Raw genomic sequence first — 115,343 nt, forward strand, 5'->3', positions numbered from 1 at the left:
TACAAGGATGTAGCTTATTAGAGAACGCAGGAGCACGTTCTCCTGAATAACCATTCTCTGCAATCAACGCCGTGCCTCTAAAGCGTTTAATTCTTGCTGAATGACCGAATATTTATGCGAATTGGTATAAGTCAGGTTTTTTATTCCTTTAAAAATTATGTTCATGCCAGCAGTATTAGCATGCAGCGAATGATCATCACCAAACGTTATTCATTTTGTTCTATCAGAAAAAGTGATTTACTAAAGGTAAGATGAATAATGAGCCAAAAGCTTTTTAACCTCGAACATTTCTAATGTTGGGTTTTCTAGAAAAATATAAATAAAAGCCAGTAACCATAAAAAAGATAGGCGTTAAGCTAATAACTAACCAAAGTAACTTTATCGGCCAACCAATGAATTCACCGACATGGAAAGGGTACCTAAAGTTCCATACTTGTGTAACCCAATTGGCTCTACTTGCATCAAAGTATTCAATAGTTTCACCGGTACTTGGAACCGCCCAAACCCATGAATTTCCATGTGCTTCTGCCGGTTGTGTGTAACGTAAACGGATAGGTTCAGTTCGTTTTGAGGGAATATAAATACGGTAAAGTGACGCATGAGGAAATACCTTTTCCCCGCTTTTCAATGCTTGATTTATTTGCAAACGTGTTGTGTTGCTCTCACTGATGGTTGGTTTCTGTAATGTTTGTATTTCACCGACGAATAGCCCATTGAGTAAAGTTTGTATAGGGCCACTCCAGTGAAATGCCATGCCGGAAATAGCGATGAATACTAACGGTAGCAAAGCGATCACGCCTGTGACGTTATGCAATTGGGCATACTTTGTTTTAGCTTTTGCGTGCCACCGAACTTTCAATCGCTTTAAGGGTTTTTTGGGTTTAAACCATAAGTAAAAACCAAGGATTAATTGAACAACTAAACAGAGACTTGCAATTGACATAAACACTTTCAAAGGTTTATTTGCATTATCAATAGCTAACCAGCGATGAAAAGCCATTAAAAAACCGTAAAATGTTGAATAATAATCGTATTGATGGATCACTGATTGCGTTTGAGGGTCAACATTCATGTAAATACCACTTGCTAACCGAAATTGCCAAGGTGCGGAGGGGTCTTTAGGTAAAGTAATTAAGCTGACGTTAACCGTGTGTTGTTGTTCAATGGTAGCAATGAGTTGCTCAACGTTAATAGTTGTTGGGGGAGGGCTGATTGTCCACTGCGCAGGGAAAAGTGTACGTTGAATATCTTTTGCATAGAGTAATAGAGCACCAGAAATTGATAGCGTTAGCAGAAATATTGCGCTAATGAGTGCAAGTGTTAAATGTATTCGGCGTAGCAGTAATTTCATGGTTATTTGTTTTTACCTAAGAAATGTTTCCCCTGCTGAGTAAACATTGATGCTCAGCAGGGGAATGTTCACTTAAAACTGGTAGCTAACACCCATGGTTACAGTTGTACCTAGCCCCTTTAAGTTATAGCCATTGTAACTATATACTTGTGATCGCACAGGGTAGTAATCTTTATTTAATAAATTCTCTACACCCGCAAATAGCTGCCAATCACCGAGTTGATGATTGGCTGAAAGGTTTACTGTGAAGTAGCTATCAATAGGCCCTTGATCGCCAACCCATTCACCATTTTGTTGTTCAAACTTATCTCTATCAGCAACATAGAGTAAGGTAGCCAGCAGTTGTGTATCTTGATTTGGTTGCCAGTTAACTTGCAGGGTGGCTTTAGGAGAGCTTATTTGCTTACCCCCTAAGTGCTCCTTAGTAGCCGTATTTGTGCCTTCAACTTTACTGGCTGTCGCATTTAACTTCAACGTATCGCTGATATGATAACTTATCGTCGTTTCAAGGCCCCATATCTCTTGTGGTGCTCTTACTGGCATGTATACCCCAGTGACAGGGTCAAATTGGTTAGTTGTTCCTAATTCTGAAGTACTGCGATAAGCTGAAAATTCGATGCGAACATCGTCAAAGTTACTGGTAAAACCAAGCTCGTAATTGTCAATTACTGATGCTTCAGTACGAATATCTGCAATATCTGAAACAGTAGCTGTTCTTAGTAAACGACCAATATCAGAAATATCAGCACCTTGAGAATAACTTACAAAAGGTGAGAAGGCTTCGTGATAATTATATTTTATGGCGAAGTTATACGTTGTTGCGTCGTAATTTAACGTATCACCTTTTACTTGCATTGCTACTGAACATTGGCTGGGTGTTCGACACAACTTGAGCGTTTGGTAGTCATCAACCTGTAAATCAATGCTTTCGCTACGAATACCAGCCTTTACGATAATGTCGTTATTGAAGTGCCATTTAGATTGTAAGAAAAAGGCTTGGTTCTCCATATCCATTTCAGGTACCCACATACGGCCATCTAATAGAGGTTGTGATGTGATATCTTGCAACATATCCATGCCGTAAATAAAGGTAGCGGCGAGGTTTTCAAAATCAATTAGGGTATTAAACGTTACGCGCAAACCTTCTTTTTCAGACTTAATCATCGACTGTCCGCCGTCATAACCTTCATCTTGGTTAGCTAAATTTGATGAAAAGAAAAACACATTTTCGATGTCTTGCTTATAAGCATCAAACGTTAGTGCGGTATCAGCAAAAATATTGTCATCGGTATATTTCAACATAATGTTGTGATTACCGCGAGGTCCCTGTGGAGCACCGATTAAACGTTCACCGTTCGGTGATTTTATTGCATAAGTTTTTTCGCCAGTATTGATACTTCCAACCACATCGACTAAGTCCGTTTCTTGTTGTGATTCATAGTAGTTATAGGTCAGTTGAGCACTTTTCTCATCATCAAAATAGTAGTTAAACTTGGTAAAAAGATTTTCAGTAACGGCATCACTTAAACCGTATTTTAACCCTAAAATATCACCTTCAGCATCACGTTGAACGCCATTTTCTTCATAGCTTGCACTAAGTACATAGGCAAACTTATCTTGTTGGCCGTGGATATTTCCTGCTATACGGTGTCCAGCACTATCTTTAAGTTTAACGGCACTGAATCGGCTAGAAAGACTTATCTTACCAGCGAATGTTTTATCGGTTGCTGCTTTTTTAGTAATGTAATTGATGATACCGCCAGCGGCACCGTTACCAAAAATTGAAGTTGCACCTTTAATGACTTCAATTCGCTGGATAACTGAAGCATCAAGGGTTCTGATCCCTAAAGCGCCGTTTCTCAGTGGTGTAGATTGAGGCACGCCATCAATCATTACTAAAGGGTTTCTACCACGTAATGTTTGTGCAGAATTACTTGAAGTGCCTGTGCTAGGTGACATACCAGGAACAAGTGCTGCAAGAATGTCTTGTAACTCAGGCGTAATCTTCATTTGCTGTGCTATTTCTTGCTGTGAAATGATGGTTACAGTAGCAGGTACTTCATCAAGGCTTTCTTCAATGCGACTTCCCGTCACAATTACTCGTTCTATCGCGTTTTCATCAGTCTGTATGGATGCGTCATCGAATGCTATAGCTGAAGGAGAAATAAGAGCTGCGATCATTGTTAGTTGAAAAGGTAAGGTTTTCATGAAATTTGAGTGATTGTTAAAAATTTCGTGGATGATATTGCAAATCGTTATTATTTACAACCGCAAATAAGATTTTTAACGTTGTCTGCTTTCAAAGAAAGCGCAATGTATTGGCCGGAAAATACAGGGCTTTCTAGCTTGCTTATTCCATTTGCTGTAAAATTTATTGTCGCTTTTATTCTAAGGATTGATATGACTATTTTGTCTATGATTGTTGCGCATGCAGCTGACCGTGTTATTGGCAAAGATAATGATATGCCGTGGCACTTACCTGCTGATCTCGCTTATTTTAAAAAAACCACGCTTGGTAAGCCTGTGATTATGGGCAGAAAAACGTTTGAGTCGATAGGTCGACCATTACCGGGACGTTTAAATATTGTTATTTCTCGTGATCCCTCTTATGAAGCTGATGGGATCACTTCGGTGACTTCTATTGAGCAAGCACTAGATACGGCAAAGGGTGTTGAAGAAATAATGGTCATTGGCGGTGGCGCCATTTATCAACATTGTTTACCGAAAGCCGATCGTTTGTATGTTACTCATATAGATGGTCACATTGCTGGTGATACTCGTTTTCCTGAGTATGATAACGGTTGGCAAAAAGTGAGTAGCGAAACACGTGCACCAGATGATAAAAATGCCTATGCACTAGATTTTTGTGTGTATGAACGGAATTAAAGTACTATTCGTTGCTTAGTTTTTGTTCTTTGGCGTATATTTTAGAATTAAATGTTAAGTTCACCCAATGTTATTACGTCTTAAATAATACTCTATGAACACGGGCAAATAGGATTCACTCAGGATAAAAAAAGGCACCTTAGTAGGTGCCGTTTTATCAAATACATACCGATTACAACTTAAATTCTCTAACCGATTGCTGTAGTTCCTCGGCTAATTGGGCAACCTCACTACTTGATTGCGCGGTTTGCTGAGAGCCGGCTGTAGTTTGCTCAGCAATAGCAACGATAGATTCCAAGTTTTCACTGATTTCATGGGCAACCGTACTTTGCTCTTCAGCGGCACTGGCAATTTGTGAACTACGATCAAAAGCTTCATGTACGGCATGGGTAATAACTTCTAGCGCTTTTTCCGCTTCACCGCTTTGTACAACACATTCAGAGGCTTGTTTCTTACCTGTCTCCATCACAGATACCGCTTTCTCAGCACCGGTTTGTAGTACTTCAATCATGTTTTGAATTTCTTGGGTAGACTCTTGCGTTCTACTTGCTAATGTTCTTACTTCATCGGCAACAACAGCGAAACCACGACCTTGTTCACCAGCTCGTGCGGCTTCTATAGCTGCGTTTAACGCCAGCAAGTTGGTTTGCTCTGCTATTCCTCTAATTACATCAAGAATACCGCCAATTGAAGCGCTGTCTTGCTGTAGTTTGTTAATGACTTGCGAGGCGTCTTCTACTTCACTTGCTAACTGCTCGATGGTCATACGGTTGCGATTAGAAATACCTTTGATTCTTTCTGCTTCATCATCGGCTTGTTTGATTTCACCCAACGCATCATTGGCACTTGAAAGTACGCTTTGTGAGGTACTACTCATTTCTGTGGTTGCAGAAGCAGCTTGTTCAACCTGTGTGCGTTGTTCTTCAATCGCTGTTGTGCCTTGTGCTGTTACTGCTGATGTTTGTTCGGCTGCGGTTGCAAGTTGCGTAGAGCGACTCACGATACCCGTAATTAGGTTACGTAGGCTGTCAATGACGGTATTACAGTTGCGTGATAATGTTGCAAACTCATCTTTACCTGAATCATCAAGCTTCCGAGAAAGGTCGCCAGAGGCAACAATATTTAGCATATCATTAACGCGTGAAAGTGGGCGTGTGATACTGGTTAGCACGAAAAATGCGATACCAGCAGCTAAGGCTATTGATATTAACATTATCATCCAGGTAACAGTTGTACCGGTAGAAACAGATTTTTCAACTAATACACCAGCTTCATTGGTGGTTTTGTTTGCTAGCTCAACTTGGGTGGCAAGTACACTTTTTGCTAAAGCAATGTTTTGATCTGCTGCTTCTAATTGAGCCGTTGCTTGTTCGCGGGCATCTAATTGTGCATTTTTGATGGTAAAAATACTTGAACTACCCAGCAAAAGATCGTCGAGGTGCTTTTCGATACTAAGTAACTCATCAGAAATCCCACCAGCATTATTTAAGGTAAGTTCGTTGCTAATTTCACGTATAACGCGTTTAGCATTTTCATAGCCAGTTAAAATTTGGCTTTCTACTAGCTCGGTTGCTTGGGTATTTTTTAGATCTCGATATTCAAACGATGAAGCAACAATTCCGTTTAGTTGAAATTCTAGTTGCTCCCCTAAAGAAACTGCTCGTTGTAATTTAGTGTCGGCTAAGTCATGATCGGCTAAATCGAGCATGAGCGTTGCAGCATCGTCAGCTTTTTCTTCAAGTACATCAATGGTATCTAATGCAATATTATATTGTTCTATTGCTGTTTTACGATTACTAAATACGGCATTGATATTTGATTCTACATTCGCGTGTATATCACTAATTTTCGTTAAATTAGCAAGTAATGCTTTTTCTTTACTAACGATGTTTTTTAATTTCTTATGTTCAGCGATAAACAATTGGTTGATAGTATTAAAACGTTCTAGGTTATCAGCTAAACCAGCTAATTCTGTTTGATAATAACCGCGTAACGTTAGGCCTCCTATTTGACTAAGCTCATTTGCAAGGGTTGTACTTGAGCTCAGCGTTGGGATAGCAAGCTCACTCTGTTTGAGTGTTGCTTGATGAATATTATTTAAATTACTTAAAGAGATAATACTTGTAAGAACGAGTAAAACAGCAATGATGGAAAATCCACCAATAATTTTTACTTTCACAGTCAAATTCATTGAGACCACCAATAGTTAATTTGGGTGTTGATACAAAAAGTAGGTATTTTATTTGTTATTTATGCCTATATCGGCACCTTGCCTACTTTCCTTAACAGCTAGTATAACAAGCTTGAAATGAATTACACCTTTACTTGTTGCTTTACGTTAGTTTTTTATGGCTTGCTGTCTAAAGTATTGTTTATCATGCCAACGAAGTAAGGTCAATTCCCCACCCCAAACACAGCCAGTATCAAGAGCATAAATATTTTCTACAGGAACATCACCTTCTAATGCTGCCCAATGACCGAAAACCCAATGTGCTTTTTTTAACTGGTTTGTTGTTTGACAAAACCATGGGCTTAAATGCTTTGGGGTATTTTCAGGAGAGCTTTTACAAGAAAAATCTAAACTGCCGTCTTTATAGCAATATCGCATACGGGTTAAGGCGTTTATGGTATAGCGAAATTTATCTTCTTTAGTTTTTACATCTTGCCAATTATTGGGGGTTTCTCCGTACATAACAGAGAGCCAATAATTTCTTTTCTTACCTGATAGTTTTTTGGCTGCAAAGTTAGCACACTCAATGGCGTTTTTAATTTCCCATTGAGGAGAAAGACCAGCGTGTGACATATAAACTTGTTCATTGGGCAATTGTCGCAATAAAGGTTGCCGGGCTAACCATTCAATCATATTTTCGATTTCAGGTGCTGATAACAAAGCGTGAAGCTTGTCTTTATCTTTTGCTTTTTTTAACCCTGCATAAGTGGCAAGTAAATGTAGATCATGGTTACCTAATACTGCCTTTACTGAGCTTTCTAATGACATTAAATATTTTAGTGTGTGGTATGAGTCGGGCCCTCTTGCCACCATGTCACCTGCGATCCATAATTCATCTTTATCAGGAGAGAACGCAACTTGTTTAAGCAATAAACGCAATTCTTGATAACAACCTTGTATATCACCGATGAAGTACGTAGCCATAAACGTTAGTGTAAAATATTGGGTGTTGCCAAACGAAAGATAGGTATATTGACTTTCAATGGGGCATTGTTGTTATCAATCATTTGATAGTGCCCCTGCATGGTACCAACAGGCGTTTTTAAAGCACAGCCGCTGGTATAAGTAAACTTTGCACCACTGTTAATAATTGGTTGTTCACCTATCACGCCTTCACCAACAACCGTTGATTTTTCGTCGTTCGCATCAGTGATCAGCCAATAGCGAGATAATAACTTTATTGGAACCTCTGATTGGTTCTCAATGGTAATGGTGTAACTGAATACATAGCGTTGATCACGCTCACTTGATTGTTCTGTGAGATAATGGGTATCAACGGTAACGATTACTTGCTCTGATTTATTGGTCATTGCTTGGGTGGTCAACTAAATAATTGGCTAAGGCGATATATTGATCTAATGATATATTTTCTGGACGTAAACTTGCGTCAATCCCTAACGATTCAATCGCGTCAACGTCAATAAGTTTTTTAAAGCTGTTACGAATTGTTTTTCGACGTTGGTTAAAAGCAGTAAGGCACACTTGGTTTAATGCTGACAATTTTTTTACAGGGTTGGCTATTTCTTTGTGAGGCACTAAACGTACAATTGCTGAATCAACCTTTGGTGGTGGTTGAAAAGCTTCTGGGCCAATTTCCATCACAGGAATAACTTGACACTGATATTGAGTCATGATGGAAAGTCGGCCGTATGTTTTGCTATTAGGGCTCGCGGCCATTCTTTCTACAACCTCTTTTTGTAGCATAAAATGCATGTCTTTTACTGCATCGCGAAAGCTAAGCAAATGAAAGATAAGTGGTGTAGAGATATTGTATGGAAGATTGCCAAAGATTTTTAACGGCTTATCTGCTTTACAAATCGAGGTAAAATCAAATTTTAGTGCATCTTGCTCGTAAATGGTTAGGTGCTTGGCTAGAAATGGGTGATGTCTTAATCGATGCGCTAAATCCCGATCAAGTTCTACGACGGAAATATCACCAGCTCGTTCTATCACAGGTTCTGTAAGAGCGCCTAAACCGGGGCCAATTTCTACCAGGTTTTCACCGGGCTCAGGATTAATAGCATCAACAATTTGGCTGATAATTGCTTGATCATGAAGAAAGTTTTGCCCGAAACGTTTTCTGGCTTGATGACCTAAATGGCTATTTTTACTCATTGATGTAAAACATACCTATTTTCTTGAATTATGATTATTAGCAAGTTCAATGGCTGTCGAAATTGCTTGGCGAAAACTACCTGGGTCTGCCTGATTTGTACCTGCTAATTCAACGGCTGTACCATGATCTACAGACGTTCTTATAAAAGGTAAGCCTAGTGTAATGTTGACTGAATTGCCAAAGCCTTTATATTTTAATACCGGCAAGCCTTGATCGTGAAACATGGTTAAAATGGCGTCGGCGTCTTGTAAATATTTTTCGTGAAAAATTGTATCAGCAGGTAGTGGGCCTATTAGGTTCATGCCTTGCTCGCGAAGTTCATCTAGAGCGGGGTTCATTATATCAATTTCTTCTCGACCTAAATGACCATCTTCACCTGCATGGGGGTTAATGCCACAAACATAAATTCTCGGAGATTCTATCCCAAATTTTTCAATTAAATCGTGATGCAGAATTTGGGTAACTTTCTGCAGACGTTCATGGGTAATAGCTTTTGAGACATAAGCAAGCGGAATATGTGTTGTTACCAGTGCAACACGTAGTCCTTCTGTTGCTAACATCATAACGACATCAGAACAATTTGCTTGATGCGCAAAGTATTCAGTATGGCCGCTAAAAGCAATACCAGCTTTGTTGATCAGCCCTTTATGAACAGGCCCCGTGACTACAGCGTCAAAATCGCCACTGATGTTTTTTTCACAAGCAATGCGTAATGTTTCTACGACATAGTGGCCATTGGCAGGGTTTAGTTGTCCGGTAATGCAAGGCGCTTCCAGTTCAACAGGTAAAATTGTCATCGTTCCGGCTTGATGTGTTATTGCTGGTTGGTCTTCGTTGTATGATAAGAACTCAATATCAATATTGAGTTCTTTTGCGCGTGCTTCCATAAGTGTTTGAGAAGCAACAACGACGATCTGCACTGGCCAATCTTGTTGGGCAATTTGGATCATCAAATCTGGACCTATGCCAGCAGGTTCTCCTGGCGTTACCGCGATACGATTTACCATGGTTTAAATTACTCCAGTATCTCGATATAAGCTTCGTCGCGCATTTCTTTTAACCAACGAGCACTTTCCATTGAATATTTACGTTTGTATAGCACTTGATAAACGCGGTTTTCATTCATTTGTTGAGTTGCATCTAGCGTTCTTCTCCCGGTTAACTCCGCAATATGCCAACCAAATGAAGTGCGAAAGGGTTGAGAGACTTCATTCACGCTTAGCTTAGCTAAGGTGTTAGAAAATGCGGGGTCAAATGATTTTGGATCTGTCCAGCCTAACTCTCCACCTTTCACTGACGTTGGGCCATCTGAATATTCTTTTGCCAGTTCTGCAAAGTCTGCTTCGCCTGAAACAATTTGTTCACGAAGATTTTCTAATGTTTCCTTGGCCTTAGCTTCACTTAAAATAATAGTGGGTTCAATCAAAATGTGTCTTGAGTTGACCTCTTCAACCTCCATGACTTGGCGACCACGAATATCTTGAACTTTTACGATACTAAAGCCTAGTCCTGTTCTAATTGGGCCTAATATGGTGCCTTTATCTTTACCGTCAACAAGCTCTGAAAACAGGGTTGGTAATTCATTGATACTACGCCAGCCTAAATCGCCACCTTCTAAGGCATTTGAACCGCCTGAAGACGCGATAGCAATGCGGGTAAAATCTGAACCGTCATTTAGTAGTTTTAGCACTTTTTCTGCACGGGTTTTTGCAGCATTTATGTCATCTTGCGAAGGCTCAGGTGGAAATTCAATTAAAATGTGGCCTAAGCGATACTCAACGTCATTGTTGGTTTGCTCTTTCATCACAGCAAGTAAGTTGGTGACTTCTTGTGGTGAAATATAAATGCGGCGACGTACAGAGTTTCGTGTTACTTCACCACTAATAAGTTCTTGGCGAGCATTTTCACGGTATTTTTCATAATCTAAACCTTCACTGATAATTGATTGACGAAATTGCTCTAGGGTCAAATTATTATCTTGCGCAATTGACAGTATGGTTTCATCGAGTTGAGCATCACTTATTTGTATACCCATACGCTCACCTAATTGTGCCACGAGGTTGTCATCAATTAGCTTTTCAGTGACTTGCACACGTAATGCTTTATCACTTGGCAATGTTTGATTTTTCTTTGCCGCTTGTTGTTTAATCTTACTTAGAAAATCTTGAATTTCTGATTCTAACACCACACCGTCATTAACAATCACGGCGACGCTATCTAATTTTACTTCTTGAGCTGATGCATAGCTGCCAATAAAGGCACAAGCCAATACAAAAGATTTTAATATGGTTTTCATTAATTATATTTCTTCGTTTAATTGTTGAGAAAATAAGGGCGTTTGTAACCAAAGATACTGTTGTTAAACATTTCAGTTGTGTCTATTGGTTGTCTGTTACCGCCTAATCCTTTTATGATGAACTGTATCATGAATCCACTATCAAATTCATCGCGGTTTTGCTGAAATTGATTTTGCTCATCAATATTTGAGTTAATATGTCGGTGAAAAGCAAAGCGAACCGCCCAGCAACAGCTTTCATATTGTAACCCTGCATAGCTTTCTAAGCTTCGTTTATCTTTTAAATCTTGTGTCACACGACCCACAAACTGCCAGTTTTTATTTACTGCGACACTTGTCAGTAACGAAACTTGTTCAAGCTTGCTACCTGAGACATTTTTGCTATAGCGATGGTTCAATTGAATTGTATTATTATTGTTAAAAACATAATCTAATGAGCTTTGGCTTCGATTGGTTGAGTTTTCTTTTGTGTTGTATTGAATGTCGCTACTAAATTGCCAATTTCTATTCAAACTTAAGTACAATTCACTGGCTAGTGCTGATTCACCTGATGAGGCGATTTGCTGATTGTTGTGGCTAACATGGGTATCATTTAAATAAACAATGCGACCGACACTTAATCTAAATTTTTCTGTATTGTCATTATCGAGCAAACGACTGGTGATACCCCACGAATATTGATTTGCTTGCGCAATCCTATCTAAACCACTAAAACGTCTATCACGAAAAAGGCCATCATAGTCATCTTGTAATGTTGTTGTATCGTAAACGCCAATTGCAGATTGATCTTCATCTGGAATATATAAATATTGTAGTTGTGGCTCTAGGGTTTGGGTGAAAGCTTGATCGAAATAGGTAATGTTACGGTCAAAGTTCATTCCGCCATGTAAGCGAATTTTAGGCAAGGTTCTACTCACTGATTTTTCTAAACGATTAAATGCCTCTGTTCGGGTTTGATGGTAGTTGGTTTGTAACACTCTCAGTTCAGAGTTAAGAAACCATGCAGGTGTTGAAATCGGTAACGTGAGGCCTGCTTCAAAATGATATCTGTCTGCTTCAGGCAATGTCAGATTATTTGACGTAAATCGGGTAATTTCAGAATAAATATCAAACTCGGCATGATAAAAGTTAAGAGGAGTAAAATGGCTAAACTCAATATGGGGTAAGGTTTGATAACTCGTTTGGTGTTCACCTAATACTTCAAAATCTTGAAGTTGCAGCTTGGTAAACCAGTTATCGCTGAAATATGCGATTTCTCCTATTTGATACAAGTAGGCATCGTTTGAATTGTATTGCTCGCTTTTAATATCCACAAGGTAGTTATCGTCACTAATTGTAGTGTAATCAACGTAAGCGCGAATATTTTCAGAAATAGTCCCTACATGTTGAATACGTGCTAAAAAGCGTTTATCGTCATTATTTAATTCATCATCTTTATTTAGATATTCAATATTTAATTGACCATTTTGCTGGCCTGATAAATATCGGAATTCAGTTAATAGTTGTAGGCCACGTTTAGACATGTATCTCGGCGTGATAGTGGCGTCCATATTAGGGGCAATATTCCAATAAAAAGGTGATTCAAATTGAAAGCCGGTACGTTGTGAGGAAGAAAACTTCGGATAGAGAAAACCCGATTTACGTTCATTCGAAACAGGGAATGAAAAGTACGGCACATAAAAAACAGGAACGCCGAATAGTTTAAAGCGTGCGTTGTAGGCTTCACCGTGGTTTTCATCGAGTGAAATACTGATTTCGCTGGCTTGAATTTGCCAATCAGGCACCTCGCCATAACAAGTAGTAAAATTAGAATCAACTAACGTTAAAGTACCATCGCCGGTGACTCTAATATTACCAGCACTACCGTGACCTGGGTTACCTGCCAGTTGGTAAGAACTTTGCGTTAACTCGGTATAGTTTTGTGATTTGCTAGCATCTAACGATGAGGCAAAAATATCAACCGTTGGGTTTTGAAAGTGTATATTACCGGTGGCCGACAACGCGGAAGTTGTTCTATCAACAAATAATTCATCAGCTGAAATGGCTTGTCCTTGTCCTGAAAGGGTTACCCCACCGATAAATTTGGCAAATTTTTCTCGCTTAATATGCGTAGACTTTGACCATATGTTATAAGTATCGCTGTTTAATGTTTCAGAACCATCAACAATGGTAGGGTAAGTTGGAAGCGGGCAGCTAGCATTGATATTTTGTATGGAATCAGCAGTTTGCGCTAACACGTTTAAAGGAAAAAAATATGTCGTTGATATGACCAACAATGTCCGGAGAAAATGCATTAATGTTCCGATAAGTAAAATGGCTTGTTAGGTATCACAAAAATTCATATTATTTTACCCCTAAAGTTGTTAATAATATAGCAATTTTATCTAATGAAACATTATTATAGCGGTATAACGAAATATAAGTACATATAGCGATAATGTGAACCCAATAAATAAACGGTAATTCGTCTTTCCTGATTATTTTTTCATTATATTAATTGTATTAGTCAGCAGTAGGAGAAATTTTTGCACGACGTAAGACATGATCAGCTAACGGATTGGTTAGCTGAAAAACACAAAAGCAATCAAGTGACACTGCAGCCTTTAACTGGAGATGCGGGGTTTAGACGATACTTTCGGTTTCAATTAAATGAACAATCTTTTATTGCGGTGGATTCACCGACCCAGTATTGCAACAATAAAGCGTTTGTTCAGATGTCAAAACGTTTAGTGCAAGCAGATATTCTACAACCTGAAATTTTTTATCATGACAATGAAAAAGGCTTCTTTTGCTTAATGGACTTAGGGGATATTTTACTCGCTGATGTGTTATCGCCAGATACTGTGATTGAGTATTACCAGCGTGCGATTGATCTTTTGCCTGTTATTGCAATGCTTCCGCAAGAAAACTTACCGCACTATGATGCTGATTTTGTGAGAATGGAACTCGATATCTTTACACAATGGTTGTTAAAAGAGCATTTAGATATCACCTTATCACCTGAAGAACGCCAGTCACTAGCAACCTGTTTTGACTGTTTAATTGATAATGTATTGGCACAACCTCAAGTTGTGATGCATCGAGATTTTCACAGTCGAAATTTAATGTGTTATCAACAACAACTAGCGGTAATTGATTTTCAAGATGCAGTTATCGGCCCTGTTACCTATGATGTCGTGTCATTACTTAGAGATTGCTACGTTAAATGGTCAGATGATGTTGTAGAACAAGCATTGAAATATTTTATTGCTCACTATGGTAAACAATTAACAGGAGAGAATATATCTACTGCGCAATGGCGTCGATGGTTCGATTTAATGGGAATTCAACGTCATGTAAAGGCGGCAGGAATATTTGCACGATTAAAGCATCGCGATGGCAAGCCTAGTTATGTGAAGGATATCCCGTTGACCTTGCATTATATTGTTGACGTGTGTCAGCATTACCCTGAGCTTGCATCACTAAAACAATTAGTCATTGATAAAGTATTACCGCTTGTTGAGCACAAGGAAGCTAAATGAAGGTTATGATTTTAGCGGCCGGCCGCGGCGAAAGAATGCGACCTTTAACCGATAATTTGCCTAAGCCAATGTTATCAGTAGCAGGAAAGCCATTAATCGTCCATCATATTGAAAAATTACGCAAAGCAGGTTTTCGTGAATTTGTTATAAACACTGCTTGGTTAGGCGATAAGATAGTGGCATGTTTAAAGGATGGTCGTCAATTTGGTGTATCCATTGTCTATAGCCATGAAGGAGAACAAGCACTCGAAACTGCTGGCGGTATATGCCAAGCACTGCCAATTCTTGACGATAATAACGCACCTTTTTTAGTGGTGAATGGTGATATTTACGTTGATTATCATTTTAACGATATCCCGAAGTTATCAGAACAAACACAGGCACACTTATGGCTAGTGGAAAATCCTGAACATAATCCTTTAGGGGATTTTAATTTGGAAGATGGGCAGGTGAAAAATAATGGAGATACTGCTTCTCGATATACATATAGTGGCATCGGTATTTATCGTGCAGGCTTATTTTCAACCTGTCAAAAAGGTCAGCCAACGAAGCTAGCACCATTGTTGCGTGATGCCATTAATCAACAGACGGTAACGGGTAGTGTGTTACCCAGTAACTGGACAGATGTGGGAACTCCTGAACGGCTTGCTTTACTTAACAAAGAATTAGAAGGTTTTTATTAATGCGTATATGGGGCAAAGTACTTGGTTTTTTATTTGGTTTTATGCTGAGTAAACATTTAATCGGTGCATTATTAGGTATGTGGCTGGGACATCGCTTTGATAAAGGCGTGGGTTTCGATTTCGATCGATTTGCAGCGCAAGATGAAGAAAGTAAACAACAAACTTTTTTTTACACCACGTTCACCGTCATGGGGTATATCGCTAAAGCCAAGGGTCGAGTAACAGAGCATGAGATCGCATTTGCTAGTGCCTATATGAATAAGCTTGGTTTAACTGCTGAAATGAAGAAGCAGGCACAAGATGCGTTTCGTGAAGGTAAATTGGCTGGCTTTCCTATAGAAAAACAATTAACAACGTTCAAAAAACGTTGTGGTCACCGACAAGACTTGCTGTTAATGTTTGTGGAAATTCAGATTCAAGTTGCGTTTGCTGACGGCAGTTTAGAGCAAAGCGAGCGTGAAGCTTTGCATGTAATAGCAAAAAAATTAGGTTTTTCGGCACGTGATTTAGATAAGTTGCTTGAAATGATCATGGCAGGAGCACAGTTTCATCAAGGTGCAGAACAAGGGCAGTCACATCAAGAACAACTTGAACATGCCTATAAATTGCTAGGAGTTTCCCCTTCGGCATCGGCTCAAGAAGTAAAAAAAGCGTATCGTAAACTCATGGCTCAGCATCACCCAGATAAACTTGTTGCAAAAGGCCTACCACCTGAAATGATGGAGTCTGCAAAAGAGCAGGCACAAGACATTCAGGCGGCGTATGAGTTGATCAACAAAAAGAAAAGTTAGCCATGTGTTTACGACTTATCTGAGCGAATTACCACCCGAGTGATGTTAGCCAACCTTTAATTTGTGTTGCTAACGCATTGGCATCGTAATAGCCGGTAGTGAAGTTAAATAAGGTGGTCTGTCGATATTGAGACTTTGCAAGTTGTTTAACGTACTTGGTACGTAGAGCCACATTACGAGGAACCTGAAAATGATCAGCTTTCAAAGAAACATCAAGTATAGGTAAGGTTAAGTCAGTCAGATGTTCTGCCGCAATTTGTGTTTCTTGTGTCGTTGGCATGTAAGCACTTAACATGATATAGGCATTTGGTTTAGCAAATTCAGGCTGCTGTAAAATTGACAAAATTTGTGCAGCATTTTGCCCTTGTGCAATTAATATGATGATCCCAGGAAAGCTTTTTGCCTTTTCAATACTTGCGGCGATTAATGGGGCTAGTTGTTGTTGATATTGAGCCAACTGTTCGGCATTTTCTGTTGCTTTAGCTGCATCGTCGAGCGCGTTTGAAGGATAGTTTTCAGGCTTATCAAGCGGTTGTAAACTAAATGTTGTCCATCCTTGTTTTGGCAATATTTTTCGTAATTCGTTGATGGCTTGAGGGCTCGTCGCCGGTTGTTGCCATTCTGGTATTAAAATAGCAATTCCTTTTGGTAATTCGCTATCATGGGTAGTCACTAAGGCAACGTGTTCATTATCATCGACCATAATATTTTCATATTCACCTTCTGGTAAATAATGCTTTAAATCTAACGCATAAATTTCAGGCAATGTTTTAGGGAGTGATATTTCGGCTTTTTCAGGTGATTGTTGTTCATTAGTTACTGTTTCGGCATCAGCCTTGTTCGTCGTTTTTTCTGAAGCCTTTTCTGGTGTCGATTCGCTAGTGTTTTGTTGCGTTTCTTGTTCTTGGTTTTCTTGGCTGAACGAACGGCTAGAAATAGCTGAGCTAGCAACAATAAAGCTGATGATAACAGGCAAAAGTACTGCTTTTGTTAGTATGCCCATTACGATTCCTAATAATTATATCAATTGGTACTATATCGACACTTTAACGAAAAACTGTTGTTAAAAACAAGCTTACCGTTTCAGTTGATTAGCTAACTTCTTATCCCGAGCACCAATAAACTGTTGCAAAAATAAACGCGAAAGGTCAACAGACCCCAGTATCAAAACGGGCAATCGGCTCCGATGGTTAGCATTCTTTGCTGAACTGGGTGGTTAAATGTTAGTTCACGTGCATGTAATAATAAGCGGTTACTCATACTTAGTGCTTGTGAGTGGGCATACAATCTATCTCCAAGTATAGGGTGACCAAGGTACAACATATGTACGCGTAACTGATGAGAGCGTCCAGTTATCGGCGTTAACTTAACTAAACTGGTTTGCTCGTCTGCACTTAGTACTTGGTAATGGGTCAGTGCCTTTTTACCAATCTCGTAGTCTATCTTTTGTTTTGGTCGATTCGGCCAGTCACAAATTAATGGTTGATCAATGGTTCCTGTTTCTTGCTCTGGATGACCAAAAAGACGCGCAAGGTAGTATTTTTGCGTTAACCTTTTTTCAAATTGTCGGCTAATTTCTACATGCGCGTGTTTATTTAATGCCATCAGCATGACACCTGAAGTTGCCATATCTAATCTGTGTACAATGGTAGCAGTTGGTAGTACACGTTGAACACGTGTTTGCAGACAGTCTTTATGCTCAGGTAGTCTTCCTGGTACAGAAAGAAGGCCACTTGGTTTATTCACCACGACGATATCATTGTCTCGATACAGTATATCAAGGTAAGGAGATAACGGCGGTGAATAAACAAAGTCAGGGTTTGCGCTCATCGTTAGTGAGTCACCACGATTAAACGTACTGCTTCGAATTTTAATTGTGCTTTTTCAATATAAGTCGTTAACTCTTGCTGTTGCAGACTAATAAAATCTAACTCTTCTTGACGAACACTTGGATTGATAGCTTTTAACGCTGACAGTCTTTGCCATTCTTGTGTTAGCTTATCTGTCATTAGTGATTTGGCTGAAGTGATAAGCGAGTCAACATGCGATTTAGCATGTGTCTCAGCTTTTTCAATCAGCGGAGATACTTGCTCTTTCAATGCTTTTATTAATTGTAAGGCAACCTGCTTTTTAACCGGAATGAGCTGTTGATCTAATACCGCTTCGCTGACTTTATCAGCAAGATTATTACCCTTTTTATCAACCAATACACGAATTGGGGTGGTAGGTAAATAACGCTTCAATTGCAGTTGGCTTGGCGCTGTTGCTTCAAGAGTGAACATACATTCTAGGAAGAATGTACCTGCAGGTAGTGCTGGGTTTTTAAGTAATCCAATACTTGAATTACCGACATCATCAGAAAGGACTAAATCAATCGCACCTGTTACCATGGGGTGGTCCCAAGTGAGCAAATGATAATCTTCACAAGCTAACGCGGTATCGCGATGAAAAGTGACTGTTGTGCCATCATCAGGGAGACAAGGAAAGTTACCGCTTAACATATGTTCTGTAGGCTGTAAGGCAATAGCATTGTCTGCTTTGTCATCTTGTCCTATGCCAAACACGTCAAATACTTGAAACATAAATTGCGGTAAACGGGTATGGTTATCTTGCTGAATAATTTCATCAACTAACGTTTCAGCTCGGCCTTGTCCCGAAGAATTTAATTCTAACAATTTATCTCTGCCAGTTTCTAACTCTACCTTTATTTGTAAGTGTAATGTATGACTGTCATCAACAAAGTGTTTGATTGATGCATCGTCAGCAACTGGCGAAAATTGTAAGTCTATTAATTGTTCTGTTTGAGCTTCATATACGGAACGACCGGTAACACATGTATGCTCAAATGCGTTTAATCCTTGGTGATACCATTGGAATAAAGCGCTTTGCATTGAATGTTCAAAATAAGGCACATGTAAATTAACGGTTTGTGTTTGGCCGATTCGATCTAATCGTCCTATGCGTTGTTCGAGTAAATCAGGATTGGTTGGTAAATCAAATAACACTAAGTGATGGGCAAACTGAAAGTTCCTGCCTTCACTGCCAATTTCTGAACATAATAATACTTGGGCACTGTCTTCATCTTGGGCAAAATATGCCGCTGCGCGATCTCGTTCGAAAATGCTTAACCCTTCATGAAATACAGCTGCTCTGATGCCTGCTTTTACTCGGAGGGCATTTTCTAATTCAATGGCGGTTTCAGCGTGTGCGCATATCACCAGTAATTTTTCTTTGTTTAGATCTTTTAATAAAGTCGTTAAGTAATCAACGCGAGGGTCTATGTCGTACCATTGTTCAACAGACGCTAAACTGTATAAGCGTTCTGGTGTATTAATAAATTGTGCTTGTTTTTTAGCAACTAAATTTTCTCGGCTGTCTGATAATAAAAAATCTTCAATGCTTTCTTGATATGCTTGTGGCATGGTCAAAGGCGTAGCATGAAGCTTTCTTTCTGGAAAGCCTTTGATGGTATTTCGGCTATTTCTAAACAGAATGCGACCTGTACCATGCCGATCAAGCAGCTGATTTAATAATGTTTTACGTGCTTTCGATTGCTGCGCTTCATCCCCATTGAGATCAGCAAGTAGTGCACTGATATCACTTTCAGCCAGCAATGAAGTCAAAACTTGTTGTTGCTCATCATTTAATGCGGTTTCAGCAACAAGCGCGTTGGCAGCATCAGCTACTTCGGTGTAATGCGTTTCTTCTTCTGTGAAGGTTTGATAATCATAAAATCGATCAGGGTCTAATAATCGTAAACGAGCAAAGTGACTTTCATGACCAAGTTGATCTGGCGTTGCTGTTAAAAGTAAAACACCAGGAATTGTTTGAGCAAGTTGCTCTACACAAAGATATTCGATGCTTGCGTTATCAACTTGCCAATTTAAATGATGAGCCTCGTCAACGACCATTAGGTCCCATTTTTCTTCAATGAGTGCTTCATACCACTGTGGTTGTTTAGTGATAAAATCTAGATTTACTAACACTAATTGTTCAGAAGAAAAAGGATTAACTGTTTCACCTTCATCACCTGAGTTAGCAATTTCTTGGCAACGTGTTTCGTCGAAAATGCTAAAGTGGAGATTAAAACGACGTAACATTTCAACTAGCCACTGATGAGTTAGCGATTCTGGCACAATAATCAATACACGTTGTGCCCTACCAGTAACCAACTGTTGATGAATGATTAACCCGGCTTCGATGGTTTTACCTAAGCCAACTTCATCGGCTAATAATACCCGTGGTGCAAATCGGCTGCCGACTTCATCTGCGATATATAGCTGATGTGGGATTAAACTAACGCGGCCGCCAGTTAAACCGGTAAGTAATGATTGTTGTTGCTGGAACTGATGTTTGAGGCTGTCTTTTCTTAAGCGAAACCAGTCTAACCTGTCGACTTGACCATTAAGTAAACGGTCATGGGGCTTATTAAATTTAATAAAGTGATCAATCATCACTTCTTTTAAGCTTTCTGATGCTTCGTTATCAGTACGGATACCGTGGTAGGTTAATATCCCATTGGTTTCTTCTACATCATTAACAGATAACTGCCAACCTTCGTGGCTAGGGATGATGTCGCCCTGCTGGAAAATAACGCGAGTTAGTGGTGCGTTATCGATCGCATATTTTCTGATATCTCCGGTCGCGGTAAACATAATTGAGACAAAGCGACCTTCGACACTGGTGACTGTTCCTAATCCTTGGTCTGATTCTCCATCACTAATCCAACGTTGACCCGGCTGAAACGACATAGAAATAAACTCCAAAAAAATGCGATGCAAAAAAGGGGCGCTATGGTAACGTTAATCATAGCGCTGATCATCTAATTTTTCTGAAAAATGGTGATTTTTATTAGGTTTGCTCAAAGAGTGTTTATTTAACGCCTAATTCTTTTAACCGTTCTAATAAATAGCTTTCTTGCGTGTGGCGTTCTGATAGAACCACTTCGTCGCGCGGATGCAGGAACAGCGGTAAAGAAATGCGAGATTTCTTAGCTTCTTCACCAGATGGATTAATAACACGGTGACTTGTTGAAGGGAAATATCCCTTTGAAGCCTCCTGCAGCATATCACCAATATTGATAATTAATTGTCCGAAATCTGCCGGTACGTCAAACCATTTTCCATCTTTAAGTTGCACTTGTAAGCCTGGTTCATTTGCTGCGGGTAAAATAGTGATTAAATTAATATCTTCATGGGCAGCGGCTCTAACTGCTCCGGGTTCTTCATCACCTGACAATGGTGGATAATGTAAAACACGCAACAAGGTATTTGGCGTATTATTAATCATAGATGAAAGCGGTTCAGAATAAAGTTTAGCGACATCTTCAGGGCTATATTGCTCAATCCAGTCAAGTAATTCAGCAGCGAGTGAACTTGCAAGTTTATAGTAGGTGAGTATTTCTTCTTTTAATGACTCAGGAATTCTTCCCCATGGATAGACATGATAATACTCTTTGATGTCTTTTTTCTGATGGCCTTTGGCAGTCTCTGATATTGCAGGCGCAAAATAGCCATCTTGGGTTGCAGGATCGAAAGCGTATTGCTCTGGGTCACCATGTTGAAAAAAGTCATACCAATGTTGGTAGATTGATTCAACCAGTTCTTGTTTTATCGGATGGTGCGTTAATACACCAAATCCAGTATCTCTTAAACTTTGGACGAAACGCTTTGGCGCGTCTTTTTCACGGTAATCGACCACTTGAACTTGCATAGTGAAAACTCATTTTGTTGCTGTACTTTTTTTAGTATATCAAAACCTGTCTAAATGGTCAGGTAAAGTTTTTAAATAATCATAGCGTAAAGCTATCTAGAATAAAAAACATCGCTATAATGAAAAGATAATGTATTGAATCTAGGAAGAAAAAACTAATGAAATTGACTGTAGTAATCGCGTTAATTATAAACGGCATGTTAACAGCTTGTTCAAGCAATTCTGAAACGTGTGAAGACATTACATTAGCGACTGAACAAATCCAAGAGTGTAAAACGTTACAGGGTAAAATTGATGCAGCGAAAGATAAACCTATTATTCGCACGGAATTAGAACGTCGTTATCAGCAAGACTGTGTTGAAATGCGCTACTATCGCGACAGCCAGCAAGATGCTATTTGTGGTAACAAAGAAGAAATGCAAGCGTTAGAGGAGAAAGGGGTAAATAATTAAAATGTTATGATTATCAACGATAAATATTGATCAAAAGACTAGCTATACCAATTAGAGGTTTTGCTAAAGTTATGATAATTTAATGATATATGAGTAATAAATCATCAAGTGACGCTAATTCACTACCAAATAATGATCATGCATTAGCAAAAGAGGCATTGTCATTACTGGAAAAGTACCGAACGCTGGAAGGGCGATATACTGCGTTATTTACCCTTAATCAGCTTTCGCATGAATGTGCTGATCTTCATACCTTTTACCCACAAGTACATAAAGCAATCGCGTCAATTATGAACGCGCCAAATTTTTACATTGTGATGTATGATCAAACATTTAATACCTTAAACTTTGTTTATGATATTGATGAAAAAGACAGTTTTCCTTCTGGTCCTGTTGATTATAACGACTGGTTAGGCTCAATGACTAGTTATGTGATTGAAACAGGTAAGCCTTTATTGGTGACGCCAGAAAAAATGGATGAAATGCAAAATCAAGGTTTGCTGACAGCGGTGGGCACTATCGGAACTGATTGGCTAGGAGTGCCTTTAATTTGTGATGATTTGGTGATTGGCGTCATGGCGGTACAAAGCTATAACGAAGAAACACGTTATCAAGAGCATGATCTTGAAATGCTAACTTTTACTGCACAACATATCGTGACTGCCATGACACGACTTCAAGATCGAGAGCGTTTACAAAAAGCCGTAGATGCGCGCACTCATGAATTGATGGAGCAAATACGTGAGCGAGAAAAGTCTGAGTTATTACAAGAATCTCTCTATCGAATTTCTGAATTAACTAATGATGCTTCAATTGATATCGAAAAATTCTATGCAATGGTGCATAACATTGTCGGTCAACTGCTAAACGCAGAAAATTTTTATATTGCTAATTTTAATCGTATTAAAAATACCATTACATTTGTTTATTACTCAGAGCAAGATTCTGAAGATCTGGTTGAAAAGTTTTCACCACGCAAATTTTCAAATGGTTTAACCGAGTTAGTCATTAAACAAAAAGACACCATCCTTTTGAATAGGCAGCAAATATTTGATTTGTATGAAAAGGGCGAAACAGCGAAGCCACAGACGAAAACTAAATCTTGGCTTGGCGTGCCTTTGATGCAATCGGAAGAAGCAATAGGGGCAATGGTTATTCAGAGTTACCAAGCAGGCATTATTTTTAATGAGAATGATGCCGAGCTGCTTAACTTTGTTTCACAGCACGTTTCCACTGCCATAAAACGACGCGAATTGGCACTGTTTGAGCGGCAAACACAAGAGTTGCTTGAGCAACAAGTGAAGTTGCGTACCGTTGAACTTGAAGAAGAAATTAAACAGCGTCGTGCCATTGAAGAAAAGCTTAAGCATGCTGCAACCCATGATGGATTAACAGGGCTGGCCAATAGAGCTGTATTTTTAGATTTGTTAAATCATGCCATTGCATGTTGGGTAAGAAAACCAGAGCTGCAATTTGCTATCTTATTTTTAGATTTAGATCGCTTTAAAGTGGTCAATGATAGTTTAGGGCATCATGCGGGAGATGTGTTATTAAAGAAAGTTGCTGAAGGCTTAAAAGATATCGTACGAACCAAAGATACCGTAGCACGACTTGGTGGCGATGAATTTGTCATATTAATTGAAGATTTAGTTGAACAACAAGAAGCTTATGATGTTGCTGAACGCATTACCGCGTTTCTTTCTACGCCTTTTTTGATCGAAAACCAGCCAGTTTTCATTGGCACTAGTATGGGAGTACTTTTTAATGATGAAAGGTACCAAGATGCTGAAACCATGCTGCGTGATGCTGATATAGCTATGTATCACGCAAAAGATATGGGAAAAGGACGTTATGAAGTGTTTGACTCTAGCATGCATAAGAAAGTGCAAAATGCGATGACATTAGAGGCAGATGCTCGTGAAGGAATTGATAAAAAAGAATTTTTCCCTTACTTTCAACCGATTGTACGCTTATCCGATAAAAAAATTGTTGGTTTTGAAGCCTTAGCAAGGTGGCAAAGTGAGAAAAGAGGTTTTGTCATGCCGAACGAATTTATTTCGCTCGCAGAAGAAACGAACCTTATTTTGGCATTAGATTTACAAATCATGGAGAAAGCGTGTTTTCAATTAAAACAATGGCAACTAAAATTTAAACGTGATGATCTATACGTGAGTTGCAATTTATATGGCAACCACTTCTTCGATCCTAATTTACCAACTGACATTGCCGCTATTTTGATAAAAGTTGGTATTAAAGCTAAACATTTACGGGTGGAGTTAACTGAAAGAGCGCTGCTTGAAAATAGCGACATGGTCTTAAAAAACATGAGAGCGCTAAAAGAAATGGGTGTGAAAATACTACTAGATGATTTTGGCACTGGGTATTCTAGCCTAAGTTATTTACATCGTTTTCCTATTGATGTGCTAAAAATTGATCGCTCATTTATTAATAATATTCATAAACAAGGCAACCACCAAGCGATCATCAAAACCATTATTGATTTAGCAACAAATTTACAAATGGGGACCGTTGGTGAAGGCATTGAATACCTTGCTGATGCAAACCTACTTTTGCAAATGGAGTGCATGTATGGCCAAGGTTATTATTTTCATAAGCCTATGCCTGCTGCGGCTATCGAAGAATGTTTAGGTTAGTGTTAGCCATTTTTGTAACCTAGATAACACACCTGATTTTTCACTTACTTAAATGCTTTACGAAATCGCTCGATAATTATCGGGGAGGTGCCTTTTAAAAATGCTACTCATTAGTCTTTATGCGAATTGGTATTAAATGAGTAAAAATATTTTGGTAAAACCCTGAACATATAAATACTGTGCGGCATTTGATTGGCGCGTAGCCGCTACGAGATACTGGATAAGCGCTGAATCACTTGTTGGCGAAAGTCTTTGGTTTTCCTTATAAAAGAATTAAAAAAGAGACGTATTACCGTCTCTTTATGTACCGATAAATTGACTTTTGACTATTCAGTTAGCACAAAATCTAAAATACCTAATGCTGCTTTTCTACCTTGATCCACAGCCGTAACAACTAAGTCTGAGCCTAATACCATATCGCCACCGGCAAAAATATTTTGCGCGGAAGTTTGTAACGCAAATTCACTCTCTGCATTGGCGACCACGCGGCCTCTTTCATCAAGCGAAACGCCTGCATCTTGCATCCATTTAGGTGGGCTTGGTAAAAAGCCGAATGCGATCACTACAGCATCAGCCTCCATAATAAACTCACTTCCTTCAATTGGCTCTGGTCGGCGGCGACCTGCTTCATCTGGTGCGCCTAGTTGAGTTTTCACAAATTTAACACCACATGCTTGGCTGTTTTCATCAACCGCAACATCTAATGGTTGAATATTAAATTGAAAGTCGACACCTTCTTCTTTGGCATTTTGCACTTCACGAGGGCTACCAGGCATGTTGGCTTCATCACGTCGATAGGCACAAGTAACTTCTTTTGCCCCTTGACGAATAGAAGTGCGTACACAATCCATAGCAGTATCACCACCACCAAGCACAACTACTTTTTTATCAGTAAAACTGACATACGGTTTTATGTTTTCAGTGATACCCATAATGTGTTGCGTATTAGCAATAAGGAAATCAAGTGCGTTATACACACCTGGAGCACTTTCGTGTTCAAACCCCCCGGTCATATCGGTATAGGTACCCATACCAAGAAAAACAGCATCGTAATTATCAGTCAGTTCACTAAATGGAATATCAACACCCACATTTACATTGAGCTTAAATTCAATTCCCATCCCTTCTAGAATACCGCGACGACGTTTGACGACATCTTTTTCTAATTTGAAAGAGGGTATACCGAAGGTTAATAATCCACCAATTTCTTGGTGTTTATCAAACACGACACAGTCAACGCCATTACGTGTTAATACATCGGCACATGATAAACCAGCTGGGCCGGCGCCAACAATAGCAACCTTTTTTCCCGTGGGTTCAACATCAGAAAGATCTGGTTTCCAACCTTGCTCAAATGCGGTATCAGTAATATATTTTTCAATATTACCGATGGTAACTGCGCCGAATTCATCGTTTAACGTACATGCTGACTCACATAATCTATCTTGTGGACAAACACGACCACACATTTCAGGTAAGCTATTCGTTTGATGACATAGATCTGCGGCTTCAAAAATTTTGCCTTCGGTGACCAGTTCTAACCATTGTGGAATGTAGTTATGTACTGGACATTTCCATTCACAATAAGGATTGCCACAATCTAAACAACGGTCTGCTTGCCCTGAGCTTTGTTCGCTACTCAGTGGATTGTATATTTCAACAAAATCGATTTTTCGTTCATCTATTGGCTTTTTCGGCGGTTCGATGCGATTTACGTCGATAAACTGGTATACATTTTTACTCATTATAATCTTCCTCTTCGCGTTCTTTAGTTACTGTGCTTGAACGCGAAGTTCAGCAGAAGAACGACTACGATGACCTAAAAGTGTTTTTACGTCAGTAGCTGTTGGTTTAATTAATTTAAACATTGGTGAAAATTTATCAAAGTCTGCAAGAATTTCTTGGGCACGTAAGCTGCCTGTTTCTTCGAAATGTTCATTGATAATGCCGCGTAAATGTTCCATATGAATATTGAAATCAGAAACGGCTAACATTTCTATTGATTCATTATTCATTCGGATGGCGAGATCATCGGCTTCGTCAAGTACGTAAGCAAAACCGCCTGTCATACCCGCGCCAAAATTCACCCCAACTTGACCTAATACGGTGACTATACCGCCGGTCATGTATTCACAGGTATGATCACCTGTACCTTCAACCACTGCTTGGCAACCAGAGTTACGCACAGCGAAACGTTCACCTGCACGGCCGCACGCATATAGATTGCCACCTGTGGCACCATATAAACAGGTATTACCCATGATCATCGTTTCATGACTCTTATAGGCAACACCTTTCGGTGGTTTGATAGTCAGTTTACCTCCAGCCATTCCTTTGCCCACGTAGTCGTTTGCATCACCAGTTAAGGTTAATTCAAGACCACCAGCATTCCATACACCAAAACTTTGACCAGCGGTACCGGTTAATTGAATTTTGATTGGCTGCGCAGCCATGCCTTGGTCACCATGCTGCCTTGCAATTTCACCTGATAATACCGCACCTACAGAACGATCAACGTTTTTGATGCTAAATCGGAAGTTTCCACCTGTACTGTGTGCTACTGCATCACGTGCAGCAGCTAAAATTTCTCGATTTAACTTACCTTCATCAAATGGCTTGTTTTGCTCTGTTTGATGAACAGCAGTATTTTCTTTAGGGACAACGGGCGCAATGATAGGTGATAAATCAAGTTTCTGTTGCTTAGCACTTATACCTGCAAGTGGTTCAAGTAAATCTGTTCGACCAATAATTGCGGTCAAACTTTCAACACCTAACTGAGCTAAAATCTCACGCACGTCTTGAGCAACAAATTTGAAATAATTCATTACTTGATCAGGCAAGCCTTTAAAAAACTGCTCGCGCAATACTTCATCTTGAGTAGCAACACCTGTTGCACAGTTGTTTAAGTGACAAATCCGTAAGAATTTACAGCCTAGCGTTACCATAGGAGCTGTACCAAAGCCGAAGCTTTCAGCACCTAAAATAGCGGCTTTAACGATGTCTAAACCTGTTTTTAAACCACCATCTACTTGTAATCGTACTTTGTGGCGTAGACCATTAGAAACAAGTGACTGATGTGCTTCTGCTAAACCAAGTTCCCAAGGACAACCCGCGTATTTAACTGATGTTAATGGGCTAGCCCCTGTACCTCCATCATAACCAGAGATAGTAATAAAGTCGGCATAAGCTTTGGCAACACCTGAAGCGATTGTACCAACGCCTGGGCCAGAAACGAGCTTGACAGAAATAACAGCCTTAGGATTTACTTGTTTTAAGTCAAAGATAAGCTGAGCTAGATCTTCTATAGAGTAAATATCATGATGCGGAGGTGGTGAAATAAGTGTTACGCCTGGTACTGAGAAACGTAATTTTGCAATAAGCGGCGTTACTTTATCTCCTGGTAATTGGCCACCTTCACCTGGTTTTGCACCTTGCGCTACTTTTATTTGCAATACATCTGCATTGACTAGGTAGTGTGGTGTTACGCCAAATCGACCCGATGCAATTTGCTTTATACGTGAATTTTTCACGGTACCAAAACGACGCTCATCTTCGCCTCCTTCACCAGAGTTTGAGAATCCACCTAAGCGGTTCATAGCAATAGCTAAAGCTTCATGCGCTTCAGGGCTCAAAGCGCCGATAGACATCGCGGCACTGTCAAAGCGTTTAAACATTTCAGTGTCTGCTTCTACCGAATCAATACTGATTGGTTTAGTGTCCGATTTAAGCGCAAGTAAATCACGTAAAGCGGCAGCCGGACGATTATTGACGGTCTCAGCAAATTTACGATAGTCGCTGTATTCACCACTTTGCACGGCATCTTGTAAATTTTTCACCACATCAGGGTTGTACGCATGGTACTCACCACCGTGAACATATTTTAATAAGCCTCCGTGACTTATTTTTTGATGGGCTAAGAAAGCTTTGCGGGCTAAATTAATATTATCTTGCTCTATATCAGTAAAGTCAGCACCTTGAATACGGCTTGGTAAGTCAGGGAAGCAAAGTTGCATGATATTTTGATTCAAACCGATCACTTCGAAAAGACCAGCACAGCGATAACTTGCGATGGTAGAAATACCCATTTTAGAGAGTATTTTCAGTAAGCCTTTATTAATACCGTTACGGTAGTTTTCAACGGCTTCACGTGCCGATAAGTTGATTTGACCTTGATCGACAAGTTGTTCTACCGTTTCAAAAGCAAGATATGGATAGATAGCTGTTGCACCTAAACCGAGTAAAACGGCAAATTGGTGTGAATCTCTGACTGATGCTGTTTCAACAATAATATTCGAATCGCAACGTAATTGTTCATCCACTAAGCGTTTTTGTACCGCACCAACAGCCATAGCTGCAGGTATAGGCAAGGAGCCTTTATCAATTTGGCGATCAGAAAGAATCAAAATTACCGTGTTTTTATTACGAACAAGCTCAACAGCTTCATCACATACACGAAGAATTGCGGTTTCTAACCCTTCAGAAGCATGATAATTTAAGCTTAACGTATCACTTCGGTAATGTTCAGGATCAAGCTCTCGCAATTGCTTTAAGCCGGTATACATTAATACAGGAGTATCAAAAAGGATTCTGTCTGCATGACCAGTAGTTTCATTGAATACGTTATGTTCACGGCCAATACACGTACCTAATGACATCACATAACGTTCACGTAATGGATCTATAGGCGGGTTAGTCACTTGCGCAAATTGTTGACGGAAATAATCGTATAAGGTTCTTGGCTGACTTGATAACACCGCCATTGGCGTATCATCGCCCATTGAACCTGTTGCTTCTTGACCGTTTTCTGCCAGAGTTTTAACCACTTGTTGAATTTCTTCATAACTGTAATTAAACAATTTATGATATTGGGCAATGCTTTTATCGTTAAATGCTCGCTTACCAATAAGCTCTGCATCGAGTTTTTCGAATGGCACTAAACGGCTAATATTTTTATCTAACCATTCACGGTACGGATGACGTACTTTCAAATCGTTGTCGATATCATTTGAGTTGAAAATTTTACCTGTATAGGTATCTACGGCAAGCATTTCACCTGGCCCTACACGGCCTTTTTCTACTACTTCATCTTCGCCGTAATCCCAAATACCCACTTCAGAGGCAAGGGTGATAAAACCATCACGTGTAATAACATAACGTGCAGGGCGTAAACCGTTTCTATCAAGGTTACAAGCAACATGGCGACCGTTAGTCATCACGATACCTGCTGGGCCATCCCATGGTTCCATGTGCATTGAGTTAAACTCATAAAATGCTTTTAAATCATCATCCATTAATGGACTGTTTTGCCATGCAGGTGGTACTAATAAGCGCATAGCACGGAATAAATCCATACCACCGGCTAAAAATAGCTCAAGCATGTTATCTAATGATGATGAATCAGACCCTGCTGCATTAACAAATGGCGCCGCATTTTGTAAGTCAGGTAAGAGCGGAGATTGAAAACGATAAGTACGTGCTCTTGCCCATTGTCTGTTACCTTTAATGGTATTGATTTCACCATTGTGGGCTAAATAACGGAAAGGTTGTGCTAAGTGCCATTGTGGCGATGTGTTGGTTGAAAAGCGTTGATGAAATACACAGATTGCTGTTTGCATGCGTATGTCAGCAAGATCTAAATAAAAGTTAGGTAAATCTACAGGCATCATTAAGCCTTTGTAGATGGTAACCAAGCATGACAAGCTAGCCACATAAAAGCGTTCGTCTTCAATACGCTTTTCTGCGCGGCGGCGAGCCATATATAAACGGCGCTCTAGATCGCGATTACGCCAACCCGGAGGCGCATTGACAAAGATTTGTTCAATAGTAGGTACATTACCGACTGCAATGTCACCTAATATGGAATTGTCAGTTGGCACGACACGCCAGCCAACTAAGGTTAGCATTTCTTGTGCAAGTTCTTGCTCAAGTATTTCTTTAGTTTGTGCTGCAATGATAGGATCAGGGTTTAAGAAAATCATACCAACGGCATATTTTCTTCCGAGCTTCCAATCATTCTCTTCAGCAACTGCACGGAAAAAGCTGTCAGGCTTTTTCATTAATAATCCACAACCGTCGCCTGTTTTACCGTCAGCATTTATACCACCACGATGTTGCATACGATCAAGTGCTGAAATTGCGGTTTTTACAAGCTTGTGGCTGTTTTCACCATGTTGATGTGCAATTAAGCCGAACCCGCAATTGTCTTTTTGAAAGTTGGGATCATAAAGCTGCATGTTTTCTCTCCTAAAAAAAATACCTACTTGGCACCAGAGTCGTTAAAATTAGAATAAAATTATGTAAAAAATGCATAATTACTCTGGTTTTTGAGCTAAGCGGAACCCCTAACATTAAACGCAAACTGGTTAAAGGTCAATAAAAATAGAGTTTTTGCTCGTAATTTATTTACATTTTTATATCCTGTTGTATTTAAAGGGTAAAGTGTTGTTTTTTACATGAAAGAGCTCTTTATCTTAATGATAATTATTTACATTTAAGTGGGTTTTGATCGTTATGTGGTTGTATAATGTAAATTTATTACATGATAGGTAAGGGCTAGCCACAGGTTTGCGATTTAGGTAATTTATGCAAAAAATTATTCACCTTAAACATTAAATAACTAACCTATAAAAAATTGCTATTAAAAAGTTGGTAAGTTGAATGGAATAATTAGGGACTATTGCGCTTTCGAGAGTAAATGTTGAACCCAAAGGGTAGCGTTTTTTGTCATTTATACGTCGTTATTGCTTTTTCATGGGAGTGCACAGAATAATCACACATTAATCGCAATGCCTTGTTTAAATATCAATAAACGGTTGCAAAATAAACGCGAAAAATCAATAGGGCCTAGTGGAAATATTTAATTTATGTATACAGGCAATATGTAGTAATCGTGTCTCAACAGTGAGTAGCAACTATGTGTGTCAGATAATTCTTAGTCAGTATTAACGCTGCGTGTCTTTTTAGCGGAAAATAGATAAAAAAATAGCAGGAATTGTTCCTGCTATTATAAGAACGTATGCTTGAATATTAAGGTTGGTAGCCGCCTGCTATACCTTTCGTCGTAATACTTACTGCATCATGGGCATGTAATGATTCAAGGTGGTTTATCTTTAACCAAAAGTCTTCAAACGCAGGTACTTGATTCATTGCAAATTGCAATTTACGTGCAGCATCTTCGCAGAACATTAAATTTTGACCGTTTAATCTAGCAAATTCTTGTTCATCTTCACGTTTTACTGCAGCTTGAACTGGGGTTTTTAACGCACCTTCTGTTAAATCTACAATGTCTTTAATTGGAAATTCAGTTAAGTTTTCACTAAGGCTTACTTTTATCTCTGCTACTGAGCGTTGGCTATGAGGTGTTGCAACAATACCTTCTGTTGTACCTAGCCATTGATGAACATCATCGAGGTTTACGCTTTCTTCGTTAAATGATTCTTTAAATGCACGTTGGATCAGTTGGCGAGCTAATGCTGCTGAACAAGGGCAAGTTGATGAATAACGCACATCAACATGAAGCTCTATGCTTAGCTTACCTTGGTTTAATCTACCGGTAATTGTAACAGGATAGGCTTTCCAGCCTTGTTTACCGCTAATGAGCGACTTTCTTCTTAAATGGTAATCGAAGCGAAAAACCACTTTAGCATTATCGCTAAGCTCTTGATGACTACTGATAAAACCATCAAGCAGGGTAACTAAGCTTTGATAGTTTAATTCATTACTTGTGGAAAGCTCATCAAGCAACAAATATAAGCGAGACATATGAATGCCTTTAGCTTGTGGTTCTTTTAAGTTAACAAACGCATCAACAAACGCAGAAACCATTCTAGGAGACTCATCTTTTGAAGATAACATAATAGGCATTTCAATATTGCTCATTCCCACCCAATCTAGTGTTCCTTCGGTTTGGGCAGTAGTATGATTTGCAATATCAGGCATTAAGGTAGACATGGAGACTCCGGTAATAGGGTGTTATATAAAGGGCTAGGCTTCCCCTAACTTCAGTTATAACAGGGTTAATGCATTTAAGCGTTTTTAGTAATGTTAACGCCTAGTTTTAAAGGGCGAGTATTTTGAATGAATTCATCGGTAAAAGCAATATTAAGCTGGTATATGCTATATCGGCCAACTGTCAGAAAATATATCCAGAAAGTAATATTGGAGCAGATTAATGACAAAATGAATTTGCCTGTTACAATGAATATCAACCGTACGTAGATAAATGAATGTTTAATAATATGAAACAGTTAGATACTGAGCTGCTTGTTGGTTATATTGATAACCTTGGCGTAGATGTTGTGAGGCAGATGTTAGCGTTATACATTGAACAATCTCAAATCTATTTAGATGATATAGCAGAAACAGTTGAGAATGAAAACCAGTCAGGTTGGCAAGAAGCATGTCATAAAATGAAAGGTGCTGCAGGTAGTGTTGGTTTATCTGTTGTACACCAGCAATTAGTACAGGTAGAAAAATCGACGGATGAGTGGCCACGCAAACGTGAGTATTTGGCCTTATTGAAACATGAGAATCAGTTATCAATTACAACATTTGAAACGTGGTTAGACTCTCAGTAACTTATTGCAGCCATTACTTATTTGATTGCATATGGCAAGTTGAGTTATTTGCGTATATTAAAAAGGTTAGCATTACTAACCTTTTATAAACTGAGCTTTATGTTGTATTGTGTTGGTATAAAGAAAATTGTTAATTATTCTACTTTACCGACGAATCGATAGCCTTCGCCATGAATGGTATTAATTAACTCAACTTGTTTATCTACTGACTCAAAGTGCTTTCTTAATCGACGGATGGTTACATCAACTGTTCTATCGTTTGAGCGTAAGTCTCGTCCGGTCATTTCTTTAATTAATTGTTGGCGGGTAACGATTTGGCCAGCATTGGCAATCAATAACCGTAATGCTCTATATTCACCGCGCGGAATTGAAATAATATCACCATTAGGTGCGGTCATTTGTCGAGAATTACCATCAAGTGTCCACTGATTGAATTTAACAATGGCATTATCAGTATCATTTTTTCCTTGCGTGATACGATTTAATATATTGCGCGATCGAATGGTTAACTCTCTAGGGTTAAATGGTTTAGTCAGGTAGTCGTCTGCGCCAATTTCTAACCCTAAAATTTTATCGATATCACTATCGCGGCCGGTAAGAAAAATAAGTCCTAGGTCGCTATTGGTGGTTAATTCTCTTGCCAAAAGTAGCCCGTTTTTTCCTGGTAAATTTATATCCATAATTACCAGGTTAATGGTATTATTTTTTAATTGCTGCTCCATCGCTTCGCCGTTTATTGCTTCTGAAACAATGTAACCTTCTGCTTCGAATAAGTTGCGTAAATTAAATCGAGTAACTTCTTCGTCTTCTACAATAAGTATATGAGGTTTTTGCATGCGTTTTTCCAAAATAAATACAGTAATACGTAATCTGGTTTTTGTCTGTTAGTACAATTATAACGAATTTAAGTGTTATTGTTTATCGTTACATCTTAATAACAATTTTATACACCCTAATATAAAATAACAAATATTCCAATGGCTAAAATCTAACCGGTGTTAATAAAGTGTTAAGCTACATACTTGGTTAAAGTAGCTGTTCACTGATAGGGAACTGAATTTCAAACTTTGTGCCTTGTTCGGGGTTGCTTTCTAGCTTAATACTCCCCCCTAGTGCTTGTGTTACCAAGTTATATACGAGATGTAGCCCTAAGCCGCTACCTCCCTCACCGCGTTTTGTTGTGGTGAAAGGTTCAAAAACCTTATCTTTAATCTCACTGGCAATACCTTGCCCATCATCTTGATACACCATATGAAGCGTTTCGCTATGTTGAGCAATTGACAAGGTAATATTACCATTTTCTTGGCCATCAAAACCATGAGTAATTGAATTTAGAATTAAATTTATTAGCACTTGGTTAATGGGGCCTGGTTTACTCACAACAGTGAGTTCTTCAGGACAGTGGAAAGTAATATTGTATGGTGAGTTTTTAATTTGTGGTGCTAAGGTTAGCATCATTTCATTAAGCAAATCATTGAAGTTAAATTGTCTGAATTCTTCACTTGACTGATCAACAGCCACCTTTTTAAAACTAGAAATAAGCTCAGCAGCGCGTTTTAAATTGCGATATATAATGCCTACGTTTTCTTCGCCTTCGGTAAGAAACTTCTTAAGCTGACTTGATTTTAAAGATTTATCTTCAAAGGATGCTTTAATATCTGTCAGCCTATCGGAAAGCAACGTAGAAGCTGTAACACCTAAGCCTATAGGAGTATTTACCTCATGAGCAACTCCCGCGACCATATCACCTAAAGATGCCATTTTTTCACTTTCTACCAGTTGGTCTTGGAACTGGTGTAATTTTTCTAAGGTAGATAATAACTCTTGGTTCGATTCTTTTAATGCGTCAGTTCGCTTGGTGACCTTGTCCTCTAATTCAATATTTAATTCTAGACTTTGCTTTTCTGCTAAACCTAATTGTGTGATATGCCGTTCAGTGCGGTTTAAGAAGTTATTGATATTCATGGCTACAATTTCTGCTTCTCTATAAGGTAAGCTTGAAATTCGTAAACTGTAATCTTTTGATTGTGTGATTTTTAAAATATCGGTACTTAACGTTCTTAATGGTGTCACTATGTAATTTTCCAGTCGATAACTGACAAAAAAGACACAACAAAAAAGTAGTAGAATCAGCAAAACAAAAATAATAATAATATGGGTATCGAACGACAAACCTTGTTGAGTATCTAGTTCAATATACACATAGCCTAGCTTTTGATCTTGTAGAGCAACAGGGGTAACAAACTTAACTACATCACCTTCTTTGACGGGAGTTAGATAACGGTTCTTTTCTTGTGTCGTAATTTTTTCGCCAATAGTTTTAGCACTTTTTAAGTAATCGTAACCTGCGAAATAATTGAAATTATCTGTGGTATGTTCTAATGCGTAAACATCAATTTTTTGTATTGCTTCATTGGCAGAAAAAAGTTGTAATTTATCTTCTAAGGCAAATTTGTCACCACTGCGTAAATCATCTGATGCCAGCTGAACAACATAGTTAGCCCATTGGATTGTATTTTTTTCTAATTGATGTTCAGATTCATTTAAGAAAGTTTTTGCCATGTAGGCGCAAGCGAGTAAAACAAATAGCGACACAAAACCCACAATGCTGATCAGAATTGCGCGACGTATTGATTTTATGTCTTTATGAATTGGCATTAGAATAATATAGTTTATTTACCGTTAGCTTGATAATTGTTGATATCAAGTTAAATTGCAACTCAAATCTGTAAATTTCAATTACTTATCTTATTTTCTAGCCGAATACACAGTAAAGCCATGTTTGGTAGCTGCTGTGGATACCTTTTTAAAATATGACGCCATAATTGGCTGATATTTTAAAAAACTATTGGCTACAACGGTTAATGTGCCGTTAGGTTTTATGTATTTATGGATACCCGATAGAAAGCTTTCTGTTGCGGCGTAGTGTGTTTTGATTCCTTGGTGGAATGGCGGATTTGTGACAACATGATCGTATTGTGCTTTTATTGACGATAAACTATTCGTTGCAATCAAGTTACCAGATAGCTTGTTTATTTTAAGTGTTTTTTCAGCCGATGCTAAGGCTAATGCGCTCACATCAGCAAGTTCAATAGTGATATGTTGATTGGTTTTCGCTAAATACGTTGCAATAACACCTGCACCTGTACCGAAGTCAAGCACATGGCCTGATAGGTTATTTGGCAGGTGTTCAAATAAAACGCTTGTGCCTTTATCAAGACCGCCTTGACTGAAAACACCGGGTAAAGCCGCTATTACGCATTGTTCACCATTAATGGTTAAATCGTAATATTGAAACCAATCTTCAAGGTTAAAAGTGGGCAATTTATTTAAGGTTAATTCATACAAAACACAGTGCCGAGCAGAATCAATTTTATCAAGGGTGTTGTGATAACCTTGAGTCAACTTGCTTATTGATTTTATACCGCTTTTATTTTCTCCAACAATTAATATTCTTGCATTTTCTGACAAGTTTGCACTGAGCATTGCCAACGTAAACGTGAGTTCTTTTTTACTCTTAGGAAAGGTCATTATCATTAAGTCATGTAACGTTTTACTTTGATATTGACTATGAAAAATGGCGTTACTTTTTACGGTATTGTCTCTAAATAGGTAAGCATCATATTGCGTATCGTAAAATGTTATCTCATCAGCAGATGAAATTTGCTGCAAATGATTAGCAAAGTTATCTTGTGGCATGTTCACTAATAAAGGTGACGAAGCGATGAGTAAATCATCATGACGGGCTAACACTTGGCTAAGGTTGGTTAAAAACATTGATTGCTCAGTACAAATTGAATTCTACGCAGACAGAAAAGTACGTAAATTTGTGTCATAATTAGGCAGTATTCTACCTTATTATCTTGATGGTACCAAGGTTTAGCCTTACATTGTAAGGTGTAATTACTAGGAGTAAGTTATTGATATATGGTTGAAGCAAATACAAGCTTGGTGGTTTAGAAGCAACCTTTACAAGCGCATGCAAAATGCGAAATATTTTTTATTGCCATCATTGTTTAATAAAAAGCCTTGTATTGAAGTATATGTCGCGCTAAAAGATCCTCATAGCTATATGCTTATACAAGCGCTTATTCATATTGAACAACGTTATGAGGTAGACATAACATTATACCTTGTTTATGAATCTTTACCGGGGATAAACGTGTATCCCAAGCTTATGCGTCAGTGGGTGCTAACTGACGCTAATGTTATTGCACATCGCTATGGTTTAAAGGCAATTACCGTTGCGCCCAATGACTCTCAATTATTAACAGGTCAGCAGTATTGGCAGCTATCAGTGAAAAATGTTGTCGATGCTGAAAAGCTTTTTACCACTACTTGGCAAGGCTCATTTGAATATTACTGTCAAACATCAACTCCGGTGATTAATTTTCAAATTAAAAATCAGCGTAGACTTGTTAATAAGGGACATTATTTAGCGGCCACCTGTTTTTTTGCTGGAGAATGGTTTTTAGGCGTGGATAGGTTAAAATATTTAGAGCAGCGATTACTGAGCCTAGGGTTGATAAAAAAAGACAGCGAACCGTATTTTCAGCATGAATTTAACGATGAACACTTCACTGATCTGACTGTACCAATAATTAAAGATAGAACTGTTGACGTTTATTTATCATTAAATTGCCCTTATTCGTATATCGGGTTTGTTAAAGCGGTTCGTTTGGCAACAAAGCATCAATTAACATTATCGATTAAACCAATTATACCGATTGAAAAACGTGGCTTCAAAATTCCTGTTAATAAACAAAAATATATGTATAGCGATGCTTATCGTGAAGCGAAAGCAGCCGATATAGCATTTTCAAATACTATTACTTGGTTTGATCAACACGTAGTGTGTTGTTACCAAATTTTTTCTTATGCAGCAGCGCAGGGGAAAGCCATTGATTATGTTAGCGCGGTTTTTAACGCTTTATTTGTTGAATCTATTAACCTGAATGATGAGCATGCAATGAAGAGAATGTGTCAGCAATTACAGATTGATCATGCTGAAGCGCTAGCCTACCAACAACAACATGATTGGCAAGTGTGGGCTGAACAACATGTCAAAGAATTAGCTGAATTAGGTTTATGGGGAACCCCTTGTTTTAGATATCAAAGCACAAGTTGCTGGGGACAAGATAGATTCTTTTTAATCGAACAAGCTATTTCGCAACCCCCGGAAGTGAACAGTGAATATAGTGAAGAAGGTTATCCGGTTAAGGTTAATGTAAATAGGCTTTAGTAATTTTAGGTTTGCTACTGAGGTAAAGGATTTAAATTTAAACAGACCTAGTGTATTTTTGTTGTTAAATGTACGCAAATTAAGCTAATAGTGTTTCGGTCACTTCAGTATCGCGAGCCATCCATAGCCTATCGTTGAATTTATCAAAAATTGAAAGATATCTTTTATTAAGGTCTCCGATGACTTTTTTTGGCGTTAACGCTATTTCGCTTTCTTTTTCTCCTGTTATTGAATAAAACTCAAGCTTGAAAGGCGCTGAGTGCGTTTTAACTAATAAATGTGCACAATCAGTTGAAAACTGGCTAACACCCTTTGAAACCTCAGAAATGATGTTTTCGTTGCCATTTATTAACGAGCAAAGTTCTGATCTATCGCTAGGGTTGTCCATATGCATTTTGAAGTACTCACATCGGTGAAATAAAATGGTATTATTCACGTAAGCAACAGAGCAATCTGAGATATGCGAAGATTGAGATTTTTTCATTGAGTAAATAAAAGGATCATGAGTCGCATAATTATCATGAAGGTAAACCTTGGCGAAATAACTACTTTTAAATTTATAGAAATAATCTTCTAAGGGAAAAAGTAGCTCGTTATCTGCGATTTTGATTGCAGTTTTCAATGGACCTGTTTCATGCTGGTTATCTTCGGGAAAAGGCGATTTAAATGGGTATTTCTTAAATATTTTATTGTTAAAGTCATATTCAATGACGCTATGATCAAGAACACAGCCAAATCCAGAATCAGTTTTATAAAGCGCCCCCCTGTAGTTGAAATGATCAAATTTCATTCTAGGGATTTCATAATCAAGTACTTCAAAATGTCCTGACTTCAATATTAGAAACCTTCCGCTACAGTGAGCATGAGAACCTAAAACGACACAAATTTCATTGGGTAATGAAATGCATCCATGGACAAAATAAGGCAAGTTATATTTGTTCAGTACTTTTGTTTTTAAAGCCATATGAAATATTTATAAAAAGTTATTAACTATCAGTTGGTTAATATTAATAGCACATTAAAAAGGGTAAGTTAAGTAGGTGGATTAACTTCTATGTCCGAAGGTACTCTAACCAAATAGCGTGTTGAACAAGATTTTCAGATAAAGAAGATTTTCACTATGTAAAGGGTTGGTGGTTGCGAGATATTAGAATAAATGTTCTAATATGGCGTCCCTTTTATCGTAGGTGGGTTTCACCGGCCTACGCAAATAGGGCCAGAAGAGGCGCGTTTACTAGGTAGTTAATGGGAAGAGATCAAACTCTTATGAACATTAACCAGGGAGTATAACGCCGAGATAAATATATATTTGATGATGTATTTGTCGGTTGTTCAGGCTGAATCCTGGCAACTGTCACCGTAAGGTGGAGAGCTTCTGGCCTTTGTCAGGTTTAGCTACTTCTCTTACGTAGTTATTCGTCTGCAAAGCCTTCAGCTCTCCATTTAATTTACACGTTATCGCGTGGCATTTCTGCCGCGCTTTTTGAACTGTTAGTTTTTGGAGAATTTACCTAGTGAGTTGGCAACACACCTTAGAACAATTAGAAGAAGGCACCATTAGAGCGGCTAATAAAGATGAGCATGGTACATGGCATGCAAATGTCGCGGCTAAAGAAGCGATATTAGCGGCTTTCAAAGCTGGAGAAAATACAGCATTTACGGGGCCATACCAAGGATTTGTTGATAAACATAATCTACCCGCCAGAGAAATGACCGTTGCTGACGGTGTGCGCCTTGTACCGGGCGGCTCTTCTATACGTCGAGGTGCACATGTTTCACCTGGCGTAATTGTTATGCCACCAGCTTATATCAATGTGGGGGCATTTGTTGACGAAGGTACCATGGTAGACAGTCACGCTTTGATTGGCTCATGTGCGCAAATTGGTAAAAATGTGCATGTGTCTGCCGCGGTACAAATTGGTGGTGTATTAGAGCCTATTGGTGCGAGCCCTGTAATTGTTGAAGATGACGCATTTCTTGGGGCGGGTGTTGTCGTTGTTGAAGGTATCGTGATCCGCAAAGGGGCAGTGCTTGCTCCGGGCGTAACACTTTCTGCTTCTGTGCCTGTTTACGATTGTGTTAACCATGTGCAACTAGCTAAAGGTGCTGATATTCCTGAACGTGCGGTTGTGGTGCCCGGCACTCGACCGGTATCAGGTTTATGGGCTAATGAAAATGGGTTGAACATGGCTTGTGCGCTGATTGTTAAATATCGTGATGAACAAAGTGATGCTTCATTAACGCTTGAATCAGTACTTCGATAACAGGAGAAAATATGCAGCACTCAACGGGTGAGCAACTAACCAATAACTGGTATCAACAGTTTCAAAAAAGTGAAGGTCTACAACAGGCATTAAGTCATCATGTTAGTGATAATGTCGATGAACTTGCTTACTTTGTTTACGACTTAAATGCATTAAAAAGTCATTTATCTTCCTTACAGCAACAAGATGTAGTGAAACTTTGGTATGCAGTAAAGGCAAACCCTTTATCACGTATTATTCAAACGGTTGATCAAGCAGGGATTCAGTTTGACGTTGCCAGTAGCGGTGAACTACAGCAAGTGCTTGACCAAAATGTGAGTGCTAATCGAATACTCAATACTGGCCCTGCTAAATCGCGCGCTCAACTTGCCGAGTTTCTAGCCAAAGGGGTCAACACGTTTGTTGTTGAAAGTCCTAATCAGCTGAAGTGGTTGAATGAGCTAGCAAATGAGCAGTCGGTAACGCCTGATGTGCTGTTACGAGTACAGTTACAATGGCCTGATGGTGAGAAAAATCCGTTAGGTGGTAACCAAATAACGCCGTTTGGTATGTCATTAGACGCGTGGAAAAGCCATCATGTATCTTTGTATCCGCACCTGAATATATGTGGTCTACATATTTTTCAGTGGGGTAACATGTTGTCGAATAAAACAATGTATGCCCTATGGCAGCAAATGATAGAGCCTTTAGTGTCGCTTGCTAAAACCCTTGGTATGTCGTTAAAAATACTCGATTTAGGTGGTGGTTTAGGGATTGATTACCATGAGCACGGACAACAGTTACATTGGCCAGATATTATTGCAGATCTAGCGAAAATTAAGCAACAGGCAAATGTTGCCGAGCTATGGCTAGAACTTGGTAGATATGCTGTAGCTAATTGTGGTTACTATGTGACCTCAGTGGTTGATAAAAAGGTTAATTTTGACCAACAGCAATTAGTGCTAGCGGCAGGGATTAACCATTTGTTGCGACCGGGGATAACCGAGCAGCCTTTTCCTGTTCGGCTTTTACGTGATTCCTCGCAAAAAAATACGCTATTCGATTTACATGGTCCGTTATGTACCAGTATGGATAAGCTTGGTAACTTACCGTTACCAACGGATGTAGATATAGATGACCGCTTATTATTTGGTTATGTAGGCGCATATGGTTTTACTGAGAGTATGCCATTCTTCTTATGCCATCAAACCGCTGCAGAATATGTTTATTGTGAGCAAGGGCTATCTCTTGTACGTGCAGCAAAGCCTGCGCAGTGGTATCTAGCATAATAATAAAAGAGACGATAATGACAAATTTTACAAAAGACGTGATGCATGTAGGTGAAATGGCCAGTGGCGCAGCACTAACGGTTCCAGTGTATCGACTTAAAGGTGATTCAACAGCGCCGAGTGTTTATATTCAGGCGAACATGCACGGTGCAGAAGTACAAGGTAACGCGGTAATTTTCCAATTGCTGGAGTTATTAAGGAATACGCACGTTAAGGGTGATATTACCCTGGTACCGTATGCTAACCCTGTTGGTTGCAACCATAAAAATGGTGAATATACACTAGGTAGGTTTGATCCTATCACCGGCGTTAATTGGAATAGAATGTATCATTTTTCGCCTGAAATGATAAAGCCGTTTGTCCGTGAGAGCATTGGTAAAGACGATAAAACCATTGAGGCGAACTTTAAAGCATTAATGATCCAAAGTATTGAACAAAAACTTAATCACAATATTTTTGGTTTAACGACTGGGCAACGAATCGCTTATCAGCTGCAGCGCTTAGCACACCAAGCAGACCTTGTGCTTGACTTGCATACTGGGCCAATATCTAGCAAACACTTATATTGCCCAGAATACGCAAAAGAAAGCGCTAAACACTTTGATATTCCGCATACGTTGTTGATCCCAAATCAATTTGACGGAGCATTAGACGAAGCAACTTTTTGCCCTTGGTGGCATCTACAAGAAGCTTTCGCAGAGTTAGGTATTAACTTTTCGATAAGCTCTGCTTCATTGAATAAAGAAAGCTTTACGGTTGAACTTGGTTCACAAGAACAAATTGACTTAGATGTCGCTTTAGAAGATGCGCAAAGTATTTTGAGTTACTTACAGTATAAAGGCGTCATCGATGCGCCAGAATACCAAGCAAAACAAATGACTCGTTATGCATGTATGTTAAAAGACTATAAAGCCTATTATTCACCCATGGGCGGAATGGTAGATTATTTGGCTGAATTCGGACAACCTTTGCCTGCTGGCGAGCCGTTAGCAAGAATATTAAGAATGGATAACTATGGTGATGGTGATCCTCTGCATTATTTATCTTTGGATCAAGAAGTTATTCCTATTTTGCACTTTGCATCAGCAAGTGTTAACCAGGGCACTGAACTTTATAAAGTGTTTACTAAGTATTTTACCTTATAAGTGAAAAATTTAATTAAATGAGACTGAATTTACACCAATAACTCAGTCGCGTGTTATTGGTGTAACCTACTTTTACTTAACGTTAGCCATAGCGTTTATGGGTATTATTCTTCCGCGTGTTCTTTGATGTAAGCAAAAAGATCTCGATATGATTTACCCGGTTTTTCAGCGTTATGCTCTTTAGCTGCTTGGCGGACAAGTTGCCTTAATTTTTGTCGTTCCATTGCTGGGTATTGTTTAAGCATGGCTTCAATTTTATCGTTACCTTGAGTAATAAGGTCATCACGCAATTGTTCTAAACGTAAATGACGTGAGGTGTCTTGCTGATGTTTATTCGCCATTATATCTAATGCTTGATTCACATCGGTTAAATCAGTTTCAAGTAACACTTTACTCATAAACCTGACATGACGGCGTAATGCTTCAGGCTTATTTTTAATTTTGTCAGCGAGCGCTAACGCTTCAAGAATTTCTTCAGGAAAGGGCACTTTCGCGCGCTGTGCTTTGGAAAGCTTAACCAATTTCATGGCAAAGTCTTGCATAGCGTGCATTTCACGTTTTATTTCGGTTTTACTTTTATAATCTTCATCGAATTCATCGATATCGTGTTCGTACTGAGGCATAATAACGCTATCATTAAAAATTTTAAGCATTATACAACAAGCGCGAACTCGCCTCTAGCAGTGAGAGCGTTTGCTTGCAACAAAAGAGCTATATTGACGAATGACCGATATAAAAACAATCCCTGAACAAATGACAGATGTTAAACAAACCGTCGCAGACGCCTTAGCCTTAGCGAAAACACTAGGTGCAGATTGTGCTGAAGTGTCGATGAGCAGACAACAAGGTTTGAGTGTAACAACAAGACTAGGCGATGTTGAAACGGTTGAATTTACCAGTGACGGTGCTTTAGGAATAACGGTTTACCAGCAAGGAAGAAAGGGTAGCGCTTCAACCGCTGATTTATCGCAAGATGCGCTGAATCAAACCGTGCAAGCTGCAGTCAATATTGCTAAATATACGTCAGTGGATGAAAGTTCTGGGCTGGCAGATAAAGCGTTATTGGCAATGCAGCCGAAAGACTTAGATTTATACCATCCTAAAGTATTAACAACGGAAGAAGCGATTGATTTAGCCAATTCCTGTGAACAAGCTGCATTAAGTGCCGATGATAAGATCACTAACTCAGATGGCGCCACTTTGGCTTGTTTTGAGGGTTTTAAAGTTTATGGTAATAGTCATGGTCAGATTGTGGGATACCCAAGTACCCGTCATAGTTTAAGTTGTGTCGTGATAGCCGCAGATAATGACGAAATGCAACGAGATTATGCTTATAGTGTCAGTCGTGAATTTTCACAATTAAATGCTCCGGAAGCTATCGGTAAAGAAGCGGCCAATGAAGTGCTTGCGCGTCTTAATGCACAAAAACTACCGACGGCTAAGGTGCCTGTTATGTTTCGTGCAGATATTGCTAACACCTTTTGGGGACACTTTATTGCCGCTATTAGCGGCGGTAATTTATATCGTAAATCATCATTTTTATTAGATGCATTGGGCGAGCAAATCTTTCCTTCGTTTTTAACGATAGAAGAAAAACCACATATTTTAAAAGGTTTAGCCAGCAGCGCATTTGATAGCGAAGGTGTAACCACGAATGATCGGGAAATTATCAAAAACGGTGATTTAGCCACCTATTTATTAACCAGCTATTCTGCGAGAAAATTAGGCATGACAACAACAGGGCATGCTGGTGGTATTCATAACTGGCAGGTCAGTGCCAATGGTGGTGATTTTGACGCAATGTTAAAAACCTTAGGCACAGGTTTATTAGTGACAGAATTAATGGGCCAAGGTGTTAATGTTGTTAACGGCGATTATTCAAGAGGAGCAGCAGGTTTTTGGGTTGAAAATGGTGAAATTGCTTTTCCTGTTTCTGAAGTCACTATTGCAGGCAACCTACAAGACATGTTTAAAAATTTAGTGGCTGTTGGTAATGATTACGACCTAAAAGGCGCTATTAAAACAGGATCAATCATTATTGATCAAATGCAAGTTGCCGGAAATTAACAGTACTTAGTTGAGTGCCGCAATCTAGCAATTGCGGTGAGCAGCTGATGTGAATTAACCCAGCAGTAATGCTGCTGTACCTAAGAAGGCAAAAATACCCACTACGTCAGTAATGGTTGTTAATATCACGCTTCCTGCTAATGCAGGATCAATATTCATTCGTTTGAGCATAAGTGGGATAGTAACCCCTGCTATCCCAGCTGCAGTCATATTCATTAACATAGCAAAAGCAATAATACCGGCGAGTATTATGTCTTGTTTCCAAATACCTACTACCGCGGCAATTAAAATTGCCCAAATAATGCCATTCAAAAAGCCAACGGCTAACTCTTTCATTAACAATACGCGGGAGTTTGAATCACCAACGTGGCCGAGTGCGATACCGCGGATCACCAGTGTTAGCGTTTGATTGCCTGCAACACCGCCCATGCTAGGAACGAGTGTGTTTAAAATGGCGAGAATGGTTAATTGGCTTAAAATATCTTCAAACATGTTAGACACAACAACGGCAAAAATAGCGGTTATTAAGTTAACACCTAGCCATATAGAGCGGCGTTGAGTACTTTTTAATATAGGTGCAAACGTATCCGCTTCATCATCAAGACCCGCCATACTCATCATAGAGTGCTCGGCTTCTTCACGGATGATATCGACAATATCATCTACAGTAATACGACCTAATAATCGACCGTTATCATCAATCACCGGGGCAGAGAACCAATCATAACGTTCAAAGAGTTGCGCAACTTCTGTTTCGGGCATTTCAACATTTACGGCTTCAATATCCGCATGAATTAACGTTGAAATAGACTCTTCTGGCTTTGCGGTAACGATAGCTGCAAGTGATACAGCACCAATAAATTTATCATTACGGTCAACGACATAAAAAGAATCGGTGGCGACAGGTAATTCGCCCTTTAAACGTAAATACCTGAGTACAACATCCACGGTTACGTCAGGACGTATCGTGATGGTATCGGTATTCATGATACCACCAGCGGTATCTTCTTCGTATGAAAGTGCTTGTTCTACACGGCTTCGATCTTGCGAATCCATTGAATTTAGCACTTCGTTATAGACAGTATCTGGTAGTGTTCTTAACACCTCTGCAAGATCATCAACATCCATACCTTCAGCAACTTCTGCTAACTTTTCTGGACGGATATTTTTTAAGATGCCTTTACGTACTTCTTCACTTAACTCTTCTAATACTTCGCCATGATGATCAGGATCGATAAGTTGCCATAAAATAGTACGACTTTTATTTGGGGACGACTCAAGCAGTAGAGCGAGATCATAAGCGGGCATGTTTTGTAGTAGTTTGCGGACATAAACAAACATACCGCTGCCAAGCGCTTCATTGACTTGTTGTAGGCGTTGTTGGCTTTGTTCTTGTTCTGACACTTCCGGCATCATGCTACCCTTTGCCGTTTTCACGAATTTAGAATGCTAAAAATGAAACAGATGGGTGATGTTCTTAGAACGTCACCAAGGCATCTACTATATTTGGTATTATAGTCTATCTCAACTGGTTGGTTTTAGCAGCTTTTTTCTTATTGTAAATGTGAACACTACATTGGCATAAAGGGGCGTTTTTTCGTGTACGTTTATAATATCACCAAAGGCGAACACATTATTCTTCTTCATCGAACTTGTTAGTAAATAGTTGGTGTACTTCATCTAATGCACGCTTAGCGTCAGGGCCCTCAGTATGGACAATCACTGTCTTACCCTGGCTACCAGCAAGTAACATTAAACCCATTATGCTACTGGCATCAACTTGCTTACCCTCTAACTCAATCATTACCGTTGCTTTAAATTGTTGAGTTAATTGCGCTAACTTAGTGGCAGGTCGAGCGTGTATCCCTAATTTGTTGCTGATTATGATTGAGCGAGAAAAGTGAGCCATATGTTTAACCTTATCCCTTAAGTTGACGTGCTGTTAGTGTAAAGGTAATTTATTCAAAGCTGCTACGTTTTTACCGTTGTATTCATTCAATTACTTACTACGTTATTATGATGAAAAATACTTGCCAGACAAAGGTCTATTATGTGCTGGGTAATTTAAGATCGCGGTGACGAGCTTGTACATCTTTACGCTCTTTCTTTAAGTTAGATGCTAACAATTCGGCAATATATACAGAGCGATGCTTACCGCCAGTGCAGCCAATAGCGATAGTAATATAACTACGATTATTCCGTTCTAAATGCGGTAACCAAGTCATCATAAAGCTGTTTATCTGCCAGATAAACTTGGTCACAATTGGTTGGCTGGCGAGAAAGTCTTTTACTGGTTGCTCTAACCCAGTAAACGGCTTTAATTCTTTTTCCCAAAAAGGGTTGGGTAAAAAGCGCGCGTCAAAGACAAAATCTGCATCTTTTGGTAGCCCGTGTTTAAAACCAAATGATTCAAACACTACTACCATGGAACCACTTTTTTTGCCCAATACTCGCTCGCGTATCAAGTCTGCAAGTTGATGTGGTGTTAACTGACTAGTATTTATATATAAATTGGCGCGAGCAGCAATGGGTTCAAGTAATTTCTTTTCTAAAGTCATCGCTTGGTCGAGTGCGATGTTCTGGCGAATGAGCGGATGCAAACGACGTGTTTCGCTAAACCGTCTAATAAGATCGCCGTCATCAGCGTCTAAATACACAATAGAAAGCTCTACTGCACTAGGTAAATAATCGAGTATTTCTGGTACATCTGTTGGTTCAGCAGGTAAGTTCCTAACGTCTAGGCTTACAGCAACTGTTTCGTAGTCATTAATAACCGTATGGGTCAATGCCGGTAATAAATTTACAGGAATATTATCTACACAATAATAACCTAAATCTTCTAACACGCGCAAAGCGACTGTTTTACCTGAGCCGGAGCGGCCACTTACTATCGTAAGTTTCATTGATGAAATCCTAGGTTATTGGGCAGTAGATTTTAGTAATTGAAATAATTCGTGGTTGTTGTCGCATTTGCGTACTTGCTTACACACGCTTTTATCGCTGAATACTTTGGCAATACTTTGTAGCGTTGATAAATGTTGTTGGCACTTAGCTTCCGGTACAAATAAGGCGATAAAAATATCTACAGGCCGGTTATCAATGGCGTCAAATTCTATCGGGGTTTCTGCAGTAGCGATAACAATCATGACTTTATCTGTTGATGTTAGCCGACCGTGTGGAATAGCAATACCATTACCAATACCGGTAGAGCCCATTTTCTCTCTTAACATTAAGCTTTCAAGTAAATTATAAGTGGTGACTTGATCGTTGGTATCAGCAGCTTTACTGCATAAAAGTTCAAGAATACGTTTTTTGCTGGTAGCTTGGACTGCACACAGTGTGCAGTCCTCTTTGATGATATCGATAAAATTCATAGTGGATTTTGTGATCAACAAACTAATGTTGATTAATTTTTCCCTTGTATTTGAGGATCTGTTTATCGAGCTTATTGACGAGTGAATCTATTGATGTGTACATATCATTATTTTCCGCTTTAGCATGCACTTCAGTGCCACTTAGGTGTACGGTTGCTTCAGCAATTTGACTCAGTTTCTCAACCGTTAACACAACATAAACATTGTTAATGTGATCGAAGTGCCGCTCTAGCTTTGCAAACTTTTTATTGACGCTATCGCGCATAGGTTCAGTAATTTCAACATGATGTCCGGCAAGGTTAATTTGCATAAGCGTTATCCTTTTACTAGAGAGTTAAAGTAAACTTTTACGTTGGTTAGACGGTGGAATATTTAACGATTCTCGATATTTAGCAATCGTCCGTCTAGCAACATTGATACCCTGTTCAGCCAATAGTTCTGCCATTTTGCTATCACTCAGTGGCTTAGCAGGCACTTCTGCAGCAACGAGCTTTTTAATTAAAGCGCGAATCGCTGTTGAAGAACATTCTCCGCCATTTTCTGTACTTACATGACTAGAGAAAAAATATTTAAGTTCAAAAATACCACGCGGTGTATGCATGTATTTTTGCGTGGTCACTCGTGAAATGGTCGATTCATGCATGTCTACAGCTTCAGCAATGTCGTTTAACACCATTGGACGCATGGCTTCTGGGCCGTGTTCAAAGAATCCTTGTTGACGTTGCACAATACAGTTAGACACTTTTAATAAGGTGTCGTTTCGACTTTCTAAACTTTTGATAAACCATTTAGCTTCTTGTAAGTTTGATCGAATAAACTGACTGTCATTCGTGTTTTTCATCGAACGAGCCATTGAAGCGTATTGTTGATTTACTGAAAGCCTTGGTGCAGTATCTGGGTTTAATTCTACGATCCAACGACCATTTTTCTTTTCGACTGATACATCAGGTACCACATATTGATCTTCACCTTGGATCACAGAATCACCAGGGCGAGGATCTAAAGATTGAATTAAGCGGATCACTTCACGTAATTGATCTTCTTTGAGTTTTGCTTTTCGCATGATTTGTCGATAATCACGGTTACCGAGTAAATCAATGTACTCATTGATCACGAGTTTACTTTCATTTAACCATGGTGTGTCTTTATCAAATTGGTTCAGTTGAATAGTTAAGCATTCAGCAATTGATCGAGCACCTACGCCTACGGGGTCAAAAACATTAATTCGCTTTAAAACCGCTTCGACTTCATCAAGTTCAACGTCTTCAACACCAACTGATTCTAAAATTTCTTCTGTGGTGACGCGTAAATAGCCAGCATCGTCAATGGCGTCGATGATTGCCATGGCTATGGCTTCGTCTGTTTCACTGAACGGGGTTAGCTTCATTTGCCAGCGCAAATGGTCTTGGATGGAATCGGTGGTTTCGCCTTGGTAAACGTAATCGTCAGAGATAGGTGCTGCGCCGGTATTTGATACGCCAGCACTGTAACTTTCATCCCATGTTGTATCGATATTCAGTTCTTCAGGGATATCTGATTTATCCATTGCTTCGGTGGTACTAATTTCGTCTACCGTTGGGGTAGAGTCTTCTGAACCATCGTTATTGTTTGGTTTCTCGTCATTAGTGTTTGCGGAAAAAGCTTCTTCTAAACGATCAGGTTGGTTGTCTTCTACAGACGATGATGATTCGTCAACCTCAAGCAAAGGGTTGCTTTCTAGTGCTTCTTGAATTTCTTGTTGTAAATCCAACGTGGACAACTGCAATAACTTGATCGCCTGCTGGAGTTGCGGCGTCATTGTGAGTTGTTGTCCGATACGTAGTTGCAGACTTGGGCGCATTAATTACTTCTTATCCTTTCAAGTAAATCTTATATTTTTGCTAAAGCATATTATAACTATAACGTGAATTGTTCACCAAGATATACATCTCTGACTTGTTGATTCGCGAGGATTTGATCTGCATCACCTTGGGCGATGAGTTCGCCATGGCTTACAATGTAAGCATGTTCACACACATCAAGTGTTTCTCTAACGTTATGATCGGTTATTAATATGCCGATGCCTTTATTTTTTAAGTGTAGAATAATTTTTTTTATATCACCTACAGAAATTGGATCAACACCCGCAAAAGGCTCATCTAACAGAATAAACTTAGGGTCAGCTGCTAGTGCTCTGGCAATTTCTACTCGACGACGTTCACCACCAGATAAACTCATACCTAAATTTTCGGTAATATGTCCAATGTTAAATTCTTCTACTAAATGTTCTAGTTTTTCTTCTCGTTCTATTTCTGTTAGTTCTTTTCTCGTTTGTAAAATCGCCATAATATTTTCATATACAGTCAATTTTCGAAAAATAGACGCTTCTTGTGGAAGATAGCCAATACCTCTGCGTGCTCGTTCGTGCATTGGTAGCAAAGTGATATCTTCGTCATTTAACGTAATGCTGCCGTTATCTTGGGTAACCAAGCCTACTATCATATAAAATGAGGTGGTTTTTCCTGCACCATTTGGCCCTAACAAACCAACGATTTGGCCAGCATTTACTTCTAAGCCAACATTTTTAACTACCATACGCCCTTTATAGGATTTAGCCAAGTGAGTAGCATTTAATTTCGCATTGTTCATGGATTTTTTTCTTCTAATTGCTTTGGCTGTAATACGGTTTTAACGCGTTGATCATTCTCGCTTTTAGCAAGTACTTGTTCAGTTAAGAAATTATAGGTAATCACACTACCGTTTACTTTACTGCCTTCTTGACGTAATTCGGCGTTACCGGAAATGGTCACTGTGTTTTTGGCTGGTTCATATTTTATTTCATCAGCTTGTAGGTAGATGGGTGTTCCATCTTCTAGCGTTTGTTTAAACGTGGCGGGTTTACCTTGGGCAATATAAGTTTTTGTATCGGTTTCTGTTGCCGTAATAACTTGAACAAGATCAGCGTTGATCACTAATGAACCTTGCTTAATTACAACATTGTCAATATAACTGAAAATTTTATTTTTAAGATCAGCAGCTTGTCGAGAAGCATCAATGCTAATTTCTTGCTGTAAGTCAATTTTGGCAGCGTTAACATTGAACACAGTGCTAACACTCATGCTTAATAATAAAAGACTAATGTGCAGACGGTTGATAAATAGTTTGTTCATGTTGTGTGAGTGTTACCTGTTTCGTGTTTAAGTCTATTATTAACCCTGTGCCTTGCATAGCAAAATCAACACCTTTTATTTCTATGCGATTTTCTGAGCTAATAATATTGGTATTTAAATCGAGTTCTAAATACTTTCCATGAATTTCTCTAATTAAACTTTTTTCATCCGTTGAAATTAATAATACGTTGTTTTCGAGTTTTACTCGATTGCTATTGTAAAGTGTGCCTTCATTAGCGCTTATTTTCCAAGGAACATCACTATCTTTTGGGTATAAGGTATATTTAGGGTACTCAAAGTATGTGACTGCTAATTCGTTGTAATGTTCCATTCGCCTTGCATCAATGCGATAGGTTAAGCTTCCTAGTAACGAAAAAGCCTCACTTTTAAGTGATTCGGCGATAAAGTCAGGCGTGATGTTATTCTCAACCACTTCAATGTCTTCTTTTTTCGTGTGATGCCATTCAAGCACACTGTATGCCGCAATAGCAAAAGCAAAAAATAAAAACGATAATACCTGAGTTCGGCTCATATACTTGCGCCTGTGGCATTGTGTAATGTGTTTTGACTTTGCATGAATAAGTCACAGGTTTCCCTAACTGCACCAAAGCCACCACGAGTAAACGTAGTATAGTCAGCGATAGACAGAATGCTTGGGTGCGCGTCACTCACCGCAATGCTTAAACCAACATGTTGCATACATTCATAGTCAGGCATATCATCACCTATATAGGCAACTTGTTCTGGCGTTAAGCTAAGATCTGCGATCATAGCCTTTAACGTTGGAAGTTTATTTTCTTGGCCTTGCACAATATGTTTGACCGTTAATGCTGTCATGCGGGTTTGAACAATATTTGATTGCCTGCCAGTGATCACGGCAACGTCAACCCCGCTGGCGCTAAGTGCTTTAATGCCATAACCATCTTTAGTGTGAAATGCTTTAAGCTCTTCACCATCATTACCGAGATAAATACGTCCATCTGAAAACACACCATCAATATCACAGACAAAAAGTTTTATCTTTTTCGCTTTGTTGTATACCTCAGAGGTTACTTCACCGTATAAGGTTGAAATCATTACAGTACCCCTGAGGTTAGTAAATCATGCATATTCATCGCACCTATGGGTTTATTATGCTCATCAACGATAATTAAACCATTAATTTTTTTGTCTTCCATGATTTTTAATGCCTCTGCCGCAAGCATACTTTGTGGCGCTGTTGTCGGTGTTTTTGTCATTACCGAAGAAATATTATCTTGATGAATATCTATTTTAGCATCGAGTATTCTACGTAAGTCACCGTCAGTAAACAAACCAACAAGTGCGTGCTCTTGGTTAGTGATGGCAGTCATACCTAGCCCTTTCAACGACATTTCGACGAGGGCGTCTTTAACTTTTGCGTGTTGATCAACAACTGGAAGTCGTTCTCCAGTGTGCATGATATCTTGTAGCCTTAATAATAAACGTTTGCCTAAACTGCCACCTGGGTGCGATAAGGCAAAATCATCGGCAGTAAATCCACGGGCATTTAATAATGCCACCGCCATCGCATCGCCAATCACAAGTGTTGCTGTTGTGCTAGAGGTAGGCGCCAAGCCAAGCGGACAAGCTTCTTGGGACACTTTATTACAAACATGAGTATCACTGAGTTTGGCTAACGTTGAATTCGGGTTACTACTCATGGCAATGAGCTTTGCACCAATACGTTTTATCACGGGTAAAATTGATAATACTTCACCGGTTTCACCTGAATTTGAAATAGCGAGTACAATATCCTCAGGGGTGATCATACCTAAGTCACCATGGCTTGCCTCTCCCGGGTGAACAAAAAATGCAGGGGTTCCTGTACTGGCAAACGTTGCGGCAATCTTTCCGCCTATATGGCCTGATTTACCCATACCAATAACGATTACACGGCCTTTAGTTTCTAACATTAATTGGCACGCTGTTTCAAAATTAACATCAATAAATTGTGTTAATTCGATTATTGATTGCGCTTCAATATTGATAACGTCTCTGGCTATTTTGCTAAAATTATTCATAGTGAGCTCTAATGTTTTAACTGGCTAAACAATAACAATTGGTATGCAACAAAGGAAACCAGCAACATAACACCGTTTAATCTGGTGATTTTAAAATTACCTAAACGCCGTGTGAAACATAAGAAAAATAATAAAAATGTTACACCGAGCATATACGGTGCATCACGGTATGATGCTTCTGGGTCAATGCTACCAGGAGCAATTAAGCCGGCAAGAGAAAGCACGGCCAAAATATTAAAAATATTTGAACCGATAATATTGCCTAAGGCTAAGTCATCTTCTTTTTTGACAATACTCATAATACTGGCGGCTAATTCAGGTAAGCTTGTGCCAATCGCGATAACCGTTAGTCCGATAACCAAGTCACTAATACCAAATGCTTTTGCAATGAAAACAGACGCATCAACTAAATATGTAGCACTTAATGGCAATATAATAATACCAACAGTTAACCAAAAGAGTGACGTAGGTGTTGGCAGAGCATCGGGTACTTCTTGTTCAGCCTCTAATACCATCGCATCATCAAGCGGGTGTGTTTTAGAACGACGTAAGGTAATAATCAGTAAGGTAAGAATGTACGCTACAAAACCTAAAATTAAAATAAGCCCTTCAACGAAACTAAAATAACTGTCAGAAACAAACCAATAAGCGATACACGTAATCGCAAGTACTAGAGGAATTTCCCGTTTGATGGTACTTGAAGAAACAGATAGCGGGTGTAAAACTGCGGTGATACCTAACACCAATGCGATATTTGTGATGTTAGATCCTATAGCATTACCGATTGCAGTATCAGGGTTTCCTTGCAAAGAAGCAGTACCTGCAATCATCATTTCTGGTGCAGATGAACCCATAGCCACTATAGTTAGTCCAATAATCATGGGGGAGATACCGATATTGCGGGCAAGAGAAGAGGCCCCTAAAACAAATTTATCGGCACTCCAAACTAAGGCGATTAAAGAAACTAATAATATAAAAATCTGTAATAACATTCATCACTCCAAAATTAAGGGGTAAATTGTCGCCCGTTGTAAGAGAAAAAAAAAGCGTTATTGTACGAAGATCGATAAAAAAGCGAAATGATTGCGATTTTTTTACAAATATTGACCAAAACAGTTACTTTTGAGTAGTTAATGTTACCTTATCTTTTTTATTGAAGGCTACCTTGTGTGTAAAAATTGAGCACATCTTACACTTTCTTACGTTTGTACACGTTTTCTCACGTAATTTAGACATATTAAATGATGAAATTTGGATGAAGTATTTGTTGCAGTCAGGTAGAATTAGTACTACTTAAAAGATGGAAAATTAAACAGTATAATAAACCATGTCAGATATGTTGGTCGACATCAAAAATATGACTTTCAAACGGGAAGAAAGAATCATATATGATGAAATAAACTTACAAATACCGAAAGGTAAAGTCACCGCAATCATGGGGCCGAGTGGTATCGGAAAAACGACACTTCTACGCCTGATTGGCGGACAGTTGCGTCCTGAATCTGGGCAGATACTGTTTGATGGTAATGATATTCCTACGCTTTCCCGTCATGAGTTATATCAAGTACGAAAACGCATGAGTATGTTATTTCAAAGTGGTGCATTATTCACCGATATGTCGGTTTATGACAACGTTGCCTTTCCCATGCGAGAACATAGCAATTTATCAGAGCGCCTTATTGAAAAAATGGTATTAATGAAGCTCGAAGCTGTTGGTTTACGAGGCGCACGCGATTTAAAACCTAATGAATTATCTGGTGGTATGGCGCGTAGAGCTGCACTTGCTCGTGCGATAGCGCTTGATCCTGAACTTATTCTGTATGACGAGCCTTTTGCAGGCCAAGATCCTATTTCAATGGGCGTTATTGTTCGACTGATAAAATCGTTGAATGACGCGTTAGGACTAACATCTGTTGTGGTTTCTCATGATGTACCCGAAGTGATGAGCATCGCTGATTATATTTATATTATTGCCGAGCAAAAAGTGATTGGTCATGGCACACCTGATGAAATTCGTCAGCAAACGTCTCCGCTGGTACAGCAGTTTGTAAATGGAGAAGCCGATGGTCCGGTTCCTTTCCACTATAAAGCAGCAGCATATCAAGAAGAGCTATTAGGTAAAGGGAGCGTTAAATGAATTGGTTGCAATCAATAGGCCGTAAGGTTATTGGTCGAGTTAGCGCCCTTGGCAGAGCAATAATCATGCTAACCTCTGCACTAGCACATGTTCCTGATGTAAAACGTGGTTTTCCTTTATTAGTACAGCAGCTTTATGCTGTTGGTGTGTTGTCGCTAATTATCATCGTGGTATCTGGCACCTTTATTGGCATGGTGTTAGCGCTACAAGGGTATACTATCCTTGTTGGCTATGGTGCTGAGGCGAGTTTAGGGCCTATGGTGGCGTTATCATTATTGCGAGAACTTGGGCCTGTAGTTGCCGCGCTACTTTTTGCGGGCCGAGCAGGTTCAGCACTAACGGCAGAAATTGGCTTAATGAAAGCCACTGAACAATTATCAAGTTTAGAGATGATGGCGGTTGATCCATTACGTAGAGTAATAGCACCACGCTTTTGGGCAGGCTTTATTTCACTCCCCTTATTGGCGGCAATATTTTCTGCCGTGGGTATTTTAGGGGCACATCTAGTCGGTGTTGATTGGTTAGGTGTTGATAGCGGTACATTTTGGTCAGTAATGCAAGCGCAAGTTTCGCTAGAAAAAGATATTTTAAATGGTGTGATAAAAAGCATTGTTTTCGCCTTTGTTGTGACATGGATAGCCGTTTATAAAGGTTATGATTGTGTTCCAACTTCAGAAGGTATTAGTAGAGCAACAACAGCTACGGTTGTGCAGTCTTCTTTACTTGTTTTAGGTTTAGATTTTATTTTAACCGCGTTAATGTTTACCAAATAAATGTGTTCAGGTTTGGTTAAGCGGTGTTTGTGTTTAATGGGTGGATGACATGATGTCAAAAAAAATAGAAGTTTTTGTTGGGCTATTTGCGGTAATTGGTATTGCTGCATTGTTAATGCTAGCGTTAAAAGTAGCCGATAGCGGTATTTCAGGTGGCGGAGAAACGTACAAGCTTTACGCCAAATTTGATAATATTGGTGGTTTAAAAGTACGCTCGCCTATTAAGGTGGGTGGTGTTGTTGTCGGTAGAGTGAGTGAAATAAGCTTAGACTCTGACGATTATACGCCTTTAGTTACGTTGGAAATCGATACACGATTTAAAAACTTTTCAGAAGCAACATCAGTGTCTATTTTAACCGCTGGTTTGTTAGGCGAACAGTATATTGGTTTGCTGCCTGGCTTTATTGATGAGTCGGTTGGTACACTAAGAGAAGGTGATTACATAGAAGATACTAAACCCGCTTTAGTATTAGAAGAATTGATAGGGCAGTTTTTATTCGGCCAAGGGAATGGTGATTAATGATTGGGGAAAAGATGAAAATGTTATCTAAACACACAGCAATTTTACTTACAGCATGTTTGGCATCAAGTAGTGCTTTTGCAACAGACCATAACGATGCGTTAACAACATCTCAGACGCCTTTTTATATAAATGAAGGTAGCGGCTCTACTACTATTAATACTGCTGATCCGTTTGATATGATTAAAGCTGTAGCTGATATCACCTTTAAACGCTTTGCTAGAGAACAAACGGAAATACGTAAAAATCCAAACTTATTAAAACAAATTGTCCGTGAAGAGTTAGTACCGTATATCGACTATCGTTATGCTGCTTTTAAAGTGATTGGCGCTAAGAATTTTAAGAATACGACAGCAGCAGAGCGTGATGAATTCGTACCTGTTTTTCTTAATTATTTAATCACCTCTTATGCACAAGTATTTACTTTATATAATAACCAAAAAGTAACCTTTGAACAGGCTAGGTTATCAAACTCTGGTCGTATCGCATTTGTTAAAACGTTAGTGATAGAGCCGGGAAGAGAACCTATCGATATTTCATTTTCCACGCGAAAAAGCAGAGATTCTGACGAATGGAAGGCCTATGACATGGTAGCAGAAGGTATCAGTTTGCTTGATAGTAAAGAAGCTGAACTTGGTAGCTTGATCCGCCAAAAAGGGTTACCACACGTAACGGAATTGCTAAAAGAAAAAGCCGCTAAAGATATTGTTTTTAAATAGGGAAACTACGTGAAAACATTAGAGATATTACCAGAAGCACATCAACTGGTGGTCAAGGGCAATTTAACACGTGAATTTATTACTGCTAATATAGAGCGACAATCTACTCGCGACCTTTCAAATAACATTACCCACATTAACTTATCACAGGTTGATGCTGTAGATACTGCGGGGTTAGCATGGTTATTATTGATGGTCGAGAATGCTCAAAAAGCAGATTTACCTCTTAAACTTGTTGATTTACCTGAAGACTTGGTGAAATTAGCAAAATTAAGTGCGGTCTCGGCTTTCTTGCCAGTTCAATAAGCCCTATAATCCCAGTAACTTTGTTTATGGGAGACCCTTGTGGAAGTTTCTGAAATTGAAAAATTAATTAATGATGCTGTTGAGCTTGACGAATTACACGTTAAGTTCGATGGCTCGCAATGTACGGTAATCGCTGTCGCTGATTTTATCGGAGAGTTATCACGAGTAAAACGCCAACAGTTGATCTTTGCTCCTTTATCACAAGCGATTAAAGATGGCTCTATTCACGCGGTAACGGTAAAAACCTTCACAACGTCTGACTGGCAACGTGAAAAAATGTTTAACTTACCCCTGTAATTAGTAATTAAGAAGAATACCTTGGACGCATTTAAAATTAATGGCGGTAATCCGCTTAATGGCGAAGTAGCTATTTCAGGTGCTAAAAACGCAGCACTACCTATTTTGATGGCTTGTTTATTATCAGAACGCCCGATCACAATCAGTAATGTTCCTAAGTTAAATGACATTAACACGACGTTAAAGTTGTTGCGTGATTTAGGTGCTGTTATTCAGTGGGTAGCAGAAGATCAAGTATCTATTGATGCATCTAAAATACATAATTATAAAGCGTCGTATGAATTGGTTAAAACAATGCGCGCATCAATTCTAGTACTTGGACCATTGTTAGCGCGCTTTGGTCATGCCGAAGTTTCTTTACCAGGCGGGTGCGCTATTGGTGCTCGCCCTGTCAACTTACACATTCAAGGGTTGAAGTTGATGGGAGCAGATATTGACGTAGAAAATGGTTATATTATTGCGAAAAACAAAGGTCGCTTAAAAGGCGCCACCATTTTCATGGATACAGTGAGTGTCACAGGTACAGAAAATTTAATGATGGCAGCTGCATTAGCAGACGGTAAAACCATCATCGAAAATGCTGCCCGCGAACCTGAAATTGTTGATTTAGCAAACTGTTTAAATGCAATGGGGGCAAATGTATCTGGTGCTGGCAGTGACACGCTAACCATTGAAGGTGTCGCTAGGTTAGCGGGTGAACAGTATCGAGTGATGCCAGATCGTATAGAAACAGGCACATTCTTAGTTGCAGCTGCTGTGACACAAGGTAACGTTACTTGCACCAACACTGACCCAAGCGCACTTGATGCTGTGATCAGTAAGTTACAAGAAGCGGGTGCAACGGTGACAACAGGTGACGATTGGATCTGTTTAGCAATGAATGAAAGGCCTAAAGCTGTGAATATTCGTACGGCACCACACCCAGCGTTTCCTACTGATATGCAAGCTCAGTTTGTTGCTTTAAATGCTATCGCTGAGGGAACATCAACGACGATTGAAACCATTTTTGAAAACCGTTTTATGCATGTACCTGAACTACAGCGTATGGGAGCAGATATCGCCTTAGAAGGAAATACCGCTATTGCTAAGGGGGTTAAGACCTTAACGGGTGCTCAGGTGATGGCGACAGACCTCAGAGCTTCTGCAAGTTTAGTGATTGCAGGCCTTGTGGCAACGACAGAAACGCAGGTTGATCGAATTTATCATATCGATCGTGGTTATCAAAAAATTGAAGATAAATTGCAGGCATTGGGCGCTGATATCACACGTGTTCAATGCGCTTAACAGCATAATTAAAACCACCTAGTAATGTAGGTGGTTTTCCCATTCTATAAAACTCTAATCACGTAATAATACCAACTCGCCCTTTGGGAGCGTGTTAGAGGCGCGATAATTGCGCAAAACGTGTTTGATGTAGAACAACTATACCTGTACACGTTTCGCTTATTCTCCCACCTCTGACATCGCTCTGAACTGACTTAATCTTTATGCGAATTGGTATAAGCTTTACTGTTCACTTTCTAAAATAGTAACGGGTATTTTTAATTGTTGTTCACCGCGATATACAATAAAGATTAGTTCAGTGCCAGGTCTTGTTTCTGCTACTAAATCAAGTGCTTGAATAGTAGATGTAATAGGTGTGTCGCCAATTTGAGTGACGATATCGCCTGCGCGAAGTTTGGCAATGTCGGCAGGACTATTTTTAACAATCCCACTGATAAGAAAGCCGCGAGGGTTTTGACTAAACACTTGTGTGTCTATCCCTAACCACCCTCGAATGACTCGACCATTATCAATAATTTGTTGCATCACTTTGTAAGCCAGTTGGTAAGGGATCGCAAAGAAAATACCTTGAATATCAAGTTGTGGATTGATTTCACGGAATAAGCGCGAATTAATACCAACCAGAGCACCATTGGTGTTAACTAATGCACCACCTGAATTACCTTCGTTGATAGCAGCATCCATTTGTAAAAACTGAGTATGATTTGTATTGCTTAAGCCTGTACGACCCGTTGCACTGATAATACCTTGCGTGATTGTTTGACCTAAGTTTAATGGGTTACCTATTGCAAGCACTACGTCGCCTGCCGATGCCTCAAGTTCAAAATTTTGCGGGATCACAGGAAGGTTATTAGCCTCAATTTTTAATACCGCTAAATCGGTGTACACGTCATAACCTATAATAGTGGCAGGAAATCGTTGGCCATTTTGTAAATCAACACGAATTTGAGCGGCATTTTGCACGACATGATAATTGGTAAGCATATAACCATTAGGATCCATTATTACTCCAGAGCCTAATCGCGTTACGCTGCGTGGGGCTTGCAAATAATTAACACTGTTTTGAATTTCTTCAGAATACAAGTTAACAACTGCAGGACCAGCACGTTGAACCGCCGTTGCATAGGAGAGCGGAGCAGGGGAAGTTTTTTGCGGGCGAAAAAAGCTCCACCAGTTGTCACCTTCACCACTTAAATCAGGATATATAACTAAAAGGACGACAGCAAAAATAACGCCATAGCTAATAGCGTTAAGTACGTATTTTATTGAGTCTAAGATTTTCAAAGGCGTAATTTACGGTTATTTTTTTAGAAGATTAACACATGTGTTAACAATAAAAAACGGCTCAATCATTGAGCCGTTTTTTGTGTATGATGTTGCTAGTATAAAATACTAGCAACAGTTTTATCACATCATCAATGGAAAGTTAACGTATACGGATATACAAGTTTGAATTACCTCGAATGATGTGCAAGAGCGAGATACCATCACCTTCTTTAAGTAATTCACGAAGTTCGCCAATGTTACTGACACGGCTGCGGTTTACACCGCGAATAATATCGCCTTTGCGCAAACCTATCATATTTGCAGGAGAATCTTCTTCAATATCTGAAACTAAAACACCTTTAGCTTGGTCATGATTTTCAAGCTCAGCACCTTCAAGCATACGATGAATTGACGCGGGTTCAACATTAGGGCTGTCAGCTTTTTTCAGCACTACGGAATAGGTTTTTTCTTTGCCATTACTTTTAATGACAGTTAGCTTAACTTCACTGCCTGCACCAATAGCACCAATTTTACCGCGTAATTCTGAAAATGAGCGTATTTTTTTGCCATTAACTTTTGTGATGACATCACCCGCTTCAATACCTGCTTCATCTGCGGCTGAATCGATAGTAACTTGTTCAACAAACGCACCTTGTGCTTCTTCGAGCTCCATTGCCTTAGCAAATTCACCTGTTACACTTCTACCGGCAACGCCAAGAACACCTCTGCGAACTTCACCAAATTCAATAATCTGTGTGACTAAACTTTTAACCATATTACTTGGTATGGCAAAACCAATGCCGACATTACCGCCGTTAGGGCCAATAATTGCTGTATTAATACCAATTAGTTCACCGCGAAGGTTGATCAAAGCGCCACCTGAGTTACCGCTATTGATGGCGGCATCTGTTTGAATAAAGTCTTCAAAGTTGTCAGCATTTAAACCGCTTCTGCCTAACGCACTAATAATACCTGATGTAACAGTTTGTCCTAAGCCGAACGGACTACCTATAGCGACGGCAAAATCACCCACTCGTAATTTGTCTGAGTCAGCGATGTTTACTGCAGTCAGATCTTCGGTATCCACTTGTAATAATGCTATATCACTGTTTTCATCAGATCCCATTTTGGTTGCTTCAATTTGACGACCATCCTTTAGCGTGATTTGAATTTCGTCGGCTTCTTTGACCACATGATAATTGGTTACAATATAGCCTTTTTCTGCATCGATAATTACACCAGAACCTAAGCCTTGGAATGGGCGCTCCCTTGACGGCGTTTGTCGAGGATTTCCAAAGAAAAATCTAAATGCATCAGGTACACGTTGTTTTATTTCCTGTGTGCCTCTTACCGAAATGAGTACTACCGCAGGGGTAACATTTTCGAGCATGGGGGCTAAACTAGGTATTTGTTGCCCAGCAACGGATAATGGTAAATTTGCGTGTGCGGGTAGGCTTGCCATGGCAACGCCACCTGAAAGTAAAATACTACTCAACAGCACAGATATTTTTTTCATAACAGAGATCTCTCCTACTTTCATACTGATATTAATACGTTAACTTAAAGCACTTGTATATTTTAATGTTCATTTCGTTATACAAAGTGGTATGACTACTGACTAAGGATTTAACTGCAAGTTCCTATTTTTCAATGTCACTATTTGTAACAGCTTGTGTCTGATCAGCAAACAAGCCGCTTGCTGTACCAGAATAATCGAGTGGTGCTTCGGTGACAGTTTCCTGTTTTGCACGTTCATTGCGATCGTGTCTTAACGCCACTGTTTGAGCGAGTTGTTCTTGCGTTTCTTTGGCGAAGAACGGCATAACAATTTCTTCAGCGGTTGTGGCTTGTTGAAGGAGCTTAGTACTTTGCTCCATTTGTTGCATGGCCGTTTGGCAAGTATTATTCATCTGTTCAAGTAGCTTTTTAGAGTCATCTAAGTGTTCTGCTACATCGAGTTTATATTGTGCTAATGATGCTTCTGCTTCGCTTGCTTTCTCAGCGAGATTTTTACTCTCTTTGTTTGAAGCCGACATAAATTTATTGGCAAGCATGCCTGCAATAGCGCCGACGATAAAAATAATGATACCCACAACAATATTCATAATTAAAAACCTTATTTAACAAGCCGTACAAATTGTAATAACGGAAAAAATTGGCGAAAATAGAGATTAACACACAAAGCCAAATTATTTGAAAGTTAATATGTATACTAAATTATTTTTTTCAAGCATTGGTTAACAATCAATAACACGTAACGTTACATGATACATTTATCTCCTATAGACAAGTATAAACAAGATCTCGAAAGAGACGACTTTCAATATGATCAAGCACAAGAAAATGCGGTAAAACACCTACAACGCTTATTTGAAGACCTACAAAACAAGCCTTTACCGGTTAAAGGATTTAAAAAAGTATTTAATAGGTGGAAGCGTGTTATTGAAAAATCAGCGCCTACAAGGGCAAAAGGTCTTTATTTTTGGGGCGGTGTTGGTCGTGGAAAAACCTATTTAGTCGATACGTTTTATGATTGCTTGCCTTTTAATAATAAAATGCGCGTGCACTTTCATCGTTTTATGCATCGAGTACATGAAGAATTAAAAACGTTATCAGGGCAAGCTGATCCATTAAAGATTATTGCGAAACGCTTTGCTGATGAAACCTGTATTATTTGTTTTGATGAATTTTTTGTCTCGGATATTACCGACGCGATGATCTTAGGCACATTATTTGAGGAGTTGTTTGCTCATCATGTTACCTTGGTAGCAACCTCGAATATCATACCTGATGAGTTATATCGTAATGGTTTGCAGCGAGCTCGTTTTTTGCCTGCAATAGCTTTGATAAATCAGCATTGTGACGTTGTTAATGTCGATAGCGGTATAGATTACCGTTTGCGTACGTTAGAACAAGCTGAGATTTATCACCATCCGCTTGATGAAAAAGCGACGGAGAATCTTCATCATTATTTTACTCAATTGTCGGTTGAAGAAGGGCGTTCAAATACCGTTATCGATATCAATAACCGTCAATTACATGCAATTGAAGCGTCAGATGGTGTCGTACATTTTGATTTTTCTGTGCTCTGTGAATCAGCTCGAAGCCAAAGTGACTACATGGAAATAAGTAAAGTGTATCATTCGGTACTACTTGCTAATGTTAAGCAGATGAGTGCAGATAGTGATGATGCTGCAAGGCGCTTTATTGCATTGGTCGATGAATTTTATGAACGAAAAGTAAAATTAATCATGTCTGCTGAAGTTGCAATGGAAAACTTATATAGTCACGGAAGGTTAACGTTTGAATTTAAACGCTGCTTAAGCAGACTACAAGAAATGCAATCACACGATTATTTAGCGTCTGAACACATTCCTTAAGGTTCTTTCAAGTTCAGCTCAAATTTTAATAGCCTCTTTATTCAGAGGCGACATCTTCTCGAAACTGCTCTGCGTCTAACTGATGCTTTTTGAGTAGCTTATAAAATTCTGTTCGATTACGTTGAGCAATACGAGCCGCTTGTGAAACATTTCCTGCGGTAATCTTTAACAATTTTGACAGGTAATCTCGCTCAAAATGTTCACGTGCTTCTTGAAATGAGGGTAACTGTGAGGTGCGATCTCTTAATGCATTACGAATCAGCGTATCACTGATTAGCGGTTCAGTGGCAAGTGCAACACTGTGTTCAATGACATTTTGTAGTTGCCTGATATTGCCTGGCCAAGGAGCGCTAATAAGTACCTCTATGGCTTCTTTAGTGAAGCCATTAATCTCTCGTTTAGTACTGGTTTTACTTTTATTAAGAAAGTGATTGGCAAGTAAAGGGATATCTTCTCTTCGTTCAGATAGTGGTGGTAAGGCAAGCTCAACAACATTTAGTCGATAATATAAATCTTCCCGAAAGTCATTATTCGCAATCGCTTGCTGCAGGTTTTGATGGGTTGCGGCAATAATGCGTACATCAACACTTACAGAGCTAGTACTGCCCACTGGGCGAATTTCTCTTTCTTGCAGCGCCCTGAGTAACTTAACTTGAAAATTCATTGGCATGTCACCAACTTCATCCAAAAATAACGTGCCGCCATCAGATGCTTCAAACAAGCCAACATGGTTTTGTTCTGCGCCAGTAAAGGCACCTTTTTTGTGGCCAAATAACTCAGACTCTAATAATTGTTCAGGAATAGCAGCACAGTTTATCGCGGTGAACGTTTTGTCTTTACGATCACTTGCTAAGTGAATGGCTTGTGCTAGCAGTTCTTTACCGGTTCCACTTTCACTGTGTATTAATACGCTAAAATCACTTTGTGCAACTTGTTTTGCCTGTTGCAGTAAAGCTGCCATTACCGCACTACGACTAATAATTTTTTGCCGCCATATTTGCGATTTATCATCTTGTGTAAAAGTATCAGCATGTGGTTGCAAATGAAGTGCTTGCTTAGCTGTTTCAAGAAGTTCTTGGCTTTCAAAGGGTTTGGTTAAAAAGCTAAACACCCCTTGTTTTGTTGCATGAATCGCATCAGGAATAGTGCCGTGGGCCGTCATAATAATCACAGGAAGGCTTGGTTGAACCGCACGTATTTTTTCAAATAATGCCATACCGTCCATACCTTCCATACGTAAATCACTGATCACTAACTGAATGGGGTGGCTATCAACAATATTGAGTGCTTTTTTTCCATTATCTGCAGCATGCACGTGATAACCTGCGGCACTTAATCGAATACTAATTAGACGCAACAAACTTGGGTCATCATCAACCACTAATACGTTTAACTTTTCTTGCTGTTCGGTGTTACTGCTCATTAATTTAGCTCTTGTGGTTGAATGTCTCTTTCGATGCTCTTTAACTGATTAATTTGTGTCGTTAGTTTATTGACTTGTTCTTTAAGGTTCTCGTTTTCTTTTTGTATATCTTCTAGTGCCTTCGTGCTTAACACATTTTTATTTAATGCAATAATCTGTTGATTTAATTGTTCTGATAATAATTCAATAAACGCTAAATCAAACACGGAAAAATGTCTTTTATCTATTTGATTTAAAATGGTTTTTGCTGTGTATGGATTGTGTTGAATGGCTTTTGGTATGGCATACAATAAAGCGAGTTGTGCATGGTTTTTATATGGTGATTGTGTAGTGTTAGTCTTATTGTTTATGCGCGTAAACTCTTCGGATAATGCTTCAACGGGCAATGATTTTAACCATAAGTAATATTCACTCATTGTAGGTGAAACTGCCTTGTCTGATGTTAATTTACAGCCACTGAACGCACACATTAATATAAAAAGTAATAGATAACTATTCAGTCGATATTGCTTAGGTGCAACGAAGGTGCGGAAGCTCTCCATGTTCATGTTATTGGTTATCCGTTAAGTTAAGTTTGATCATGGCAATTAAACCACGTTTGTTTGAATGGTTTTTTAACACGATAGTACCATTTAAGCGTTTTAATAATTCTTTTACAATAGTTAACCCTAAACCGCTGCTTTTGATTGGTGCATTTTCTGGTGCTGGCCCTTGGTAGAATGCATCAAATACTTTTTCGATAGCAGGAGAAGTAATACCAGGCCCTTGATCAGCTATAGTACAAATAAGTTGCTGTTCATCTTCAAAAACATCAATAAAGATTTTACCGTTATTTGGTGAATATTTAATTGCATTTGATAATACATTATCAAAAATGACTGATAACTGTTTACTATTTGTTGTTAAAGTAATGGCGTCAATATTAAGCACGGTTTCAATGTTTTTTCCATTAAGTTCAAGCTTTCGTGCGGCCAGACATTCTTCAATAAGAAGTGAAATATTAACAGGTGCGGCAGAAAGTAAACTCGTTGAATCTAGTACAATATTAAAATCTAATAGTCCTTCAATTAACATTTGTAATCGATTAACATTACTGCGCATAATTTCTGTGACTTCATATTGACCGTCGTTAAGTTGCCCTAAACTGTTGTCATAGAGTAGCTCTGTACCTTCACGTATTGCAGCAAGTGGTGTTTTTAATTCATGGGATATATGACGAATAAAGCTCGATTTTTGTTGCTCTAAGGTGTGTAATCTTTGGCGCATTCTTTCTAGGGCTTTTGCAATGTTTTGAACCTCGGTCGCACCAGAAAAAAGAATTTCATCATCAAACTTACCTGTTTCTAAACGTTGAATTTTACGCTGTAAAGATTGTAATGGTTTTAAAATCATTAACGAAAATAAAATGGCGATAATGATGGTAACAGGAATAATGAATACGCTATTTAACAGCACTTTCTGAGTCGTGTTTGCACTTGATTGTACTCGGCTAACTTGGAACTGAATAAGCGCTTCACTTTCATTACCTAACTGAGCACTGAGATGATTCATGGTTTTAAAGTATTGTTGTAAATCGTCTAAGGAAGGCCTTTCTAACGCCGTTATTTGCAACATGGTTTTATTGACCTCTTGTCGCAATGATTGGCATAACTCGTTAATTGCCCGTGAAGAAGCTTGTTGCTCATATTGCTTGAGTACTCTGTTTACTTGTTGCTGTTGGCGGTAAACACGATCCAGCAATTCTTTTTCTTCTAATACAATGTATTGGCTGGCAGTACGTTGTAATAAATTTAATGAAGCACTTAATTGTCGGTCATTTGCAACTGTGGCAGCAACACTTGAAATACTAGAAGCACTTTGTTCGGCTAGTTGGTGCAGTTTTTGACTGCCATAAAGTAAGGTTAATACCAAGGGTAAAATCACTGAGGTAAAACCAAAAATGGTTAAATGCTTAATCGAAATATTGCGTAGTGTTAAGTTCAAATGAGGTTGCCTAACCGTTAACAAGTAAAGAGTATGAATAGTACGTATTTTTACGGTATTAGGTGGGGAATACAACACTGTCTTTAAATGGCGACAGTGAATTTATTAATCAAAATTATATTTAAGATACTGATCTTAAAATAAAAAATTACTCTTGAATTGCTTTATCTCCTTCAATAAATTTTTTAGCCTTCAATACTGTCGCCAAATGGCAACAGATATTAGGGTTTATTGTCAGCTTTAATTTTATAAACTCAATAAAAACAGTATCTTAAAAAGTTGGCGCGCTTACTGCTTTAGTGAGTCTGAACATTCCCAACACTCTTTAATTAACAAAAGCAAAAAGGAAAATTTAATATGAAACCAGTTAGTTTAAAAAAGGTATGTGCAGTTGTAGCATTTTGTACCACAGGTGCTTTTCTCGTTAATGCCAATGAAAAACCAACAGCACCTAACATGGATAAGGGTGAAAAAGTGGCAAACCTTACTACTGATAAACAAATGACCTTTGACCAGCTATTAAAGAATTATGATGATGATAGCAATGGTTTATTAAGTAAAAAAGAGCTAGAAAATGTATTAGATACTGGCTTGTTAGCGTCATTTGATGATATTGACACCAATAGCGACCAAGCAATTAGTGCAAGTGAATTTGCACAGTATGAAGGTAATAGCTAAACAATAGCTTTAAAACTAAGGAATTAGGGGTTACCGATTATTGCTTTTATTGCTGATAAGTTAACGTGATTTATCAATGTAAGGCTTATTGGTCACAGCCGAACTGAGTGATGTAAATCAATATCAGTAGCTCTTATACCAGTTGTTTTGGTATGTACGATTCCCCCGTTTATGTCGACTGTCTTCCCAACTCTCAGTCGGCTTTTTTTCGTGTGTAAAAAGGCGATGATAATGAAAACAATGCCGCGATATGTTCAATTAAATAATTGGATCTTTGAAGTCAAAGCCGTAAGAGCGTTACGTGTTGACAACTACGGTGACCCATATAGTGCTATAGCCTCACTGACAGTTAACGGTGACAATGCCTACTTTGATGGTTTACTTAGCAGAGAAAATGAAGTGTTTACCCGAGATGATTTTTCAACCTTCAAAGAATTTTGTTCTCAGTTATCGGTTAAACATGCTAATTTCGACCGATTTAAACAATCATCTATGGTAAGTGCTCAAGTTGATATTCCTCAATATCAATCAGCGGCTGCTAATGTGTTTCAGTTGGTTAAGTAACTAATTATCAGGTTAAGTAACTAATAAGAACAGGTGTTATTTTTTAGCAATTTATTGATAGTTATCTCTAAATTGAGAGGGAAGCTCGCCAAATAACTCTTTAAACTTTTTGCTAAAGTAGCTGTGATCGCTAAATCCAGCCTTTTCTGCAACTTCCGCAATGGGCGTTGTAGTCTCTACCAATAACCTTCTTGCTTGCTCTAAGCGTAAATCATTAATAAATTGCTTGGGTGTTTTCTTTAAATACTTTTTAAACCTACGCTCTAACGCACTGACTGATAAATGGGCAACCTGCGCTAATGTTTCAATCGTCAATGGCTGTTCAAAATGTTCTTTAATATAATCAACAGGCACTTTTACCGCCTCTAAACCGGTTAATGCCATGGCTTGTTTTTCTAAGTGTCTGGTAATACCGTATGATCCAATAATCTTGCCTTGATTATTATACAATGGGCGCTTTGTTGTACTATACCAAGCAATATGACCCCCTACATTCATATTCATTTCTAATCTTTCGGTGACTCGCTCGCCAGCCAAAATTTTCTCATCATCTCGAATAAATTGTTTAGCGATATGCGCAGGCGCAAAATGGTAATCGGTTTTACCTATCACCTGCTCAATTGACTTAACCCGTTGATGTTCTACGAAGGCTTTATTGGCATAGATAAATTGGTGTTTTTCATTTTTGATCCAAAAAAGCGTATCGGGTAATAAATCAAACATTTTTATCAGCTGTAAGGTTTCTATTTGTTCAAGTAATGTTCTATCAACGCTCATTTATAACCCAGTGCTAAAAATTGTAATCATGAAAAATATAATAACCGTTCGCCGATTTTGTTGCATTAAAAACCGATTTATTAATAACACTTTATGTACAGTAAGCCTATATTAAGTGGATAACCTCTAAATAATTGGGCCAGTAATGAAGAAAATACGTATGGGCATGGTTGGTGGTGGTCAAGGTGCCTTTATTGGCGCTGTACATCGTATGGCCGCATTTCTAGATGGTAACATTGAACTTGTTTGTGGAGCGTTTAGTAGTAATGCCGAACGTAGTCAACAATCAGGAGCAGACTTAAACATTGCTCAACAGCGATGCTATGCAAGCTATCAAGAAATGTTTGAACAAGAGGCGGCGCTTCCCGCTGAAAAGCGCATGGAGTTTGTCGCTATTGTTACTCCTAATTATTTGCATTTTCCTGTCGCAAAATTGGCGATAGAGTACGGATTTCATGTGTTATCAGATAAACCGGCAACCTTCGATTTAGCAGAAGCATTAGCGCTACAATCATTGCTTGAGCAACATAATACCTTGTATGGGTTAACACACACATACAATGGCTACCCGATGGTTAAGCAAGCTAAACATCTTGTTGCATCAGGTGAGTTAGGAAAGGTAGTAAAAATTGTTGTGGAATATAGCCAGGGTTGGCTTGCATCAAAAGATGATGAAGCAAGTAAACAAGCCAGCTGGCGTTTAGATCCTAAAAAATCGGGTATAAGTTGTTGTATGGGAGATATTGGCGTACATGCAGCCAATTTAGTTGAATACGTGTCTGCTTTAAATATTACACAATTATGCGCAGATCTTGAAACCACGGTTGCCGACCGACAACTTGACGATGACGGAACGGTTTTATTGCGCTTTTCAAATGGAGCAAAAGGGGTGCTGCTTGCTAGCCAAGTGTCGATTGGTGAAGAAAATAATTTACGTTTGCGTATATACGGTGATAAAAAAAGTCTTGAATGGTGGCAAATGGAGCCGAATACTTTGTGGCTAAAATCAGCTGACCAACCTACTCAAATGTTAAGAGCTGGTGTTGGGGAAATGTGTGACCAAGCTCTCAATGCAATGAGAACACCTGCTGGTCATCCAGAAGGCTATTTAGAAGCGTTTGCCAATGTTTACCAAAATTTTGTTGGTCAAGTGCGTGCTTTTCAGCGAGGCGAAGATGCTAGCAACGAGACTCATGATGTACCGGGTATTACAGAAGCTGTAAGAGGAATGGCATTTATTGAAAATACAGTACGCGCGAGTCAGTCAGACATGAAATGGCATCAATTATCGCTTGCGACAGAATAGAGAGGAAAAATTATGACACAAATCAAAGGGCCAGGCATATTTTTAGCACAGTTCTGTAGTGATGAGGCACCGTTTAACGATTTAAAAAGTATTTGTGAATGGGCAGCTAGTTTAGGATACAAAGCGGTACAAATTCCTACTTGGGATAAACGTTTATTTGATTTAGAAAAAGCCTATGAAAATGAAAGCTATTGCGATGAAGTTAACGCGATTGTAAGGAAAGCTGGGCTGACGATTAGTGAGCTTTCAACGCACCTCCAAGGTCAGTTAGTTGCCGTTCATCCTGCTTATGATGCGCAATTTGATGCTTTTGCAGTTGAAGAGGTTCGTCATGATCCTAAAGCTCGTACTGAATGGGCAATAAACCAAGTTAAAATGGCGGCGAAAGTGAGTCAACGATTAGGTTTAACCGCACATGCTACATTTTCAGGCGCACTGTTATGGCAAACAGTTTACCCATGGCCACAACGACCAGCAGGCCTTGTTGAAGACGGTTTTGCAGAGCTTGCTAAACGTTGGCTACCCATTTTAGATGCCTATGAAGAGGCTGGTGTTGATCTTTGCTTTGAGTTACACCCAGGAGAAGATTTACACGACGGCGTGACTTTCGAGCGTTTCCTTGCGGCAACAAACCACCATCCACGGGCAAACATTCTTTATGATCCAAGCCACTTTGTTTTACAGCAATTAGATTATTTAGCCTTTATTGATATTTACCATGAACGAATAAAAGCCTTTCATGTAAAAGATGCAGAATTTAGACCGAATGGGCGAAGCGGTGTATATGGTGGCTATCAAAACTGGCAAGAGCGCCCTGGTCGCTTTCGTTCTTTAGGTGATGGTGAAATCGATTTTGCGCAAATTTTCAGTAAATTAACTCAATATGGCTTTCAAGGTTGGGCAGTGCTTGAATGGGAGTGTTGTTTAAAGCATCCCGTAGATGGTGCTCGTGAAGGCGCACCGTTTATCGAAAAACACTTAATTCGTACACCTGAACATGCCTTTGATGACTTTGCTGCAAGCGGTCAAGATGAGACATTAAACAGAAAAATTTTAGGTTTATAAGGAAGAGTATGAAAACAATAAATAAAAATACGCTTTTTACTGCCTGTTGCTTAGCGTTGATCGTTACCGCAATGACCTTTGCTATCAGGGCGGGTATTTTAACGCAATTAAGCCAAGAGTTTGCACTAACGGATGCAGAGCTTGGCTGGATTAATGCCATGGCTTTCTTGGGCTTTCCAGTGGCGATGATGTTTGGCGGCTTACTTTATAACTACTTAGGCGCAAAAAAACTCGTACTCATTGCTTTTGTTGGTCATCTTGTTGGCTTATTGCTGACCATTTCAGCGGATGGCTTTTGGACGTTGCTAATTTCAACCTTCTGTATCGGTTTTGCGAATGGTGCGGTTGAAGCTGGCTGTAACCCTATGATTGCCGATATGTATCATAAAAACCAAACCACTATGCTTAATCGTTTTCATGTGTGGTTCCCAGGCGGTATTGTTATTGGGGCGCTTATTTCAAAATTATTTACCGATGCGGGCATCGGCTGGCAAATTCAAATAGCGATCATGATCGTGCCAACGCTTATTTATGGTTTTTTAATGTTCAGCCATCAATTTCCGCAAAGCGATAATATTGAAACATCAACGCGTAAAAACATTAAAGGACTGTTTTCACCCTTGTTTTTATTTATGGCGTTTTGTATGACCTTAACGGCAACAAGCGAGCTAGGTACACAGCAGTGGATTGAGCGAATTTTAGGTGCATCGGGTGCATCGCCTATGCTAATTATGGCACTTATTACCGGTGTTATGGCAGTGGGCCGTTATTTTGCAGGACCATTAGTCCATCGTTTAAATCCATCAGGTGTCTTACTTGGCTCAGCAGTAATGACCACTATTGGTATTTATGCCATGAGTGTTGCCACAGGCGGTGCCGTTTATTTATGTGCCTTAATTTTTGCCTTGGGTGTTACGTATTTTTGGCCAACGATGATCGGCTTTGTCGCTGAAAACATTCCTCAGTCAGGTGCTTTAGGTATGTCGATCATGGGGGGAGCAGGCATGTTTGCCGTCAGTATGTGGAACCCGTTTATTGGTCAGTGGATTGATGATGCGAGACAAGCCGCTTTGCTTGAAAACCCTGATCCGCAAATGGCTGAACTTGTTGCAGGTCAAGCAGCATTGGCTAACTTGTCTATTTTCCCAGTTATTCTTATTGTGGCATTCGCTGGGTTGACCTTATACATGCGAAAACGTAAACATGCGACAGAATAAAGCAAGGTTGGGGAAAGTATGAGTAACAATATTTTACTAAAATCAACGAGTAAACGTACCTTTGTTAAAGGTTTGTCAGCATTGTTGGGTGCCAGCACTGTCGCGCACTTAACTGCGGGAAATGCGCTAGCGTCTGCGATGTCTTTTCAACAGAAAACTGGGGTACAGGCACGTAAATTATTTACTAAACAACAATTTAATGTACTTAGTGCCGTTTGCTCAACGATTATCCCTGAAACTGATACGCCTAGTGCTGCACAACTTAACGTACATGGCTTTGTTGACCATCAATTAGTTACTTGCCATCAAAAAACTGAACAAGTAAATGCTTTGGCGATTATTGATGTGATTAATGCTAAAGCAAAGCAGCTACATACAGCTGAGTTTTATCAACTTACGGCTATTCAAAAAGTTCAGATATTAGAAAGTATTGAGTCCGGTGCTATGAGTTTCACTGAGAAACATCAACAGCAGTTTAGTGACTTGAAGGCGTTGATCGTTTTTGGCTATTTTACGACAGAGGTTGGGGCAACTGAGGTCTTAGCCTATCAAGCAGTTCCTGGAGGATTTAAAGGTTCAGTGCCTTATGACTCAGTGGGGAAAACATACGGCTCACTTGCTTATTATTAAATAAATTTGGCACGGGTTTAGCGTTGTTAAGAGGTTAGCTATGCAACAAGATATATATATTCAACAAAGTGATCATATCTATGATGCACTGGTTGTTGGCTCTGGTGTCAGTGGCGGTTGGGCAGCAAAAGAGTTATGTGAACGCGGGCTTAAAACACTGATGATCGAGCGTGGTCGCATTGTCGAACATAGAAAAGATTACCCTACAGAAGGCAAGGGTGTTTGGCAATACCCTAACCGCATGAAGGTCGATAATCTGTTAGTGGAAGAGCAATATAAAGTGCAACAACAGTGTTACGCTTTTCACGATGGTACTAAACATTTTTTCGGTAATGACAAAGACTTGCCTTACAGTACGAAAAAAGGCACTAATTTTAGTTGGATACGTGCTAATCAGTTAGGCGGAAAGTCACTGCTTTGGCATCGACAATCATATCGGTTCAGCGACTATGATTTTAATGCCAATAAGTTAGATGGTCATGGCAATGATTGGCCTATTCGCTATGACGATATTGCTCCTTGGTATTCACATGTTGAAAAGCATGCAGGTATTTCAGGTAATTATGATGGTTTACCTCAATTACCAGACAGTGAATTCTTGCCTCCTTTTGACTTTAGTTCGCCGGAAATAATGCTGAAAAATAAATTTGCAAAACTATTTCCAGAACGACCGATGATAATGGGCCGCACCGCTCATTTAACTAAACCTACTGAACTTCATTATTCACAAGGTAGAGTACAGTGCCAAGCTAGAAATGAATGTCAAAAGGGCTGTTCTTTTGGTGCTTATTTTTCAACACAAAGCTCTACGCTGCCGGCTGCGGCTAAAACAGGAAACTTACATATTGCGCCTAATAGCGTAGTTCATAGTTTAATTTATGATGAAAAAACCAATCGTGTAAAAGGGGTACGGGTGATTGATAATGATGACTTATCAACCCGCGAATATTACGCAAAGGTAGTGTTTTTGTGTGCATCTACGCTTGGTACAACGCAGATCATGCTTAATTCGACTTCGAAAAAGTTCCCTAATGGCATTGCCAATAGCTCTGGCACACTAGGGCATTATTTGATGGATCATAATTATAACGCGGGTGCTTTTGGTCGCGTTGAAGGCTTTGAAGATGAAACCGTATCAGGCAGAAGACCTACCAATATTTATATTCCAAACTTTCAGTTTGAGCCAAAGCGCTATAAAGATCATTATGTAAGAGGGTATGCGCTAGCTGGTGGCGCTGGTCGAGGTGGCTGGAAAGGCGCCGCTAATAGTAAAGGCATAGGTGTTGGATTTAAACAAAGGCTCACCCAAGCGGGTGACTGGTATTTCAATTTAATGGCGCAAGGTGAAATGTTACCGCGTTTTGAAAACCATGTAGCGTTACATTCAACGAAAAAAGACAAATGGGGTATACCGCAATTACATATCGATTGTACGTGGTCAGAAAATGAAATTGCTATGATGGCTGATGCTGAAGAAACAGCTAGAGATATGTTACTTAAAGCGGGTTTAAAAGACGTGCAAAGTTATAACTCAATTGACGGTGCACCACCAGGATTAGCCATTCATGAAGTAGGTACTGCGCGCATGGGGCGCGATCCGAAAAATTCGGTACTGAACGGTTTTAACCAAACACATGATATAGCGAACTTATTTGTTACAGACGGCGCGAGTTTTTGCTCATCTGCGGTCGTAAACCCTTCGTTAACGTTTATGGCACTAACTGCAAGAGCTGTTGATTATGCCGTAAAAGAAATGAACGCTAAACGAATTTAAATAATAAGGAATAAACCATGAAAAATAAGCTAGTTACCCTAATGTGTGCCTGTTTACCTTTTGTAAGTCAAGCTGCTCTGGGGCATCAAGAAAACAGCGTAGTTCCTAAAATAAGCGTGCAGTTATGGTCGGTGAAAGACGATATTAAATCGTCTTTTAAACAAACCATATCATCACTTGCTAATATGGGGTTTCAAGGCGTTGAGTTTGCAGAAAGCTTCGGTCCTTTTGAAAATAATCCAGAAGGGTTGAAAGCGTTCTTAAAGGCTAAAAACCTAGCGGCTAGTGGCGCACACTTAGGATTTGAACAACTGAATAAACAAAACTTTGCTGATACGGTCGCATTTTATAAAGCCGCGGGCGTATCTATGTTAATTGTGCCGTGGGATGAAAGAGCGTGGCATCCAGAAGGTGTGAAAGAAGTGGTTAGCTTATTAAATGACTTAAGCGTTCAGTTAAAACCTCATGGGATGCGTATTGGCTTTCATAATCACGATCAAGAATTTAACAGCTTTGAGGGAACAACCTATTGGGATTACATTGCAGAAAACACTTCACAGGACGTAGTGTTGCAGCAAGATGTTGGTTGGACAACTTATGCTGGCAAAGACCCTGTTGAATACGTAAAACGCTATCCAGGAAGAACATTAACAACACACTACAAAGTAAAATTACCTGAAGGCACTAAAGGGAAACTACCGATCATAGGTAAAGACACTATTGATTGGCTAGCACTAACTAAAGCGAACATAGCAGTAGGTGGAACACTTTGGATAGTTGTAGAGCAAGAAGAATATCCAAACGGCCTGACTCCGATGGAAGCTGTTCAGCAATCGAAAAGAGGCTTAGAAAAAGTACTTAAGCAATTATAATAAAGGACATAAGAGCACATGATAATGACAAAAATACGTGGAATGCATCAAGTAACACATAATTTCAAAGCCGTTTTAATTACAACAGCGTGTTTACTATTTTCATCGTCCGCAATGGCTGAAACTAATAATCAATTAACTGATGCTGAAAAACAAGCTGGCTGGCAATTGTTGTTTGACGGTAAACAAGCTTCACAATGGCGAAACTACCAACAAAAAACACTGAGTGAACAATGGCAAGTAATTGACGATACACTTACCTTAACTGGCAAAGGGGGTGGAGATATTATTACACAAACCCCTTATGAAAATTTTGAATTAAAACTTGATTGGCGTATTTCTGAAGCAGGCAACAGTGGCATTTTTATTCGTGTCGACGAAAAAGGGAAGTATGTCTATTCTCGCGCACCAGAAATTCAAATTCTTGATAACTTAAAGCACAGTGATAGAAAAGATCCGACGCATCGTTCAGGTTCATTATACGACATGATTGCCTCGCCAGACAGTTCGCACAAACTAGCAGGAGAGTGGAATAGCGTAAGGATACGTGTAAATGAAGGGCATTTAGAGGTCTGGCAAAATCAAGTGAAAACCACGGATATCGTTATGGGTAGTGATAGATGGAATGGGCTAGTAGCTAATAGTAAGTTTGCCACATGGCAAGGCTTTGGTGAACAAGCGAATGGCTATATTGGTTTACAAGATCATGGCGATGTTGTGTCATTTAGAAATATCAAAATTAAAGAGCTTTAGTCATGAAAGATAAAAAGCATCCAGTAATCGTAGTGGGCTCTGGTGCGGGTGGCGCAATGGCTGCTTATGTACTAACACAAGCTGGGCACCGCGTGTTAATGCTAGAAGCGGGCCGAGATTATGACCCTAAAACAGAAACACCCATGTTTAAAACCAATGGTGAAGCGCCATTAATGGGCGCTGGTAACGTTGATAAAGACTTTGGTTTTTATGATGCAACGGTTGATGGCGGTTGGAGTGTGCCTGGTGAACCATACACTACCGGTGAAGGTTCTGATTTTTTATGGTGGCGAGCACGTATGTTGGGTGGCCGAACAAATCACTGGGGGCGGTATTCATTACGTTTTAGTGAACATGATTTTAAAGGTAAATCACGCGACGGATTGGGCGCTGATTGGCCAATTGAATACTCGGATTTAGCACCTTGGTATGATAAAACAGAATACTTAGTTGGGGTATGCGGCACCAATACTGGGTTAGATGATATGCCAGATTCATCTGACGGTGTACTTCAACCTCCGCCCAAACCAAGAGTGCCTGAATTGTTAATTGCTGCCGCGGCAAAAAAATTAGGCATACCAACCGCGCCAATGCATCGAGCGGTATTAACACGTGCTAAAGATGATAGACAAGCGTGTTTTTATGCTACTCCGTGCGGTCGTGGTTGTTCTATTGGCGCAGCGTTTCAAACCACAACTTCATTAATTCCTATGGCGAAAGCAACAGGTAATTTAGAGGTTGTTACTGATGCAATGGTTAAGAATGTGACAGTTGATCAACACGGTAAAGTAACCGGTGTTTGTTATGTTGATAAAAAAACAAAGACTGAAACATGCTTAACCGCTAATGTCGTTATTTTAGCAGCAAGTGCCTGTGAATCAGCACGTATTATGCTCAACTCCAAAAGTAAGCATCACCCAAGTGGCTTGGCTAATTCAAGTGGCCAGCTAGGGCGTAATATTATGGACTCAACAGGCACTGGCTTAGGAGCCTATATTCCCGCTTTAGCTGGAAGACCAAGGTATAATGAGGATGGTCATACTGCTAATCATTTATTTATTCCTTGGTGGGGGCACAAAGCACAAGAAAAAGGCGAACTTGATTTCCCAAGAGGCTATCACTTTGAAATTGGCAGTGGTTTTGGTCAGCCAGGTTCTGGTGTAAGTTCAGGGTTGCAAGGTTACGGTAAGGCATTAAAGCAACAGGTAAGAGACAAATATGGCTCGTCGGTTTATTTGAGCTTGCGGGGTGAAATGTTGCCAAATGAACATTGTTACATGGAAATTGACGATAACGTTAAAGACAAATGGGGAATTCCCGTTGCCAAGTTTCATTGGAAGTGGTCAAAACATGAATTGAATCAAGTGGCTCATGGTTTAAAAACCGCAAAAGAAATATTAGAAACCATGGGAGCAACGTTTGACTATCCATTGCCTTCTGCTGAAAAAGCTATTTTGAAAGGTGGACAAATAATTCATGAGGTAGGCGCGACAAGAATGGGCGATTCGCCCAAAGATTCTGTGACAAACCAATGGGGACAAACGTGGGATTGCGATAACTTATTTGTCATGGACGCCGGTGTATTTGCGTCAAATCCACACAAAAACTGTACATTAACCATCATGACATTAGCGATGCGAAATGCAACGTGGCTTTCTGAGCAAATGAACAAAGGGGCGCTTTAAGATGACTAGCAAATACCAAGTAAAACTCAGTCGTCGAGAATCATTAAAATGGGTTGGTGCATTGTCTGCTAGCACGTTAATTCCTAATAGTGTTAGTGCGCTCACTATAGCTGCTGAAAAAAATACTGGGAAAGGGCACTGGCCCAAGCTAACGTTGTCGCCCATTAATGCTAAAGGTTACGGTAAAGATCCAAATTTACTGATCCCGCCTAAATCACCGTGGCCGAAAACCTTGACAGCAGAGCAATTAACCCTTGTTGCGGTATTAGCCGATATTATTGTGCCACGAGAAGGTACAGTGCCTTCAGGTAGCGAAGTTGGCGTGCCTGATGTGGTGGATGAATGGGTTAGTGCACCTTATACTCGGCAGCAGCACGATCGATTAACGATTTTATCAGCGTTAACGTGGATAGATGACGAAGCTCAATTGAGGTTTGAACAATCATTTATCAATTTAACCGAACAAAAGCGTCTACAAATTATTGATGATATCGCGTTTGAACGAGAAGACGTCAATGAAGCCTATACACGCATTATTCCGGCGTTTTCACGTTTTAGATCGTTAGTGTTGGCGGCTTTCTATTCTAGCCCCGCAGGCATGAAAGACATTGGATATATGGGTAACGTACCTATTATGGGGGATTACCCAGGACCAACGGAAGAAGCCATGACACACTTAGCACAGGTGGTTAAACAATTAGGGTTATCTCTTTAAATTTTCTACACTATATTTAACAAAGTTCTGTTTCTTAATTTATGCAGTCAGTTACTCTACTGGCTGCATACTTATCTATACAGTGTTATAGACGTCTATACATCTAGTTTCTGGCGTTCATTTAGATACTATGCTAGAGTAGCCGAAATTTTTACGGTGCCTATTTAATTTACGATTATAATTCGTTGATAATAAAGGCTTAAAAGGGAATGTGGTGTAAGTCCACAACTGTTCCCGCAACTGTATTTAGGGCTGAATTTCAGAACCACTGGTATACCACTGGGAAGGTGAAATTTGGGTGATCCCTAAGAGTCAGGAGACCTGCCATGAAAATACATTACTAACTGTGCGGGTAACATAGTTGAGTTATTACACAGCATTGCTATTAATAACCTAATTTTCCGCACATCTATTTAAAGGTATAGGTGTTTTGTTACATTTAAGCGCGGAAAATTTAGTATGGTCTGTAGACAGTAAACTAATTCTTAATGGGATTGATTTTACCGCGAACCTCGGCGAAACGATTGGTATTTTAGGCCCCAATGGCGCAGGTAAAACTTCTTTTTTAAAATGTCTCTATCGAGAACATATTCCGCAATCAGGTAACGTCACCTTATCAGAAACGGCGCTAGCTGCATTTAATCGTCGCGAAATAGCGCGAAAAATTTCAGTGGTTAGCCAACACCGTGAAGCGGTATTTAATTTATCAGTGCTTGATGTGGTAAAAATGGGCTTGATACCACATAAACAGTACTTTGATCTTAACACCCAAGCAGACTATCAATTATTGCATCAAGCCATCGAACAAGTAGATCTTAAAAATAAAAAACACCAAGCTTTCAATACACTTTCAGGTGGTGAACAACAACGTTGCTTTATTGCACGTGCGATTGTGCAACAACCTGAAATATTAATTATGGATGAACCCACTAACCATTTAGACATTTTCTATCAGCATCAAATTTTATCTATTGTTAAAGCGCTTGATTTAACCTTGGTGATGAGCATTCATGATCTCAATCTAGCAGCCCTATATTGTGATCGCATTATGTTGATGTCAGAAGGAACCGTGTTAGCGTTTGATACCCCTGAAAAGGTCTTGAAAGAAAATCTGCTAGAGCAGGTATTTAAAATTCCATGCGTAGTTGATAACAATCCAATAACCGGAAAGCTGCGGGTTACCTTTGGGGGGCAAGGCTAATGGATACTCGGCTGCCTTTTATACCTGGTTTATTGGTATTGGTCATTTTAGTGTTGTTGTCATTGTTATTATCAATGGGCTTTGGTACCACGGAAATTGGCTTCTCCCAAGTTTGGCAATGTGTAAGTGCGCAATGCCAACAACCAATTTATCAAACTATTTTACTGGATATTCGATTGCCTAGAGTGCTTATGGGCTTTTTAGCGGGTTTTGCTTTAGCTGGCGCTGGGGCGTTAATGCAAAATGTGACTCGTAACCCGTTAGCTGATCCTTATCTTTTTGGTATTGTTGCTGGTGCTGGTCTAGGGGCCACTATTTCAAGCTTATTACCTGAATATTTACAAGCATTTTCATTACCATTAGCCGCCTTCATAGGTGCACTTTCTGCTGTGTTTATTGTCATGACTATTCTGATGAATAATAACTGGCGTCGAGTTGAACATTTATTGTTAGCAGGGGTTGCCGTATCTTTCTTATTGAGCGCCATTACCAGTTTTATCTTGTATTTCGGTGAAGCGTTTGAAGCTAATCGGGTGATTTTTTGGATGATGGGATCACTAGCACGCGCTAATTATGACGCTATTGCTCTTATTGCACCTATCATTTTTATATGTACCTTTATTACCTTGATGTTTTCAAGACAATTAGATGCGTTGTTATTGAGCGACGAAGGGGCAAGAACGCTCGGTGTCAATGTTGATGTAGTTCGAGTACTTTCATTGTGCATTTGTGCTGCAATGACGGCGGTTGTTGTCGCTTACTGTGGTGGAATTGGTTTTGTCGGATTAATGATACCGCATATCGTAAGGCCATTTTTTGGTTTTACCCTAGCGAAACTCATGCTGTGTGCAGGCTTAGTTGGAGGCTGCTTCTTAATTTGGGTTGACGTAATCTCTCGAACTATTTTACCAGGGCAAGAATTACCTATTGGTGTGATCACTTCTGTGATTGGTAGCGTGTTTTTTCTATTTTTAATGAGAAGAATGTAATGATAACGAATGTCCCTGTATTAACGCAGCAATATTTGCCACAAATCACCGATAAAATTGATCAAAAAACAAAACCTCTTGGTGCGTTAGGAGTGATTGAACAACTTGCCAAGAGATTGGCTACTATACAAAGTAACCGTTCTGGCAGGTGGCAAAAACTCGATACATTAAAGCCTCAGGTCATTGTTTTTGCTGGCGATCACGGTATTGCTTGTCAAGGTGTAAGTATTGCGCCTAGTGATGTAACTTATCAAATGGTGTTAAATTTCCTTAATGGTGGTGCTGCCATTAATTGTTTTTGCCGTAGCTATAATATTGATTTTAGCGTAGTGGATACTGGTATCTGTACACCGTTACCTGATGCGTTACAGGAAGAGCACGATAACTTTTTTGAGTCACGTTTAGGCCCAGGAACATTCGATATTAGCGAGCAAGCAGCAATGACCATCACACAGGTGAATGACGGCTTATCTGCAGGAGGTAACATTGCAAAACGTGCGATTAAGCAAGGTTGTAATGTCTTAATTTTTGGCGAAATGGGAATTGCAAATACGAGTGCTGCCTCGGCATTAATGTCGGCATTACTTAATATACCTGTCGAGCAATCCGTAGGCCTAGGCACTGGTATTACAGCAGAACAGTTCGCGCTTAAAAAGCAACTTATTAAGAAAGGATTAACACGCCTGGCAGACCAAGAAGACCATGCGAACATAAAAAAGATACTGGCTGAGCTAGGGGGATTTGAAATCATTCATATTGCTGGTGCGATAATCGCGAGCGCAGAGCAAAGAGTGCCAGTGTTAGTGGATGGTTTTATTGTTAGCGTAGCAGCCCTAGTGGCACAAAGAATAGCCCCTGAAATCACTGATTATCTGATTTTTGCGCATCAATCGAATGAACATGCGCATCAACGGATCGTTGAACAATTCCACGCAAAGCCATTATTACAGTTAGCTTTAAGACTAGGAGAAGGTACGGGGGCAACTTTGGCGTTTCCACTACTGCAAGCCGCCGTAAGTTTTTATAATGACATGGCGAGTTTCGAAAGTGCAGGAGTGACGGTTTAATGCTAAACACCAGCAAACAATGGCGTTTGTTTAAGCTTGCTTGTCAATTTTTTACGCGAATTCCTGTGGGTAATATCGCTGATTTTCAAGAATCTGATCTCAATCAAGCAACGCGTTATTTTTCGTTAGTTGGTTTACTGGTTGCAGCCATATTGAGCGCTGTGTTTAGTATTTTAGTGACGTTTTTCCCTGTTAATTTAGCCGTTGTTTTACTGTTAATTGTTAGTGTTTTGCTCACTGGCGCATTTCATGAAGATGGCCTTGCTGATATGGCTGATGGTATAGGCGGTGGTTACACGATTTCATCTCGACTCGCTATTATGAAAGATAGTCGTTTAGGTACGTATGGCGCGATTAGTCTATTTTTAGTGATGCTATTAAAGTATGTAGTGCTGGTACATTTAGCAAATGCAGCACTTATTATATTCTCTTTATTTCTAGCTCATGCTTGCTCGAGAGCGATAGCAGCAAGCTTAATAATTGATACCCCTTATGTCAGTGAAGAATCTGATAGTAAAAGCAAGCCTTTGGCTCAGCAACAAACGCAAAAAGATTGTTTATTCGTGTTATTGGTTGCCGTAGTGCCCTTTTTCTTTTTACCGAATGTTCTTTTCTCTTTTACTTTTGTAATTTCTCTGTTGTTTACCTTGTACATTTTTCGTGTTTTGTTTCGCCGTTGGTTAATAGCACGTATTGGGGGCTTTACTGGCGACTGTTTAGGCGCTTGCCAACAACTTGTTGAATTAATTATCTATTTATTAATTGTCGCGTTTGCCATAGGTGGCGCGCAATGATTCATTTGATCCTTGGCGGTGCGCGAAGTGGCAAGTCTCGCTTTTCAGAACAATGGATACTCAATAAATATGGTGATCTGCCGCGATATTACCTTGCTACTGCACAAGCTTATGATACCGAAATGACAGAGAGAATTGCTAAACACCAACAAGATAGATTATCTGACGATTGGCATCTATGTGAATACCCCATTAAAATCGATCAAGCGTTGCAAAACATACCGGATAATAGCGTTGTGTTAATTGATTGTTTAACTTTGTGGCTGACAAATGTGTTAATGAGTGTTGAAAATAAAACCAATACACGTGAGCAAAAAGCGCAACATTTATCTCACGCTATTGAACAATTACTCTTAACGTTATCAGAGCATCAAACAAGATTAACCCTTGTCGTGGTAGCCAATGAAGTAGGGCTTGGCATTGTGCCGATGGGAGAACAATCAAGGTTATTTGTTGATCACGCTGGCTGGTTAAATCAAAAAGTGGCAGCGACGGCACAACAAGTCACCTTAGTGACGGCAGGATTACCGTTAACCCTAAAAGGAGCGATTAGTGGCTAACGTTATATTATTGAGGCATGGCAAAGTTCAGGGCGAAGCTGCCCTTTATGGCACAACTGATGTTGCGGTTAGTGATGTTGATAATCAACACTTAGTAACGCAATTTAAAGCGTATGAGCAACAACGGTCAGGCAAATGCTCTCATGTTATTAGTTCTCCGTTAATGCGCTGTAAAACTTTAGCGACAAAACTTACACACGCTTTATCATTACCTGCACCGAGTATGGAACCCGCCATTCAAGAAATGCATTTTGGGCGTTATGATGGCGTTGCGTTTGATAATGTTTATCAACAGCCTGAGCAATGGCAACCGTTAGAACGATTTTGGCGAGACCCTGTACAGCATCCATTGCCTGAGGCCGAGTTGTTAACGGGCTTTTCCTATCGCGTTAATCAAGCATGGCAAAGGATAGTAGAACAAGCGAGTCAACAACAAGACGATATATTAGTGGTTTGTCATGGCGGGGTTATACGGATGATTTTAGCCGCTGTGCTCAATATCAATGTACGGAACCCGCTTTGGTATACGCAACTTTCTATTGGCTATGGCAGTTTAACCAAAATACGCATAAAGGAAAGTCAGTGTAGGGTTAACTATATTGCTCGTCCTATTCACCAACAGGGTATTGATCATTCATCAACATTACCTGATGTTTTGCTGGAGGCTCGCTAATGGCGGCAAAAACCTTAATGGTACAAGGCACAACCAGTGACGCGGGTAAAACAACGTTGGTTGCAGCGCTTTGCCGAGTGTATGCGCGGCAAGGTTTACATGTTGCGCCGTTTAAGCCACAAAATATGGCGTTAAATAGTGCGGTAACGCCTGACGGTGGTGAGATTGGTCGAGCGCAAGCGGTTCAAGCTCATGCTGCTAACGTACCGTTATCCGTAGATTTTAATCCGATATTATTAAAACCGCAGTCTGATAAAAATGCGCAAGTGATTATACATGGTCAAGTATTCGACAATATGAATGCTGATCAATATCACGATTATAAAAAAATTGCGTTTAATGCCGTGATGGCTTCTCATGCACGATTAGAAAAAAGCTTTTCACGTATTGTGGTAGAAGGCGCGGGTAGCCCAGCAGAAATAAACCTTCGTGAAGGGGATATTGCTAACATGGGCTTTGCGGAAGCCGCTGACTGCCCTGTAATCATTATTGCAGATATTGATAAAGGCGGCGTATTTGCTCACTTAGTAGGTACATTGGCGCTGTTAAGCGAAAGTGAACAGCAACGTGTTATCGGCTTTGTTATTAATCGCTTTCGTGGCGATATATCGTTACTAGAGCCAGGGCTAACGTGGCTAGAAAACTACACCGATAAGCCGGTTCTAGGCGTTCTTCCTTATATTCATGGTTTACATATTGCCGCGGAAGATGCGGTAAGTAATATTCAAGATATTGAAAATACGAAATTAAAAGTGATTGTACCTGTTACGCCACGAATGAGTAATCACAATGACTTTGACGCGTTGAGAATTCACCCTGAAATAGATTTAACCTTTGTCTATGCCTCTGAAATTGCTAAAACACCATTACCTGAGGCAGATCTAATTATTCTAGCCGGCAGTAAAAATACTCGCGAAGATTTAGCCTTCATTAAAAACCAAGGCTGGGACCGACAAATTAATAAACATTTACGCTACGGCGGAAAGCTATTTGGTATATGTGGTGGCTTTCAAATGCTAGGGCATAAGATTAATGATCCTCTTGGCTTAGAAGGTAAGGCGGGTAGCAGCGAAGGGCTTGGTTTATTACCGATAGTTACAACATTACAACGACGTAAAACACTCGCAAATCAACAAGCAATATTACATTTAGCGGGGGAAGATAAAATCATTGAAGGTTATGAAATTCACTTAGGTGAAACTACTTATCTGACTGATTTACCTGCATTAATGACAATAAATGATGAGCCGCAAGGGTTGATAAGTGATGATCAACAAATAGCAGGTGGTTATTTACATGGTATCTGGGACAGTAAAAATGCCATTGAACAACTCGCTTCATGGTGCCAAGTGACAATATCTGAAGCAACGTCACTTGATGAGATACAAGAACACGCTATTGAGCGATTAGCCGATACATGTGAGCAATATCTCGCATTAGACAAAATAGAAACAGCACTAATACATTGGAGACAGCACAATGAATGAACAAGATAAGCAAGAAAAACATAAAGCACGCCAACAAAAGCTAAAAGAAAAAGTAGACGCACGCATTGCCGCAGCGCAAGACGATAAAGGCCTGTTGTTAGTGATCACCGGTAATGGTAAAGGAAAATCTACTTCAGGTTTCGGCATGATAACGCGCAGCGTGGGCCACGGGTTATCCGCTGCAGTATGTCAGTTTATCAAAGGGACATGGGAGTGCGGTGAACGAAATTTATTGGAAAAGTCAGGCGTACCGTTTTATGTCATGAAAACAGGCTTCACGTGGGAAACACAAAATAAAGAAGCGGATATGGCCGCTGCAAACAAAGTATGGCAAGACGCTAAAAAATTGTTGAGTGATCCAAGTATTCACACCATATTACTTGATGAATTAACCTATATGCTCAGCTATCGTTACCTAGACATTGATGAAGTACTCGAAACCATCGCTAACAGACCTGAAGGTCAACACGTAATTGTTACTGGCCGAGCCGCACATCGACGACTCACAGAAATGGCTGATACGGTCTCAGAAGTGCAATCTCAAAAACATGCTTTTGAAGCAGGGATTAAAGTACAAAAAGGGATTGATTGGTGATCCAAATGGCTAAGTATGTTTTTACATTGCTGTGGTTTATTAGTGCGGCGAGTATTGCCAATACCCTAGATAAACCCGCTCAACGTATTATTGCGTTAGCACCGCATATTGTTGAAAACCTTTTTCAAATAGGTGCTGGTGATCGTATTATCGGCACCACTGATCATGCTGATTTCCCAGAACAAGCTAATGATATCCCGCGTATTGGTAATTACGCAGCGTTGAGTATTGAAAAAGTACTCGCCGCAAATCCTGACCTTATTATTGCCTGGAAAACTGGGAACCCGAGTGAAGATTTAGCCCGGTTAGCAACGTTTGGTATTCCTATTGTTTATTCAAATCCATTAGTGCTTGAGGATGTTGCACAAGAGCTGAGAGATTTAGGGCAATGGACAGGTTTAACTAAAATCGCGAATCAAAAAGCCAATGATTACCTTACTGCGTTAGCTAAAATCAGAGCAGAATATAAAGATGCTAAGCCCATATCGATGTTTTATGAGTTATGGCCGAGACCTTTAACCACTATCGCAAAAAACGCATGGTTACAACAACAAATACAGGTTTGCGGTGCGACTAATCCATTTGTAGATAGTAAAACCGATTATCCGCAAATAAACATTGAGCAAGTCATTGTAAAGTCACCTGAGATCATTATTCAGCCAACGTCTCATGGTCATCAATCTCCAGATAAAATTCATTGGAAAAAATGGTCAGACATTACTGCGGTAAAACAGAATGCTTTTATTCATCCTAATGCAGATATGTTGTATCGCATGACATCGCGTTCGATTACAGAATTAGCATCGCTTTGTCGGTTGATTGATAAGCATCGACAATAGTTTTAATGGAATTACTACGCAATTGTTGGGTATTCGACAGTTGCTTTCGAACCTCTGACGTTGTCGTCAGAATAATACAAATTTAGGCACTTAGTCACAAACTGAGTAACAAGGGAAACAAGTGAAATTCTTGTGCTGCCCCCGCAACGGTAAATTGATCAATGTAAAACCTTTAGGTTTTACATTGATCAACAGCCCGGAGACCGGCCTAAATTTTTAACTTAGTTTTACTTGTGCGGTGGGCGCAGGTGGCGAGGAAAACATGAAACATAAACTTATCGCAGCTTCAGTATCAGCTGCACTTTCACTCTCATCAACATCGTTTGCAGAAACGTCTGGCTATCAAACAGATGAACAAATTTTAGTAACAGCAAACCGTGTGGCTACTAAAGCTGAAGATGTATTGGTTTCACAGGTGGTGATAACCCGAGCTGAGATTGAAAAAATTCAGGCTAAATCTGTGTTGGACTTATTAGCGACGGTATCAGGTATTGATATTTCAGCTAATGGTGGCAAAGGCCAGAACTCTTCTGTGTATATGCGTGGTAGTAATTCGGATCACACCTTAGTGCTATTAAACGGCGTACGAATTGGTTCAGCAACTTTAGGATCAACTAATTTAAATGAAATTGCCCCTGAATTAATCGAACGTATTGAAGTAATAAAAGGCCCTCGTGCTGCACTTTGGGGCTCAGATGCCATTGGTGGCGTGATACAAATTTTCACGCGTAAAGTGAATGGTGGTGAACACTTTGCCAATGCAACTTTCGGTAGTGATAACTACCAAAAATACAGCGCAGGTATTGGCATCGAACACGGTGATGGCTCTACCAGTATTAGTGTGAGCCATGAAGAAAGTGATGGTTTTGATGTCAAAGATGACAGCGAAACCGATGACGATGGTTTCAGTTATGACTCATTCGCCATTAATGGTCAACAACAAGTGAGCAATGCTTTGGCTTTAACTTGGCTCGCACAAGTTGAACAAGGTGAAACAGAATACGATAGTAGTTACCAAAATAAATCAGATGTTAATAACTACGTATGGAATCTTGGTGCTGTTTATTCTTCAAAAATCAATGGGTATAAAAACAAGACTCAACTATCTGTAGGCCAAAGTCGAACATCTAATATTAATTATGGAAATTCTTTTACAAAACAAGATGGCAGTGTTTTTGATACCCGTCGTAGTCAGTTTTCATTGATAAATCATACTGAACTTACCCGTCACTGGAAGTTAAATATTGGTGCTGATTTATATGATGAAAGTGTGCGTGGTACAAGTGAATTTAATGAGAATCAACGCGATATATCAGGTTATTTTGCTCATACTGTCTATAATCAAGATGCGTTTACTTATGAACTAGCTGCTCGTTATGATGATGTTGAAGATGTTGATTCTGAAACCACTTATAATGCTAGTGTAGGTTATCAAATAAGTGAAGCTACGCGTATGGTTTTATCAACAGGAACGGGTTTTAAAGCACCAACCTTTAATGATTTATACTACCCATTAAATTGGGGTTCTATGGGTAATGAAAACTTAGTATCAGAAACATCTGACTCAGTCGAGTTTAATATTATCAGCCAATTTGGCAGTGTAGCTGCTTCTTTCAATCTACACCAAACAGATGTTGAAAATTTAATACTGTGGGATGGTGCGATAAATAATGACGGCATAAAAATGCCAGGTAACGTTGATAAAGTTGAAATTCAAGGTGCTGAATTAGGTTTGAGTTACCCAGCAAGCCACGGTACACACGAATTTAATGTGAGTTATGTAGAAGCTGAAGATGTTGCTACAAATGAGCAACTTATTCGCCGAGCTAAAGAATTTGCCAATTATAAATTCAGTACTGATATTGCTGACGCAGATGTTTACCTTGAATGGCAATATAAAGGTAAAAGATACGATAATGTATGGGGAGTGGGCAAAGTTAAACTAGATAGCTATCAATTGATTAACTTAGGTACTAGTTATGCTGTCACAGATAAGTTTAACGTTGAAGCGAAAATAAACAATGCGTTTAATGAGCAATACAACACGATAAACGGTTATTTCTCTCAAGAGAGAACGGTATATTTAGGGATTAGTTATCAGAATTAATTAATATCTGTTTTTTACAGGTTTAGTTTTTACTGAATAACACCATGAAGTATGAAAATGCCAGCTTGCTTTAACGCTGGCATTTTAGTGAAAAAGGGTCAAAAACAACAGATATGGAGTGCAGCCTAATTAATGTAACTTTATGTTCTTGTTAAGGTTAAAGGCTAGTGATATGCTCAAAGCTATGATGCTCTACTGACCTAAGAAAGATAAAAAATGAGCAAAGAAATTATCATCAAAACCGTATCACCGCTTTATATCCCGTTAAGTGTCACCATTGGGGTTGATCAGTCTAGCATTCAGTACCTTGAACTTATCCAAGGCATTGCAGCGAGTAATGAACATTGCCGTGCGTTTAACCAACCAGATGTTGAGCACGACTATAATACTATTGATAGCGATGCCAGAGATATTAGAATATTAACTTGGCACAATGCGTCAATTTCACCTGTTGTGCTGCATGTATTTCCCAATAATGTTGCTATTGCTGAACTTGATATGGCATTCGATGCATCGTTAACTGCTGAACAAATTTCTGAGCAATGCCAAGCACAAACTAAGCTTGAGATAGACAACGTTTATCAAGCCTTTTTAGCTGAACTTAAGCACTTAATCCCCAACGATAAAAATAAAATGTTGCGTTTAAATGCTATGCCTGAAAAAGCGGATATTCATTGGATTGCCCGCTTTTTAATGCTGGAAAATGCGCAACTTAAAAACACCACTATTCAACAACTCATTAGAACGTGGTTGAAAGATACCCAAACACCACAAGACGCTGAAGCGATCATTCGTGGTGAGCGAAACTATTCCATTACTTGGTTGCAATACATCATTGTTGATGGCAGTAAAACGCATGAAGATTTGCGAGTCAATACGATGGTGCTTGCGCAGTATTATTACACTGCCCAAGAAAATTGTAATCAGCTACTTAAGCAGGCGATTGATAGTGCTTACAACGCTAATAATTTAGCAAAAACTCAAGAGAAACTGTCTTTCGCACGGGTCGTCACTCGGTTGCATTTAATTGATCTGCATGAGCATAAAAAGTTTTTAAATCGTTTTAAACGAAAATTACTTGATGATATTTTAGCCAGTTGGGACTTCAACGAAGTTGCAGCTAACGGCCAACGTATGATTGAAATTTGTTCGGCAAGATTGGAAGAATCAGACAATAAACGGCGAGAACGAAGCACTGTGATGACGGATTTACTGCTGGTGACGTTAAGTTTTTTTGCTGTGTTTGAATTGTCTTTATATTTAACCGAGTTTAGCCGAGAAATGATGTCGCGACCTGCGCTTGATTATAACGATGACAACCGTTCGTTTTTCTTAGAATTTATTGCTGAAATTGATGCAGATATTATGTTTTCGTTTGGCTTTGGTTTAACGTTCGCGTTGGTCATTCTTTATAAAGTGATGAAAGGAAAATAACATGCGTTACGTTTGCTTAATGTGTACGGTTCTATTTTGGCATACAGCCAGCGCTGATAAAATTACGATAACCACCGCGCCATGGCAACCTTATGTTAGCCATGAACATGCTGGCTCTGCCGTGGCCTTATTAGAGCAAGTGTTTAGTCAAAATAACACCGAGATAACTTGGCTAAGACAAAACTACGATTTAGCATTTCAACAAATCTCTCGGAAAGAAAAGTTAGCGTCTTTTCCATATTTTAAAACCGCTGAACGTGCGAAAAAAGTGCTTTATTCGGCACCTATTTTTCAAGTAACAAGTCATATTTATTTTAATCGACAATATAGCCAGCAAATTGAACAAGCAGAATTATCAAAATACCGTATAGGTAAAGTAGCTGGTTATAGTTATGGTGAAAATATTGATAAGCTCGTTGAAAAAGCTAAAATTTTTAATAGCGAAGATGCTGCACTCCAAGCCTTGCTCGAAGGTGATATCGACTATCTGCCAATGACAGAAAGTGTGATGAATTACATTTTAAATAATCAATTTAAGCAGCAAAAATTATTGATAAAACCACTTGAGGATATTCGCGATACAAAGAGTTTACATCTCATTGCTGCGGATAATAAGCAAGGACGTGCGCTAGTGAAAACATTAAATGAGTTACTTGAACAAGTGGTTGATTTAAAAAGTTTTGTGTTATCTCCTGAACAGCTTACCATTGAACCTGATATTGCAAAACTAATTACCTCTGAAGGTTACCCCGCCATTTTAGCCCAAACCGATTTAACGGAAAATGCGGCTTTTTATACCTTAGCACAAGGTACAAAAGTGTTAGTCATCGAATGGAGTGATGTATTGTTAAAGCCTTCTAAAAGTGATCGAATTTATAAAAACATGATGGATGTAAGTAAGGTTGTCATTTTAAATGGCCCGTTAGTAGGTAAAGAAGTGTACGTAAGAAATATGCATATAGAGTTAATTTAATGTTGGTCTTAATAGGCTGGATAGGCACAGCAATATATTTGATTAATCATGCTTATATTTCATTTGTACGACAGTGGAAACCAAGTATCTACTACGGTGGTAACTTGATTGCCGCGACAGTGCTAGTGATGAGTTCACTGGCGGTCAACTCTTATCAAGCAGTGTTTATCAATGCTTTTTGGGCGATGGTGAGTTTAGCTATTTTACGTGGCTGGCCAATCAATAAAATACCGGCAAGTACCCGTATATTTTATTTAGGTTTGTTAGTTTTTATCAGTTATTTCTGTTATCTATATTTTGCTAACGGTGTGATAAATATTGCTTTACTTGGTTGGTCTTCAGCATACGCTTTTACCGCAGGATATTTACTTTTTTGCTGTAAAAAACTGAATCACCTTGCTTACTTATTGCTGAATGCTTATGCCGCAATTGTTCTGTTACCTCAGCTCTGGCAGGATCAAAACTTACCAGTTTTTGCACTTGAAATTGCTTGGGCGATTATTTCAATCGTTGGAGCTATAAAGCGCGTAAGAGAACCGCACTTAATGGATTAGTTCGTCAATCATCATTCATAAAATAGCCGCTAAAAAGTAGGCGGTTTTATTTTACGATAAAAACTTGCAAAACAGCTAAAGCTAGACTTATTAAGAAAGTACATAAACAGCCTACATTGGTACTTGCAACAAGACTCAGAAGGTGTCAAAGTGAAATTGCTTCATACATTTTGATGGCGTGAGGAGGGTCAAACTTCAACGGACTTGTTGATCACATTGACAGCGTTGTTTAGTGGTTAGTTGCCAATTTGATTGACACAGGTTTTTCATTTTTTGAGGAAATTTGTGTATATGACTGAAGAAAAAACTATCTATATATTAGACACTAATATATTACTGCACGAGCCCTTCGCTTTTCTATCTTTCCAAGAACACGACGTAATTGTTCCCATGACCGTACTTGAAGAACTCGACTCTATTAAAGATCGTAACAAAGACGTTAGCCGGGATGCTCGAGTTGCTATCAGAGCACTAGAAGATTGTTTAGTAAACGCAACGCCAGAAGAAGTACTTGCTGGTGTTCCAATACCCACGCAACAAGATGGTAGCAAGGTTGGTAGGCTGTCTATTTTTAATGATTACACGTTAGAACAAACTGCTGGTAAGCTGTCCTTTAATGAAAATGATAATCGTATTATTAATACAGCATTACACATTCAAGGTACTCGTAAAACGCGTAAAGTTGTGCTTGTTACTAAAGATATTAATATGCGCCTTAAGGCAAAAGGGGCAGGCCTTAAACATGTTGAAGATTATCGAACTGACCAATTAATTGATGATATTCAATTTCTTACTAAAGGTTATCACAAATTTTCAGGAGACTTTTGGCAACAAGTTAAAAATTGCGAGAGTGAATCTGAAGGGCGAAATACCACTCACTATGTTGAAAAGTCGGTATTTCCGAACGCTTACATGAATGAATATTTGCTTGATGAAGGCGAACATTTTGCGGGTAAAGTTGTAGGCTGGGATGAACAAAAACTAGCGATAGCTGATTTAGGTCGAGAACGACTGATGTCAAAGCAAGCGTGGGGAATATCGCCAAAAAATATTTATCAAGGCATGGCAATGGATGCATTACTTGATCCTTCGATAGATTTAGTCATTTTAACTGGGCCTGCAGGTTGTGGTAAAACCTTACTTGCATTAGCGTCAGCTTTAGAGTTGGTGATTGAACGCGGCATGTATGACAAGGTTATTGTCACCAGAAGTACGCCTGAAATAGCCGAGTCTATCGGTTTTTTGCCGGGCACGGAAGAAGAAAAAATGGCCCCTTGGTTAGCGGCGATTACCGATTCATTGGAAGTCTTGCATAAACAAGATGAAAACATGGAAAGTAGCTTAAACTACATTATGGATAAAGCGAATATTCAGTTTAAATCTGTTAATTTTATGCGCGGCAGAAGCATACAAAATGCCTTTGTTATTTTAGATGAATGTCAAAATTTAACCGCATCGCAATTAAAAACCATCATTACTCGCTGTGGTGAAGGCACAAAATTAGTATGCTCTGGTAATTTAGCGCAAATAGACAGTAATTATTTGAGCGCATTAACTTCAGGGTTAACTTACATTGTTGAACGTTTTAAAGATTTTCCAGGTAGCACTACGGTGAATTTAAATGGTGTAGTTCGTTCGCGATTAGCATCATTTGCGGAAGAAAATTTATAAAACCGAGAAGATGAACAGTGAGAGGGGCTTGCTCGCTTACTTTCTAGTGAGTAACCCCTTGTTTGTTCATTTCAGCTTTATTAGCACTAAAGTCGTATCAGTATATTGATTAACCATGACAACTGTGTAATCATTTCGTTGATTGAATTATTTGGTTTATGTACTGGTGTCGACTAATTTCGTTAAAATATTATTGATATTGATGGTTTGTTTGTCCTTTTTGGGGCAAGCGATGGCGTCTACAGTAATGTCTTATCATATGATTAATATGAAAACGAGTCAGTCACAAACTCATAACATGGATATGATGGATCATAGTCATCACCAGATGGCGACTCAGTCAGCTGAACATCATGAAAACATGGATGAAGATTGTTGCTTGAAAATATGCAATTGTCTGAGTGGTAGTTGTTCAAATGCAGTATTGATTTTACTTTCAGAAACCGATACTCACAAGCTAGATTTCTCAACTAAAATTCATCGTCTCGAAAATTTAGTGCAAAGCCACACTGCTGCGTCTTTGTATAAACCCCCGATATTCGCCTAACACGGGTTCAGTGCGCCTGCTTTTTATGAAGTCATACCCGTAGCGCACACTTTATAACTTTACCTGTTAATTAATATAGCGTACTTGCGCTTTATAACTGTCCAGCATTGTCTGGGGGCGAAAATGATCAAAAACTATTTAATCCTAGTAGTAATAATATTGCTGCTATTACCTACGTTTACTACTGCTGATATTATTACGATTGAGCATAACCATGACGTTGACTTTGAGGCTAAACCGATAACTTTATTGGTCTATAAAACACCAACATGTGGTTGTTGTAAAAAATGGATCACGCATATCGAAGACCAAGGTATTATTGCGTCTTCGCAAAATTATCGAAGTCTTGAGCAAATAAAAAATCATTACGGCATAAAGCCTAACCATCGATCTTGCCATACGGCCGTTACACGCGGCGGTTTTGTTTTCGAAGGCCATGTTCCTGCGAAGTTCATCCAACAATTTTTGAGAGAAAAGCATGCTAATGCCATTGGTTTAACGGTGCCGGCAATGCCAGTTGGTTCGCCAGGTATGGAGATGGGTGATCGTTTTATGCCGTATAACATTTTAATGTTAACTAAAAGTGGCGCTAGCAAAGTTTTCGCAACGATTCATTCTTATGAGGAGCAATTCTAATGTATCGCATTTTTATTGGGCTAACGAAACTATTAATCGGCTTAGCTATTGGTGTAATTGCTTTTACAACGCAAGCAGAAAAAACCATTTCACTGATGCAAGCAATTACAATAGCTGAAAAAAATGATCCTTGGCTTCATGGCAATCGGTTAAATCAACAAGCGATTAACCATAGAAGTATTGCTGCTGGTACATTGCCAGATCCTAAGGTGTCAATAGGCATGATGAACCTACCTATCGATTCTTGGAATACCGAACAAGAGGGCATGACACAATTAAAAGTCGGTGTCTCTCAAATGTTTCCTCGTGGAGATAGTTTGGCGATTAAACAAAATCAATTGAAGCTTGAAGCAACTAAATTTCCATTAATGCGAAAAAATCGTCAAGCGACTGTGAAAAGCACCGTTTCACAGTTATGGCTTGATGCTTATTTAGCCCAGCGAATTATTGAGCTTATCGAGAATGATTGGGCTTTGTTCGAACAGATTGCCGAAGTGGCGCAAGTGAGCTATTCAAACGTTGTAGGGAAAACTCGTCAACAAGATGTTATTCGTGCGCAATTAGAAATTGTGCAACTTGAAGATAGATTAATGCTTGAGAAGCAACAATTAGAAACTGCCATTGCTCGTTTAAATGAATGGTTGCATGTTTATGACACTAACAATGTAGCCCAAACGTTTAATTTTGACGCACAAGCCTTGGTATTTAATGTTTCATCGCAACTGCCCGAGCTTCGATTAAAGCGACCCGAATTGCTTAAAGCAGCAAAATATTCCCGTAATCATTTGGCAAAAGTATTGTTAAATCACCCTGCTTTGCTAATGATTGATGTGAAGCAACAAGTCGTTGAAAAAAATGTGGTGCTAGCAAAACAGCAATATAAGCCGCAATGGGGGGTAAATGCCAGTTATAGTTATCGAGATAATATGCCATCTGGTGATAGTCGTGCTGATTTGTTTTCAGTAGGCGTCACCTTTGATTTACCTTTATTTACTGATAACAAACAAGATCAACAAGTATCGGCATCCATTGCCGAATCTGCCGCGGTAAAAACGGAGAAGTTATTATTAACAAAGCAGATGATTAGTGCAGTTGAGCAAGAAACAAGACAGCTAAGGCGACTTTCAGAGCGACAAAAGTTATATCAACAGCAATTGCTTAAACAAACGCATAATCAAGCTGAAGCGTCACTTACTGCTTATACCAATGATGATGGTGATTTTTCAGAAGTGGTAAGAGCAAGGATCACACAATTAAACACAAAAATAGCAGCACTAAAAATTGACGTTGAAGCACTGAAATCAGTTGCTCGTATCAATTATTTTTTCACCCACGCTGATGCCACATCGCGTCAACTTACACCACACACTAAAAACGTTAACACTGCACTTACTCAGCAACTTGGAGATCAATAATGCAAGCTAATCATAAAATCATTATCGCTGTTATTGCAGGTGTTGCACTAGGAGCTAGTACGTTGAGTGTTTTACAAAATATTGGGTCGAATGATAATAACTCATCTACAGCATTATCAGAGAAAAAACCTTTATATTGGGTAGCACCAATGGACGCGAATTATCGCCGAGATCAACCTGGAAAATCTCCCATGGGCATGGATTTAATTCCGGTATATGAACAAGCTAACTCAGCAAATGAACATGTCCCAGGGGCAGTGGAAATTTCTCCTCATGTAGTGAATAACCTTGGGGTGCGTACCGAGCCTGTTGCATTAAAAACTATGCATAGCGAAATTTCAACGGTTGGCTATGTTCAATATGATGAAAATGCGTTGGTGCATATTCACCCACGTGTCGATGGTTGGATAGAAAAACTGTATGTTAAAACGGCAGGTGATCCTGTTGAAAAAGGGCAATCACTCTATACCTTGTATTCACCGCAGCTTGTTAATGCGCAAGAAGAGTTTTTAATCGCGTTGAAACGCAATAACAAGTCGATAATTATAGCAGCGAAAGAACGTTTAACGGCGTTACAATTATCAGCTGAATTTATCAAAACACTCGAAAAGACTGGTAAAGTTGAACAACATGTGACGTTTTATTCACCGCAAGCTGGGGTTGTTGATGATCTACAAATCAGAGAGGGTTTCTACGTACAGCCGGGAAATACATTATTAAGTATCGGAAAACTTGATCAGGTTTGGGTGGAAGCTGAAGTTTTCGAACGAGATATTGCTTTAATTAAGCAAGGGCTTGATGTGACGATGACGCTCGATTCTCTGCCGGGTAAAAAGTGGACTGGAGTGGTTGATTATGTTTACCCCACGTTAAATAGTGAAACGCGAACATTACGCGTAAGGTTAAAATTTAGTAATCCAGAACATCAGTTAAAACCTAATATGTTCGCGCAGGTAACCATTCATGCGAACCCAACTAACCGCGCTATCTTAGTACCTACAGAAGCTGTGATCCGCACCGGTAAGCAAGATCGTGTTGTGCTTGCATTGGGCGAGGGGCAGTTTAAATCTGTCGAAGTGACTATTGGTCGCGTCGATAAACATCATATCGAGATTTTAAATGGATTGGATGAAAAGGATGTTGTGGTTACTTCTGCACAATTTTTAATTGATTCTGAGTCCAGTAAATCGTCAGATTTTAAACGTATGAGTCATGATAAAGTGCCCAACTCAGTGTGGATGCAAGGAAAAGTAAACCATGTAATGGCTGCACATGGCATGGTTAATATTACTCATGAACCAGTAGCAGCTTGGGATTGGCCCGAAATGACCATGGACTTCAACCTAGCGCAAAATGTTGCGGTAGATACACTGTCGTCAGGCCAGCTGTTGCATTTTGAAGTAAGCAAAGTTGATGACGGCGGTTTCGTCATTACAGGCATTCATATTATCTCACAACCTGAAACTGCCGATGAGCCAGTTTCTTCGGCGACGGTTAACGGTGTGGTAAATCATATCGACCATGACACGAGAGTGATTAATATTAGCCGTGAAGCCATTGAAAAATGGGATAGACCAGCCGCCACTATGGATTTTATCGTTGATGAAACAATCGATTTACAGGCATTTTCAAACGATGAGCAAGTCACCTTCACGTTTGAAATACATGATGACTTTATTATCGTTGAACTGAGTTCTACTAGTGACAATAGTCACCAGCAGCATAGCAATCACAACCAACACAACTAAGTGAGACTGATATGATAGAACGTATAATTCATTGGTCAGTCTTTAATCGCTTTTTTGTGTTATTGACGACATTAATTATCATTGGTATGGGTGTATTTGCCTTTAAAAACACCCCTGTTGATGCGTTACCTGATTTATCTGATGTGCAGGTGATCATTAAAACATCGTACCCAGGTCAAGCCCCTCATGTGGTTGAAGATCAGGTTACTTATCCTCTAACCACCGCTATGTTATCAGTGCCTGGGGCACAAACTGTGCGAGGGTATTCATTTTTTGGCGATTCCTACGTTTATATTATCTTTGATGATAACACCGATCTCTATTGGGCGCGTTCGCGGGTGTTGGAATATTTGTCTCAAGTTGCCCCTAATTTACCGAGCACAGCGAAACCCCAATTAGGCCCTGATGCTACCGGTGTTGGTTGGGTGTATCTCTATGCGCTTGTTGATAAAACAGGAAAGCACGATATTAGCCAGTTACGAAGTCTTCAAGATTGGTTTCTAAAGTATGAGTTACAAACCGTTGAAGGTGTTTCAGAAGTTGCTGCTGTAGGCGGAATGGTCAAACAATACCAAGTTGTTGTTGACCCCGATAAACTGCGCGCTTATGACCTGCCGCTGAGTTTAATTCAAACGGCAATTAAACAAGGTAATCAAGAAGTAGGAGCATCAGTGGTTGAAATGGCTGAAGCCGAATACATGGTAACGACTTCTGGTTATATTCAATCAATCAGTGATTTAAGTGCCATTCCACTCGGTTTAAACGTTAATGGTACACCTTTACTCTTAGGTGATATAGCAGACATCAATCTAGGGCCACAAATGCGTCGTGGTATTGCTGAACTTAATGGTGAAGGTGAGGTTGTCGGAGGCGTGGTGGTAATGCGTTATGGAGAAAATGCTCAGCAAACCATCGACGGGGTAAAGGCAAAGCTTAATGAACTAAAGGATGGTTTGCCTGACGGTGTTGAAATTGTCACTGTTTATGATCGCTCAAGACTGATTGAAAGCGCGGTGGATAACCTTTGGTCAAAGCTCGTTGAAGAGTTAGCAATTGTTGCACTTGTATGCGTGGTTTTTCTTTTTCATGTGCGTTCATCAATGGTAGCCATTGTCACTTTACCGCTAGGTATTTTAGTGTCATTTATCATCATGTATTACCAAGGGATTAATGCCAATATCATGTCTTTAGGCGGTATAGCGATTGCCATTGGCGCAATGACTGATGGCGCTATTGTCATGATTGAAAACATGCATAAACATATAGAAAAAACGCCGCTTACTAAAGAAAATCGCTGGCAAATAGTCGCGAAATCAGCGTCTGAAGTTGGGCCTGCATTATTCTTTAGTTTACTTATTATCACCGTTAGCTTTTTACCTGTTTTCATTCTTGAAGCACAAGAAGGCAGAATGTTTGCACCACTTGCTTATACCAAAACCTATGCAATGGCAGCTTCAGCAGGCTTAGCCATTACATTAACGCCAGTGTTAATGGGATATTTTATTCGCGGAAAAATTATTTCCGAACAGAAAAACCCCGTAAATAGAGTGCTTGTTGCGATTTATCAGCCACTTTTGAAAAAGGTGTTAACCTATCCAAAAACAACACTTATCGCAGCCTTTGCTATCACTTGTATAGGCTTTTTACCGTTAGATGAAATAGGCACTGAATTTATTCCGCCATTAGATGAAGGCGATCTGATGTATATGCCGACTACCTATCCCGGTATCTCTATCGGTAAAGCGCGAGAGTTATTACAGCAAACAGATAAATTGATACGTACTGTGCCTGAAGTGGAAACTGTGTTTGGGAAGGTCGGCCGCGCAGAAACTGCGACAGACCCCGCGCCACTTACGATGATTGAAACGTTCATTCAATTAAAGCCCCAGTCACAATGGCGTGAAGGCGTAACAACAGAAAGCTTAAAACAAGAGTTTGATCAGTTAGTACAATTTCCTGGTTTAACGAATGCTTGGGTTATGCCGATTAAAACACGTATCGATATGCTAGCCACAGGCATTAAAACCCCAGTGGGTATCAAAGTCGCAGGTAGTGATATTAAGGTGATCCAAGAGATTGGCCAACAATTGGAAGCCGTGCTTAAAGATCACCCTGGTACCGTGTCGGTTTATTCTGAACGTGTTGCCGGTGGTCGATATATTAAAGTGGATATTGATCGGATAAAAGCTGCCCGTTACGGTTTAAATATTGCTGATGTACAACAAGTCGTTGCTACAGCGATTGGCGGTATGAACGTTGCCCAAACGATTGAAGGCCTTGAGCGCTATCCGATTAATTTACGATACCCGCAAGACTATCGGGATTCGCCAGAGCAGCTACAGAATTTACCCGTTGTTACCCCTAACGGTTTGCGCATAGCGTTAGCAGATGTTGCTAAAGTGTATATTGAAGATGGCCCACCGAGTATTAAAAGTGAGAATGCTCGCATCAACGGTTGGACATTTATCGATATTAAAGATGTGGATATTGGTAGTTATGTTGAAGGGGCGAAGGCAAAAGTGGCTAGTGAAATTGATTTACCTGCCGGTTATTCAATTACGTGGGCAGGACAATATGAATATATGCAACGAGCCCAAGAGAAGTTGAGCTACGTGTTGCCATTAACGTTGGCGATCATTGTTGTGCTGTTGTATTTGAACTTTAGAAGCTTTGCTGAAGTTGCCATTATTATGGGAACGCTACCACTTGCCATGATTGGTGGCATTTGGCTGATGTACATAGAAGGTTTTAACTTTTCTGTTGCGGTGGGGGTGGGTTTTATTGCCCTGGCTGGTGTTTGCGTTGAAATAGGCGTGATTATGCTTGTGTATTTAAATCAAGCCCTGAAAGAAGCGAAAGAAAAAGCCGTAGAACAGCACCGTGACTTTGACTCTGCCGCTTTAATAGAGGCCATTATGCAAGGTGCAGGCTTACGTGTTCGTCCGGTAATGATGACGGTGGCTACCATTATTATCGGCTTACTACCAATACTCTACGGTAGTGGTACAGGCTCCGAAGTCATGAGTCGAATTGCTGCTCCTATGGTAGGAGGCATGGTAAGTGCGGTGTTATTAACATTACTTGTGTTACCTGCGGTATACCTTTTATGGCAGTCACGTTCATTAAAAAGTGACGATAAACCACCGTTTAGCTTATTAAAAACGAGTCGTAAATATCATAAATGGTTGATGGCTTTTTTAGGAATACAATTTATGGTTTGGACGGTTACCGGCGCTTATATGGTGTTTTTCGATATCGATTACATTCATGGCGATACGCTGATACATAACCACCAAAGTAAATTAAAAGTGAATAATATTCACTATTCACAACAATCTGTTTATCAGGCTTATCCAAATGCTGAAAACGTGCAGTTAACTAAGTTTATTGATCGCGATGTTTACCGCTTTATTCAAAACGATACACACTTTGTTGTTGATGCAAGTAACGGGAAACTGTTGTCTCCGTTGTCGAAAGAATTAGCTATTAAAGCTGCAACACATGAATTTACTGGTTCAGGAAATGTCAGCAGTGTTGAGTATATTGAAGATAACCCGCCGTTTGAATTAAGTAGGCGAGTGCATGATGCTTTACCAGCGTGGCGAGTGAATTTTGACAACTTTGGTAGTCCTTCAATTTATATTTCTGCGCGCTCTGGCGCATTGTTAGCTAAGCGTCATGAATGGTGGAGATTATTTGATTGGATGTTCAGATTTCATGTCATGGACTACGAAGGAAGTGAGATAGATAACCAGCTTTTATTTTGGTTTACCCTGTTTGGGCTATTTGCCGCAGGCTCAGGATTAGTGCTGACGTTCTATCGAGTATTTAAAAATAAAAATGATAATACAGTCGACGAATCACAAGAGGAGAAAGTTTAATGGATTGGACAAGAAAAATTCATAAATGGGCTTCACTGATTGTTGGCATACAATTTTTATTGTGGTTAGTGTCAGGAATTTACTTCAATTTGATGGATCATGATAAAGCAGGAGGACATCAGTACCGAGCTCATATGCATCAAACGGTTGAAGTTAATAAAAAAGAGTTAGTTGAACCAAACATTATTTTAGCGAAAGCAAGCCCTGCAACGTCAATCAAAGTAATCAATTTACTCGGTGAGTTTTATTACTTGGTCAATCATGAGAAAGGGTTATATGCTAACTTTGCCAACCGATATAGCCTGTATCATGCTTATACCGGTGAACGGGTTAACATTGATGAGACCTTTGTTCGTTCATTAGCTGAAAAGTCTTACAATGGTCCCGGTGAAATTATTTCAGTGAAATATATCGAAGGTAAAATTGATGATTTTCCTAAACAGAAAAATCCGAGTTGGCAGGTTAACTTTGATGATGAAGTAGATACAAGTGTTTATATTGAAGCTGAATCAGGGCGAATTGTTGGTCATAGTGATGCTGATCAGCGCTTAGCTGGTATTTTCTTTATGTTGCACTTTATGGACTATGCGAATGAAGGTTCATTTAATAATATTGCAATCATAATTTTTGCTTTTATTACGCTATGGCTTTCAACCACTGGTTTGATTTGGACTGTCGATCTAACTATGAGAGGGCAATACAAAATTAAATGGTTTGCAACCCAGCGTAAAGTAAAGCTGTTTGATAAAAACAAAACTAGCTTGGGTGAAATTAAATTATCAACGCACAATAACTTACTCAGTGAGTTAGAGAATCAGCATATCATCTTACCATCAAGTTGTGGTGGTGGTGGCACATGTGGGAAATGTCGTGTATTAATTAGCCCTAATGCTAAGGTGACATCAGCCGATGCTCAGCAATTTGATGAAACACAATTGGGTGAAGGTTATCGTCTAGCCTGTCAACATTTTGCCAATGATGTTGAAGGCATGACACTTATGGATGTCACAGATGCAAAAAAAATCACACTTCAACTTACTTCTAGTGAATTTCTCAGTGCAGATATCAAAGAGTTAAAATTTAACGTTATTGGTGATAGTTTTGACTTTAAAGCAGGGGCATTTATGCGATTTCTCATTCCTGAAGGAAAAAGATATACATGCCCTGAAAATATCCCCATTGGTTATCAAACGCTATGGCAAGATATTGAAAACAAAGAGTACCAATTTGAATCTTGCTCACGTAGTTACTCGATAGCTAATGCATGTAAGGGTAACGAAGAAGTAACTTTTACCATTAAATTGTTAAAAGCCAAAAATAACCAAGTGCCACCCGGCATTGGCTCTAATTTTCTCGGTAATATGGCCGTCAATCAATGCATTGAAGCATTAGGTCCTTTTGAAGATTTTTATGTAACACCAAGCAAACATAGCTCTATTGTTTTAGTGGGTGCTGGTTCGGGCATGGCACCTTTGAAGGCTATTTTAGAAGAGCAATTAGACAATGAATACTGTGAAAACATTGTATTTATATACGGTGCGCGTTCCGAACAAGATCTTATCTACCAAGATGAGTTAAGTGAACTGTCTAGAAACAATAAAAAATTCACATATATTCCAACGCTTTCACGTCCAGAAAAAGAGTGGCTCGGCGCGCAAGGTTATGGGCAAAAAGTGCTTGAAATGAACTTATCCAGCTTGGGTGATATATCCAAGACCGGGTTTTATTTATGCGGCCCTCAAGGAATGATGGATGAGACTATTGCACTACTAAAAGCGCATGGTATTGAAAACAGTAACATTTCATTTGACGATTTTAGTTAATTATAAGAGGTAAATATGAAAACTTTAATAAAACTTGTAACTTTAACCCTATTCACTTTTAGTAGCATGATCTTTGCACATGTTCATCTTGATAAGAGCATACCTGCCGATAATGCCATGCTAATGAAAGCACCAGAAGAGCTATCATTATCGTTTAGTAAACCAGTATATTTAGTCAAAATAACCTTAAAAAATAAACAAGGTAAGAAAATAACGTTTGGCTTTAAACCGGCAAAAAATAAAAATACGGCATTTTCGTGGAAATTACCTAAGCTCAAGCCAGATAATTATGTTGCTGAAATGATCTTCCTAGGTGATGACGGCCACAAAATGACAGATAACGTGAGCTTTATGGTACATTAAAAAAACTGAGAAATTATGATGGAGATGTATATCTGGAATAGTGTTATTGTTTTGTCGAAAGTTCTTTTTTATCTCGGCTTTGCAGGCATTGCTGGCTATACATTTCTCAGTAATCAATTAAGACAATATAACGAGTTTTCATCTAATAATAAGTTAACCATATGTCTTATTGTGTTTGCATTAATCGCTAATGTTCTGTGGTTTTTTGCTAAAACTGGTGTTGTGGCAGAAGAAGGCATTCAGGGGGCTTTTGCGCCATACATGGTTAGCATTATGTGGAATTCTTCGGTAGGTGAAACAATACTTGTTCGCGCCATAGGGTTAATTGTAGCGCTATGCACAATAGTGTTGCCAACTGTTTTTCGTTCAACCAGCTTAAAGCCGTGCGTTAAAGATGGACTTTTGGTGATTAGCTTATTTATCATTGCATTTTCTTTCACCTTAATAGGTCACGTATCTGAACTTGATGTTTATTACCAAGCCTTATTAATGTGTCACGTTCTTGTTATGGCATGGTGGTGTGGTGCTTTATATCCCTTAAAGCAAGCCTGCAATGTAGAAAATGATGAAAAACTTTGTCGCTTAATGGTCGTTTTTGGTAAGCAAGCATCTGTAATGGTGAGCCTATTGTTACTTGCTGGTTTATTACTTGCTGTTGAGTTAGTCGGAAGTTTTGAAGTTTTATTCACTTCAAGTTATGGTCGAACATTGTTAATTAAATTATGTTTGGTTATTGGCATTTTAGCGCTTGCGAGTTTACATAAATTAAGGCTTGTGCCACGTCTTAACTGCAAAGGTGGTCGAGCGTTATTATCAAAATCAATTACAGTAGAAATGGCATGCGCTATAGCCATACTTTTTATAACTTCAGCTCTTACAAGTGTTGTAGGCCCCGCAAATTAATAGGCTCAGGCGTGTTGATATCTCAAACAATATTTAACCTCTTATACCAATTCGCATAAAGATCAAGTCAGTTCAGAGCGATGTCAGCGGTGGGAGAATAAGCGAAACGTGTGCAGGTATAGTTGTTCTACATCAAACAGGTTTTGCGCAATTATCGCGCCTCTAACACGCTCCCAAAGGGCGAGTTTAAAAGGGTTATAGACTGTGTTATTGATTTTAACAATGGAATAACCATTCTTTGCAATCAATGCCTTGCCTCTAACCCTTTATTTCTCGCTAAGTGGCTAAATACTTAATTGAGTTGGTATTAGATAACGCAGGAGCACGTTCTCCTGAATAACCATTCTCTGCAATCAACGCCGTGTCTCTAAAGCGTTTAATTCTCGCTGAATGACCGAATATTTATGCGAATTGATATTAGTACAATGATTAAACAAAGATAAACAGACCCTAGAAAAATAAAAAGGCTTACCCAGAGAGAAGTAAGCCTTTTGTGTCTCTAAAAAACAGAGTGAATTGGGTATTATACTTGGTATTAGAACCTGTAATTTACTCTTACAAAGCCTCGTCTGCCTAATAAATCGTATGTCATAACATCAGTATTCGCATCATTCCAAGAGGTAAGGTATGGTGCTTTTTCGTCAAAAAGGTTATCTATACCTGCAGAAAGTTTAAGATTATCGGTAATTAAATAAGATGCTGAAATATCTGAGTATGTTAGGGCATCAACTGATTTACCTAGAGGGTCAAAGTCGCCACCGTTCACATCGTCAGCACCGCCTATATATCTTAATGAATATGATGCTTGCCAGTTATCACTCATTACAGCGAATGTAAGGTTACCCCGCCATTCGGTATAACTCCCTTGATCTTCTGTAATATAACCAACTTTATCAATTGTAGGTTGACCAGAAAATGGCGTACTTTCGTGATCAAGTAGTTTTGTAACGTCTAATATTGTTTTTGCATTTAAATCAAATAGAGCAAACCTATACTCTACGTTGAAGTCAATGCCACTCACTTTTTCGATTGCGGCATTAACAGGTCGTTGGTTTAATTGATTAACCTGTTTAGTGATTGGGTGCCGGGTAAATGAGTTACAGAATTGAGAGTTACCAACCGGATCTTCATAACAAAGTTTAAGCATATCAGAGCCATTTACTGAGGTAATAGACTCGTCAATTTGAATATCAAAATAATCAATTGTAGCTGATAAGCCGTCAATAAAGCTTGCTTGCCACACCATACCTAAAGTAATGGTATCTGCAGTTTCAGCCTCCAATTCAGGGTTACCACCTACGCTGGTTAGTATTGTTGTACCATCTTGTATAAAGTCAGCGGGAATGCCCGCAGCTAAACAATTAGTGGCAATCGTTCCCGTTGCATTTTCGCAAGGATCGATAGTTCTTAAATTTTCACCATTGGTGCCGCCAAATAACTCAGTAATTACCGGCGCACGAAATGCGGTAGATTGAACACCACGGATCATAAACTCTTCATTAACGCGCCAGGTTAAGCCAATTTTATGCGTTGTTTTGGCATCAGTAAAGCTATAGTCTGAATACCTAATTGCACCATCAGCAGTTAGTGATTCTAACACTGGAATAGAAAACTCAATGTAAGCCTCTGATACGTCTAAACTGCCGCTTATAGGGTCTTCGTCACCATTAGCTAATACGGTTGAGTCGGGGTTTCTCCAGCCTTCTTCCCAGCGTTTTTCAATACCTGCGGCAAAGCCAACTTCACCTGCGGGTAAAGAAAAAAGTTCACCAGATAAGTTAGCGGTCCAGCTACGCATTTCATTACCCCCGGTCCCTTCTCTGCGGTATTTAACATAATCAATAACTTCTTGGCTAAGTTCATTGACCCCAAACCAATCTCCACATGGAACGCCATTGCTGTTATCGTATGTACAATAATCTTCGTCTAATGTGTGCTGAGCTTTCTCTGGATCAATGTCAAAAGTCCAACCATCCGTTCCTGTATTTCGTCCATAGTTATAAGCAACTTCCCAGCTCCATTCGTTTTCAAACTCACCGCTTAACCCTAAAACGACACGTACAGTATCGGTTTCTTGGAAAAAGTATGGCGCACCCAGCTCAGTATTTCTTCTGCTTTGAAACTCCAAGTCTTGACCTGTAGGGTTGTACATAAAGTCAGAATCAACAGTTATACCTGCAAAACCATTACGAGGAGTAACAATCTGTTCTCCTTTTCTTTTGGTATACATTGCTTCAGTAAATAAATTTATTGAATTGTTAACTTCATAATTAACAAAGCTCGAAATATTAATTCTTTCCATTGGGCTAACAGCGTTGAGGTAGGGGATCCATTCGAAACCATGTTGTTCATTGTTGTAAGGGCCAAACGAATTACCATGAATACTTGTATCAGTGTTTTGATTAAACTGTACTTGGCTACCGTCGGCTAGTAATGCACGCCCTCCTTCTGTTGTGCCACTACCAAAACATTGGAATTTACCGTCTTCGGTACCAAATTTAGCACAGTCAATTCTATCTGATTGTCGCACGGCTTCAGTATTACTGTAGTTTAAGCTCAGGACTGCATTACCGCGATCAAAGTTACCGCCCATAGTTAGGCTTAGATCTTGACTCTCACCATCATTTTCATCGGTGATACCGGCCTTTATGTCTAATTCTGCACCTTCAAATTCTTTCTTAGTGATGATATTAACCACTCCAGCAACGGCATCTGCACCGTAAATAGCCGAAGCGCCATCTTTTAATACTTCAATGCGTTCTATCATCGAGGTAGGGATCATGTTTAAGTCAACACTACTATTGGCACCAGTTCCTCCAGCAACAACACGTCGGCCGTTAAATAGAACAAGTGTTCTTTTTATGCCTAAACCTCTAAGGTTAACTTGCGCCGTGCCATAACCACCACTTGTCCAATAAGCATTAGTTGCATTCCCAGCAACACCCGCTGAAAAAGACATTTCTTGCAACAAATTCTCAACATTTGATATACCGGACATGCTGATATCTGCAGACGTAATGATGGATACTGGGCTTGCTGTTTCCATATCTGCGCGTTTAATTCTTGAACCTGTAACGGCTATTCTTTCAACTTCTTTTCCGGCTGATTCTTCATTATCATTTGATGCTTGCGCAAATGATATCGTTGGCACCACTACTAAGCCACTTAAAAGTAGGGCTTTATAAATAAGGTGTTTCTTTAGGTTTTTCATATTATCTCTCCATTGTTTTTTAATCATTATTGTTTTTATGCTATTTTTTATACAGGACTATACCGGTATATACAACAAGTATTTTAAAAAAAGATAATGGTGTATTTTTAGCGGAATAACTGTTTAAATGCTGGTAATGTTTATCTGCGGTATATACTAAATGTTGATTAATTGTTAATATTTAGTGTGTAAAAACAATAGCGGGACGGATCGCCTCATTTATGCAACAGCCGAAATATAAGATTATTGCTGACTTTATTTGGAATCAAATTAATACGTTTTTATGGGATGAAGGATTTAAAATTCCATCTGAGATCGAATTGGCAACTCAATTTGATGCAAGCAGAATGACAGCTAGAAAAGCGGTTGACTCCTTAGTTGCAGAAGGTATCTTAAAAAGAGTACCTAGTGTTGGTACCTTTGTTTCTGCTATCCATGCGCAAAGTTCCTTACTGGAAATTAAAAATATTGCGGATGAAATTCAATCTCGCGGTCACACGCATCGAATGACGGTATTAAGCAAACTGACTTTTGAGCCAACATCTGAGCAATTATTTCCTTTAACTTCACAAAATGGCAAAATATTTAAAGTGGTTGTAATTCATCATGAAAACGATACCCCAATTCAACTGGAAGAAAGGTATGTTCGCGCTGAAAAAGCACCATTATTTTTGGATCAAGACTTTAGTCAAGTTACTGTCGGTAAATACTTATCATCTATCGCACCTTTAACCGAGGCTGAAACTAATGTTGAAGCGATAATACCTTCGAAAATATTAAGGCATAATTTACAAATAGGTGATGCTGTCGCCTGTTTAAAAGTCACTCGAACTACTTTATCAAATGGTGAACCGGTAAGTTTTGCGATACTTTATCACCCTGGTGATAAGTTCAAGCTTACGAGTACCGTAGAATATTAATAGTGTTTGTAGCTTGGTAAATAACATAAAAAAATTACTAAACAACAAGTTAAACGTTTTCGCGTCAAGGAACCTTTATGTTTTTAGTCTCATCAGAAAATCAATACTTAACACCCTACTTTCAAAAAAGGACAGGTGAACAACGTCTTGGTGAAGTGATAAAAACCGTTGAATCTATGACCGATGGTGATCTTGTTACGACACTAAAAATGTTAAAAGCTGATGGCGTAAAATACATTTTACTTGGTGTTCCAGAAGATATAGGGCCACGAGCAAACTTAGGTAAAGCCGGTGCTGATAAAGGTTGGCAAGCGTTCTTAGCCAAGTTTTGTGCGTTACAACAAAACGACTTTATTCGTGGTGAGCAAATTGCGGTGCTTGGTCATGTGTATTGTGAAGATCTTCAAAAAGAAAGTGAACACTTACACACCTCTAGCGAAAAGCAACTTGAAGCAATGAGGAACTTAGTGAGTGAGTTAGATCACCGTGTTAGTCAAGTATGTCAGGTTATTTTTGCCGAGCAACTAATTCCCATTGTCATTGGTGGCGGGCATAATAACGCTTACCCAATCATTAAAGCGGCCAGCCAAAGTAGGCACGCTCCCATAAGTGCAATAAATTTAGATCCACATACTGATTTTAGAGCACCAGAAGGGCGTCATAGTGGCAATGGCTTTAGTTATGCTGCTAAACAAGGCTTATTAAACCGCTATTTTTCATTGGGTATGCATGAATTAAAAAACTCAAAAGCAAATATTCAAGCTCTTCATGACTTTGGTTTTAAATGGGTTAGCTATCAAGATATTTGGGTTAGACGAAATCAAGATTTCAGATCGGCGTTACAAGCAGGACAAGAATATTTAAACGAAGTTGAACAAGCGATAGGCATTGAAGTTGATGTAGATAGCATCTCTTTTGTGCCTGCAAGCGCGTATACCAATTGTGGTATCAGTGTGCAAGATGCAGAATATTTTGTCTATAGCATGGGCTTGGAACCTGAAAGCTGTTATTTACATTTAGCAGAAGGAGCGCCTGTTCAACACCCAAGTGGTATTGAAGCTGGCATGAATGATATTGGGCAACTCTATGCCTCACTGGTGGTGAGTTTTATACAAGCTAAACAGCGTGGCAACAACGAATAGTTACAAATAAATGCTTTAGGCTTTTGCTTCAGCTTCTGAGCGAATGATGGCTTCATCAATAAGTTTCAACGTGGCAGACTGTGTTGTCATGGCAAACTCATATGCTTTAGCTGCTTCACCATTTTTGATTGCTGCAAATAAATCGGCATGTGCTTGGTATTCGAGCTCTGTGACCGGCTTTATACGATTGGTGTAACGTAAATTTACTTGTAAGGCGATTTCAATAAAGTTTTCTAATTGGATAAAAAATGGATTTTTCGTGGCATTTAACACGGCTTTATGAAATTTCACATCAGCGTGATGAGTCGCTTCAGCGTCGTTATTCACCTCTGCTAGTTGCATATTTGATAGGGCTTGCTCGATATTTTCAAAATCTTCCGCGGTTGCATATTGCGCTGCTAGGTATGCGGCTTGTGCTTCAACAGGCTGCCTTAATTGCATAAAATGGCGCAGCATATACAAATCAGGCTTACCGACTAATATCCAACCGAGCACATCTGTGTCAAACAAGTTCCATTTATTTTGTTCTGCGACTTGAATGCCTTTGCGTGGCCGTGAACTGATTAAGCCTTTTGCGGTTAGCATTTTGACCGCTTCGCGGGTTGCATTACGGCTAATATCGTAAACTTCGCCTAATTCAGCTTCAGACGGGAGTTTATCTCCGACTTTGTATTTACCTTTTAAAATTGAACGGCCAAGCTCGTGTACAAGTTGTTGTGTTAAATTTAAGTGCCTAGCGTCCATGAGTTACCTTTTACTGAATTCTAAAGCAGATTTTAGTCTGCATAATGTGCTGATAATAAATGAGTAATTTACTTTACTCCAGTAATAACTACACAATTGGTATATTAAATACTATAAATGATAAAAATGTTATTTAATAACATGGTGTTACAAAAGTAGTATGGAAAAAAGTATATTTATCTCTTGTCAGTAGTTTTGTATATTGTAGTATAAATAGTACAAAGTTTTACAGGTTTATAATAATGTTATTAAAAAAATTATCGAGTATCGCATTATTTTCAACATCGTTATTTGCAACATCAGCATCAGCGAATGAAGTGAGAGAGCCGTGGCGTGATCATACGGTTTTCGCGATCAACAAACTTGAACCACGGGCAAGTTTATTTCCTTATCAAAGCGAACAAGCAGCGCTTGTTGATATTAAAGAGCAAAGTAGTAACTTTATGCTGCTAAACGGCTTATGGGCTTTCGACTGGCAACGTTCGCCTAACGATGCAAAAAGTAATTTTCACTTACCTGATTTCGACGATACTGATTGGGGCACAATACCCGTGCCAGGTAATTGGGAAATTGAAGGCTATGGTTATCCAATCTATTTAGATGAGAGGTTCCCGTTTAGTACCAAATGGCCTGATGTACCAACAGACTACAATCCTATTGGCTCGTATCGAAAGCCATTTACCCTGCCAGAAAACTGGAAAAATAAACAAGTATTTTTGCATGTTGGTGCGGCTAAATCATCGTTAGATGTTTGGTTGAACGGCAAAAAGGTCGGTTTTAGCCAAGGAGCAAAAACGCCAGCCGAATTTAATTTGACGCCATATTTGCAAGACAATGAAAACTTGTTAGCGTTTCAAATCAGGCGTTGGACAGATGCCAGTTTCTTGGAAAGCCAAGACATGTTGCGTATTTCTGGCATTGAGCGTGATGTCTATCTGTTTGCAACTGAAGCACAGCATATTTTTGATTTTCATGCGCAACCTAAATTAAATAAAGACTTCACACAAGGCGAACTTACCGTTGATGTTACGGTAGAAAATTTTCAAAAAGCGACAGAAGCACGTTTAGTTGAATATAAGCTACTTGACCCTAGAAAAGGAATGAAACCAGTGCTTAAGGGTCAGAAAAAAGTAACACTTTCTGGCGGCAAGAGCACCGAAGTTAGCTTAGCGAGTAAGCTGGATAACCCTGCTCTTTGGACCGCTGAAACGCCAAATTTATATACGTTAGTAATTAACCTTAAAAACAATAACGGTGAAGTGATTGAATCGGTTAAAGACGATATTGGTTTTCGCCATATAGAAATTAAAAACGCACAGCTATTGGTTAACGGGCAAGCCATTTATATTAAAGGTGTTGATCGCCATGAAACTGATCCACGAAAAGGTCATGTGGTTGATAAAGCATCAATGGAACGCGATATTCAATTAATGAAGCAATTTAACATTAACGCGGTACGTTCAAGTCATTATCCAAATAATCCATATTGGTATGATTTAACCGATAAATATGGATTGTATGTGATTGATGAAGCAAACATAGAGTCACACCCGTTAGCGACAAATAAGGCCACGCAGATTGGTGATGAAGAAAGCTGGATCCCAGCACATATTGATCGTACGCGTCGTATGTATGAGCGCGATAAAAACCACCCTTCTATTATCATTTGGTCGTTAGGTAATGAAGCGGGTGAAGGTAAAGTATTTGAAACAACGTACCAGTGGTTAAAAGATAACGATGGTACGAGACCTGTGCAATACGAACCAGCAGGTACTGAGCATTACACCGATATTTTTGCGCCGATGTATCCTTCTATTGAGCGTTTAGTGAAATATGCAGAAAGTAAACCTTACCGACCTGGCATTATGATTGAGTATGCTCATGCCATGGGTAACTCGGTTGGTAATCTTAAAGATTACTGGGCTGTTATTAAAAAGTATCCATCACTACAAGGTGGTTTTATTTGGGATTGGGTAGATCAATCACTCGAATATGTTAATGAGCATGGTCAGAAGTATTATGCTTATGGTAAAGATTTTCATCCTGAGTTACCTACTGATGGCAACTTTTTAAATAACGGCTTAATGAATCCTGATAGAAAACCGCATCCTCATGCTTATGAAGTGAAAAAAGTCTATCAAAACATCAATTTTTCTAAGGTGGATATTCAGCAAGGTACTTTTGCGATTGAAAATGAATTTTTCTTTACAGATTTAGACCAATATCAACTGAAATGGAACATCGCAGCTGACGGTAAAACTATTGCTAGCGGCAAACAAAAAATGCCTACGGTTCAACCGAGAACCACAGCTAAAGTAACGTTGCCAATTAGTAAGTTAATATATGATGGCAGCAAAGAGTATGTCATTACACTAAGTGCGGTGATTAAAGATCAGCAACCGTTACTGCCAATAGGGCATGAAATTGCGTTTGAGCAGTTCGTTGTCAGTAGTAAAGAAAAGGCAAACACCTTTGTTCAAGCGGATAAAAGTGCATTGATTAAGCTTGAAAGCCATGAAAAAGTGAGCTATCAGGGCAAGCGCTTTCAAGCAAGTTTTGACAAGAAAACTGGTTATTTAGTGGGTTACACACTAGACGGTGAACCCTTATTGCTACAGCCGTTAAAGCCTAATTTTTGGCGTGCGCCTACCGATAATGATTTGGGGAATAACATGCAAAAATGGGCTGCTATATGGCAAACAGCGGCACAGAAGTTAACCTTGAGTAAATTTGACACTAACGCTAATCGTGTAACTGCGCATTATAAGTCACCAGACTTCAAAGGCACATTCACGCTTGATTATCAGCTTGCAAATGATGGTAGTGTTCAAATTACGTCATCACTCGATTTAGTTGATGATCAAACACTTCCTAATATACCGAGATTTGGAATGCAGCTGGTTATGCCAGGTACATATGAACACCTTACTTGGTATGGAAGGGGGCCGCACGAATCCTATTGGGATCGCAAAACGGGGGCTAAAATTGCTTTGCACCGCGCTATGGTTGACGAACAAATTGAGCACTATATTCGTCCACAAGAAAATGGCAATAAAACCGATGTTCGTTGGATGAGTATCACCAACAAACAAGGCGCTGGTTTTAAAGCTGTTGGTGAACAAG

The 115,343-nt window shown here is 39.3% G+C and carries 97 protein-coding genes, 1 pseudogene and 3 riboswitches (1 of these 101 running past the window's edge); of the genes and pseudogenes, 56 read left to right on the forward strand and 42 right to left on the reverse strand.

Annotation, left to right across the window (positions count from 1 at the left end):
* Positions 1-274: 274 nt before the first annotated feature.
* Positions 275-1,351 (reverse strand): PepSY domain-containing protein, encoded by a 1,077-nt coding sequence (locus tag BI291_RS09825; RefSeq protein ID WP_074498587.1) that lies wholly within the window; start codon positions 1,349-1,351, stop codon positions 275-277.
* Between the two features lie 72 nt (positions 1,352-1,423).
* Positions 1,424-3,559, reverse strand: coding sequence for a TonB-dependent receptor (locus tag BI291_RS09830; protein WP_074498588.1), 2,136 nt, complete (start codon positions 3,557-3,559; stop codon positions 1,424-1,426).
* A gap of 192 nt (positions 3,560-3,751) precedes the next feature.
* On the opposite strand from BI291_RS09830, the gene folA reads away from it, so the two are divergent.
* Positions 3,752-4,237, forward strand: coding sequence for a type 3 dihydrofolate reductase (folA, locus tag BI291_RS09835; protein WP_074498683.1), 486 nt, complete (start codon positions 3,752-3,754; stop codon positions 4,235-4,237).
* 172 nt (positions 4,238-4,409) lie between these two features.
* Here the strand turns inward: folA and BI291_RS09840 are convergent, their stop codons facing one another.
* The 7 genes from BI291_RS09840 to lptD form a co-directional block, all read right to left on the reverse strand.
* Positions 4,410-6,428: a methyl-accepting chemotaxis protein gene (locus tag BI291_RS09840; protein WP_074498589.1), complete on the reverse strand. Its 2,019-nt coding sequence runs from the start codon at positions 6,426-6,428 to the stop codon at positions 4,410-4,412.
* 147 nt (positions 6,429-6,575) lie between these two features.
* On the reverse strand, positions 6,576-7,391 hold the full coding sequence (locus BI291_RS09845) for a symmetrical bis(5'-nucleosyl)-tetraphosphatase (protein WP_074498590.1): 816 nt from the start codon (positions 7,389-7,391) through the stop codon (positions 6,576-6,578).
* A 5-nt stretch (positions 7,392-7,396) separates the two neighbouring features.
* Complete coding sequence (gene apaG / locus BI291_RS09850) at positions 7,397-7,777, reverse strand: Co2+/Mg2+ efflux protein ApaG (protein ID WP_074498591.1); 381 nt, start codon at positions 7,775-7,777, stop codon at positions 7,397-7,399.
* The gene (gene rsmA, locus BI291_RS09855) at positions 7,767-8,582 is read right to left on the reverse strand and encodes a 16S rRNA (adenine(1518)-N(6)/adenine(1519)-N(6))-dimethyltransferase RsmA (RefSeq protein WP_074498592.1); all 816 of its coding nucleotides are present in this window, start codon (positions 8,580-8,582) and stop codon (positions 7,767-7,769) included. Before rsmA ends, apaG begins: the two co-directional genes overlap by 11 nt.
* Positions 8,583-8,597: 15 nt before the next feature.
* Complete coding sequence (pdxA, locus tag BI291_RS09860) at positions 8,598-9,590, reverse strand: 4-hydroxythreonine-4-phosphate dehydrogenase PdxA (protein WP_074498593.1); 993 nt, start codon at positions 9,588-9,590, stop codon at positions 8,598-8,600.
* Between the two features lie 8 nt (positions 9,591-9,598).
* Entirely contained in the window at positions 9,599-10,879 is a 1,281-nt protein-coding gene (gene surA / locus BI291_RS09865) for a peptidylprolyl isomerase SurA (RefSeq protein WP_074498594.1), read from the reverse strand.
* Positions 10,880-10,896: 17 nt separating this feature from the next.
* The gene (lptD, locus tag BI291_RS09870; RefSeq protein ID WP_074498595.1) at positions 10,897-13,173 is read right to left on the reverse strand and encodes an LPS assembly protein LptD; all 2,277 of its coding nucleotides are present in this window, start codon (positions 13,171-13,173) and stop codon (positions 10,897-10,899) included.
* 231 nt (positions 13,174-13,404) lie between these two features.
* Here lptD and BI291_RS09875 point away from each other — a divergent pair, with 231 nt between their 5' ends.
* From BI291_RS09875 to djlA, 3 genes are read left to right on the forward strand one after another with little or no spacing between them, the layout of a single operon-like run.
* Positions 13,405-14,400, forward strand: a complete 996-nt coding sequence (locus tag BI291_RS09875; protein ID WP_074498596.1) for an aminoglycoside phosphotransferase family protein — start codon at positions 13,405-13,407, stop codon at positions 14,398-14,400.
* Entirely contained in the window at positions 14,397-15,083 is a 687-nt protein-coding gene (gene murU, locus BI291_RS09880) for an N-acetylmuramate alpha-1-phosphate uridylyltransferase MurU (RefSeq protein ID WP_074498597.1), read from the forward strand. The genes BI291_RS09875 and murU overlap by 4 nt, the downstream gene beginning before the upstream one ends.
* Positions 15,083-15,874, forward strand: coding sequence for a co-chaperone DjlA (djlA, locus tag BI291_RS09885; RefSeq protein ID WP_074498598.1), 792 nt, complete (start codon positions 15,083-15,085; stop codon positions 15,872-15,874). The genes murU and djlA overlap by 1 nt, the downstream gene beginning before the upstream one ends.
* A gap of 28 nt (positions 15,875-15,902) precedes the next feature.
* On the opposite strand, the gene BI291_RS09890 is transcribed toward djlA, so the two are convergent.
* From BI291_RS09890 to BI291_RS09905, 4 genes are all read right to left on the reverse strand, one after another.
* Positions 15,903-16,877, reverse strand: coding sequence for a DUF3530 family protein (locus tag BI291_RS09890; protein ID WP_074498599.1), 975 nt, complete (start codon positions 16,875-16,877; stop codon positions 15,903-15,905).
* Positions 16,878-17,038: 161 nt separating this feature from the next.
* Positions 17,039-17,704 carry a bifunctional tRNA pseudouridine(32) synthase/23S rRNA pseudouridine(746) synthase RluA gene (gene rluA / locus BI291_RS09895; RefSeq protein ID WP_074498600.1) on the reverse strand — a complete coding sequence of 222 codons (666 nt, stop codon included), beginning with the start codon at positions 17,702-17,704 and terminating at the stop codon, positions 17,039-17,041.
* Positions 17,705-17,706: 2 nt separating this feature from the next.
* The gene (gene rapA / locus BI291_RS09900) at positions 17,707-20,625 is read right to left on the reverse strand and encodes an RNA polymerase-associated protein RapA (protein WP_074498601.1); all 2,919 of its coding nucleotides are present in this window, start codon (positions 20,623-20,625) and stop codon (positions 17,707-17,709) included.
* A 121-nt stretch (positions 20,626-20,746) separates the two neighbouring features.
* Entirely contained in the window at positions 20,747-21,586 is an 840-nt protein-coding gene (locus BI291_RS09905) for a 2OG-Fe(II) oxygenase family protein (protein ID WP_074498602.1), read from the reverse strand.
* Between the two features lie 158 nt (positions 21,587-21,744).
* Here BI291_RS09905 and BI291_RS09910 point away from each other — a divergent pair, with 158 nt between their 5' ends.
* Positions 21,745-22,038, forward strand: coding sequence for a hypothetical protein (locus BI291_RS09910; RefSeq protein ID WP_074498603.1), 294 nt, complete (start codon positions 21,745-21,747; stop codon positions 22,036-22,038).
* Positions 22,039-22,127: 89 nt separating this feature from the next.
* Positions 22,128-24,692, forward strand: a complete 2,565-nt coding sequence (locus tag BI291_RS09915; protein WP_254849557.1) for an EAL domain-containing protein — start codon at positions 22,128-22,130, stop codon at positions 24,690-24,692.
* 326 nt (positions 24,693-25,018) lie between these two features.
* Here the strand turns inward: BI291_RS09915 and BI291_RS09920 are convergent, their stop codons facing one another.
* From BI291_RS09920 to folE2, 3 genes are all read right to left on the reverse strand, one after another.
* A complete protein-coding gene (locus BI291_RS09920; RefSeq protein ID WP_074498604.1) occupies positions 25,019-26,437 on the reverse strand; it encodes an FAD-dependent oxidoreductase in 1,419 nt (472 codons plus the stop codon).
* A gap of 27 nt (positions 26,438-26,464) precedes the next feature.
* Entirely contained in the window at positions 26,465-30,925 is a 4,461-nt protein-coding gene (gene gltB, locus BI291_RS09925) for a glutamate synthase large subunit (protein ID WP_074498605.1), read from the reverse strand.
* 793 nt (positions 30,926-31,718) lie between these two features.
* Positions 31,719-32,642 (reverse strand): GTP cyclohydrolase FolE2, encoded by a 924-nt coding sequence (gene folE2, locus BI291_RS09930; RefSeq protein ID WP_074498606.1) that lies wholly within the window; start codon positions 32,640-32,642, stop codon positions 31,719-31,721.
* 275 nt (positions 32,643-32,917) lie between these two features.
* Between folE2 and BI291_RS09935 the strand changes: the two genes are divergently transcribed.
* Positions 32,918-33,268 (forward strand): Hpt domain-containing protein, encoded by a 351-nt coding sequence (locus tag BI291_RS09935; RefSeq protein ID WP_074498607.1) that lies wholly within the window; start codon positions 32,918-32,920, stop codon positions 33,266-33,268.
* 134 nt (positions 33,269-33,402) lie between these two features.
* On the opposite strand, the gene arcA is transcribed toward BI291_RS09935, so the two are convergent.
* The 3 genes from arcA to BI291_RS09950 form a co-directional block, all read right to left on the reverse strand.
* On the reverse strand, positions 33,403-34,104 hold the full coding sequence (gene arcA, locus BI291_RS09940; protein ID WP_074498608.1) for a two-component system response regulator ArcA: 702 nt from the start codon (positions 34,102-34,104) through the stop codon (positions 33,403-33,405).
* Between the two features lie 190 nt (positions 34,105-34,294).
* Entirely contained in the window at positions 34,295-35,926 is a 1,632-nt protein-coding gene (locus BI291_RS09945) for a sensor histidine kinase (RefSeq protein WP_254849558.1), read from the reverse strand.
* Between the two features lie 90 nt (positions 35,927-36,016).
* Positions 36,017-37,045 (reverse strand): methyltransferase, encoded by a 1,029-nt coding sequence (locus BI291_RS09950; protein WP_074498609.1) that lies wholly within the window; start codon positions 37,043-37,045, stop codon positions 36,017-36,019.
* A gap of 202 nt (positions 37,046-37,247) precedes the next feature.
* Here BI291_RS09950 and BI291_RS09955 point away from each other — a divergent pair, with 202 nt between their 5' ends.
* Positions 37,248-38,510 (forward strand): DsbA family protein, encoded by a 1,263-nt coding sequence (locus BI291_RS09955; protein WP_139302597.1) that lies wholly within the window; start codon positions 37,248-37,250, stop codon positions 38,508-38,510.
* A 79-nt stretch (positions 38,511-38,589) separates the two neighbouring features.
* Here the strand turns inward: BI291_RS09955 and BI291_RS09960 are convergent, their stop codons facing one another.
* Entirely contained in the window at positions 38,590-39,474 is an 885-nt protein-coding gene (locus BI291_RS09960) for a hypothetical protein (protein ID WP_139302598.1), read from the reverse strand.
* 248 nt (positions 39,475-39,722) lie between these two features.
* A riboswitch (Lysine riboswitch) is annotated at positions 39,723-39,893 on the forward strand.
* Positions 39,894-40,024: 131 nt separating this feature from the next.
* On the opposite strand from BI291_RS09960, the gene BI291_RS09965 reads away from it, so the two are divergent.
* Genes BI291_RS09965 through BI291_RS09975 form a run of 3 tightly spaced genes read left to right on the forward strand, consistent with a single transcriptional unit; the run spans position 40,025 to position 43,187 of the window.
* Positions 40,025-40,774, forward strand: coding sequence for a 2,3,4,5-tetrahydropyridine-2,6-dicarboxylate N-succinyltransferase (locus BI291_RS09965; RefSeq protein WP_074498612.1), 750 nt, complete (start codon positions 40,025-40,027; stop codon positions 40,772-40,774).
* An 11-nt stretch (positions 40,775-40,785) separates the two neighbouring features.
* On the forward strand, positions 40,786-42,042 hold the full coding sequence (locus BI291_RS09970; RefSeq protein WP_083601998.1) for a PLP-dependent decarboxylase: 1,257 nt from the start codon (positions 40,786-40,788) through the stop codon (positions 42,040-42,042).
* 17 nt (positions 42,043-42,059) lie between these two features.
* Entirely contained in the window at positions 42,060-43,187 is a 1,128-nt protein-coding gene (locus BI291_RS09975) for a succinylglutamate desuccinylase/aspartoacylase family protein (RefSeq protein WP_074498613.1), read from the forward strand.
* Positions 43,188-43,291: 104 nt separating this feature from the next.
* On the opposite strand, the gene yjgA is transcribed toward BI291_RS09975, so the two are convergent.
* Entirely contained in the window at positions 43,292-43,810 is a 519-nt protein-coding gene (gene yjgA, locus BI291_RS09980; protein WP_074498686.1) for a ribosome biogenesis factor YjgA, read from the reverse strand.
* A 100-nt stretch (positions 43,811-43,910) separates the two neighbouring features.
* Between yjgA and pmbA the strand changes: the two genes are divergently transcribed.
* On the forward strand, positions 43,911-45,254 hold the full coding sequence (gene pmbA, locus BI291_RS09985) for a metalloprotease PmbA (RefSeq protein ID WP_074498614.1): 1,344 nt from the start codon (positions 43,911-43,913) through the stop codon (positions 45,252-45,254).
* A gap of 54 nt (positions 45,255-45,308) precedes the next feature.
* On the opposite strand, the gene mgtE is transcribed toward pmbA, so the two are convergent.
* The 12 genes from mgtE to BI291_RS10045 all read right to left on the reverse strand — a co-directional run bounded on the left by mgtE (position 45,309) and on the right by BI291_RS10045 (position 54,811).
* Entirely contained in the window at positions 45,309-46,667 is a 1,359-nt protein-coding gene (mgtE, locus tag BI291_RS09990; RefSeq protein WP_074498615.1) for a magnesium transporter, read from the reverse strand.
* A 220-nt stretch (positions 46,668-46,887) separates the two neighbouring features.
* Entirely contained in the window at positions 46,888-47,163 is a 276-nt protein-coding gene (locus BI291_RS09995; RefSeq protein WP_074498616.1) for an HPr family phosphocarrier protein, read from the reverse strand.
* Positions 47,164-47,302: 139 nt separating this feature from the next.
* Positions 47,303-48,157 carry an RNase adapter RapZ gene (gene rapZ / locus BI291_RS10000; protein WP_074498617.1) on the reverse strand — a complete coding sequence of 285 codons (855 nt, stop codon included), beginning with the start codon at positions 48,155-48,157 and terminating at the stop codon, positions 47,303-47,305.
* A gap of 15 nt (positions 48,158-48,172) precedes the next feature.
* A complete protein-coding gene (ptsN, locus tag BI291_RS10005; RefSeq protein WP_074498687.1) occupies positions 48,173-48,628 on the reverse strand; it encodes a PTS IIA-like nitrogen regulatory protein PtsN in 456 nt (151 codons plus the stop codon).
* A 22-nt stretch (positions 48,629-48,650) separates the two neighbouring features.
* Entirely contained in the window at positions 48,651-48,938 is a 288-nt protein-coding gene (gene hpf / locus BI291_RS10010) for a ribosome hibernation promoting factor (RefSeq protein WP_074498618.1), read from the reverse strand.
* A 24-nt stretch (positions 48,939-48,962) separates the two neighbouring features.
* Positions 48,963-50,468, reverse strand: coding sequence for an RNA polymerase factor sigma-54 (locus BI291_RS10015; RefSeq protein ID WP_074498619.1), 1,506 nt, complete (start codon positions 50,466-50,468; stop codon positions 48,963-48,965).
* Between the two features lie 56 nt (positions 50,469-50,524).
* Positions 50,525-51,256 (reverse strand): LPS export ABC transporter ATP-binding protein, encoded by a 732-nt coding sequence (gene lptB, locus BI291_RS10020; protein WP_074498620.1) that lies wholly within the window; start codon positions 51,254-51,256, stop codon positions 50,525-50,527.
* Entirely contained in the window at positions 51,253-51,777 is a 525-nt protein-coding gene (gene lptA / locus BI291_RS10025) for a lipopolysaccharide transport periplasmic protein LptA (protein WP_074498621.1), read from the reverse strand. The genes lptB and lptA overlap by 4 nt, the downstream gene beginning before the upstream one ends.
* Positions 51,743-52,309 carry an LPS export ABC transporter periplasmic protein LptC gene (gene lptC, locus BI291_RS10030; protein ID WP_074498622.1) on the reverse strand — a complete coding sequence of 189 codons (567 nt, stop codon included), beginning with the start codon at positions 52,307-52,309 and terminating at the stop codon, positions 51,743-51,745. Before lptC ends, lptA begins: the two co-directional genes overlap by 35 nt.
* Positions 52,306-52,854 (reverse strand): 3-deoxy-manno-octulosonate-8-phosphatase KdsC, encoded by a 549-nt coding sequence (gene kdsC, locus BI291_RS10035; RefSeq protein WP_074498623.1) that lies wholly within the window; start codon positions 52,852-52,854, stop codon positions 52,306-52,308. Before kdsC ends, lptC begins: the two co-directional genes overlap by 4 nt.
* On the reverse strand, positions 52,854-53,819 hold the full coding sequence (locus BI291_RS10040) for a KpsF/GutQ family sugar-phosphate isomerase (RefSeq protein ID WP_074498624.1): 966 nt from the start codon (positions 53,817-53,819) through the stop codon (positions 52,854-52,856). Before BI291_RS10040 ends, kdsC begins: the two co-directional genes overlap by 1 nt.
* Positions 53,820-53,827: 8 nt before the next feature.
* Positions 53,828-54,811, reverse strand: coding sequence for a calcium/sodium antiporter (locus BI291_RS10045; RefSeq protein ID WP_074498625.1), 984 nt, complete (start codon positions 54,809-54,811; stop codon positions 53,828-53,830).
* A gap of 335 nt (positions 54,812-55,146) precedes the next feature.
* Here BI291_RS10045 and mlaF point away from each other — a divergent pair, with 335 nt between their 5' ends.
* From mlaF to murA, 7 genes are read left to right on the forward strand one after another with little or no spacing between them, the layout of a single operon-like run.
* Complete coding sequence (gene mlaF / locus BI291_RS10050) at positions 55,147-55,956, forward strand: phospholipid ABC transporter ATP-binding protein MlaF (protein ID WP_074498626.1); 810 nt, start codon at positions 55,147-55,149, stop codon at positions 55,954-55,956.
* A complete protein-coding gene (mlaE, locus tag BI291_RS10055) occupies positions 55,953-56,729 on the forward strand; it encodes a lipid asymmetry maintenance ABC transporter permease subunit MlaE (RefSeq protein WP_074498627.1) in 777 nt (258 codons plus the stop codon). The genes mlaF and mlaE overlap by 4 nt, the downstream gene beginning before the upstream one ends.
* 49 nt (positions 56,730-56,778) lie before the next feature.
* Positions 56,779-57,249 carry an outer membrane lipid asymmetry maintenance protein MlaD gene (gene mlaD / locus BI291_RS10060; RefSeq protein ID WP_074498628.1) on the forward strand — a complete coding sequence of 157 codons (471 nt, stop codon included), beginning with the start codon at positions 56,779-56,781 and terminating at the stop codon, positions 57,247-57,249.
* 20 nt (positions 57,250-57,269) lie between these two features.
* Positions 57,270-57,968, forward strand: coding sequence for a phospholipid-binding protein MlaC (locus BI291_RS10065; protein ID WP_254849559.1), 699 nt, complete (start codon positions 57,270-57,272; stop codon positions 57,966-57,968).
* 9 nt (positions 57,969-57,977) lie between these two features.
* The gene (locus BI291_RS10070; RefSeq protein WP_074498630.1) at positions 57,978-58,274 is read left to right on the forward strand and encodes a lipid asymmetry maintenance protein MlaB; all 297 of its coding nucleotides are present in this window, start codon (positions 57,978-57,980) and stop codon (positions 58,272-58,274) included.
* Positions 58,275-58,313: 39 nt separating this feature from the next.
* Entirely contained in the window at positions 58,314-58,571 is a 258-nt protein-coding gene (locus BI291_RS10075; RefSeq protein ID WP_074498631.1) for a BolA family protein, read from the forward strand.
* A 21-nt stretch (positions 58,572-58,592) separates the two neighbouring features.
* Positions 58,593-59,855: a UDP-N-acetylglucosamine 1-carboxyvinyltransferase gene (gene murA, locus BI291_RS10080; RefSeq protein ID WP_074498632.1), complete on the forward strand. Its 1,263-nt coding sequence runs from the start codon at positions 58,593-58,595 to the stop codon at positions 59,853-59,855.
* 222 nt (positions 59,856-60,077) lie between these two features.
* Here murA and BI291_RS10085 read toward each other — a convergent pair whose 3' ends face one another.
* The 3 genes from BI291_RS10085 to BI291_RS10095 form a co-directional block, all read right to left on the reverse strand.
* A complete protein-coding gene (locus tag BI291_RS10085) occupies positions 60,078-61,139 on the reverse strand; it encodes a trypsin-like peptidase domain-containing protein (RefSeq protein WP_083601999.1) in 1,062 nt (353 codons plus the stop codon).
* 142 nt (positions 61,140-61,281) lie between these two features.
* The gene (locus BI291_RS10090) at positions 61,282-62,637 is read right to left on the reverse strand and encodes a DegQ family serine endoprotease (protein WP_074498633.1); all 1,356 of its coding nucleotides are present in this window, start codon (positions 62,635-62,637) and stop codon (positions 61,282-61,284) included.
* Positions 62,638-62,761: 124 nt separating this feature from the next.
* Positions 62,762-63,226 (reverse strand): DUF1043 family protein, encoded by a 465-nt coding sequence (locus tag BI291_RS10095; RefSeq protein ID WP_074498634.1) that lies wholly within the window; start codon positions 63,224-63,226, stop codon positions 62,762-62,764.
* A gap of 159 nt (positions 63,227-63,385) precedes the next feature.
* Between BI291_RS10095 and zapE the strand changes: the two genes are divergently transcribed.
* Positions 63,386-64,501 (forward strand): cell division protein ZapE, encoded by a 1,116-nt coding sequence (gene zapE, locus BI291_RS10100; protein ID WP_074498635.1) that lies wholly within the window; start codon positions 63,386-63,388, stop codon positions 64,499-64,501.
* 37 nt (positions 64,502-64,538) lie between these two features.
* Here zapE and BI291_RS10105 read toward each other — a convergent pair whose 3' ends face one another.
* The 3 genes from BI291_RS10105 to BI291_RS10115 form a co-directional block, all read right to left on the reverse strand.
* The gene (locus BI291_RS10105; protein ID WP_074498636.1) at positions 64,539-65,924 is read right to left on the reverse strand and encodes a sigma 54-interacting transcriptional regulator; all 1,386 of its coding nucleotides are present in this window, start codon (positions 65,922-65,924) and stop codon (positions 64,539-64,541) included.
* Entirely contained in the window at positions 65,924-66,340 is a 417-nt protein-coding gene (locus BI291_RS10110; RefSeq protein WP_074498637.1) for a hypothetical protein, read from the reverse strand. The genes BI291_RS10105 and BI291_RS10110 overlap by 1 nt, the downstream gene beginning before the upstream one ends.
* Positions 66,341-66,473: 133 nt before the next feature.
* Positions 66,474-67,907 carry an ATP-binding protein gene (locus BI291_RS10115; RefSeq protein WP_074498638.1) on the reverse strand — a complete coding sequence of 478 codons (1,434 nt, stop codon included), beginning with the start codon at positions 67,905-67,907 and terminating at the stop codon, positions 66,474-66,476.
* A 357-nt stretch (positions 67,908-68,264) separates the two neighbouring features.
* Between BI291_RS10115 and BI291_RS10120 the strand changes: the two genes are divergently transcribed.
* Positions 68,265-68,585 carry a hypothetical protein gene (locus BI291_RS10120; protein ID WP_074498639.1) on the forward strand — a complete coding sequence of 107 codons (321 nt, stop codon included), beginning with the start codon at positions 68,265-68,267 and terminating at the stop codon, positions 68,583-68,585.
* Between the two features lie 231 nt (positions 68,586-68,816).
* Positions 68,817-69,149, forward strand: coding sequence for a hypothetical protein (locus tag BI291_RS10125; protein ID WP_083602000.1), 333 nt, complete (start codon positions 68,817-68,819; stop codon positions 69,147-69,149).
* Positions 69,150-69,200: 51 nt separating this feature from the next.
* Here BI291_RS10125 and BI291_RS10130 read toward each other — a convergent pair whose 3' ends face one another.
* Positions 69,201-69,926, reverse strand: a complete 726-nt coding sequence (locus tag BI291_RS10130) for an AraC family transcriptional regulator (RefSeq protein WP_074498640.1) — start codon at positions 69,924-69,926, stop codon at positions 69,201-69,203.
* 145 nt (positions 69,927-70,071) lie between these two features.
* Here BI291_RS10130 and BI291_RS10135 point away from each other — a divergent pair, with 145 nt between their 5' ends.
* From BI291_RS10135 to BI291_RS10285, 31 genes and pseudogenes are all read left to right on the forward strand, one after another.
* Positions 70,072-71,232 (forward strand): Gfo/Idh/MocA family protein, encoded by a 1,161-nt coding sequence (locus BI291_RS10135; protein WP_074498641.1) that lies wholly within the window; start codon positions 70,072-70,074, stop codon positions 71,230-71,232.
* Positions 71,233-71,244: 12 nt separating this feature from the next.
* Positions 71,245-72,297, forward strand: coding sequence for a sugar phosphate isomerase/epimerase (locus BI291_RS10140; RefSeq protein ID WP_074498642.1), 1,053 nt, complete (start codon positions 71,245-71,247; stop codon positions 72,295-72,297).
* Between the two features lie 8 nt (positions 72,298-72,305).
* The gene (locus BI291_RS10145) at positions 72,306-73,514 is read left to right on the forward strand and encodes a sugar MFS transporter (protein ID WP_074498643.1); all 1,209 of its coding nucleotides are present in this window, start codon (positions 72,306-72,308) and stop codon (positions 73,512-73,514) included.
* A gap of 18 nt (positions 73,515-73,532) precedes the next feature.
* On the forward strand, positions 73,533-74,144 hold the full coding sequence (locus BI291_RS10150) for a gluconate 2-dehydrogenase subunit 3 family protein (protein WP_074498644.1): 612 nt from the start codon (positions 73,533-73,535) through the stop codon (positions 74,142-74,144).
* Positions 74,145-74,184: 40 nt separating this feature from the next.
* Positions 74,185-75,918 carry a GMC oxidoreductase gene (locus BI291_RS10155; protein ID WP_074498645.1) on the forward strand — a complete coding sequence of 578 codons (1,734 nt, stop codon included), beginning with the start codon at positions 74,185-74,187 and terminating at the stop codon, positions 75,916-75,918.
* A 17-nt stretch (positions 75,919-75,935) separates the two neighbouring features.
* Positions 75,936-76,790 (forward strand): sugar phosphate isomerase/epimerase, encoded by an 855-nt coding sequence (locus BI291_RS10160; RefSeq protein ID WP_074498646.1) that lies wholly within the window; start codon positions 75,936-75,938, stop codon positions 76,788-76,790.
* A gap of 24 nt (positions 76,791-76,814) precedes the next feature.
* Positions 76,815-77,543 carry a DUF1080 domain-containing protein gene (locus BI291_RS10165; RefSeq protein WP_083602001.1) on the forward strand — a complete coding sequence of 243 codons (729 nt, stop codon included), beginning with the start codon at positions 76,815-76,817 and terminating at the stop codon, positions 77,541-77,543.
* A 2-nt stretch (positions 77,544-77,545) separates the two neighbouring features.
* Positions 77,546-79,228 carry a GMC family oxidoreductase gene (locus BI291_RS10170; RefSeq protein ID WP_074498647.1) on the forward strand — a complete coding sequence of 561 codons (1,683 nt, stop codon included), beginning with the start codon at positions 77,546-77,548 and terminating at the stop codon, positions 79,226-79,228.
* A gap of 1 nt (position 79,229) precedes the next feature.
* A complete protein-coding gene (locus BI291_RS10175; protein ID WP_074498648.1) occupies positions 79,230-79,943 on the forward strand; it encodes a gluconate 2-dehydrogenase subunit 3 family protein in 714 nt (237 codons plus the stop codon).
* Positions 79,944-80,080: 137 nt separating this feature from the next.
* Positions 80,081-80,287, forward strand: a riboswitch (cobalamin riboswitch).
* 86 nt (positions 80,288-80,373) lie between these two features.
* Complete coding sequence (locus BI291_RS10180) at positions 80,374-81,144, forward strand: ABC transporter ATP-binding protein (RefSeq protein ID WP_175573110.1); 771 nt, start codon at positions 80,374-80,376, stop codon at positions 81,142-81,144.
* On the forward strand, positions 81,144-82,133 hold the full coding sequence (locus BI291_RS10185) for an iron ABC transporter permease (RefSeq protein ID WP_074498650.1): 990 nt from the start codon (positions 81,144-81,146) through the stop codon (positions 82,131-82,133). The genes BI291_RS10180 and BI291_RS10185 overlap by 1 nt, the downstream gene beginning before the upstream one ends.
* The gene (cobT, locus tag BI291_RS10190; RefSeq protein WP_074498651.1) at positions 82,133-83,200 is read left to right on the forward strand and encodes a nicotinate-nucleotide--dimethylbenzimidazole phosphoribosyltransferase; all 1,068 of its coding nucleotides are present in this window, start codon (positions 82,133-82,135) and stop codon (positions 83,198-83,200) included. Before BI291_RS10185 ends, cobT begins: the two co-directional genes overlap by 1 nt.
* A complete protein-coding gene (locus BI291_RS10195) occupies positions 83,200-83,994 on the forward strand; it encodes an adenosylcobinamide-GDP ribazoletransferase (protein ID WP_074498652.1) in 795 nt (264 codons plus the stop codon). The genes cobT and BI291_RS10195 overlap by 1 nt, the downstream gene beginning before the upstream one ends.
* Positions 83,991-84,554, forward strand: a complete 564-nt coding sequence (gene cobU, locus BI291_RS10200) for a bifunctional adenosylcobinamide kinase/adenosylcobinamide-phosphate guanylyltransferase (protein ID WP_074498653.1) — start codon at positions 83,991-83,993, stop codon at positions 84,552-84,554. The genes BI291_RS10195 and cobU overlap by 4 nt, the downstream gene beginning before the upstream one ends.
* Positions 84,547-85,227: a histidine phosphatase family protein gene (locus BI291_RS10205; RefSeq protein ID WP_074498654.1), complete on the forward strand. Its 681-nt coding sequence runs from the start codon at positions 84,547-84,549 to the stop codon at positions 85,225-85,227. Before cobU ends, BI291_RS10205 begins: the two co-directional genes overlap by 8 nt.
* Complete coding sequence (locus tag BI291_RS10210; protein ID WP_074498655.1) at positions 85,227-86,714, forward strand: cobyric acid synthase; 1,488 nt, start codon at positions 85,227-85,229, stop codon at positions 86,712-86,714. The genes BI291_RS10205 and BI291_RS10210 overlap by 1 nt, the downstream gene beginning before the upstream one ends.
* A complete protein-coding gene (gene cobO / locus BI291_RS10215; RefSeq protein ID WP_074498656.1) occupies positions 86,707-87,309 on the forward strand; it encodes a cob(I)yrinic acid a,c-diamide adenosyltransferase in 603 nt (200 codons plus the stop codon). Before BI291_RS10210 ends, cobO begins: the two co-directional genes overlap by 8 nt.
* A 5-nt stretch (positions 87,310-87,314) precedes the next feature.
* Positions 87,315-88,148: a cobalamin-binding protein gene (locus BI291_RS10220; RefSeq protein WP_074498691.1), complete on the forward strand. Its 834-nt coding sequence runs from the start codon at positions 87,315-87,317 to the stop codon at positions 88,146-88,148.
* A 67-nt stretch (positions 88,149-88,215) separates the two neighbouring features.
* Positions 88,216-88,375: riboswitch (cobalamin riboswitch) on the forward strand.
* A 35-nt stretch (positions 88,376-88,410) separates the two neighbouring features.
* A complete protein-coding gene (locus BI291_RS10225; protein WP_074498657.1) occupies positions 88,411-90,255 on the forward strand; it encodes a TonB-dependent receptor in 1,845 nt (614 codons plus the stop codon).
* 216 nt (positions 90,256-90,471) lie between these two features.
* Entirely contained in the window at positions 90,472-91,689 is a 1,218-nt protein-coding gene (locus BI291_RS10230) for a hypothetical protein (protein WP_074498658.1), read from the forward strand.
* Between the two features lies 1 nt (position 91,690).
* Positions 91,691-92,662 carry an ABC transporter substrate-binding protein gene (locus tag BI291_RS10235; RefSeq protein ID WP_074498659.1) on the forward strand — a complete coding sequence of 324 codons (972 nt, stop codon included), beginning with the start codon at positions 91,691-91,693 and terminating at the stop codon, positions 92,660-92,662.
* The gene (locus BI291_RS10240) at positions 92,662-93,216 is read left to right on the forward strand and encodes a hypothetical protein (protein ID WP_074498660.1); all 555 of its coding nucleotides are present in this window, start codon (positions 92,662-92,664) and stop codon (positions 93,214-93,216) included. Before BI291_RS10235 ends, BI291_RS10240 begins: the two co-directional genes overlap by 1 nt.
* Positions 93,217-93,507: 291 nt before the next feature.
* Positions 93,508-94,887, forward strand: a complete 1,380-nt coding sequence (locus tag BI291_RS10245; RefSeq protein WP_074498661.1) for a PhoH family protein — start codon at positions 93,508-93,510, stop codon at positions 94,885-94,887.
* A gap of 166 nt (positions 94,888-95,053) precedes the next feature.
* The gene (locus BI291_RS10250; RefSeq protein WP_139302599.1) at positions 95,054-95,434 is read left to right on the forward strand and encodes a CopL family metal-binding regulatory protein; all 381 of its coding nucleotides are present in this window, start codon (positions 95,054-95,056) and stop codon (positions 95,432-95,434) included.
* A 123-nt stretch (positions 95,435-95,557) separates the two neighbouring features.
* Positions 95,558-96,070 carry a DUF411 domain-containing protein gene (locus tag BI291_RS10255; RefSeq protein WP_074498662.1) on the forward strand — a complete coding sequence of 171 codons (513 nt, stop codon included), beginning with the start codon at positions 95,558-95,560 and terminating at the stop codon, positions 96,068-96,070.
* Positions 96,070-97,485, forward strand: coding sequence for a TolC family protein (locus BI291_RS10260; RefSeq protein ID WP_074498663.1), 1,416 nt, complete (start codon positions 96,070-96,072; stop codon positions 97,483-97,485). Before BI291_RS10255 ends, BI291_RS10260 begins: the two co-directional genes overlap by 1 nt.
* Positions 97,485-99,233, forward strand: coding sequence for an efflux RND transporter periplasmic adaptor subunit (locus tag BI291_RS10265; RefSeq protein WP_074498664.1), 1,749 nt, complete (start codon positions 97,485-97,487; stop codon positions 99,231-99,233). Before BI291_RS10260 ends, BI291_RS10265 begins: the two co-directional genes overlap by 1 nt.
* An 11-nt stretch (positions 99,234-99,244) precedes the next feature.
* A pseudogene (locus BI291_RS10270) lies at positions 99,245-102,358 on the forward strand (efflux RND transporter permease subunit); the annotation flags it as partial.
* Between the two features lie 755 nt (positions 102,359-103,113).
* On the forward strand, positions 103,114-104,937 hold the full coding sequence (locus BI291_RS10275; RefSeq protein WP_074498666.1) for a 2Fe-2S iron-sulfur cluster-binding protein: 1,824 nt from the start codon (positions 103,114-103,116) through the stop codon (positions 104,935-104,937).
* 15 nt (positions 104,938-104,952) lie between these two features.
* The gene (locus BI291_RS10280; protein WP_074498667.1) at positions 104,953-105,300 is read left to right on the forward strand and encodes a copper resistance protein CopC; all 348 of its coding nucleotides are present in this window, start codon (positions 104,953-104,955) and stop codon (positions 105,298-105,300) included.
* 15 nt (positions 105,301-105,315) lie between these two features.
* Entirely contained in the window at positions 105,316-106,203 is an 888-nt protein-coding gene (locus BI291_RS10285) for a copper resistance D family protein (RefSeq protein ID WP_254849560.1), read from the forward strand.
* A 535-nt stretch (positions 106,204-106,738) separates the two neighbouring features.
* Here the strand turns inward: BI291_RS10285 and BI291_RS10290 are convergent.
* Positions 106,739-109,414 (reverse strand): TonB-dependent receptor, encoded by a 2,676-nt coding sequence (locus BI291_RS10290; protein WP_074498669.1) that lies wholly within the window; start codon positions 109,412-109,414, stop codon positions 106,739-106,741.
* 221 nt (positions 109,415-109,635) lie between these two features.
* Between BI291_RS10290 and BI291_RS10295 the strand changes: the two genes are divergently transcribed.
* Together BI291_RS10295 and BI291_RS10300 are read left to right on the forward strand one after the other, a co-directional pair.
* Positions 109,636-110,334 (forward strand): UTRA domain-containing protein, encoded by a 699-nt coding sequence (locus BI291_RS10295; protein WP_074498670.1) that lies wholly within the window; start codon positions 109,636-109,638, stop codon positions 110,332-110,334.
* 77 nt (positions 110,335-110,411) lie between these two features.
* A complete protein-coding gene (locus BI291_RS10300; RefSeq protein ID WP_074498671.1) occupies positions 110,412-111,476 on the forward strand; it encodes a formimidoylglutamase in 1,065 nt (354 codons plus the stop codon).
* 15 nt (positions 111,477-111,491) lie between these two features.
* Here the strand turns inward: BI291_RS10300 and BI291_RS10305 are convergent, their stop codons facing one another.
* Positions 111,492-112,220 carry a FadR/GntR family transcriptional regulator gene (locus tag BI291_RS10305; RefSeq protein WP_074498672.1) on the reverse strand — a complete coding sequence of 243 codons (729 nt, stop codon included), beginning with the start codon at positions 112,218-112,220 and terminating at the stop codon, positions 111,492-111,494.
* 242 nt (positions 112,221-112,462) lie between these two features.
* Between BI291_RS10305 and BI291_RS10310 the strand changes: the two genes are divergently transcribed.
* Positions 112,463-115,343, forward strand: the 5' portion of a protein-coding gene (locus BI291_RS10310) for a glycoside hydrolase family 2 TIM barrel-domain containing protein (protein WP_074498673.1). 269 nt of this gene lie beyond the right edge of the window; 2,881 of the gene's 3,150 nt are visible here — the first part of the coding sequence; it begins with the start codon at positions 112,463-112,465; its stop codon lies off the right edge, out of view.

Source organism: Thalassotalea sp. PP2-459 (assembly GCF_001913705.1).
Taxonomy (GTDB): Bacteria; Pseudomonadota; Gammaproteobacteria; order Enterobacterales; family Alteromonadaceae; genus Thalassotalea_C; species Thalassotalea_C hakodatensis.

Bases quoted from the DNA above. Each gene is read 5' to 3' on its own strand.
- BI291_RS10045 (WP_074498625.1), bottom strand. From the start codon at position 54,811: ATGTTATTACAGATTTTTATATTATTAGTTTCTTTAATCGCCTTAGTT.
- BI291_RS10065 (WP_254849559.1), top strand. From the start codon at position 57,270: ATGTTATCTAAACACACAGCAATTTTACTTACAGCATGTTTGGCATCA.
- pdxA (WP_074498593.1), bottom strand. From the start codon at position 9,590: ATGGTAAATCGTATCGCGGTAACGCCAGGAGAACCTGCTGGCATAGGT.
- zapE (WP_074498635.1), top strand. From the start codon at position 63,386: ATGATACATTTATCTCCTATAGACAAGTATAAACAAGATCTCGAAAGA.
- BI291_RS09915 (WP_254849557.1), top strand. From the start codon at position 22,128: ATGAGTAATAAATCATCAAGTGACGCTAATTCACTACCAAATAATGAT.
- BI291_RS09910 (WP_074498603.1), top strand. From the start codon at position 21,745: ATGAAATTGACTGTAGTAATCGCGTTAATTATAAACGGCATGTTAACA.
- BI291_RS09935 (WP_074498607.1), top strand. From the start codon at position 32,918: ATGTTTAATAATATGAAACAGTTAGATACTGAGCTGCTTGTTGGTTAT.
- BI291_RS09960 (WP_139302598.1), bottom strand. From the start codon at position 39,474: ATGGCTTTAAAAACAAAAGTACTGAACAAATATAACTTGCCTTATTTT.
- BI291_RS10230 (WP_074498658.1), top strand. From the start codon at position 90,472: ATGAGCAAAGAAATTATCATCAAAACCGTATCACCGCTTTATATCCCG.
- BI291_RS10090 (WP_074498633.1), bottom strand. From the start codon at position 62,637: ATGAAAAAAATATCTGTGCTGTTGAGTAGTATTTTACTTTCAGGTGGC.
- BI291_RS10155 (WP_074498645.1), top strand. From the start codon at position 74,185: ATGCAACAAGATATATATATTCAACAAAGTGATCATATCTATGATGCA.
- lptC (WP_074498622.1), bottom strand. From the start codon at position 52,309: ATGAGCCGAACTCAGGTATTATCGTTTTTATTTTTTGCTTTTGCTATT.
- BI291_RS09830 (WP_074498588.1), bottom strand. From the start codon at position 3,559: ATGAAAACCTTACCTTTTCAACTAACAATGATCGCAGCTCTTATTTCT.
- BI291_RS10240 (WP_074498660.1), top strand. From the start codon at position 92,662: ATGTTGGTCTTAATAGGCTGGATAGGCACAGCAATATATTTGATTAAT.
- folE2 (WP_074498606.1), bottom strand. From the start codon at position 32,642: ATGTCTACCTTAATGCCTGATATTGCAAATCATACTACTGCCCAAACC.
- cobU (WP_074498653.1), top strand. From the start codon at position 83,991: ATGATTCATTTGATCCTTGGCGGTGCGCGAAGTGGCAAGTCTCGCTTT.
- BI291_RS10210 (WP_074498655.1), top strand. From the start codon at position 85,227: ATGGCGGCAAAAACCTTAATGGTACAAGGCACAACCAGTGACGCGGGT.
- mgtE (WP_074498615.1), bottom strand. From the start codon at position 46,667: ATGCCGGAAGTGTCAGAACAAGAACAAAGCCAACAACGCCTACAACAA.
- BI291_RS10120 (WP_074498639.1), top strand. From the start codon at position 68,265: ATGAAACCAGTTAGTTTAAAAAAGGTATGTGCAGTTGTAGCATTTTGT.
- BI291_RS10285 (WP_254849560.1), top strand. From the start codon at position 105,316: ATGATGGAGATGTATATCTGGAATAGTGTTATTGTTTTGTCGAAAGTT.
- lptD (WP_074498595.1), bottom strand. From the start codon at position 13,173: ATGCATTTTCTCCGGACATTGTTGGTCATATCAACGACATATTTTTTT.
- BI291_RS10165 (WP_083602001.1), top strand. From the start codon at position 76,815: ATGACAAAAATACGTGGAATGCATCAAGTAACACATAATTTCAAAGCC.
- BI291_RS10175 (WP_074498648.1), top strand. From the start codon at position 79,230: ATGACTAGCAAATACCAAGTAAAACTCAGTCGTCGAGAATCATTAAAA.
- BI291_RS09905 (WP_074498602.1), bottom strand. From the start codon at position 21,586: ATGCAAGTTCAAGTGGTCGATTACCGTGAAAAAGACGCGCCAAAGCGT.
- BI291_RS09890 (WP_074498599.1), bottom strand. From the start codon at position 16,877: ATGGGCATACTAACAAAAGCAGTACTTTTGCCTGTTATCATCAGCTTT.
- rapZ (WP_074498617.1), bottom strand. From the start codon at position 48,157: ATGAAACTTACGATAGTAAGTGGCCGCTCCGGCTCAGGTAAAACAGTC.
- BI291_RS10235 (WP_074498659.1), top strand. From the start codon at position 91,691: ATGCGTTACGTTTGCTTAATGTGTACGGTTCTATTTTGGCATACAGCC.
- gltB (WP_074498605.1), bottom strand. From the start codon at position 30,925: ATGCAGCTTTATGATCCCAACTTTCAAAAAGACAATTGCGGGTTCGGC.
- BI291_RS10195 (WP_074498652.1), top strand. From the start codon at position 83,200: ATGCTAAACACCAGCAAACAATGGCGTTTGTTTAAGCTTGCTTGTCAA.
- BI291_RS10105 (WP_074498636.1), bottom strand. From the start codon at position 65,924: ATGAGCAGTAACACCGAACAGCAAGAAAAGTTAAACGTATTAGTGGTT.
- BI291_RS09945 (WP_254849558.1), bottom strand. From the start codon at position 35,926: ATGCCAATTCATAAAGACATAAAATCAATACGTCGCGCAATTCTGATC.
- kdsC (WP_074498623.1), bottom strand. From the start codon at position 52,854: ATGATTTCAACCTTATACGGTGAAGTAACCTCTGAGGTATACAACAAA.
- cobT (WP_074498651.1), top strand. From the start codon at position 82,133: ATGATAACGAATGTCCCTGTATTAACGCAGCAATATTTGCCACAAATC.
- yjgA (WP_074498686.1), bottom strand. From the start codon at position 43,810: ATGCCTCAGTACGAACACGATATCGATGAATTCGATGAAGATTATAAA.
- mlaD (WP_074498628.1), top strand. From the start codon at position 56,779: ATGATGTCAAAAAAAATAGAAGTTTTTGTTGGGCTATTTGCGGTAATT.
- surA (WP_074498594.1), bottom strand. From the start codon at position 10,879: ATGAAAACCATATTAAAATCTTTTGTATTGGCTTGTGCCTTTATTGGC.
- BI291_RS10290 (WP_074498669.1), bottom strand. From the start codon at position 109,414: ATGAAAAACCTAAAGAAACACCTTATTTATAAAGCCCTACTTTTAAGT.
- ptsN (WP_074498687.1), bottom strand. From the start codon at position 48,628: ATGAATTTTATCGATATCATCAAAGAGGACTGCACACTGTGTGCAGTC.
- arcA (WP_074498608.1), bottom strand. From the start codon at position 34,104: ATGCAAAAACCTCATATACTTATTGTAGAAGACGAAGAAGTTACTCGA.
- djlA (WP_074498598.1), top strand. From the start codon at position 15,083: ATGCGTATATGGGGCAAAGTACTTGGTTTTTTATTTGGTTTTATGCTG.
- BI291_RS10260 (WP_074498663.1), top strand. From the start codon at position 96,070: ATGTATCGCATTTTTATTGGGCTAACGAAACTATTAATCGGCTTAGCT.
- pmbA (WP_074498614.1), top strand. From the start codon at position 43,911: ATGACCGATATAAAAACAATCCCTGAACAAATGACAGATGTTAAACAA.
- BI291_RS10295 (WP_074498670.1), top strand. From the start codon at position 109,636: ATGCAACAGCCGAAATATAAGATTATTGCTGACTTTATTTGGAATCAA.
- BI291_RS09840 (WP_074498589.1), bottom strand. From the start codon at position 6,428: ATGAATTTGACTGTGAAAGTAAAAATTATTGGTGGATTTTCCATCATT.
- lptA (WP_074498621.1), bottom strand. From the start codon at position 51,777: ATGAACAAACTATTTATCAACCGTCTGCACATTAGTCTTTTATTATTA.
- rluA (WP_074498600.1), bottom strand. From the start codon at position 17,704: ATGAGCGCAAACCCTGACTTTGTTTATTCACCGCCGTTATCTCCTTAC.
- hpf (WP_074498618.1), bottom strand. From the start codon at position 48,938: ATGCAAATTAACCTTGCCGGACATCATGTTGAAATTACTGAACCTATG.
- BI291_RS10150 (WP_074498644.1), top strand. From the start codon at position 73,533: ATGAGTAACAATATTTTACTAAAATCAACGAGTAAACGTACCTTTGTT.
- BI291_RS10135 (WP_074498641.1), top strand. From the start codon at position 70,072: ATGAAGAAAATACGTATGGGCATGGTTGGTGGTGGTCAAGGTGCCTTT.
- folA (WP_074498683.1), top strand. From the start codon at position 3,752: ATGACTATTTTGTCTATGATTGTTGCGCATGCAGCTGACCGTGTTATT.
- murU (WP_074498597.1), top strand. From the start codon at position 14,397: ATGAAGGTTATGATTTTAGCGGCCGGCCGCGGCGAAAGAATGCGACCT.
- BI291_RS09825 (WP_074498587.1), bottom strand. From the start codon at position 1,351: ATGAAATTACTGCTACGCCGAATACATTTAACACTTGCACTCATTAGC.
- BI291_RS09970 (WP_083601998.1), top strand. From the start codon at position 40,786: ATGCAGCACTCAACGGGTGAGCAACTAACCAATAACTGGTATCAACAG.
- apaG (WP_074498591.1), bottom strand. From the start codon at position 7,777: ATGACCAATAAATCAGAGCAAGTAATCGTTACCGTTGATACCCATTAT.
- mlaE (WP_074498627.1), top strand. From the start codon at position 55,953: ATGAATTGGTTGCAATCAATAGGCCGTAAGGTTATTGGTCGAGTTAGC.
- BI291_RS09975 (WP_074498613.1), top strand. From the start codon at position 42,060: ATGACAAATTTTACAAAAGACGTGATGCATGTAGGTGAAATGGCCAGT.
- BI291_RS10015 (WP_074498619.1), bottom strand. From the start codon at position 50,468: ATGCGCCCAAGTCTGCAACTACGTATCGGACAACAACTCACAATGACG.
- BI291_RS10145 (WP_074498643.1), top strand. From the start codon at position 72,306: ATGAAAACAATAAATAAAAATACGCTTTTTACTGCCTGTTGCTTAGCG.
- BI291_RS10280 (WP_074498667.1), top strand. From the start codon at position 104,953: ATGAAAACTTTAATAAAACTTGTAACTTTAACCCTATTCACTTTTAGT.
- BI291_RS10245 (WP_074498661.1), top strand. From the start codon at position 93,508: ATGACTGAAGAAAAAACTATCTATATATTAGACACTAATATATTACTG.
- rsmA (WP_074498592.1), bottom strand. From the start codon at position 8,582: ATGAGTAAAAATAGCCATTTAGGTCATCAAGCCAGAAAACGTTTCGGG.
- BI291_RS10255 (WP_074498662.1), top strand. From the start codon at position 95,558: ATGATCAAAAACTATTTAATCCTAGTAGTAATAATATTGCTGCTATTA.
- BI291_RS09995 (WP_074498616.1), bottom strand. From the start codon at position 47,163: ATGGCTCACTTTTCTCGCTCAATCATAATCAGCAACAAATTAGGGATA.
- lptB (WP_074498620.1), bottom strand. From the start codon at position 51,256: ATGAACAATGCGAAATTAAATGCTACTCACTTGGCTAAATCCTATAAA.
- BI291_RS09845 (WP_074498590.1), bottom strand. From the start codon at position 7,391: ATGGCTACGTACTTCATCGGTGATATACAAGGTTGTTATCAAGAATTG.
- BI291_RS10185 (WP_074498650.1), top strand. From the start codon at position 81,144: ATGGATACTCGGCTGCCTTTTATACCTGGTTTATTGGTATTGGTCATT.
- BI291_RS10275 (WP_074498666.1), top strand. From the start codon at position 103,114: ATGGATTGGACAAGAAAAATTCATAAATGGGCTTCACTGATTGTTGGC.
- BI291_RS10265 (WP_074498664.1), top strand. From the start codon at position 97,485: ATGCAAGCTAATCATAAAATCATTATCGCTGTTATTGCAGGTGTTGCA.
- BI291_RS10300 (WP_074498671.1), top strand. From the start codon at position 110,412: ATGTTTTTAGTCTCATCAGAAAATCAATACTTAACACCCTACTTTCAA.
- rapA (WP_074498601.1), bottom strand. From the start codon at position 20,625: ATGTCGTTTCAGCCGGGTCAACGTTGGATTAGTGATGGAGAATCAGAC.
- BI291_RS10220 (WP_074498691.1), top strand. From the start codon at position 87,315: ATGGCTAAGTATGTTTTTACATTGCTGTGGTTTATTAGTGCGGCGAGT.
- BI291_RS10170 (WP_074498647.1), top strand. From the start codon at position 77,546: ATGAAAGATAAAAAGCATCCAGTAATCGTAGTGGGCTCTGGTGCGGGT.
- BI291_RS10140 (WP_074498642.1), top strand. From the start codon at position 71,245: ATGACACAAATCAAAGGGCCAGGCATATTTTTAGCACAGTTCTGTAGT.
- BI291_RS10225 (WP_074498657.1), top strand. From the start codon at position 88,411: ATGAAACATAAACTTATCGCAGCTTCAGTATCAGCTGCACTTTCACTC.
- BI291_RS09955 (WP_139302597.1), top strand. From the start codon at position 37,248: ATGCAAAATGCGAAATATTTTTTATTGCCATCATTGTTTAATAAAAAG.
- cobO (WP_074498656.1), top strand. From the start codon at position 86,707: ATGAATGAACAAGATAAGCAAGAAAAACATAAAGCACGCCAACAAAAG.
- BI291_RS10110 (WP_074498637.1), bottom strand. From the start codon at position 66,340: ATGAGTGAATATTACTTATGGTTAAAATCATTGCCCGTTGAAGCATTA.
- mlaF (WP_074498626.1), top strand. From the start codon at position 55,147: ATGTCAGATATGTTGGTCGACATCAAAAATATGACTTTCAAACGGGAA.
- BI291_RS10095 (WP_074498634.1), bottom strand. From the start codon at position 63,226: ATGAATATTGTTGTGGGTATCATTATTTTTATCGTCGGCGCTATTGCA.
- BI291_RS09950 (WP_074498609.1), bottom strand. From the start codon at position 37,045: ATGTTTTTAACCAACCTTAGCCAAGTGTTAGCCCGTCATGATGATTTA.
- BI291_RS10305 (WP_074498672.1), bottom strand. From the start codon at position 112,220: ATGGACGCTAGGCACTTAAATTTAACACAACAACTTGTACACGAGCTT.
- BI291_RS09920 (WP_074498604.1), bottom strand. From the start codon at position 26,437: ATGAGTAAAAATGTATACCAGTTTATCGACGTAAATCGCATCGAACCG.
- BI291_RS10160 (WP_074498646.1), top strand. From the start codon at position 75,936: ATGAAAAATAAGCTAGTTACCCTAATGTGTGCCTGTTTACCTTTTGTA.
- BI291_RS10040 (WP_074498624.1), bottom strand. From the start codon at position 53,819: ATGAATAATTTTAGCAAAATAGCCAGAGACGTTATCAATATTGAAGCG.
- BI291_RS10130 (WP_074498640.1), bottom strand. From the start codon at position 69,926: ATGAGCGTTGATAGAACATTACTTGAACAAATAGAAACCTTACAGCTG.
- BI291_RS10125 (WP_083602000.1), top strand. From the start codon at position 68,817: ATGAAAACAATGCCGCGATATGTTCAATTAAATAATTGGATCTTTGAA.